Source organism: Afipia sp. GW823-FHT06G09 (assembly GCF_058794875.1).
In genome coordinates this window covers 1-111,154 of sequence record NZ_JBXAHF010000006.1, presented here as the reverse complement: position 1 = coordinate 111,154, position 111,154 = coordinate 1, and the positions used below count along the sequence as shown (strand labels likewise).

At 60.5% G+C, this 111,154-nt stretch carries 120 protein-coding genes and 4 pseudogenes; 56 read left to right on the top strand and 68 right to left on the bottom strand.

Annotated elements, in window-relative coordinates:
• Positions 1-34: 34 nt before the first annotated feature.
• From AC1Q67_RS23495 to AC1Q67_RS23455, 9 genes are all read left to right on the top strand, one after another.
• Positions 35-508, top strand: coding sequence for a UCP036055 family protein (locus AC1Q67_RS23495; RefSeq protein WP_492237608.1), 474 nt, complete (start codon positions 35-37; stop codon positions 506-508).
• Positions 505-1,377 (top strand): DUF7007 domain-containing protein, encoded by an 873-nt coding sequence (locus AC1Q67_RS23490; RefSeq protein ID WP_492237606.1) that lies wholly within the window; start codon positions 505-507, stop codon positions 1,375-1,377. The genes AC1Q67_RS23495 and AC1Q67_RS23490 overlap by 4 nt, the downstream gene beginning before the upstream one ends.
• A gap of 3 nt (positions 1,378-1,380) precedes the next feature.
• The gene (locus AC1Q67_RS23485) at positions 1,381-1,584 is read left to right on the top strand and encodes a hypothetical protein (protein WP_492237604.1); all 204 of its coding nucleotides are present in this window, start codon (positions 1,381-1,383) and stop codon (positions 1,582-1,584) included.
• Positions 1,581-1,832, top strand: coding sequence for a hypothetical protein (locus AC1Q67_RS23480; RefSeq protein ID WP_492237603.1), 252 nt, complete (start codon positions 1,581-1,583; stop codon positions 1,830-1,832). The genes AC1Q67_RS23485 and AC1Q67_RS23480 overlap by 4 nt, the downstream gene beginning before the upstream one ends.
• On the top strand, positions 1,829-2,155 hold the full coding sequence (locus tag AC1Q67_RS23475; protein ID WP_015822464.1) for a hypothetical protein: 327 nt from the start codon (positions 1,829-1,831) through the stop codon (positions 2,153-2,155). Before AC1Q67_RS23480 ends, AC1Q67_RS23475 begins: the two co-directional genes overlap by 4 nt.
• Positions 2,156-2,547: 392 nt before the next feature.
• A complete protein-coding gene (locus tag AC1Q67_RS23470) occupies positions 2,548-3,135 on the top strand; it encodes a hypothetical protein (RefSeq protein WP_492237601.1) in 588 nt (195 codons plus the stop codon).
• A gap of 287 nt (positions 3,136-3,422) precedes the next feature.
• Positions 3,423-4,349, top strand: coding sequence for an ArdC family protein (locus AC1Q67_RS23465; RefSeq protein WP_492237599.1), 927 nt, complete (start codon positions 3,423-3,425; stop codon positions 4,347-4,349).
• A 627-nt stretch (positions 4,350-4,976) separates the two neighbouring features.
• A complete protein-coding gene (locus AC1Q67_RS23460; RefSeq protein ID WP_492237597.1) occupies positions 4,977-5,330 on the top strand; it encodes a DUF736 domain-containing protein in 354 nt (117 codons plus the stop codon).
• A gap of 65 nt (positions 5,331-5,395) precedes the next feature.
• Positions 5,396-5,665, top strand: a complete 270-nt coding sequence (locus AC1Q67_RS23455; protein WP_492237595.1) for a DUF4326 domain-containing protein — start codon at positions 5,396-5,398, stop codon at positions 5,663-5,665.
• Here the strand turns inward: AC1Q67_RS23455 and AC1Q67_RS23450 are convergent, their stop codons facing one another.
• The 11 genes from AC1Q67_RS23450 to AC1Q67_RS23400 all read right to left on the bottom strand — a co-directional run bounded on the left by AC1Q67_RS23450 (position 5,666) and on the right by AC1Q67_RS23400 (position 15,043).
• Complete coding sequence (locus AC1Q67_RS23450; protein ID WP_492237593.1) at positions 5,666-5,881, bottom strand: hypothetical protein; 216 nt, start codon at positions 5,879-5,881, stop codon at positions 5,666-5,668. It lies immediately after the preceding gene.
• 60 nt (positions 5,882-5,941) lie between these two features.
• Positions 5,942-7,006 (bottom strand): linear amide C-N hydrolase, encoded by a 1,065-nt coding sequence (locus AC1Q67_RS23445; RefSeq protein WP_492237591.1) that lies wholly within the window; start codon positions 7,004-7,006, stop codon positions 5,942-5,944.
• Positions 7,007-7,068: 62 nt separating this feature from the next.
• Positions 7,069-7,572: a type II toxin-antitoxin system YhaV family toxin gene (locus tag AC1Q67_RS23440; protein WP_492237589.1), complete on the bottom strand. Its 504-nt coding sequence runs from the start codon at positions 7,570-7,572 to the stop codon at positions 7,069-7,071.
• Complete coding sequence (locus AC1Q67_RS23435; RefSeq protein WP_492237587.1) at positions 7,569-7,910, bottom strand: type II toxin-antitoxin system PrlF family antitoxin; 342 nt, start codon at positions 7,908-7,910, stop codon at positions 7,569-7,571. Before AC1Q67_RS23435 ends, AC1Q67_RS23440 begins: the two co-directional genes overlap by 4 nt.
• Before the next feature lie 144 nt (positions 7,911-8,054).
• Positions 8,055-8,456 carry a hypothetical protein gene (locus AC1Q67_RS23430; protein WP_492237586.1) on the bottom strand — a complete coding sequence of 134 codons (402 nt, stop codon included), beginning with the start codon at positions 8,454-8,456 and terminating at the stop codon, positions 8,055-8,057.
• A gap of 252 nt (positions 8,457-8,708) precedes the next feature.
• Positions 8,709-9,224, bottom strand: coding sequence for a GNAT family N-acetyltransferase (locus tag AC1Q67_RS23425; protein ID WP_492237585.1), 516 nt, complete (start codon positions 9,222-9,224; stop codon positions 8,709-8,711).
• Positions 9,212-9,502 (bottom strand): type II toxin-antitoxin system TacA family antitoxin, encoded by a 291-nt coding sequence (locus tag AC1Q67_RS23420; protein WP_492237584.1) that lies wholly within the window; start codon positions 9,500-9,502, stop codon positions 9,212-9,214. Before AC1Q67_RS23420 ends, AC1Q67_RS23425 begins: the two co-directional genes overlap by 13 nt.
• 144 nt (positions 9,503-9,646) lie before the next feature.
• The gene (locus AC1Q67_RS23415) at positions 9,647-11,941 is read right to left on the bottom strand and encodes a S8 family peptidase (RefSeq protein WP_492237583.1); all 2,295 of its coding nucleotides are present in this window, start codon (positions 11,939-11,941) and stop codon (positions 9,647-9,649) included.
• 124 nt (positions 11,942-12,065) lie between these two features.
• The gene (locus AC1Q67_RS23410; protein ID WP_492237582.1) at positions 12,066-13,136 is read right to left on the bottom strand and encodes an AAA family ATPase; all 1,071 of its coding nucleotides are present in this window, start codon (positions 13,134-13,136) and stop codon (positions 12,066-12,068) included.
• Between the two features lie 159 nt (positions 13,137-13,295).
• Positions 13,296-14,504: an RHE_PE00001 family protein gene (locus AC1Q67_RS23405; protein WP_492237581.1), complete on the bottom strand. Its 1,209-nt coding sequence runs from the start codon at positions 14,502-14,504 to the stop codon at positions 13,296-13,298.
• A gap of 239 nt (positions 14,505-14,743) precedes the next feature.
• On the bottom strand, positions 14,744-15,043 hold the full coding sequence (locus tag AC1Q67_RS23400) for a prevent-host-death protein (protein ID WP_492237580.1): 300 nt from the start codon (positions 15,041-15,043) through the stop codon (positions 14,744-14,746).
• A gap of 122 nt (positions 15,044-15,165) precedes the next feature.
• Between AC1Q67_RS23400 and AC1Q67_RS23395 the strand changes: the two genes are divergently transcribed.
• The 8 genes from AC1Q67_RS23395 to AC1Q67_RS23360 all read left to right on the top strand — a co-directional run bounded on the left by AC1Q67_RS23395 (position 15,166) and on the right by AC1Q67_RS23360 (position 22,934).
• Complete coding sequence (locus AC1Q67_RS23395) at positions 15,166-15,444, top strand: type II toxin-antitoxin system Phd/YefM family antitoxin (RefSeq protein ID WP_492237579.1); 279 nt, start codon at positions 15,166-15,168, stop codon at positions 15,442-15,444.
• Positions 15,441-15,878: a type II toxin-antitoxin system VapC family toxin gene (locus tag AC1Q67_RS23390; RefSeq protein ID WP_492237578.1), complete on the top strand. Its 438-nt coding sequence runs from the start codon at positions 15,441-15,443 to the stop codon at positions 15,876-15,878. The genes AC1Q67_RS23395 and AC1Q67_RS23390 overlap by 4 nt, the downstream gene beginning before the upstream one ends.
• On the top strand, positions 15,875-16,963 hold the full coding sequence (locus AC1Q67_RS23385; RefSeq protein ID WP_492237577.1) for a hypothetical protein: 1,089 nt from the start codon (positions 15,875-15,877) through the stop codon (positions 16,961-16,963). The genes AC1Q67_RS23390 and AC1Q67_RS23385 overlap by 4 nt, the downstream gene beginning before the upstream one ends.
• 12 nt (positions 16,964-16,975) lie before the next feature.
• Positions 16,976-18,148: a site-specific integrase gene (locus tag AC1Q67_RS23380; protein WP_492237576.1), complete on the top strand. Its 1,173-nt coding sequence runs from the start codon at positions 16,976-16,978 to the stop codon at positions 18,146-18,148.
• A 205-nt stretch (positions 18,149-18,353) separates the two neighbouring features.
• Positions 18,354-19,577, top strand: a complete 1,224-nt coding sequence (gene repA / locus AC1Q67_RS23375) for a plasmid partitioning protein RepA (RefSeq protein WP_024584969.1) — start codon at positions 18,354-18,356, stop codon at positions 19,575-19,577.
• Positions 19,574-20,557 (top strand): plasmid partitioning protein RepB, encoded by a 984-nt coding sequence (repB, locus tag AC1Q67_RS23370; RefSeq protein WP_492237575.1) that lies wholly within the window; start codon positions 19,574-19,576, stop codon positions 20,555-20,557. Before repA ends, repB begins: the two co-directional genes overlap by 4 nt.
• Positions 20,558-20,750: 193 nt before the next feature.
• Positions 20,751-21,983, top strand: coding sequence for a plasmid replication protein RepC (repC, locus tag AC1Q67_RS23365; RefSeq protein WP_044403887.1), 1,233 nt, complete (start codon positions 20,751-20,753; stop codon positions 21,981-21,983).
• A gap of 618 nt (positions 21,984-22,601) precedes the next feature.
• Positions 22,602-22,934, top strand: a complete 333-nt coding sequence (locus AC1Q67_RS23360) for a single-stranded DNA-binding protein (protein WP_002719020.1) — start codon at positions 22,602-22,604, stop codon at positions 22,932-22,934.
• A 59-nt stretch (positions 22,935-22,993) separates the two neighbouring features.
• Here AC1Q67_RS23360 and AC1Q67_RS23355 read toward each other — a convergent pair whose 3' ends face one another.
• Together AC1Q67_RS23355 and AC1Q67_RS23350 are read right to left on the bottom strand one after the other, a co-directional pair.
• Positions 22,994-23,479: a helix-turn-helix domain-containing protein gene (locus AC1Q67_RS23355; RefSeq protein WP_002719021.1), complete on the bottom strand. Its 486-nt coding sequence runs from the start codon at positions 23,477-23,479 to the stop codon at positions 22,994-22,996.
• A complete protein-coding gene (locus AC1Q67_RS23350; protein ID WP_002719022.1) occupies positions 23,476-23,787 on the bottom strand; it encodes a helix-turn-helix domain-containing protein in 312 nt (103 codons plus the stop codon). Before AC1Q67_RS23350 ends, AC1Q67_RS23355 begins: the two co-directional genes overlap by 4 nt.
• 316 nt (positions 23,788-24,103) lie before the next feature.
• Here AC1Q67_RS23350 and repC (AC1Q67_RS23345) point away from each other — a divergent pair, with 316 nt between their 5' ends.
• The gene (gene repC / locus AC1Q67_RS23345; RefSeq protein WP_040308457.1) at positions 24,104-25,336 is read left to right on the top strand and encodes a plasmid replication protein RepC; all 1,233 of its coding nucleotides are present in this window, start codon (positions 24,104-24,106) and stop codon (positions 25,334-25,336) included.
• Between the two features lie 80 nt (positions 25,337-25,416).
• On the opposite strand, the gene AC1Q67_RS23340 is transcribed toward repC (AC1Q67_RS23345), so the two are convergent.
• From AC1Q67_RS23340 to AC1Q67_RS23330, 3 genes are all read right to left on the bottom strand, one after another.
• Complete coding sequence (locus AC1Q67_RS23340) at positions 25,417-25,830, bottom strand: hypothetical protein (protein WP_002719024.1); 414 nt, start codon at positions 25,828-25,830, stop codon at positions 25,417-25,419.
• Positions 25,827-26,525 (bottom strand): ParA family protein, encoded by a 699-nt coding sequence (locus tag AC1Q67_RS23335; protein WP_002719025.1) that lies wholly within the window; start codon positions 26,523-26,525, stop codon positions 25,827-25,829. Before AC1Q67_RS23335 ends, AC1Q67_RS23340 begins: the two co-directional genes overlap by 4 nt.
• A 128-nt stretch (positions 26,526-26,653) precedes the next feature.
• Complete coding sequence (locus AC1Q67_RS23330) at positions 26,654-26,923, bottom strand: hypothetical protein (RefSeq protein ID WP_492237574.1); 270 nt, start codon at positions 26,921-26,923, stop codon at positions 26,654-26,656.
• Between the two features lie 198 nt (positions 26,924-27,121).
• On the opposite strand from AC1Q67_RS23330, the gene AC1Q67_RS23325 reads away from it, so the two are divergent.
• Positions 27,122-27,547, top strand: coding sequence for a hypothetical protein (locus AC1Q67_RS23325; protein WP_492237573.1), 426 nt, complete (start codon positions 27,122-27,124; stop codon positions 27,545-27,547).
• Between the two features lie 269 nt (positions 27,548-27,816).
• On the opposite strand, the gene AC1Q67_RS23320 is transcribed toward AC1Q67_RS23325, so the two are convergent.
• Positions 27,817-28,638: a hypothetical protein gene (locus AC1Q67_RS23320; protein ID WP_492237572.1), complete on the bottom strand. Its 822-nt coding sequence runs from the start codon at positions 28,636-28,638 to the stop codon at positions 27,817-27,819.
• Between AC1Q67_RS23320 and AC1Q67_RS23315 the strand changes: the two genes are divergently transcribed.
• Positions 28,639-29,892, top strand: coding sequence for a relaxase/mobilization nuclease domain-containing protein (locus tag AC1Q67_RS23315; RefSeq protein ID WP_492237571.1), 1,254 nt, complete (start codon positions 28,639-28,641; stop codon positions 29,890-29,892). It begins immediately after the preceding gene.
• Positions 29,893-29,902: 10 nt separating this feature from the next.
• Here the strand turns inward: AC1Q67_RS23315 and AC1Q67_RS23310 are convergent, their stop codons facing one another.
• The 8 genes from AC1Q67_RS23310 to AC1Q67_RS23275 all read right to left on the bottom strand — a co-directional run bounded on the left by AC1Q67_RS23310 (position 29,903) and on the right by AC1Q67_RS23275 (position 38,556).
• On the bottom strand, positions 29,903-30,631 hold the full coding sequence (locus AC1Q67_RS23310) for a helix-turn-helix transcriptional regulator (protein ID WP_492237570.1): 729 nt from the start codon (positions 30,629-30,631) through the stop codon (positions 29,903-29,905).
• Between the two features lie 391 nt (positions 30,632-31,022).
• Positions 31,023-32,042, bottom strand: coding sequence for a copper resistance protein B (locus AC1Q67_RS23305; protein WP_492237569.1), 1,020 nt, complete (start codon positions 32,040-32,042; stop codon positions 31,023-31,025).
• Positions 32,039-33,889, bottom strand: coding sequence for a copper resistance system multicopper oxidase (locus AC1Q67_RS23300; RefSeq protein ID WP_492237568.1), 1,851 nt, complete (start codon positions 33,887-33,889; stop codon positions 32,039-32,041). Before AC1Q67_RS23300 ends, AC1Q67_RS23305 begins: the two co-directional genes overlap by 4 nt.
• A 194-nt stretch (positions 33,890-34,083) precedes the next feature.
• On the bottom strand, positions 34,084-34,578 hold the full coding sequence (locus AC1Q67_RS23295) for a DUF305 domain-containing protein (protein WP_492237567.1): 495 nt from the start codon (positions 34,576-34,578) through the stop codon (positions 34,084-34,086).
• A gap of 42 nt (positions 34,579-34,620) precedes the next feature.
• Positions 34,621-35,310, bottom strand: a complete 690-nt coding sequence (locus AC1Q67_RS23290; protein ID WP_492237566.1) for a c-type cytochrome — start codon at positions 35,308-35,310, stop codon at positions 34,621-34,623.
• Between the two features lie 153 nt (positions 35,311-35,463).
• A complete protein-coding gene (locus tag AC1Q67_RS23285; protein ID WP_492237565.1) occupies positions 35,464-35,586 on the bottom strand; it encodes a copper-binding protein in 123 nt (40 codons plus the stop codon).
• A gap of 796 nt (positions 35,587-36,382) precedes the next feature.
• Positions 36,383-36,874: a Cu(I)-responsive transcriptional regulator gene (gene cueR, locus AC1Q67_RS23280; RefSeq protein ID WP_492237564.1), complete on the bottom strand. Its 492-nt coding sequence runs from the start codon at positions 36,872-36,874 to the stop codon at positions 36,383-36,385.
• 11 nt (positions 36,875-36,885) lie between these two features.
• Entirely contained in the window at positions 36,886-38,556 is a 1,671-nt protein-coding gene (locus tag AC1Q67_RS23275; RefSeq protein ID WP_492238171.1) for a copper-translocating P-type ATPase, read from the bottom strand.
• 1 nt (position 38,557) lies between these two features.
• Here AC1Q67_RS23275 and AC1Q67_RS23270 point away from each other — a divergent pair.
• The 7 genes and pseudogenes from AC1Q67_RS23270 to AC1Q67_RS23240 all read left to right on the top strand — a co-directional run.
• A pseudogene (locus AC1Q67_RS23270) lies at positions 38,558-40,480 on the top strand (efflux RND transporter permease subunit); the annotation flags it as partial.
• A gap of 232 nt (positions 40,481-40,712) precedes the next feature.
• Positions 40,713-41,075, top strand: coding sequence for a hypothetical protein (locus AC1Q67_RS23265; RefSeq protein WP_492237562.1), 363 nt, complete (start codon positions 40,713-40,715; stop codon positions 41,073-41,075).
• 208 nt (positions 41,076-41,283) lie between these two features.
• The gene (locus AC1Q67_RS23260; RefSeq protein WP_492237685.1) at positions 41,284-42,654 is read left to right on the top strand and encodes a multicopper oxidase family protein; all 1,371 of its coding nucleotides are present in this window, start codon (positions 41,284-41,286) and stop codon (positions 42,652-42,654) included.
• A gap of 158 nt (positions 42,655-42,812) precedes the next feature.
• The gene (locus tag AC1Q67_RS23255) at positions 42,813-43,388 is read left to right on the top strand and encodes a c-type cytochrome (RefSeq protein ID WP_492237561.1); all 576 of its coding nucleotides are present in this window, start codon (positions 42,813-42,815) and stop codon (positions 43,386-43,388) included.
• A 55-nt stretch (positions 43,389-43,443) separates the two neighbouring features.
• Positions 43,444-43,884 (top strand): hypothetical protein, encoded by a 441-nt coding sequence (locus tag AC1Q67_RS23250; protein ID WP_492237560.1) that lies wholly within the window; start codon positions 43,444-43,446, stop codon positions 43,882-43,884.
• A gap of 10 nt (positions 43,885-43,894) precedes the next feature.
• Positions 43,895-44,359, top strand: coding sequence for a DUF411 domain-containing protein (locus tag AC1Q67_RS23245; RefSeq protein ID WP_492237559.1), 465 nt, complete (start codon positions 43,895-43,897; stop codon positions 44,357-44,359).
• Positions 44,360-44,511: 152 nt separating this feature from the next.
• On the top strand, positions 44,512-45,015 hold the full coding sequence (locus AC1Q67_RS23240; protein ID WP_492237558.1) for a redoxin domain-containing protein: 504 nt from the start codon (positions 44,512-44,514) through the stop codon (positions 45,013-45,015).
• 201 nt (positions 45,016-45,216) lie between these two features.
• Here the strand turns inward: AC1Q67_RS23240 and AC1Q67_RS23235 are convergent, their stop codons facing one another.
• The 13 genes and pseudogenes from AC1Q67_RS23235 to AC1Q67_RS23175 all read right to left on the bottom strand — a co-directional run bounded on the left by AC1Q67_RS23235 (position 45,217) and on the right by AC1Q67_RS23175 (position 56,130).
• On the bottom strand, positions 45,217-45,489 hold the full coding sequence (locus AC1Q67_RS23235) for a hypothetical protein (RefSeq protein ID WP_492237557.1): 273 nt from the start codon (positions 45,487-45,489) through the stop codon (positions 45,217-45,219).
• A gap of 305 nt (positions 45,490-45,794) precedes the next feature.
• On the bottom strand, positions 45,795-46,085 hold the full coding sequence (locus tag AC1Q67_RS23230) for a PLP-dependent transferase (RefSeq protein WP_492237556.1): 291 nt from the start codon (positions 46,083-46,085) through the stop codon (positions 45,795-45,797).
• Between the two features lie 185 nt (positions 46,086-46,270).
• A pseudogene (locus tag AC1Q67_RS23225) lies at positions 46,271-46,369 on the bottom strand (helix-turn-helix domain-containing protein); the annotation flags it as partial.
• 268 nt (positions 46,370-46,637) lie between these two features.
• Positions 46,638-48,446, bottom strand: coding sequence for a DUF3141 domain-containing protein (locus AC1Q67_RS23220; protein ID WP_492237555.1), 1,809 nt, complete (start codon positions 48,444-48,446; stop codon positions 46,638-46,640).
• Positions 48,439-49,110: a methyltransferase family protein gene (locus tag AC1Q67_RS23215; protein WP_492237554.1), complete on the bottom strand. Its 672-nt coding sequence runs from the start codon at positions 49,108-49,110 to the stop codon at positions 48,439-48,441. The genes AC1Q67_RS23220 and AC1Q67_RS23215 overlap by 8 nt, the downstream gene beginning before the upstream one ends.
• Complete coding sequence (locus tag AC1Q67_RS23210) at positions 49,107-49,418, bottom strand: DUF2933 domain-containing protein (protein ID WP_492237553.1); 312 nt, start codon at positions 49,416-49,418, stop codon at positions 49,107-49,109. Before AC1Q67_RS23210 ends, AC1Q67_RS23215 begins: the two co-directional genes overlap by 4 nt.
• Complete coding sequence (locus AC1Q67_RS23205; RefSeq protein ID WP_492237552.1) at positions 49,418-50,119, bottom strand: Spy/CpxP family protein refolding chaperone; 702 nt, start codon at positions 50,117-50,119, stop codon at positions 49,418-49,420. Before AC1Q67_RS23205 ends, AC1Q67_RS23210 begins: the two co-directional genes overlap by 1 nt.
• A 286-nt stretch (positions 50,120-50,405) precedes the next feature.
• A complete protein-coding gene (locus AC1Q67_RS23200; RefSeq protein WP_492237551.1) occupies positions 50,406-50,645 on the bottom strand; it encodes a hypothetical protein in 240 nt (79 codons plus the stop codon).
• A 117-nt stretch (positions 50,646-50,762) separates the two neighbouring features.
• The gene (locus AC1Q67_RS23195; protein WP_492237550.1) at positions 50,763-51,404 is read right to left on the bottom strand and encodes an NrsF family protein; all 642 of its coding nucleotides are present in this window, start codon (positions 51,402-51,404) and stop codon (positions 50,763-50,765) included.
• The gene (locus tag AC1Q67_RS23190) at positions 51,401-51,958 is read right to left on the bottom strand and encodes a sigma-70 family RNA polymerase sigma factor (RefSeq protein ID WP_492237549.1); all 558 of its coding nucleotides are present in this window, start codon (positions 51,956-51,958) and stop codon (positions 51,401-51,403) included. Before AC1Q67_RS23190 ends, AC1Q67_RS23195 begins: the two co-directional genes overlap by 4 nt.
• A 127-nt stretch (positions 51,959-52,085) precedes the next feature.
• Complete coding sequence (gene ppk2, locus AC1Q67_RS23185) at positions 52,086-52,877, bottom strand: polyphosphate kinase 2 (RefSeq protein ID WP_492237548.1); 792 nt, start codon at positions 52,875-52,877, stop codon at positions 52,086-52,088.
• 38 nt (positions 52,878-52,915) lie between these two features.
• Positions 52,916-53,602, bottom strand: a complete 687-nt coding sequence (locus tag AC1Q67_RS23180) for a DUF6629 family protein (protein ID WP_492237547.1) — start codon at positions 53,600-53,602, stop codon at positions 52,916-52,918.
• A gap of 92 nt (positions 53,603-53,694) precedes the next feature.
• The gene (locus AC1Q67_RS23175) at positions 53,695-56,130 is read right to left on the bottom strand and encodes a heavy metal translocating P-type ATPase (RefSeq protein ID WP_492237546.1); all 2,436 of its coding nucleotides are present in this window, start codon (positions 56,128-56,130) and stop codon (positions 53,695-53,697) included.
• 51 nt (positions 56,131-56,181) lie between these two features.
• On the opposite strand from AC1Q67_RS23175, the gene AC1Q67_RS23170 reads away from it, so the two are divergent.
• The 6 genes from AC1Q67_RS23170 (at position 56,182) to AC1Q67_RS23145 (ending at position 63,061) form a co-directional block, all read left to right on the top strand.
• Positions 56,182-56,457: a metal-sensitive transcriptional regulator gene (locus tag AC1Q67_RS23170; RefSeq protein WP_492237545.1), complete on the top strand. Its 276-nt coding sequence runs from the start codon at positions 56,182-56,184 to the stop codon at positions 56,455-56,457.
• 143 nt (positions 56,458-56,600) lie between these two features.
• Complete coding sequence (locus AC1Q67_RS23165) at positions 56,601-56,987, top strand: hypothetical protein (protein ID WP_492237544.1); 387 nt, start codon at positions 56,601-56,603, stop codon at positions 56,985-56,987.
• A 95-nt stretch (positions 56,988-57,082) separates the two neighbouring features.
• The gene (locus AC1Q67_RS23160) at positions 57,083-57,490 is read left to right on the top strand and encodes a FixH family protein (protein WP_492237543.1); all 408 of its coding nucleotides are present in this window, start codon (positions 57,083-57,085) and stop codon (positions 57,488-57,490) included.
• Positions 57,487-58,902, top strand: coding sequence for an efflux RND transporter periplasmic adaptor subunit (locus tag AC1Q67_RS23155; protein ID WP_492237542.1), 1,416 nt, complete (start codon positions 57,487-57,489; stop codon positions 58,900-58,902). The genes AC1Q67_RS23160 and AC1Q67_RS23155 overlap by 4 nt, the downstream gene beginning before the upstream one ends.
• Positions 58,899-62,090: an efflux RND transporter permease subunit gene (locus AC1Q67_RS23150; protein ID WP_492237541.1), complete on the top strand. Its 3,192-nt coding sequence runs from the start codon at positions 58,899-58,901 to the stop codon at positions 62,088-62,090. The genes AC1Q67_RS23155 and AC1Q67_RS23150 overlap by 4 nt, the downstream gene beginning before the upstream one ends.
• A 431-nt stretch (positions 62,091-62,521) precedes the next feature.
• Entirely contained in the window at positions 62,522-63,061 is a 540-nt protein-coding gene (locus AC1Q67_RS23145) for a cytochrome b (protein ID WP_492237540.1), read from the top strand.
• A 13-nt stretch (positions 63,062-63,074) separates the two neighbouring features.
• On the opposite strand, the pseudogene AC1Q67_RS23140 reads toward AC1Q67_RS23145, so the two are convergent.
• Positions 63,075-63,769, bottom strand: a pseudogene (locus AC1Q67_RS23140) (VIT1/CCC1 transporter family protein).
• A gap of 218 nt (positions 63,770-63,987) precedes the next feature.
• Here AC1Q67_RS23140 and AC1Q67_RS23135 point away from each other — a divergent pair.
• From AC1Q67_RS23135 to AC1Q67_RS23115, 5 genes are all read left to right on the top strand, one after another.
• Positions 63,988-65,190 carry an MFS transporter gene (locus tag AC1Q67_RS23135; protein ID WP_492237539.1) on the top strand — a complete coding sequence of 401 codons (1,203 nt, stop codon included), beginning with the start codon at positions 63,988-63,990 and terminating at the stop codon, positions 65,188-65,190.
• A gap of 456 nt (positions 65,191-65,646) precedes the next feature.
• Positions 65,647-65,868 carry a hypothetical protein gene (locus tag AC1Q67_RS23130; protein WP_492237538.1) on the top strand — a complete coding sequence of 74 codons (222 nt, stop codon included), beginning with the start codon at positions 65,647-65,649 and terminating at the stop codon, positions 65,866-65,868.
• Between the two features lie 92 nt (positions 65,869-65,960).
• The gene (locus AC1Q67_RS23125) at positions 65,961-66,299 is read left to right on the top strand and encodes a transposase (protein WP_492237537.1); all 339 of its coding nucleotides are present in this window, start codon (positions 65,961-65,963) and stop codon (positions 66,297-66,299) included.
• A gap of 988 nt (positions 66,300-67,287) precedes the next feature.
• Positions 67,288-68,211 (top strand): phosphatase PAP2 family protein, encoded by a 924-nt coding sequence (locus AC1Q67_RS23120; protein WP_492237536.1) that lies wholly within the window; start codon positions 67,288-67,290, stop codon positions 68,209-68,211.
• An 18-nt stretch (positions 68,212-68,229) separates the two neighbouring features.
• The gene (locus tag AC1Q67_RS23115; protein ID WP_492237535.1) at positions 68,230-69,126 is read left to right on the top strand and encodes a diacylglycerol/lipid kinase family protein; all 897 of its coding nucleotides are present in this window, start codon (positions 68,230-68,232) and stop codon (positions 69,124-69,126) included.
• A 27-nt stretch (positions 69,127-69,153) separates the two neighbouring features.
• Here the strand turns inward: AC1Q67_RS23115 and AC1Q67_RS23110 are convergent, their stop codons facing one another.
• From AC1Q67_RS23110 to AC1Q67_RS23100, 3 genes are all read right to left on the bottom strand, one after another.
• Positions 69,154-69,396, bottom strand: a complete 243-nt coding sequence (locus tag AC1Q67_RS23110; protein WP_492237534.1) for a DUF1488 family protein — start codon at positions 69,394-69,396, stop codon at positions 69,154-69,156.
• 179 nt (positions 69,397-69,575) lie between these two features.
• A complete protein-coding gene (locus AC1Q67_RS23105; RefSeq protein WP_492237533.1) occupies positions 69,576-70,865 on the bottom strand; it encodes a sensor histidine kinase in 1,290 nt (429 codons plus the stop codon).
• The gene (locus AC1Q67_RS23100) at positions 70,862-71,524 is read right to left on the bottom strand and encodes a response regulator transcription factor (RefSeq protein ID WP_492237683.1); all 663 of its coding nucleotides are present in this window, start codon (positions 71,522-71,524) and stop codon (positions 70,862-70,864) included. Before AC1Q67_RS23100 ends, AC1Q67_RS23105 begins: the two co-directional genes overlap by 4 nt.
• A 224-nt stretch (positions 71,525-71,748) precedes the next feature.
• Here AC1Q67_RS23100 and AC1Q67_RS23095 point away from each other — a divergent pair, with 224 nt between their 5' ends.
• The 5 genes from AC1Q67_RS23095 to AC1Q67_RS23075 all read left to right on the top strand — a co-directional run bounded on the left by AC1Q67_RS23095 (position 71,749) and on the right by AC1Q67_RS23075 (position 75,544).
• A complete protein-coding gene (locus AC1Q67_RS23095) occupies positions 71,749-72,495 on the top strand; it encodes a COG4705 family protein (RefSeq protein WP_492237532.1) in 747 nt (248 codons plus the stop codon).
• Between the two features lie 169 nt (positions 72,496-72,664).
• A complete protein-coding gene (locus tag AC1Q67_RS23090) occupies positions 72,665-73,432 on the top strand; it encodes a COG4705 family protein (protein WP_492237681.1) in 768 nt (255 codons plus the stop codon).
• A gap of 45 nt (positions 73,433-73,477) precedes the next feature.
• Entirely contained in the window at positions 73,478-73,873 is a 396-nt protein-coding gene (locus AC1Q67_RS23085) for a hypothetical protein (protein WP_492237531.1), read from the top strand.
• A gap of 109 nt (positions 73,874-73,982) precedes the next feature.
• Complete coding sequence (locus tag AC1Q67_RS23080) at positions 73,983-74,747, top strand: COG4705 family protein (protein ID WP_492237679.1); 765 nt, start codon at positions 73,983-73,985, stop codon at positions 74,745-74,747.
• A gap of 41 nt (positions 74,748-74,788) precedes the next feature.
• Positions 74,789-75,544 carry a hypothetical protein gene (locus AC1Q67_RS23075; RefSeq protein WP_492237530.1) on the top strand — a complete coding sequence of 252 codons (756 nt, stop codon included), beginning with the start codon at positions 74,789-74,791 and terminating at the stop codon, positions 75,542-75,544.
• 200 nt (positions 75,545-75,744) lie between these two features.
• Here AC1Q67_RS23075 and AC1Q67_RS23070 read toward each other — a convergent pair whose 3' ends face one another.
• Complete coding sequence (locus AC1Q67_RS23070; protein ID WP_492237529.1) at positions 75,745-76,521, bottom strand: hypothetical protein; 777 nt, start codon at positions 76,519-76,521, stop codon at positions 75,745-75,747.
• 367 nt (positions 76,522-76,888) lie between these two features.
• On the opposite strand from AC1Q67_RS23070, the gene AC1Q67_RS23065 reads away from it, so the two are divergent.
• On the top strand, positions 76,889-77,191 hold the full coding sequence (locus AC1Q67_RS23065) for a PadR family transcriptional regulator (RefSeq protein ID WP_492237528.1): 303 nt from the start codon (positions 76,889-76,891) through the stop codon (positions 77,189-77,191).
• Between the two features lie 22 nt (positions 77,192-77,213).
• Positions 77,214-78,417, top strand: a pseudogene (chrA, locus tag AC1Q67_RS23060) (chromate efflux transporter).
• 862 nt (positions 78,418-79,279) lie between these two features.
• Here chrA and AC1Q67_RS23055 read toward each other — a convergent pair.
• From AC1Q67_RS23055 to AC1Q67_RS23030, 6 genes are all read right to left on the bottom strand, one after another.
• Positions 79,280-80,008 carry a helix-turn-helix transcriptional regulator gene (locus AC1Q67_RS23055; RefSeq protein WP_492237527.1) on the bottom strand — a complete coding sequence of 243 codons (729 nt, stop codon included), beginning with the start codon at positions 80,006-80,008 and terminating at the stop codon, positions 79,280-79,282.
• A gap of 140 nt (positions 80,009-80,148) precedes the next feature.
• Positions 80,149-81,498 carry a tetratricopeptide repeat protein gene (locus AC1Q67_RS23050; protein WP_492237526.1) on the bottom strand — a complete coding sequence of 450 codons (1,350 nt, stop codon included), beginning with the start codon at positions 81,496-81,498 and terminating at the stop codon, positions 80,149-80,151.
• A 251-nt stretch (positions 81,499-81,749) separates the two neighbouring features.
• On the bottom strand, positions 81,750-82,445 hold the full coding sequence (locus AC1Q67_RS23045) for a VIT1/CCC1 transporter family protein (RefSeq protein ID WP_492237525.1): 696 nt from the start codon (positions 82,443-82,445) through the stop codon (positions 81,750-81,752).
• A 51-nt stretch (positions 82,446-82,496) separates the two neighbouring features.
• On the bottom strand, positions 82,497-83,045 hold the full coding sequence (locus AC1Q67_RS23040) for a cytochrome b (protein WP_492237524.1): 549 nt from the start codon (positions 83,043-83,045) through the stop codon (positions 82,497-82,499).
• A 10-nt stretch (positions 83,046-83,055) separates the two neighbouring features.
• Positions 83,056-86,340: an efflux RND transporter permease subunit gene (locus tag AC1Q67_RS23035; protein ID WP_492237523.1), complete on the bottom strand. Its 3,285-nt coding sequence runs from the start codon at positions 86,338-86,340 to the stop codon at positions 83,056-83,058.
• On the bottom strand, positions 86,337-87,554 hold the full coding sequence (locus tag AC1Q67_RS23030) for a TolC family protein (RefSeq protein WP_492237522.1): 1,218 nt from the start codon (positions 87,552-87,554) through the stop codon (positions 86,337-86,339). The genes AC1Q67_RS23035 and AC1Q67_RS23030 overlap by 4 nt, the downstream gene beginning before the upstream one ends.
• 179 nt (positions 87,555-87,733) lie before the next feature.
• Here AC1Q67_RS23030 and AC1Q67_RS23025 point away from each other — a divergent pair, with 179 nt between their 5' ends.
• Genes AC1Q67_RS23025 through nrtS form a run of 3 tightly spaced genes read left to right on the top strand, consistent with a single transcriptional unit; the run spans position 87,734 to position 90,046 of the window.
• On the top strand, positions 87,734-88,387 hold the full coding sequence (locus tag AC1Q67_RS23025; RefSeq protein WP_492237677.1) for a response regulator: 654 nt from the start codon (positions 87,734-87,736) through the stop codon (positions 88,385-88,387).
• Positions 88,387-89,727: a sensor histidine kinase gene (locus AC1Q67_RS23020; RefSeq protein WP_492237521.1), complete on the top strand. Its 1,341-nt coding sequence runs from the start codon at positions 88,387-88,389 to the stop codon at positions 89,725-89,727. The genes AC1Q67_RS23025 and AC1Q67_RS23020 overlap by 1 nt, the downstream gene beginning before the upstream one ends.
• A gap of 52 nt (positions 89,728-89,779) precedes the next feature.
• Entirely contained in the window at positions 89,780-90,046 is a 267-nt protein-coding gene (nrtS, locus tag AC1Q67_RS23015) for a nitrate/nitrite transporter NrtS (RefSeq protein ID WP_492237520.1), read from the top strand.
• A gap of 535 nt (positions 90,047-90,581) precedes the next feature.
• Here nrtS and AC1Q67_RS23010 read toward each other — a convergent pair.
• Genes AC1Q67_RS23010 through AC1Q67_RS22945 form a run of 14 tightly spaced genes read right to left on the bottom strand, consistent with a single transcriptional unit; the run spans position 90,582 to position 103,526 of the window.
• Entirely contained in the window at positions 90,582-92,732 is a 2,151-nt protein-coding gene (locus tag AC1Q67_RS23010; RefSeq protein WP_492237519.1) for a type IV secretory system conjugative DNA transfer family protein, read from the bottom strand.
• Complete coding sequence (gene virB11 / locus AC1Q67_RS23005) at positions 92,710-93,768, bottom strand: P-type DNA transfer ATPase VirB11 (RefSeq protein WP_492237518.1); 1,059 nt, start codon at positions 93,766-93,768, stop codon at positions 92,710-92,712. The genes AC1Q67_RS23010 and virB11 overlap by 23 nt, the downstream gene beginning before the upstream one ends.
• A complete protein-coding gene (gene virB10 / locus AC1Q67_RS23000) occupies positions 93,731-95,080 on the bottom strand; it encodes a type IV secretion system protein VirB10 (protein WP_492237517.1) in 1,350 nt (449 codons plus the stop codon). Before virB10 ends, virB11 begins: the two co-directional genes overlap by 38 nt.
• Positions 95,081-95,086: 6 nt before the next feature.
• On the bottom strand, positions 95,087-95,890 hold the full coding sequence (gene virB9, locus AC1Q67_RS22995) for a P-type conjugative transfer protein VirB9 (protein ID WP_492237516.1): 804 nt from the start codon (positions 95,888-95,890) through the stop codon (positions 95,087-95,089).
• Positions 95,887-96,603, bottom strand: coding sequence for a VirB8 family type IV secretion system protein (locus tag AC1Q67_RS22990; RefSeq protein WP_492237515.1), 717 nt, complete (start codon positions 96,601-96,603; stop codon positions 95,887-95,889). Before AC1Q67_RS22990 ends, virB9 begins: the two co-directional genes overlap by 4 nt.
• Complete coding sequence (locus AC1Q67_RS22985; protein ID WP_492237514.1) at positions 96,600-97,730, bottom strand: TrbL/VirB6 family protein; 1,131 nt, start codon at positions 97,728-97,730, stop codon at positions 96,600-96,602. Before AC1Q67_RS22985 ends, AC1Q67_RS22990 begins: the two co-directional genes overlap by 4 nt.
• An 8-nt stretch (positions 97,731-97,738) precedes the next feature.
• Entirely contained in the window at positions 97,739-97,933 is a 195-nt protein-coding gene (locus tag AC1Q67_RS22980) for a hypothetical protein (protein ID WP_492237513.1), read from the bottom strand.
• The gene (locus AC1Q67_RS22975; RefSeq protein WP_492237512.1) at positions 97,930-98,118 is read right to left on the bottom strand and encodes a hypothetical protein; all 189 of its coding nucleotides are present in this window, start codon (positions 98,116-98,118) and stop codon (positions 97,930-97,932) included. Before AC1Q67_RS22975 ends, AC1Q67_RS22980 begins: the two co-directional genes overlap by 4 nt.
• Positions 98,119-98,137: 19 nt before the next feature.
• Complete coding sequence (locus AC1Q67_RS22970; RefSeq protein WP_492237511.1) at positions 98,138-98,854, bottom strand: type IV secretion system protein; 717 nt, start codon at positions 98,852-98,854, stop codon at positions 98,138-98,140.
• Positions 98,855-98,864: 10 nt separating this feature from the next.
• Positions 98,865-99,761 carry a hypothetical protein gene (locus tag AC1Q67_RS22965; RefSeq protein ID WP_492237510.1) on the bottom strand — a complete coding sequence of 299 codons (897 nt, stop codon included), beginning with the start codon at positions 99,759-99,761 and terminating at the stop codon, positions 98,865-98,867.
• Positions 99,758-102,169, bottom strand: a complete 2,412-nt coding sequence (locus tag AC1Q67_RS22960; RefSeq protein WP_492237509.1) for a VirB4 family type IV secretion/conjugal transfer ATPase — start codon at positions 102,167-102,169, stop codon at positions 99,758-99,760. Before AC1Q67_RS22960 ends, AC1Q67_RS22965 begins: the two co-directional genes overlap by 4 nt.
• 9 nt (positions 102,170-102,178) lie before the next feature.
• Entirely contained in the window at positions 102,179-102,475 is a 297-nt protein-coding gene (locus tag AC1Q67_RS22955; protein WP_492237508.1) for a VirB3 family type IV secretion system protein, read from the bottom strand.
• A complete protein-coding gene (locus tag AC1Q67_RS22950) occupies positions 102,472-102,777 on the bottom strand; it encodes a TrbC/VirB2 family type IV secretion system protein (protein WP_492237507.1) in 306 nt (101 codons plus the stop codon). Before AC1Q67_RS22950 ends, AC1Q67_RS22955 begins: the two co-directional genes overlap by 4 nt.
• Positions 102,778-102,791: 14 nt before the next feature.
• Positions 102,792-103,526 carry a lytic transglycosylase domain-containing protein gene (locus AC1Q67_RS22945; protein WP_492237506.1) on the bottom strand — a complete coding sequence of 245 codons (735 nt, stop codon included), beginning with the start codon at positions 103,524-103,526 and terminating at the stop codon, positions 102,792-102,794.
• Positions 103,527-103,626: 100 nt separating this feature from the next.
• On the opposite strand from AC1Q67_RS22945, the gene AC1Q67_RS22940 reads away from it, so the two are divergent.
• From AC1Q67_RS22940 to AC1Q67_RS22905, 8 genes are all read left to right on the top strand, one after another.
• Complete coding sequence (locus AC1Q67_RS22940; protein WP_492237505.1) at positions 103,627-104,127, top strand: hypothetical protein; 501 nt, start codon at positions 103,627-103,629, stop codon at positions 104,125-104,127.
• 1 nt (position 104,128) lies between these two features.
• The gene (locus AC1Q67_RS22935) at positions 104,129-104,740 is read left to right on the top strand and encodes a thermonuclease family protein (protein WP_492237504.1); all 612 of its coding nucleotides are present in this window, start codon (positions 104,129-104,131) and stop codon (positions 104,738-104,740) included.
• Positions 104,741-104,770: 30 nt separating this feature from the next.
• Positions 104,771-105,106, top strand: a complete 336-nt coding sequence (locus AC1Q67_RS22930) for a single-stranded DNA-binding protein (RefSeq protein ID WP_492237503.1) — start codon at positions 104,771-104,773, stop codon at positions 105,104-105,106.
• Positions 105,093-105,683 (top strand): thermonuclease family protein, encoded by a 591-nt coding sequence (locus AC1Q67_RS22925; RefSeq protein ID WP_492237502.1) that lies wholly within the window; start codon positions 105,093-105,095, stop codon positions 105,681-105,683. Before AC1Q67_RS22930 ends, AC1Q67_RS22925 begins: the two co-directional genes overlap by 14 nt.
• On the top strand, positions 105,680-106,228 hold the full coding sequence (locus AC1Q67_RS22920) for a hypothetical protein (protein ID WP_492237501.1): 549 nt from the start codon (positions 105,680-105,682) through the stop codon (positions 106,226-106,228). Before AC1Q67_RS22925 ends, AC1Q67_RS22920 begins: the two co-directional genes overlap by 4 nt.
• 55 nt (positions 106,229-106,283) lie before the next feature.
• The gene (locus AC1Q67_RS22915) at positions 106,284-106,907 is read left to right on the top strand and encodes a hypothetical protein (protein WP_492237500.1); all 624 of its coding nucleotides are present in this window, start codon (positions 106,284-106,286) and stop codon (positions 106,905-106,907) included.
• Between the two features lie 100 nt (positions 106,908-107,007).
• Positions 107,008-107,493 carry a hypothetical protein gene (locus tag AC1Q67_RS22910; protein ID WP_492237499.1) on the top strand — a complete coding sequence of 162 codons (486 nt, stop codon included), beginning with the start codon at positions 107,008-107,010 and terminating at the stop codon, positions 107,491-107,493.
• On the top strand, positions 107,490-108,182 hold the full coding sequence (locus AC1Q67_RS22905) for an acyltransferase (RefSeq protein ID WP_492237498.1): 693 nt from the start codon (positions 107,490-107,492) through the stop codon (positions 108,180-108,182). Before AC1Q67_RS22910 ends, AC1Q67_RS22905 begins: the two co-directional genes overlap by 4 nt.
• Positions 108,183-108,196: 14 nt before the next feature.
• Here AC1Q67_RS22905 and AC1Q67_RS22900 read toward each other — a convergent pair whose 3' ends face one another.
• The 5 genes from AC1Q67_RS22900 to AC1Q67_RS22880 form a co-directional block, all read right to left on the bottom strand.
• A complete protein-coding gene (locus tag AC1Q67_RS22900; protein ID WP_492237497.1) occupies positions 108,197-108,442 on the bottom strand; it encodes a hypothetical protein in 246 nt (81 codons plus the stop codon).
• 45 nt (positions 108,443-108,487) lie between these two features.
• Entirely contained in the window at positions 108,488-109,108 is a 621-nt protein-coding gene (locus tag AC1Q67_RS22895) for an acyl-homoserine-lactone synthase (RefSeq protein WP_492237496.1), read from the bottom strand.
• A gap of 165 nt (positions 109,109-109,273) precedes the next feature.
• Positions 109,274-109,876 carry an RES family NAD+ phosphorylase gene (locus tag AC1Q67_RS22890; RefSeq protein WP_492237495.1) on the bottom strand — a complete coding sequence of 201 codons (603 nt, stop codon included), beginning with the start codon at positions 109,874-109,876 and terminating at the stop codon, positions 109,274-109,276.
• Positions 109,877-109,896: 20 nt separating this feature from the next.
• The gene (locus tag AC1Q67_RS22885; protein WP_492237494.1) at positions 109,897-110,568 is read right to left on the bottom strand and encodes a hypothetical protein; all 672 of its coding nucleotides are present in this window, start codon (positions 110,566-110,568) and stop codon (positions 109,897-109,899) included.
• 105 nt (positions 110,569-110,673) lie between these two features.
• The gene (locus AC1Q67_RS22880) at positions 110,674-110,982 is read right to left on the bottom strand and encodes a transcriptional repressor TraM (protein WP_492237493.1); all 309 of its coding nucleotides are present in this window, start codon (positions 110,980-110,982) and stop codon (positions 110,674-110,676) included.
• Between the last annotated feature and the right edge of the window lie 172 nt (positions 110,983-111,154).

Genomic DNA, 111,154 nt, shown 5'->3' with positions numbered 1-111,154 from the left:
GGTTCTGCTTCTCCATCACTGACAGGAGGACATCATGTCCGCGCAATCGATCTATGACCAAGCGCCGATCGGCGCGCTCATCCGCTATTCGGACGGCACGCCGCGGCCGCCGCAGCGATTCAAGAACAAACTTGCGGCCTGGGAGAACAACAACAATGTCGGACGTCTCGTCCGCAAAGGCGAGTCCCACACAATCGGCAACCACACGGCACCGGCGAGTTTCACGCTGCATCAGGGCGACTTCGGCAGCGCCGGCGTCGTGGTGCTCAAGATCTTCAAGACCTTTTCCGTGGGTTCGCCATTGGCATTCACCATCGTAGAGCGGCCGACGCCCGGGATGGTGCGGGTTCTCGATCGCACTGGTGGGCGCGCCGAGCTTCTCCACCTCGCAGCCGATCGCCCCGCAGCGCAAGCCTGGCTCGCCTCGCATCGCTATTCCGATGCCGTGCTCGACGAGGTCATCGATGACGATACGGCGGCAGACTCTGACGAAGGGAGGGCAGCATGACCGCACCTCAACCCTCCGACCAGGCCAACAATCCCACCCCCGCCGCGGCGGGGGTTTTGTTCACCCGAACCCATGACGGTCTTCTCGTCGCCAAGGTCCGCGACAACGCCTTCGCGATGATGCCGGCCAGAAACGACCGGTATTATCTCGCCTCGGCCTGGCGGCTGTCGCGGCCGATGGAAGAATGGTCACGCGGCGATTTCTACGGTCATGGCGGCGAGCTCGCGGACGAAGCCGCCTTCCGCGCCCGCGTCCATGAGAATGCCGAACACCAGCGCCAGCGCGCCGCCCTCGGGCGCCGCGAAACCCGGTCCGGCGCGCATACACCCTGGGGCGCCTCGCAATGCGCGACCGTCTATGCAGACGGCGTCATCTCCCACTCGACCGCCGGGCACGGCGGCTTTCATCTCGATGCCGGGCATAATGCAAAGGTCCACCCGGCCCTTCGCGCACGTGGCGGCTGGTACGAAGAGGACTGCGCGTGGGCGGCCGTCGCGCAAGCGCTTCCAGAATTGTTCACGGAGTACGAACGGCGTTGCGCCGATCAAACCATCCGCGACTGGTATCCCAACGCGTGGGAGGCGATTCATGGCCGCCCGCTCTTGCCAGGCGAATCTCACGAGAAGGATCGCCAGGCGTTCGAGCGAGATCACGTCTCCGACTGGATCGTGATCTCGGCAATCCGCTCCGATCACCATCGCGGCATGACGGAATGCGTCGCCACGCTCGGCGGCGATCGCCGCGCGGCCGAACAGCGGCGCTATCTCGTGCCGTCCGACGAATATCACGTCGGCCGATTTGGCTTCGTGATCAATGAGGCGCGCCACCGACTCTACGGCGGTCGTTCCAACTTTGTCGGATGGAGGTGACCCATGCCCTGGCGCCTCATCGCAAAAGCCTTCGGCTGGCGCACGGCCGCTGACGAGGACGGCCCGACACCTATCCTCGTCGTCTGGCATCCCCGCCTTAGACGGCATTTTACTGGGTCCGAAGCCTGGAAGCGCGCCGTGCATCTCTCCATCCATGCGCCGCAACCCTATCCGGCAGACGCCGATAGAAAGGAGATTCAGTCATGAAGGCCTACCTTGTCGCCGTGAATCTCCTCGTGCAGGCCCATCATCGCCCCGAGAGCGCCATCGCCGATGCGCTCAATGGCATCCTGACGCCGGATATGCGCAAGCATGCCGGCGGCAACTCGGCGCTTGTCGACTGGGCGATCGCCGGCGACGACATCGCATCGTCCATCGCGGCAGTCACTCTTCCGGATGACTACATGCCGGACGAGTCGGCCTTCCCGCTATGGCCCACGGGGACGGTGCGATGACCGAACCGTCCGAACAGCGCATGCTGCCGCCGCGCATGGAAGTCGCGCAAGCCGAGACGCAGCGCCATCTCGGCATCATCGAGCGTCAGATCGCAGCACGCGCCGAACGTCTGACGATCACCGATCGGGCGAAACGCCGGCGCCACGGCCGTGGCGCATCGACCTGGACAAACGCCGATGAGCGGCTGTTTCAGGAGCATGTCGCGAAGCTCACTTTGGCCCGTCGCGGCGAGATCGACGCTCTCACGCGCAAGCTCGATCGGCAGGAGAAAGCGATCGCCGAGTTTCGTTCATGCCAGCTCGTTTCCGCAGCGTGGCGATGAGGAGATAGAGGGCCGCACCAGTCGGAGTGCGAACCGCGTGCGAGGAATCCATGTGCCGGCCGAGAGGACGTCGGTCTGGCACGACCTCTCACGGTCTCGGCAGCAGGTTTGTCCCTTGGCCGTCACCCCCTCGGTTTGTGCTGCGGTCTGAACCGGCCGCGGTCCGCTTCAAGGGCAAGTCGCAAGCGATCGGCGGCCGCCGTCTCGTCATGGGGAGCTGCGTCCTTCGCAGGCCTGAAGGCCCGCTCGTCCGCAACCCGCCCATGCTCGCCTTGGCGGCCACCGCCCCCTGAAGCGGCCCGCTGAAGCCGGTTCTGGTCGACCGCACCCGAGGGAGCGACGGCCAAAGGGCCCGATCGCTTCCCAAGGCGAAACCGAGAAAGGATCTCATCATGACCAAGACCGCCCGTTCCCCTCGCGCCCCTGCCCGCGTCATCCCACTTCGCCGCGGCACGACCCTCGAAATGGTCCGCCTGGCCTGCCCCGACTCCGCCCAGGCGCTCCGCATCTCCGAGAGCTTCGGCCTCGCGATCCTCGACAGCGACGGCATCCGCGACCTGCACGAACGGCTCATCGTCGAAACCGCCGATGCCCTGAAGGACGGCTTGAGTGAGCGCGCCATGCAGATTCATCTGCAACGCATCGTCGGCTCCTACGTGGGATCCGCCCATGGCGCCGGCCAATTCTACTCCCGGGCCGTCACCGAAGCGCGCGATGCGACTGCCAAGCTCGCCAACGAAAGCCGTGACGAAGATCTCGACGGCCCCGTTGGTTTCGAGAGTGCCGCGCAACGCAAGCGCGAGTTCGCGGCCGACATGGCTCTCCAGGCTCACGCCTTGAGCATGGCCGCCGAAGGCGTTGTCGCCGCCTACAAGCACGTCGTCGGCGAGACCTGGAAGCCCTTCGAACGCCAGGTCGAACACGCCGGCGAAACCGTCTCCAAGAAGGCCGCCGCAGCCCAGATGACGGCTTTCGACTAGCCGTCAGGGCGGGCTTCGGCCCCGCCTTCTCACATTGAAACGTCCAGGGCCGGTCTTGCGACCGGCCCTTTTTCGTGTCGCTGGCGAAATCAGGAAGAGAGTTACGCATCGCGCCTGTCGCGGCCCCTCACGGTCCGAGGTCCTGCGGCGGATACGGCGCACGCGCAACGGCTTCGCCGTCCTCCGCTGCGCTGCGGCCCTATCGGGTGCGCGTGCGCCTGGCGCCGCCGCGACGGCCCCCGTGAGGGGCCGCGACAGGCGCGGCCTCCAAAACGGAGGTCCTGGAAATGAGCCGGAACGAACAAAACCCGCGCACCGACGTCTACACGCGCATCACCGATCGAATTGTCGCCGATCTCGAACGCGGCGTGCGGCCCTGGATCAAGCCGTGGAGCGCGGCCAACACGGCCGGTCGCATCACGCGGCCGCTGCGCCATAACGGCATGCCCTATCAGGGCATCAACGTCGTGCTGCTGTGGTCGGAAGCCGTCGCGCGCGGTTTCTCGTCGCCGATCTGGATGACGTTCAAGCAATCGCTCGAACTCGGCGGTCACGTTCGCAAAGGCGAGAGCGGAACGCTGGTGGTCTATGCCAACAAGATCACCAAGACCGAGACGGACGAGCATGGCGACGAAGTCGAACGCGCCATTCCATTCTTGCGCGCCTACACGGTGTTCTGTGTCGATCAGATCGACAATCTGCCGGATCACTATTATGGGCAACCCGCTCCGAGCATCGCGCCGGCGCAACGCATCGCGCATGTGGACGCGTTCTTCGCCAATACCGGTGCGACCATCCGGCATGGCGGCGACAAGGCGTTCTTCGCGCCGTCGCTCGACCTCATTCAGATGCCGCTGTTTGAAAGCTTCCGTGATGCGGAGAGCTTTGCCGCCACGCTCGCCCATGAATGCGTCCACTGGACGGCGCCGGCGCATCGCGCCAATCGCGATCTCAGCCGCTACGCGAAAGACCGCAGCGAGCGCGCACGCGAGGAACTGGTCGCGGAGCTTGGCGCATGTTTCCTTAGCGCCGATCTCGGCATCGTGCCCGAACTCGAGCCGCGCGCCGATCACGCGAGCTACCTTGCATCGTGGTTGGATGTCCTGTCCAACGACAAGCGCTTCATCTTCAGCGCGGCCGCGCTCGCGCAGCGCGCTGTCGTCTACCTGCACGATCTTCAACCGAAGCCGGCCGAGATCGGCGAAGCAGCATGAAGCGCTAGCGCTCCGCGCGTTCGACGCATGTGCTTGATCGTTCACTTTTGTCGAGATCAAGAAGGCCCCGCCACGCGGCGGGGCCTTCTTGCGTGCATTGTCATGCGTGTTCCGCCGACCGGAGATGGGGTCCTTCCCGCCACCTGACCGAACCGTGCCGGCGAGATCATCCGGTACGTGTCGCCAGGCTGTCCGAGTTGTCGGGCTGTCCCTGGGCCGGCGGTCTTCCCGCCGTGGCCGATTCTGGGCGCTTCCCGCCCTGCCGTCCGGGCTCTCTTGTGATTGCTGGGCCGGAGAAGCCTTCAGCGGTGCATGTGCGGTTCTCTTTCATCGTGCCCGGGACCGTCGCCATGCGGTGCGGCGTGCCTGTCGCTCAGTCGTATCCCCATCGTTCGGCCTGACGCGCCCAATGCGTCCTCGATTTGGCATGTCTAACCGAAGGCCGTCTTCGCTGCGCTCCGTCTCGCTCTCAAGACCGCAACGGCCGTTCTCAGCTTTCTTCCCCTGGCCGCTTCGCGCCCATTCCTCGCGAGACAAGAAAGCCTCGCCCTGGCCGCCCTCCACTGCGTTGCGGCCCTTCGGGTGCAGCCCGATCGCCTCCGGTCAACGACAGCCATCGAGGTCGCGATGGTCGCGGCCCGAGAAACGAAAGAGGATACGAACATGGCTACCATTGGCAACTTCACCGTGAACGGCAACGGCTTCGTGGGCACCGTCAAGACCCTCGCTCTCGGCACCGTCAAGGCGAAGATCGTCCCGGCCGAGCGGACCTCGGACAAGTCCCCGGACTTCCGAATTCTCGCTGGCGCCAACATTGAGTTCGGCGCCGTGTGGAAGAAGAAGTCCCAGGATACGGGCCGTGAGTACCACTCGGTCAAGCTGGACGACCCGAGCTTCCCGGCTCCGATCTACGCGACGCTGGTCGAGGTCGAAGGCGAGGAAGGTCTCGCGCTCATCTGGTCTCGTCCGAACCGCGACTGAGACTTCGCACAAGAAGGCCCCGCCGCGCGGCGGGGCCTTCTTCGTGAGCGGAAAGGAGAACGATCATGTGCAAGGTCTTGAACGCACGAAAAGTCAGCAAGCGCTCGAGCGCGACACAGCTCTACATCGGCCGCCCGAGCAAATGGGGCAACCCGTTCGTCATCGGACGCGACGGCTCGCGCGCTGAGGTCATCGCGAAATATCGCGCGTGGATCGTCGCTCAACCCGCGCTCATGAATGCGCTCGATGAGCTGCGTGGCCGCGATCTCATTTGCTGGTGCGCACCGCTCGCGTGCCACGGCGACGTCTTGACCGAACTCGCCAACAGGCGCTGATCACGCGCCTGTTCGGTCGAGTGTCGCCAAACGCTCCGGCATGTCGAGCAGCTTGATCGCCGCAGCGGTGATTGCTTCCGCGATCGTCGGATAGGCTTCCTCCGAACTGATCGAGACCCCGTCGGGGAATGTCACGGTCGCCTGGTAGCCGTTGCCCTTCGGCGTCGCGGAAAGCTGAATCGTCAGCGTATCACAGCGTCTCCTTTGCCAGATCACATGATCGATCGGAGACGGACGCTCACGCGTCGGTTCATATCGATCGCCAGCGCCCGGGACTCAGAGGCCAAGGAACTTGAAGGGTTGAGTGTCCTTGAACTGGTCGTTGGCCATGCCGGAATAGATGTGCGTCTGATCGGGACCGAGATCGAGCTTCAGCACCTTCCCGGTCTTTTCCGACAGGTCCAGCTTCGTCAGATCGACCCAGAAGATGTTCGGCGTCAGCGCCGATTCGAAAAAGTAGAGCTTGCGCTTCTGGTCGGAGACCGTGCGCCAGCGTGTCGAGGAGATGTTAGGCTCGTCGGGCGTGGTGATACCGTAGGGAACGGAGACATTCCGGATCACGCTGAAGGTGCTGGCGATGGCCTCCACCGGACTCTCGGTCTTCGGGATCGCGTTCACATAGAAAGCGGCGCGAGCAAAGCGGTCGGAAGCACGGTTCGTGCCGGGCAGCATGACGGTGCCGCCGATCTGCTTCCAATATTCGTTCAGCGCGAGCTGCTTTTCGAAGGTCGGTGAATTGGTCATCACTTGATAGTCGCGGCTGTGATGGATGACCTGCTTGCCGTCGATATATTCGACGATCGCGCTGTCGCCCGAAGCATCCGAGAGCGAGAGATGCAGGGTGGCGAGCCTGTCCTGGCCCGGCACATTGGCGGTGACGATCGTAAAGGGTTCTTTTGCCAACGCGTCGACCGCCTCTTGCACGGTGGCGAAATTGTCGAGCACGTATTGCGCCCAGGCTGCGAGCGACAGGCCCGGCGTCTTGCCGTCATATTTCGGGTAGGAGGATTCGACCAGCCACAGCACGTTGGCGACTAGACCCGCCTCGTTCATGCCATCCGTGGTCGAGATGTCATAGCCCGAGGCGATGACGCTGCCGTATTTCGACGTCCATTGGATCGAGTTTGGCCCCGCCTCGCCGGACCGCTTCATGCCGCGCGGGAACACCCAGAGATTGGTGCCGACATCGACTCTCCAGTCCATCGAGCGTGCCGTGATCACTTCATCATCGGCGCCGTGATAGACAAAGCGCGTGCAGGCGTCAGCCGCCGAGGAGACCAGCATATTTGCGGATACGATGATGGCCGCGCAATTTGAGGTGAACGAGCGCTTTTTTGACATCACTGCTGCTCCTTTCATCAAAAGCGCCTGGGATACTATCCCGCATGCCGGGGTACTCAACCTCATTTCCCGCGCGTTGAGCGCAACAAACGTCGTTTGGCTTCATCACTCGACGCCGACCCCAAGAGTTCTTTCCAGGTATTTGGCGGATTTCCGCGGTCCAGCATCTTCCGAAACACGGCATAGGCGTCGCTGGCGCTCTCATAGGCGCGCAGCGTCGCGTCATCGTTGACCCAGGTGAGCACGATGACTTTCACGCTCGCGGACTGCAGGTAGCGAAAGAACAACCGGAACTGCTGGAGAAATTTCGCGCGGAACCAGTGTTTGTAATCGTCGCCGAGCGTGCCGCCCTGGCGATAGATGTCGCGGGTCGGGTCACTTGGGATATCCTCGAACGCCACCTTCAAGACGGCCGCGAGGAGCTTTGCAGCGCGCTTCTTTTTGTACCCCTTGGGATCTTTCTTGCGCGCCCTTTCGACCGCCGCGATCATCGCCTCGAGCTGGTCGAGAAACAGCGGATGCGCGTAGATCATCCAACCGTTGACCTCGAACGTATCGTCACTCACGCATCATCGTCCGGCAAAGCTGCGTTGAGATCGACCTTGACGCCCTTGACGAGATCCTTGCCGCGCGCCACCAGCGACTTCGGCACCGGCCGAATCCGGGCCGGCTCGTTCGCCATGTCGCGGGCCAGGAACGCGAGGAACGTGCCGATCACCGGATCGCCGTCGTCGGCGCGCGATTGCTTCTTCGCGATCTCGACGGTGCCGTCCGCGAGCCCGCGAAACACCACCTGGTCGCGCTTGCCGAGGGCCAGCATCTTGCGGATGGCGGCGGGCACGGTCGTCTGGCCGCGCTCCGTGATGGTCGCGGGGATTTCGAGGATTTCAGCGGTCTTGGCCATGGTCAGCCTCCATACTCTGAGCAAGGCATGATGTAATGCATTTGCATTGTGCGTCAAGACTTATCGGCCCCGCACGCGCACGACGTTTCCCCTTGCGGTGGCGCGGTGATCGCGCGGGCCTGGCCGCGAGCAGCTTTGTGGCGGCTACGATTGAGGGAAATTCGTGCGCAGATAGTCGGTTGCCGCCTCAGCGGTCGGGAAGGTCGCCAGCTGCTGCAGCGCTTCGTCCGGCCGTTGTGGCTGCCGGATCACCATGACCTGATCGGCGTCGAAAGAAACGCAGGGGCGCTCACGAAACCTCAGCCATTGCGTCTGCTTCGCCTCGGCCAACGCGCAGGCTGCATCGTAGTCGTCCGCTACGCCGAGGTGCGTCGAACGGTCCCACGCCCCGCCATTCAGGCACCGGACCTCAATGCGGCCATCCGGCAAGGTGATGCCGTAGGGACGGTCCCACCAGGCATCGAGCTGCGCCTTGCTTCGCGCGTCGTTCGGGGTCGCGTCGAAGCCCTTCGGCAGCTTGGGGTCTAGTGGAATCGGGTTCGGCATTGTGTCCTCTGATCAGGCCGAAAATGCCACAGGGCCGGCCAAATTGGGATAGCTGAATTTTGGTCACGCAAGCTGGCCGATGTATCGGCCTTCGCCGATGACCGCGGATGGCTGGCAATCGCCATGCAGTTCCAGGGCAACTCAAGGAACGGACGCCCGCCCCCGCGACATAACGGACAACAACGATGTGCGGGCGACGCGGCCGCTGGGGTATTGGAGGAGCGTTCTGCAGTGAGCCGGCGAAGCCCAGCACTATTCGAGCGCATCGCTCAGGTCCTTGACCCTGGTCATCAGCGTCATGGGATCAAGGGGTGATTCCTTGAAGCCGCAATCGAGATAGAATTGCTTTGCGCGATCCGAGAGCGCATGCACCACGAGCAACGCAACGCCGACGCGCTCAGCCGCTTGCAGCACCCTCAATGAGGCATCGCGAAGCAGCGCGTGGCAAAGACGCTGCCCCTGCTCGGCGCGTGCGATGGCGAGACGGCCCAACACCACGACGGGAAGGGGGTCCGGCATATTGCGTCGCAAGCGGCCCGGCGCGGCATCAAGATCAATCCCGCCGCTGGCGAGCGCGTAATAGCCGGCGACCTTTCGTTCGCGGCAGACCACGTAGGTGCGTGAGGCGCCGCTGATCTGGTTCGCCTTGGCGCGACGCGCGAGCCAGATGTCGAGTGTCGGCTCGCCGCTGTCAAAGCCGTCGGTGTCGTGATCGTCGCGCAGGGCCTCGGGGGCGGCGAGCGGCGCAGTCGCCGTCAACCCTGCCACGGCGGCGTGGTCCGCATCAGCGTGCGAAGCCCGGCGTCGGCGGACGGTGGCTCGTCGAGATAAGCGATCAATCCATCATAGGTCTTGGCATCGACACGAAACAGCACCTTGTCGAGCAGCGCCTCCTCGGCCGCGAATCGAGCGGCGTTGAGCATGAATTCCGACCTGTTCTTGCCGGTCGCGGTTGCGGCGCGGTCAATCAATCTGCGGTCCTCCGGGGAGACCCGCAGATTGATCAGCGAACGGGATTTGGTGTCCTTTTTGCGTGTCTGAGCCATGCTGCCTCCATGAGCCAAATATGAGGTAGTGTAAAGACAATGTAAAGCCGGAGGCATTTTGCGCGATCGTGGCGCCGCTCACAATACCTCCGCGCCTTCCCGCCACCCTGACATCCCAGCTCAAGATCGGCGGCCGCCTTGTTATCAGGCGCGAACTCGTGTCCGCGGCTGCACCAGAATGCTTGGCAGGATCTGATCGTAGACTTGAACCGCGCCGGGCATTTCGACCGTCACCGCTAAGCCAAAGGGTATTGGATCATCGATCGGCGTGCCCTGATCCCGCTCCCGCTGGACCTGGACCGGAATTGTCCCGCCGCCACTGCCGATACGACTGTCGCGCCAGCGCCGATGGAGGATGGTGCCACTTTCCGACTGGCTGTTAGTCGGCTGCGCCGTCAGCGTCCCAACGCCGGCCGTCTCCAACGCATCCGCTTGCAGTGACGGAATCCGCAGCTTGACCGCTCGGTAGGCAAGATATCCCGGCCGCGTCGGCGCAAGCCAGGCGAGCGTCGCTCTCACCTCGCGCAGATCCGCGTTAGCTGCAAAAACGGCGGGGATCGGCACGTCGAAAGTCGTTGATCCTTCCGGCCCGATCGTGCCGGTCGCCCACATCGTCGCACGGTCGGCCGCGCAAGCGATCGCGTCGTCGGGATCGACGAAACCGTAGCCGAGATGCCGACAAACCTCTCGACGCCAGTGCTCGTGATGCATTTCTTCGTCAGGGTCGATAACCGACCTGATGAATGTTTCTGAGCCGCGCCAAGATGCTGCATGCACAAGGAGAGCTTTCAGTAAGCACGCCCGCTCAGCCAGAGGCATTTGTGCGATCACGCCCGGATAGGCCTCCTCCAGCGCATCGAAGATGCGATGCGCCGAATGCGTGGCAAGCGCGGTTGCGGCGCTCGTGCCGATCGTGAAGTGCAAGCCCATCCCGCCATTGTCCGGCGGCGCCGCGACCTTCAAGCCCCAAAAACGGCTTGGAAGTGGGTGGCTCAAGAGAATCGGCGGCGCGGCGACCGGATCAAGACGCGCTCGTTGTCGGCCGCCGGCGAACAGCGCTTCCGGCTTCGCGCTGCGGCGCAGGCCAGGTCCGAGGCGCGAGGACAGGTTCGGCATTTCCTCGCCGTCATAGGGGCTGAACGGACTCGTGCCGCGAAAGACTTCGGTCGACGAATCGCGGTGCCAGGATCCAACCGTGAGCGCGTTGAGGCTATCCGCAGGAGCCAGCAGCCGTCGGTCAGCCTTCATCGCGTCGATGCCTCGGAACGCTGCCTGTGATCGGTCCTCTATGGAGGCGGCTTCGAACGCAGCCGCATTGGGAAACTCCTGCATCGAAACGCCATCGTTGACGTTGCCGGCGCTCACGAGGAACAGGATTCCGTAAGTGAAGGACAGATAATCCAAGGCCCGCGCCCAGGTTGAAACCTTGCCCGCAAATGGCTTCGTCCGGTCGCCCAGCGAGAGATTGACGACGATGACGTTGGGACCGCCATTGGCCCGCATCCGCATCACCGATTCGACGATGACGTCGACGACCAGTTTCTCGTTGTCGAAGATTTCATCGCCCAAGGCGGGGGCGTACATCACCGGACGGAAATAGACGCGGCGGCTGATCGGAGTTGGCGGATCATTTAGATCGCCATGAAGCGCAATCGACGCCATCGCGGTCCCATGGATACGAGGCCCGACCGCTCTCGCCTCGAGGTTAGCCGGATCGTCGATGGCCAGTCGACCCGCCAGCAGGGGATGCGCCTGAACCGGAACGGCATCGAAGATCGCCGCAATCGGATCGTCTATCCGGGCATCGGGCCGCGTCTCATTGAGGAGTGTTCGATCAGCAGCCTCGATTGGTGTCCCCACACTCTGCGGTACGATCGAAGCCACCGGATCGGCGCCGGCCAGCGAGGCGGGGTCGAGGTTGGCGATGCGGCGGATTTCACCGGCAGGAACATCCGCCAGCATGGCATGATAAGCGAATTCCGGACGACGGGACCGATCGATGACAGCGCCGCCATTCTGCCTGATATGATCGGCGACCACGGATTCGGAGGCTTGCGCCGCGTCGGCGCTCGCCCGGAAAACTAGCTCGATTTCGATCCGAGTCAATTCATTGTCGGGCGCGCCATCGACGCTATGGCGGAAATATTCACGGTTGGGCGGCGAAACGCGGTCCGCGGGCCCCCAAGGTCGAACGCTCTTCAACTGGCCGAACAGGTCCCGCCATGGCGTGAAATTTCGCGGCACCGTGCCGGTCCGCTGCCACCCATCCCATAGCGAAACGATCTGTCTGAGCGCGTCCAACTGTGGGACGAGGAGATAGAATTCCGGATTGTCGTCAAGCTCGTCAGGGGCCAATTCCTCCTCGCCGGCGAATTCCAGTCCAGGAATTCTCGAGACGGCGTTGAAGAAATTTTGAACCGAGCCCGTGACCTCAAACACGAGAAGGCGCTCGGGGGCCAAAGAGTTTGCATCGGCACGCAGCTGCAGCGCGGCATCCGGCCGATTCAGAATCGTTTGCAGGCGCTGAAAAACCGGACCGTGCGCGCGTCCCTGCGCGGCTCGATCAAACGTGCGGGACTGGCTTCCTCCGCCGCCTGACCGGCGCCGTCCCGTGTCTCTTGGCTCGTTCAGGCGGAGGAGAGGTTTCTCCGGATCGTGGGGCATCGATTGCTTCCGGCGCGACTCTGGCGGTCCAGAAATTAAGTTGTTCGTTCAAAATGTCTCTCAGCGTGCGGTTGCCGAGGGAGAGAATGTGCTGGCGCCGGACGCTCTGACAGAATTCAAGGGCTTCCGCAAAACTGATGTGCCCCAGATTGGCGGCAAGTTTGCCGGCTTCGATCCCGGCTGGTTCGGGCCACGAGTCGAACTGGCGGTCGAGAAACACCGAAAGCGCATCGTGTGAGGGCTGCGGCAGCGCAAGACGGAGCTGGAACCGGCGCCACACGGCGCGATCCAAGAGCTCGGCGTGGTTCGTCGCGGCGACGGTGACCACATAGCTCGGCAGCTGATCGATCTGCATCAACAGGAAGGATACAACGCGCTTGATCTCGCCGGTCTCGTGCACGTCGCCGCGCTCTTTGCCGATCGAGTCGAACTCATCGAAGAAAAGGACGCACGGAACTGTGCGGGCGTAGTCAAACAAGCGCGCGAGGCGGGTATTGGTCTCGCCGAGATAGGAGCCGACGAGCGCATCGTAGCGCACCGTGAAGAATTGCACCGCGAGAGCCTCGGCGATCGCCTCCGCCACCGAGGTCTTACCATTGCCCGGCGGCCCCGAAAGCAACACGCGGTGTCTCGGCTGCATGCCATTGGCGCGCAAGAGATCGGCCCGATGCTGCTCTTCGACAAGTTGCTTGACCTGCTCGTTGACGGGCAGCGGCAGAATCAGCTCCTCGACGCGGCGGCGGGGCGTGCTCTCGAGGATGGTATCTTTGCCGGACTGAGCGGCCGACGGCTGGGTGGCCGGCGGGCTGATAGTCACCGTGTTCAACGCGCGCTGCAGGCGGTCCGCCAAGATATGATGATTTTTGCCACGTTCCTCTGCGACAATGGCTTCCACAGACGAGCGCAATGCGTTGCGATCGCCGGTCGCGCCAGCGCGGACAATGGAGAGAAGGAGATCGCTTCGGGCCACCGCGCTACATCCGGAAATCGCAAAACAATACGGCAAGGTTGGTTAACATTTTGGGCAGCCGCTTGACACCCGAAATGATGACGCGGCCGATCCACATCACAGAAAACCTGAGATCAAGGCGGAGTTCCCGCCAGCAAGCATCGTCCGAAGACTCGCGCTTCAAAGAACACCCCACGCCCGATATCTCCCCCGGCCGGTCGCCTCCCTGAGCGCGAGTTCAGCGACTAGGTCCTGCGCGGCCCGCGGTGTAATCCGCAGCTCCTCCGCAATCATGCCGGCCGAGACGATCGGCCTCGTCAGCACGTAGTCGAGCAGGGCCGGCAGCCGGGAGGTGGAGCGGCGGCCGGCGAGCTTGCGGGCCAGCAGGGTGCGGGCGGTCAGCCAGCGATCATGGTCCTTGAGCCCGGCCTCGGCCGCGGCGGTGGTCGCCTGAAGCTCGACGGCGAGGCGTCCGGCGCTATCGCGCGGCCGCCGCCGCTCGCGCGGGATCGCTTTGAGCCCGTCATGGAGACAAGACAGATGCCAACGCGTTTTGCCGCGCTGGCGCAACACGCTGGCTGCGAGCAGCCGGCCGAGCCATGGGGTGTGCTGCAGCGGTTCGAGTGTGCTCCACGCGTCGGCGGCGATTGCCGCCGCCAGCGCCGGCGGCAGGTTGCGGGTCCGATCGACAACGTCGCACCAGGCATCGAGGCGTTCGTCTTCGTCCCAATCGAGGTCGTAGACCAGCGGGTCGCGCTCGGGCGGGCGGCTGCTGGCGATCTCGCCCGCGAGCGTGCGGTCGGTCTGAGCGATCGCCGCGTCGACCGCTGCGAACACGTCGGCCAACCGGTCGTCGGCTGGGGGCACACGAAACGCCTCGGCGGCGTCGGCCTCGCCCCCGTCGTCCATATCGGAAGACTCGCCCTCTTCCTCATTCCGGTCGCAAGTCTCTTTTTCCTGGTGGCCGCGCCCTCCCCTGCCCCGCAGCCCGGCGAGCCCGGCCGCTGACAGCGCCCAGTCCGGCTTGGCTTCGGCGATCCGCCGTCGGGTGCGCAGCACGGCGTGCGCCCGGGTCAACTCATGGGTCGGGGCGCGGACATCCATGCCGGCGTCGTGGAGAACGAGATCGTCGAGGTGGACGAGCTCGCCTTCCAGCCACAGACTTGCGCAGGCGTCGGTGAAGTGAGTCCGCGCGGCCCAGCCGTCGCGGATCGGGCTTTTGGCGAGGCGCTCGTCGAGCCGCGCCAAAGAATCCTCGGCGGCCGCGAGCGGCCCGGCGAGAGCCGCCCAAGGCAACGGATCGGGGATCTGGTAGTCGGAAGGCAAGGCTTTGATAACCTTAACAGGAATCGGGCAAACGGAAGCTATCACGGACATAGCTTCCGTCATAGCGATGCCTTTCTCCGCGATGATCTCACTATCGATAACCCCCCCTTATCGATAGTGTTGGACGTCCGAACGCAAATCAGCGATTCTGAGCGCCCTCAGCCCGGAAAATCATCCCCCGCCGGGCCTGCCGACGAGAGAAGGCATCCCGTGCCAGCGCCCTCCCTTCTTCCGGAAGAGACTGTCCCCTACCCTCCCGGTCGCTTTCGGCGCTGGCTATTTGCCTGTGGGCGCGATCGCGATCAGGAATCGTCGAACAGGCTGTCGCGAAAGGCTTTGTCGGCCGGCCGACCCTCAGTCTTCCGGCCGCGCTGTCCGAGTTCTCGGCCGAAGCGCACGCCCTGCTCGACCAGGGAGGCCGGCTCCGGCTCAAGCTCGGCATCGAGGTGCTCAAGGCCGGGCGTCATCTCCGAGGCCTCGATCGCGGCAATGTCCTCCTCGGTCAGATCGACGGTCCGAACGGCCCGACGATCGCGCCCGGTAGCACTGGCTTCGTCGGCCGGCGCCGGCCGCGGCTGGTTTTGTTTCGCGTGACCGCCCATGACGCTCCCTCCGTTCGCCCCCGAATACTAGCGCAAAGCCGCCCTGACCGCACGACGCCCGTTGAAAATCGCCGCGAATCCCGTTATAGTCACAGTAGTCATTATGGTCACAGGAGCAAGTCGTGACAACCCCCGGAAAAACCCCTGCTCACGAATCGGATCACTGGACGGTCGCTGGCGCCAAGGCGCGTCTCTCCGAAGTGATCGAGCGCGCCCAGAGCGACCCGCAGATCATCACCCGCCATGGCAAGCCGAGCGTCGTCATCGTCTCGGCCGAGGAATGGGCGCGCAAAACCGTCCGCAAGGGCACACTGGCCGAGTTCCTGATGGCTTCGCCCCTGCGCGACGCCGATCTCGACCTCGATCGGGTCCGCGACCAGCCGCGCGACCTCGATCTATGAATGTCCTGCTCGACACCAACGTGCTCTCGGAGGTTCGCCGGCCGGCGCCGGACCCCAAGGTGCTCGCCTGGCTCGATACGATCGACGAGGACCGGGCCTTCATCAGCGTGGCGTCGATCGCCGAGCTTCGGCGCGGCATCGCCCTGATGGACGATGGCCGCCGGCGGGAGGCGCTCTCCGCCTGGCTCGCGGAGGATCTGCCGGCGCGCTTCGCCGGGCGGATCCTGCCGATCGACCCCGCGATCGCCGAACGCTGGGGCGATCTGATGGCGCAGGCCCGCCAAAGTGGTTTTGCGCTTTCGGTCATGGACGGATTTTTCGCGGCCACCGCGCTCGACCGCGAGCTGGTGCTCGCCACCCGTAACACCAAGGATTTTGCGGCGCTCGGCGTGCCGCTGCTGAACCCCTGGACCGATGAAGGAGCGCCGGGATGACCGCCCCTGCCCGCCTCCCGGACGCCGCCTCGCTCGAAAGCGTCCTGGCCGGGCTCGATCCGGCCTCGGTCGACGCCGACCTCGTCCCGGCGCTGGCCGCCGCCTTTCCGGGCTTTGCATTCGGGATCGCGCCGATCGACGACGATTACTGGCGCGACACAAGGTCGGTCCTCCGGCCGGACGGCACGCGGCTCGGCGAATTGCGGCCATGGATGGCGGCCGAGCTTGCGAAAGACAACGGTGACATCACGGCGGTCTGGCGACGCCTGAAAGAAACCGATCTCCAAATCACCGAATGGCGCGGCACCAGCGCCTTCGTGTCGGCGCCAACCGGGCCGGGCGCGGCCGACTATCTCCAGATTGCGCTCGGCCGCGAGATCGAATGGCGCGCCGGCCCGATCGTCAACCCGGATTATCGACCCTGGGGCAAAGAAGAATTGCTCGATCCGAGCTGGCCTCGGACTGATCAGCTCCCCGACTCAGATCGCCTTGCCGGCCCCGTCTATCGCCTGCTCGGCCGCGCCGGCGGCGCGGTAATCCATGTCCGCAGCTTCCTCGACCGCTGCGGCCGCATCGAGCGCGAAAAGCGGGAGGCCAAGCGGCCGGAGCTGGAGCGGCGTGTCATTCGCGAGAGCGGGCCAAGCGGAATGCGCGAGATGCCGTTCCTCGACGCGGTCCCGGACTATTTTGATTTTGTCCCGCGCGAGCTGCGGTTCTTTCAGGACTGGGAGGAATCCAGCGCCAGGCCACAGCGCGTCTTCGCCCATTGGGCGCTCGACGCCCGCGACTACACCCACAAGGGCGACCGCGAGGTCGGCTTTATCCCGCGGCCGCTGAAGCCGCCAAAGGAGCGGCTGCTGATGACGCCGGAGGCGTCGGTCCATCTGCTGATGGACCGGATCGAGGCCGTGGACCGCGAGGTCGGCCTGCCCTTCGGCTGGTTCTTCCTGATGACCCACGGCCACTGGGTCGACCCTGATATCGGCCTCGCGATCGCGCAAGGCCTGAAGGACCAGCGCGTCCGCCTGCCCGACGCCGATGCGGCCGTCCTGCAGCGCTGGGCGGATCGAACCTACGGCTTCTGAGGGATTACGCCGATGGACGACATCACCTCCCGTGCGCTGGTCTCCGATCCCGAAACCCGGCGCGCGCTCCAGCTAGACGCGCTCTCGGCGATCCTGCCGATGGAGCGGCGCGATCGGCTCGCCGAACTTCTCACCGACGATGACGTCGCGACCCTGAAGCATCTCGCGCGCGAGGGCATGGGCGAGAACACCCTGCGGGCGCTGGCCTCCGACCTGGCGTACCTCGAGGGCTGGGCGATGGCCGCGACGGGCGCGCCGCTGCCGTGGCCGGCGCCGGAAAGCCTGGCCCTGAAATACGTGGCGCATCACCTCTGGGATCCGGCCGCGCGCGAAGCCGATCCGCAACACGGCATGCCGGCCGAGGTCGCAACGGAGCTGCGGGGGGCCTTGCTGCTTCGCAGCGACGGGCCGCACGCGCCATCGACGGTCAAGCGGCGGCTCGCGAATTGGGGAACGCTGCATCGCTGGAAAGGGCAGGAGGGTCCGTTCCAGGCCCCCAGTCTTCGGGCGGCCTTGCGGCTCGCGGTCCGGGCCAGCGTGCGGCCCCGGCAGCGCAAGAGCAAGCGGGCAGTGACCCGGGATATCCTTGATCGACTGCTCGCGACCTGCCGCACAGACCGGCTTGTCGACACCCGCGATCTCGCGATCCTGCTTCTGGCCTTCGCCTCCGGCGGAAGGCGCCGCAGCGAGGTGGCGCGGCTTCGCGTCGAGCAGGTCACCGACGAGCCCGCGGTGCCGCTCGACCCCAAGGATCCGCATTCCCCATCTTTGCCGTGTGTGGCGATCCAGCTCGGCCGGACCAAAACGGGCGTCGCGGACGAGGCGGGGAGGGTGCTTTTGGTCGGGCCTCCGGTCGAAGCGCTGCGCGAATGGCTCGAGCGCGCCGACGTCGCCAAGGGACCGATCTTCCGCGCCATCGATCGCTGGGAAGCACTAGACGAGCGGGCGCTGACGCCGCAATCAATCAACCTGATCGTCAAGCGGCGCTGCGCGATGGCTGGCCTGGAGCCGAGGGAGTTTTCGGCGCATGGGCTGAGGTCGGGGTATCTGACGGAGGCGGCGCGCCAGGGCGTCGCGTTGCCCGAGGCGATGCAGCAGTCGCAGCATCGGTCGGTGCAACAAGCCGCCAGCTATTACAATGAGGCAGAACGATCGTTGGGACGGGCAGCGCGCTTGATTCTCTGATGCACCATGGGCCCCGACCAGCGGCAGGCCTTGCCCGCACATGGCAGTTCTCAGCTGAGAACTGCCAGCGGCGAGTTGAAGTTCTCAGCTGAGAACACTTCGGCTGGGCCAAGTGGTTAATTTCCGTTAACCCTTATTTGCTTGACCGACTCGGAGAAGTCGCCGAATTTACGCTCAACGTGGAAAATTTGGATACCGAGCGTATATGACGGCTCTAGCAGCAAATGATGCCAGCCACCGAACCGGCAAGAAAGTCCGCTCTCTAACGCGGCTTGTGGAGTCGGATGCCGATCTTCTTAGCGCCCAGCTCAAGGAGTTGCGGCTCCGCGCGTTTCCACCGTCGTCTCTGAAAGAGCTCCGCAAATTCACCTCCGGCGAAGCAGCAAAGCTGATCGGCGTTACCGACGCCTATATTCGCCATCTCTCACTCGCCGGCGACGCCCCTGAGGCAGAAAAGACGGCTCGTGGGCGCCGCCTATTTTCATTGGAGCAAGTGCACGAAATCCGACGCACGCTTGCGAAGACCAAACAGAGCTACGCCCCGAACCGTCGCGAGGGTGAGCATCTCCAGGTCATCGCTGTCACGAATTTCAAGGGCGGCTCTGGCAAAACCACGACCGCCGCCCACGTGGCGCAACACTTCGCGATGAGGGGCTATCGCACTCTGGCGATTGATCTTGATCCTCAAGCATCGCTCTCTGCCTTATTCGGCCTCCAGCCAGAATTTGATCTCCAAGAAAACGAAACGCTGTATGGCGCAATCCGCTACGATGACGCTCGCCGACCGTTGTCCGAGATTATCCGGAAAACCTATTTCTCGGGCCTCGATATCGTTCCGGGCAATCTCGAGCTCCAGGAGTTCGAGCACGATACGCCAAAAGTCCTGGCCGAACGCAACCGCGGCTCCGAGCGCATGTTTTTCTCGCGCATCGCAAGTGCACTCGCGTCAGTTGAAGACAACTATGACGTCGTCATTCTCGACTGCCCGCCATCTCTAGGTTTTCTCACGCTCTCCGCGCTATGTGCCGCTCGCAGTGTTTTGGTGACGATCCATCCTCAGATGCTCGACGTCGCGTCGATGTCGCAGTTCTTGCACATGACTGCGAGTCTTCTCGATGTGGTCGAGCAAGCCGGCGGCGACGCCGATTACGATTTCTTTCGTTACGTGATTACGCGTTTTGAGCCCACCGATGGTCCCCAGGGCCAAATCGTTGGGCTCATGCGCAGCCTGTTCGGCGAGCGTGTCCTTACGACCGCAATTTTGAAGTCAACGGCTATCTCAGACGCGGGGTTGACCAAACAAACGCTGTACGAAGTCGGCCGCGAGAATTTCGTTCGAAGCACCTACGACCGCGCTCTTGAATCCCTCGATGGCGCGCATGCCGAGATCGAGAATCTTGTCAAAGAGGCATGGGGGAGGGCGGTGTGAACAAGCGACGTGACGCGCTCAAAGCCATGATGGCCCCAATCACCGCGCAGCCATCATCCGATGACCGGCAAACTCGCACCCCGGTCAAATCGGGATCGCTTAAGGCTATGGGACTCTCTCTGCAGAGCCTATCGCAGGATGCCGACGAAGCGAGAGCCCTACGTGAGCAACTCGCTGGTGGAGATCACGTGGTGGAGCTCGATCCCGCGCTGATCGATCCATCCTTTATTCGCGACCGGTTGGACGATGCGAAGGCTGCGGAGTTTGAGGCCTTTCAGGCCAGCATTGCTGAACATGGGCAACAAGTCCCGATTCTGGTGAGACCGAGCCCTCAAACGGAGGGTCGATATCAAGTTGCGTATGGGCATCGGCGACTAGAAGCGCTGCAGCGCCTTGGCCGACCAGTTAAGGCCATTGTCAAACACCTGAGCGACGAGCAACTCGTGGTGGCCCAGGGCCGAGAGAACCTCGAAAGGCGCGATCTCTCTTTCATCGAGCGCGCGCTCTTCGCAGCGCGGCTTGAGGATCACGGGTTCGCTCGGTCAGCGTTGACGGCGGCCTTGGCGGTCCACAAGGGCAATCTGTCGACCATGATCACGGTCGCGCGCAGCGTCCCAGAAGAGCTCATCGTCGCCATCGGTCCGGCCCCAAAGGTTGGCCGGCCTCGGTGGGAACAGTTGGCAGAACTTCTCCCAAAGACCGGCGACAGATGGCGCCAAGCGATCGTGTCACCTGGCTTCGATGCTCTTGAAAGCGACTCGCGCTTCGCCCGGGCCCTCAAGGCACTGTCACCTCGTCAGGCCAAAAAGACCAAACAGGTCATCAAGTCAGATACTGGCGCCCCCTTCGTGCAGATCGTGCAGGGAAAAGATCGCCTTCAATTCACGATCGAAGAGAAATCAGCGCCCGCTTTCGGATCTTACCTGATTGAACAGCTACCCGAAATCTACGCGGCGTTTCGACGCCGCGCCGATGTGTAAGCCGCGTTCCCGCAATACGAAGAAGGATTCATAGCGGCAAAAGAAAAGGCCCCCAAACGTTTCCGTCCGGAAGCCCTCTCTCGTCTGTTTGGCGACTGACAGAGAATCACTTCCGCGAATCGCAGTCAAGTGTCTCGTGAGAGACGGCGTCGTTTTGGCGAGCCGATTTCCTTTGCCCTGAAGAGGCAAAGACATGCAGTCACACGCTCCAACGACGCCCTTTGGGCGGCGATCACTGACGCTTGCCCACGTGGCAAGCCAAATGGTGGCCACCACGCGGCCACCCGAGAAGGTCGTACACAAATGGAAGATCTTTCACGCCATCTGCACGGCGCGGCCGCGGCTGGGTGTGTCCGAGCGTTCGCTCTCGGTTTTGAACGCGCTTCTCACCTTCCATCCTGAGACCGCGCTCACGGGAGAGGACGATCTGATCGTCTTCCCGTCGAATTATCAGTTGTCGCTGCGGGCGCATGGGATGCCGGCATCGACATTGCGGCGTCACCTTGCTGTACTCGTCGATGCTGGCTTGGTCGTTCGGCGCGATAGTCCAAACGGCAAGCGCTATGCTCGCAAGGGCAGCGCCGGCGAGATCGAGCTGGCCTTCGGCTTCGATATCTCGCCACTGGTTGTCCGATCGGAGGAATTCGAGAGCCTGGCGGCGGACATTGAGGCAGAAGCGCGGGCGCTAAAGCTCGTCCGTGAGCGGATCACGCTGTGCCGGCGCGATATAGGCAAGATGATCGCAACCGGTATCGAGGAAGGCGTCCCGACCCGTAGGGGAGGGCAGGGGCCGGCCGATTGGCAGGAGGTCCACGCCGCCTTCCGCTCGATCATCGACCAGATTCCGCGCACGGCAACGCGGCAAGAACTCGAGCCGATCGCCGAAGAGCTGTCACAGCTTGCCGATGATGTGCTCAATCTTCTGGAAACACATATCAAAACCAAGAATCCTAGCGCCAATGAGTCCCATTCTGAGCGCCACATACAGAATTCAAATACAGACCCCCTTATTGATCTTGAACCTAGCCTTCGAGAAGGCAGGGCGGCGAGGGCTGAGCCAACACCCCAAGCACCGAGGGTGGCGGAAGGGACCTATCCGTTGGGAATGGTGCTGAGCGCCTGCCCCGATATTGTCGATTACGCCAAGGGCGGGATTTCGAACTGGCGGGATTTCCTCGCCACCGCCGCCGTGGTTCGATCGATGCTCGGAATTAGTCCGAGTGCCTGGGAGGAGGCGCAAACGATCCTCGGTGAGACGCCGGCTGCGATTGTTGTCGCGTGCATTCTGCAGCGTGGCACGGCGATCAGGTCCGCCGGCGGTTACCTGCGCGGTTTGACTCGAAAAGCGGAGGCCGGAGAGTTCTCGCTCGGCCCGATTTTGATGTCGCAGATCAATTCGCACCTCAACGAAAAGCGGCGGGCGTGACGTAATGGTCGACCTCATCTTCACCTCCTCGCTTTGCCTGGCATTCTTGAGCTTTAGCCATGGACGCACTTGGCTGCGAGCAGGTGATCGAGCGCCCCGGGGGTCGCGGAAAACTGAAACTGCGCGGCCGTTCCGCAGTGCTCGGTCTCTCCGCGCGGGCCGCACGCATCCTGGGAATCGCCAAGACGATCGTACTCGTCAGGACAGGTCGGCGCTTCCGAAATGTCGTCCGTCGGCAAATGTGCGAAACGCCGCAACGATCACATGGCCGTCCCTTTTGATCCGTCCGCCGAAGATCCGGGCGCTGGCGACGATCGCAGATCTTTCCCCTGTTCGGGCTGTCGCTCCCGGTTGCATGGCTGGATTCCTATGGCCGTCGACGGCACGTCGGCCCCTGGAGCCAAGAATTTTCCCCTGCCGGTTTCCCCCGCAAGCGGGGACCCCGACCAGCATTCCTCGCGCATGCGCCTGCAGCGCCAAAATTCGTGGCTCCGGCCGGGGCGCAGCGCTGCGCTTGCCCTCCGCTCGCCTCTGGCGGCTCCGGCTCTGTTTCGTCTTCCCGGCCATGAACGGATCGCCATCGCAACGGGGCACAGCCCCACAAGATGGAGAAAGATAATGCGCAATATCGCCGAATTCACTCTCATCGGTCGGGTCGGAACCATCAAGCAGGTCGGCAAGACTGTTCGCGTCAGCATCTGCGCCAACTACCCGTTCAAGGACGACAAAGGTCAGTGGAAGGACGACGCGCACTGGAACGAGGTCACAATCTTCACAAAGGCGATCCAGTCTTACGTGAACGAGCACATCAGCAAGGGAGACTTGGTCCACGTCCGCGGGCGACTTCGGCAGAACAGCTTTGAGCGCGACGGCCAGCGGGTTTACACCGTCGATCTCATCGGTCTGGAGTTGGGCCGGCTGGCGCAAGCCAGCGAGCGCGTCGCCGCATAGCGGATCGGCGGGGAGGTTTTGGCCTCCCCGCCGCTTTCCGCCTTCCGGTTGTGCTAATTTCAGTATGGCAATTTGCGTGATCGCGTCTGACGCGCAAGGCTACGCTCGGCTTGATTTTTCTTTTCGATTGCGGAAACCAACTCATCGTAATCGATACCGCTTTTATTCAGCGCACGACGGGCATCGGTATCGTTGAAGCCAAGCAATTCGAATACACTCATATTGAGGCTCGATGCGATGCGTTCGATGGTTCGGAGCGTCGGATTTCCTCTACCACGCACCATCGTGTAGTAGGTGCCGCGCGCAAGGCCTAGCTTTCGCTGGAAGCGTTCCGTCCCACCGTTCTCGATTTCGAGTTGCTGGAGCCGGGCTGCAAGCATTTCACTCAGAACAGAATGATCGGTCGCCTGGGGTTTGCGGACTGGTGACATGGTAGGTTGGCTTTCGGGTCCACCGGGAGAAACGCCGGGGAACATACACCAAGCCCGAGGTCCAGTATATTGGACGTTGGAGAATTTTACAGGCAAATCTTTGAAACGACTCATCTTGCCGCCCGAGTATCCCTGATGTCCGCGCGGCGTCCGGCCGTGGGGCTAACCTGCCGGTGAAGCAATCTCAGCGGGTCGATACCCGCCCGCTCGGCTATGAGCTCGATGTAATCGAGGCTGGGATTGGCTGCCGATGTCATCAAGTGGAAATAACTCGATCGCGGAATGCCAAGCCGCTCCGCGAATTCCCGCCGGCTCAGCCCCGATTCCAGCCTGAGCGCTTCCAATCCTGCGTGGAACGCACTCCGCAAGGTGCTGCCTTGCGCTGCGTGAGCTGCCTTTCGGCGGCAACACTTCTCACCCATCGCTGATTCCTCGCAGTTCCAAACGCAAACGGTTCCGCCGCTCCGCCGGTCAAGCCTCCATGTTGGACGGCCGGTCAACATTCAATATAATAGACGGATTCGATTCAACCAAGAGAGGTGCGTTCGGACAAAGAAAAACCCGGCAGAGCCGGGTCTCTCATGAGGATGAACGGGCTGGCGACGCCAATCGCCAACAATGCCCCTATCGCATAGAGGCATTTTAGCCCGCGCCATCCGACAGTTCAAGGGGACTCGCGTTTTTACGCCACGGTCTTTGTTTGCCCGCGCTCTCGCTAACGAGAGGACGCGAATGGAGATGCTTGACCAAAATCCGATTACGCCGTTTGGGCGGCGACCGCTGTCGCTCAGTACCGTCGAGGCGCAACGCGGCGTGAGAGAATTCCCCGAGGGCAAGCCCGCGCACAAATGGCAGGTGTTCCGAAACATCTGTGAGGCGCGGGCATCGCTCGCCATCTCCGATCGCGCGCTTATGGTTTTGAACGCACTGCTCTCGTTTCATCCCGACACAGTATTGACTGCCGGCGCGACCGATCTGGTCGTGTTTCCCTCAAATCGGCTTCTTGCCTTGCGCGCGCATGGGATGGCAGCCTCGACCTTGCGCCGCCATCTTGCGGCGCTTGTCGATCACGGACTCGTTCTCCGAAGGGATAGTCCGAATGGCAAACGCTACGCACGCAAGACGCCTTCCGGCGATATCGAACAGGCGTTTGGCTTCGATCTCGGACCGATCGTGGCCCGATCCGACGAATTCGCTGCCGCGGCCGAAGCCGCCATCGCCAAGCGCCAGGCGCTCGGCATTCTTCGCGAACGGATGACCTTGGCGCGGCGTGACATCGCCAAGATGATTGCGACTGGTGTGGAGCAGGGTGTCGCCGCCGATTGGGCCTCCTATCATCGGACGTTCCGAGAGATCCTGACCCGGCTTCCTCGCGTCCCGAAATGTGAGATTCTTGAGCCCATCGTTGTCGAACTAGTGAGCTTGGCAAAAGCGATCGTCAAAGCTCTCGAACAACACCTTGATCCGATCGAGCCCGTCCCGCCAATTTCATCGGCCGATCGGACTCAGAACTCAGGCCCGGAGGAGCCTAGTTCATCCGAACCTGACCCGGCACCGGGCGCCCATGAGATGGCTGACCCCAGCAACGCTCGAACGGCCAGCGCAATCCCTATTCGCATGGTGGTCGAACTCTGTCCCGACATCGTCGACTATGCGCGCAGTGGCATCCGCACGCCGCAGGATCTCATTACGACCGCATCCACCGTTCGTTCCATGCTCGGCATTAGTCCAAGCGCCTGGGAGGAAGCCCGCATCGCAATGGGCGATGGACAAGCCAGTGTAGTGCTCTCGGCCATTCTGCAACGGGGCAACGCCATCAAGAATCCAGGAGGCTATCTCCGAATCCTGGCCCGGCGCGCCGCAGCGGGCAAATTCTCAGTCTGGCCGATGCTGATGGCGCTTCGGCGGCAAGGGCAAGCTGCCCGTGACAGAGACCCACCCTCATCTTCCTTCCCGGACGACTTTTCGTAAAGGTGATCCTGCTTGTGTCGCTTCCCTCATTTGGTGCGTCGCGTGGCCGCGAACATGCGGCCTCAGCGCGGACATCTCTGTCAGGTTTCGTGCGACGGCGGCAGCCGGCCGATCCGTTTGAGGTGGTCGTAAACTATGCGGTCGATGATTCGAAGCGGCTGTGTTCGCTCCTCGGCGGCCATTTGACGGACCACAAGGTCGATCGCATCGGGGAAGCGCAACGCGTAAGGCCGAGATGAGGATCGTTCGCCGTAGACATCGAATGGATTTCGATCGCGGGCTTTCTGAGGGCGTGATGGCTTGCGGGTCGACGCGCTTTCCGTCGAGGTCGGATGTGCTGCTGGCGCAGCGACCTGATCTTCATAGGCGGGTGTTACCACGACCGGCTTTGCCGCGGGGGTATCGATCGGCGCCGTGTTCACGCGATGAGCGCGGAAGGCGTCGCGGGGCAGGGCGGGGCGATCCGGTTTCTGTGCAGAGTCGGGATCCGTCATGCGGCGTCGCCCTGGTCGGCACCTTGGCTTGCAGCGAGCAATTCGCGGACGACCTGATCGGCGTTGTAACGGGCCTTGCGGACCGATTCGTCCTTGTCGCTCATCTGGTACAACGTGCCGTGTCCGCTTGTCATGGTGCGATAGGTGACGCGCCGGTACAGCGCGTTGGCGCAAACGGGAACTTTTTCTGCATCGAGATAGGCGACGACCTCCTTCAGGGGCCGGGTGTTGCGGTCGAGGCTGTCGTATTCGTTGAACAGAACACGATGCTGGCTCATCGGCAGCTTTGAGCTGGCAGCATGCTGTTCGAGATTGCGGATGGTGCGCACGACCTGGGAAGCGTCGAAGGTGTGAACCTTGCAAGGAAGGACAACGAGGTCGGCGCGGAGCGCCGACTGGATCAAGACATCGCCATAATAGCCGGGGGTGTCGACGACGACGACGTCATAGCCGTCCAGCCGATCGATCGCCTGGGCGAGAGCCTTTTCATCAGGCGCGCGCACGAGGTCGACGCCCTGCGGGCTCAAGCCCCGCGCGACCGATGACGCATGCCATTGGTAAGAGGACCCCTGCGGATCGGCATCGACAATGGCGACCGAGTAACCGTGCTTGGCGAACTCGCCGGCGAGGATGATCGCGACGGTCGTCTTGCCGCTTCCGCCTTTCGGGTTTGCCACGGCGAAGATGCTCGGCACTTGGTCCTCCTTAGGCGGTGAGCTCCGTCGGCGGAATGACAACATACAACATAATGAACTTGCGGCAATCACGCAATATCTCTTTTCGATAGATCGTGATTGCGGTTTTGTCGCAATGCACTGGTTCGTTAATCGGTGATTTCGCGAATGCGGTGATGCCGCGTTGCCGGGATGTCGGATGAGGTTGTTACGGTGTTGAGGCATTCCCGTTGTCCGGGGTTACCGTCTTGCCGAATTGCGGTATTCCGGCATGTCGTTGCTCTGGCCATCACGACATGGCGAAACGCGGCATTGACGGATTGCGGTATTGCCGCAATCAGGAGCTTGTGGATGGCACTGCGCGCCAGAAGGTTGGAGAGTTCATTCGGACAGCTTTTTTTGGACGCAAGCGCCTTCATGCGCTGAGTGTCTAACATTCAGTGTATTAGATATTGGTTGACAAGATACCGGTTTGTGGGCCAAACCGGGGAACGGCTGCTGGACGCAGCCGAAGGGCGCTAGCGCGCGACGCCGGCGTCCTGAGGGAACGCTCGGCGTATTCGGCTTCGGTCTGACGACCGACGAGCCGCTCAACCGGGAAGAGAGTGGGGACGCGGATGGCTGGCTCCGCAGCACTGAGACGCAAGCCGAGACTTCGGACCGAGCTCTCCGAGACAGACGAGCAGCGTCTGCAGGAGGCCGTCGTGTTGTTTGGCTTGCCGAAAGCCGAGGTGGTGCGTCGGCTGATCCGCGCCTCCGTCCAAGCAGGCCCCGCATTGTCGGCCGAAAGCACGCGCGCTGTTGTGGATTTGGCGAGCCAGGTGCGCATGGTCGGCCGCAATCTCGCGCAAGTCGTCAAGGCGATTCACCGCGGCCAAGCCGTTCGCATCGAAGACACCGAGCCGGTGTGGCGAGGGCTGCACGAGGTCGTCGCGGCGATCAACGACGAACTGACCGAGATGACGGTCGCCTACGGGTCGAAATTACGTCGCGAGGCCAAGCTCGCGCTGCCGGCGGAGATCTCAGGCGAGGAATTGACATGAGCCGTGCCGCACAGATCGTCTGGTGGCTTGAACAGGTCGAGGCGGCGCGTCGGGCAGTCGCGGAGGCGCGCGCGGAACGTCGTCGGCCGCGCCGGCCGGGCGGGTTGGACGACAACGTCCGCGCACGGCGAGTACACGTCGCGCCGCTTCCCAAGACGCCGCCGGCACAAGACATCATTCGCGGCGCGACAATCACGGGCGAGCGGGATGAGGAGCGGGTTCGCGCGATCCCGGCCGCGAGCGGAGGTGCTGGCGCAGGCCCACGGGCCTCACCTTCGCGTGGGGCGCGGGACCCGATCTCCGGGGGATTCAGCGCCGGCTCTGGCGGAGCCGGAATGAACTCGGCCGGGGGAGGGCAGGGCGGTCCTCTTGGTCGAGCCCGGCAGCTCGCTGCTGGCTACCAGCCTGCCGTCATCAAGGTGGTTTCTTATGCGCGCGGTGCCGCGCGCGCCACGGCGACCGGTCAGTATGTGCAGCGCGAGGATGTTACGCTTGAGACCCATGACGGGCGACTGTTGACGGACCGGGAGGCCGTGGCCGACGAGATGAAGGCCTGGTCGACCGAGTTTTCGAATCGCGCGGAAAGCCAAGACGTCGGCGCATTCCGTCTCAAGGTTGCAGGTGTTGCAGATAACACCGAAGGCCGAGCGATTTACGAGAAGGCGATCGCGTCCGCGTTCTCCGGACATCGTCACGGGACCCGCATCGATGTCGACGATAAGGGACAGCTCGAGGCGCACGTTGTCGCGGCCATGGCCGGGAGCGGCAAGGAGCGATTCCGCATTCGAGAGGCTCAGGCCGCCGATCAGGAATACGACGCCAGACCACGCCGTCTCGATTCTGTTTCGGATGCCGCGGTTCGTGCCAGGATCGCAGCGGCCACAGGCATTGATGCGGATACTGTGGTCATTCGGCCCGCGGCGACGAGCCATGGCCGCGATGGCGTCACCTACAGGCTCAACAAGCTGATTGAGCAGGGTCCGGCGACCGACGATCGCGGGAAGAGCCTGTCCAACGTGGCGGATGCGCGGATTTCCGCCCGCGAATGGGGGCCGTCGCTTCGATCGCAATCCGCGCGCGATACCATGCACATGATCATTTCGGCGAAGGCCGGAACTGATGTGGCGGCCTTGAGCGACGCAGCTCGCGCCTTCCTGCACGACCGCTTTGCCGATCACAAGTTCATGTTTGGCGTTCACACGGATAAGGAATCTTCCGGGCACATCCACGCTCACGCCGTCATCACCGTGAAGAACGAATCCGGCCAGAAGATCCATCCCAATCGGGACACTTTTGCGGAGTGGCGCGAGGTCTACGCAAAGCATGCGCAGGCGCAGGGCCTGAAGATTGTCGCCACCTCGGCGAAAGAGCGAGCTTCGTCGCAAAGTTATGGCCCGAAGGACAAGGCAATCGTCGAAGCGGCCGATCGGCCGCGTCCGGCGCGCGAAGCCCGCGATCGCGCCTATGCCGCGGATCCCGCCAACCAACGTCTTATCGACAACGCCCGGCAGCGGATCCGGACGGCGAAAACGAACCCTATCCGCGTACCGATGACGGCGCCCGACCGCAAGGTCGTGAACGAGAGCGTCGTTGCCTGGAAGGCGGTCACGGTAGAGCAGCCATCAAACAGCGTGGCAAAGGATATGCTCGAACGGCTGTTGATGGCGCAGACAGTTGGGGCCATTCTTCATACAATCGGCAAGCGTGTGGAGTTTTTGACCAGGGAGGGCGAGATGCCAATCACATCGCAGCAAATGGTAAAGGATCTCCGGCTTATGAACGACGCGGTTTCCCGCACCAGCGACCTCCTGGATGGCGAGACCAAGCAGCCATTCCGGGAGACATCGGGACATTATCTCGAAACGCTCGCCAATCGGATTGATCTACAACGAATGCAGGAAACAGGCGTACAGCAGCTCAGTCGGGCCGACGTCGAGGCCGTCGTTGGCGTCAATGCCGATCGCCTTATCGAACATGCACAGGAGGTGCGGATCAAGGAAGAGCGTGAGGCGACCTCCGCTGAACATCTCGCGAGTCGCGCAATCGACGCCGAGCGGCGGCAGGAGGCTGGCGGGGGCATTGATCCTGCTTCGCAGAGGGAGCTGCAGTCGGAAAGGGCCATCGTCAGCGGCTCACAACAATCGGCGGCTCGCGAAGCTCGCGAAGCGGCCGCGGCGGTCGAGGCAGCGCGGGCGATCGCGGAACAACCGGCGCAGCCGTTGCCGAAAGCATTGATCCAGACCGACGCCTTGGCGAAGCTTCGTGCGGAACAGGAACAAATCGTGCGGGAGCTTGAGACGGAACGCGCTATGGCGGAAACCATTAAGGCTCAGCGGATGAAATAGTCGACTGAGATCAGCTCATGAGCTTGGTGCGAATAGCTTTTGCAATCGCGTGTGCTTTGTTGACGGCGCCAAGCTTCTCACGGGCGGCAAGGATATGCTTCAATACCGTAGAGCGCGAGATTCCAAGAATTACGGAAATCTCCCAATCGGTCTTTCCTTCGCCAGCCCAGAGTAAGCAATCGTACTCTCGTGCAGTGAGCTGGTGGCGCTGGCGCCGCCGCGATTCCGCATGATGGAGACAGCTACCAACGGCGTAGCTTGCCGCAAAATTCAGCACGGACAGATCCGCCGCGCTGCAATGGATGCTGGAACCTCCGAACGAAACTGCCGTGAGAGCTCCGTCGATCATTGAAATAGGAATCACGTAACCGTGCCGCAAGCCAAACTCCGAAGCCTCTCCTTGGATCAGTGCAACGTCGCCAGCGCGGGAGCATGATCTATAGGCATCGCTCCAGCTGAAAGGCATCTTATCGTAGTGGAGGCGATGAACGATTGGATCGCGAAATACATAACCCTTGCGGTTATACCTATTGGCCCATTCGTTGGGGAAATGCTGAAATAAAATTCGTGAACAAACTTCGGCCTGCGGCATCCGTTTGATCGGAACGATACCGCCGAATATTGCCGTAAAGCCAAAGTTTTCTGCTAATTCCAAAAGACAACCTTCGATGGCGTCCGGCGTCGGCACGCGTTCCACGGCTTCAATAAACCGCCAAGTATGGTCAAACCGTTCTTTCAATCGTCACCCGTCGACACGGCTCGTTGCCGCAATATCGCATGTGGTAGTATGCCACGCCGACTCTCGAGCGAGATCGTATGCATGTATTCCTCAACTCGTGTTGATCCTAAGGACTCGAAAGCTCCGTCGGCTCTTATCCAGAGATACCGGGCTGGGTATATAGAGCGCATGCGAACAGGCGGCGAAGGTTGGTGCGCTCGTTAAAGCAAGCAGTCCTACACCAGCTACGAATGTCCATTCATGTCTCATGGCAGTCTCCCTACCATCTGTCGTTTTTCTTGCTTTCTCGGTTGGAGCGTTCCTAAAGCTCTTAATCTTCCACAAAGCCCGCGCAAACGACTTATGAAGTCGCTGCGCCGAAGCGAGCCGGCGCAGCGACTATCCGCACAGATCAAAACCATACTCGCAGTCCCGTCACAAAACGGACTTGCCCGGGATCCTTACCTTCAGCCCTGGCGAAGTCGGCGGTTGCTCCTGCCTTTTGGCTGTAAGAGACGCCGATGTAAGGTGCAAACTCTCGCCGAATCTCATAACGCAACCGCAGGCCGACCTCTGCCGTCGACAGTCCCGACCCGACCTTAATTTCCGGCGAATTCTGAGCCGCGAAATTCAACTCGACTCGCGGTTGCAGCACGAAACGTTGCGTCAGATAAAGGTCGTGCGTCCCTTCGAGACGCGCCATCAGCTCTCCTTTATTCGAAAGAAAGAGTGCCCCTGTTACCTGGAACCAGTAGGGCGCCAAGCTCTCGAAGCCGACCGTCGCATATGTACGGGAAGGTGTCGGAGCAAAGTCGTACCGGACTCCAAATTGCAAATCTGTATAAACGCCGACTGCTCTTGAATAGAGTGCTTGAACTTCAGCATTTTCCAGACCGTCACGCCGCGAGCCTTCGCCTTCGCTCTTTAAAACGAACCGGTTAATATCGCCACCAATCCAGGCCTCTCCATCCCATCGGTAACCTCCGGCCGAGCCCGGTTGATACTCCAAAAGATTTGCAAACGCGCGCCAGGCAATGCCGCCGCCGTTTTCACGTCGGGCCTCTTCTCGCGCTGCGGCCATCGCTGCTGGATCGAAATACAGGTCAGCAGCAGAATAGCGTGGCGGTGGTGGAGGAGGTGTTGTCGGAATATCCGGTTCAGCATGGCGCGCAGTAGCCGCTGGCGGCATTTTCATTCCATGCATATTCATTTTGTGATCTGCGGGTGGGCGCTTCGGAAACCTCCGTGTCGCTGACTTGGCAGAATCCGTTTCTCGCTTCTTCGGTGCAGCTTTGTCCGCTTTGACGGGCTTGCGACTAGGCATGGTCATTCCGGGCATACTCATGCCGGGCATTGAAGAATGATCCATCTGCGCCAGCGCGGGCGCCGCCGAGATAAGCGAAAAGAGAGCAAAGGGGACAATCTGTTTCATGCGCGCTCTCCGTCAATCGGCCGTACGCTGAAGACTTGGAACATCCCGCCGTGCATGTGATAAAGCATGTGGCAATGAAACGCCCAGTCTCCCTGTTCGGCGGTGAGATCGAAACTGACCTTGCCGCCGGGCTGCACATTCACGGTGTGTTTCCGTGGTCCGAAGTTGGGAGGAGCGCCGTTGATGACTTCAAAAAAATGTCCGTGTAGGTGAATTGGGTGCAGCATCATCGTGTCGTTGACGAGTGTGACGCGAACGCGTTCGCCTCGTCTAAATGTGTAAGGTTTGGTAGCTTCGCTAAATTTCTGACCGTCGAAGCCCCACATAAATCTTTCCATATTGCCGGTAAGACGGATTTCGAGTGCACGAGTTGGCCGTCGCTTGTCCGAATTGCTCTTCAGTGCGATTAAGTCTTTGTAAACCAATACGCGGTGTCCGACGCTCTCCAGTCCCTTGCCTGGTTCGCCGGTCCGATCTTGCGGCATCGGCGCAATGGACTGAACACCGGGGCCTAGTTTGACCTGTGGCGCGTTTTTGGGATCTCGCATGTTCATCTCGGGCATATCGCCCATGGCATCTGAGCCACGTGGTTTCGGAGGAGCCATACCGGGCGGAGCGGCCGCTTGGCCGTGCATTCCTTTCATGCTGGAGTGGCCTCCCATATCAGACATGCCTGCCATCGCAGCTCCACTACCCGACATACCGTCCGCCTGCATGCCGCCCATCTTCATCGCAGCCATGTCCATGCCCATGTCTTTCATGGTGCTCAATGGCCGCTCGCGAAGAGGCGGAACGGGGGCAGTCATGCCTGGTCGTGGAGCGAGTGTTGCCCGTCCCATACCTGAACGGTCGATCGCTTCCGAAACAATGGTGTAGGCGCGATCGTGCCTCGGATGCACAATCACGTCATAGGTTTCGGCATTGCCGATCTGAAACTCGTCTACGACGACGGGACGTACCAATTGTCCGTCGGCGGAAATGACCGTCAGCGGCAAACCTGGAACGCGGACGTTGAAGACCATCTGGGCGCCGGCGTTGATGAATCTCAATCGCACGCGCTCTCCAGGGCGGAAAAGCCCAGTCCAGTTATCCTCCGGACCATGTCCGTTGATGAGAAATTTGTAGATCGCACCCGTGACGTCACTAACGTCGGTAGGATCCATTCGCATCTTCGCCCACTCTAGGCGCTCTTGCAGAGTTTTGTCTTTTCCCGCGAGAAGACCGGCAAGCGTTTGATGCTGGTAGTTAAAGACGCCCCCCTCTTGTTTCAGTTTTACAAAGACTAATTTCGGAGACATAAACGTGAAATCCGAGAGCATCACAACGTAGTCGCGATCAAATGCAAACGGCTCTCTCTCCTTCGGCTCGATGACGATGGGGCCGTAGAGTCCTTCCTGCTCCTGAAATCCAGTGTGGCTGTGATACCAATAAGTGCCGCTTTGCTTTACCAAAAATTCATACACGAAGGTGCTACGCGGCGGGATGCCCGGAAATGTGACGCCAGGAACGCCGTCCATCTGAAATGGTACGAGCATTCCATGCCAATGGACCGAGGTACTCTCATCCATCCGATTGTGCACACGAAGGGTAACTCGCTGCCCTTCTTTCAGTCGAATAATGGGTCCCGGGAGTGTGCCGTTCAAGGTAATGGACGAGCCTGGCTGACCATCGATCGACCATGTTGCGCGTTCAATCGTTAGGTCAATCTCTCGACCTGAAACTGACGGCAAGTCGCCTCTGTAGAGCGAGGTCCTGCTCTGCGCCCACGCTGGCATTAGGGAAGAAACTAATCCTCCTCCGGTCAATGCGACCGCCTGTTGCAAAAGTTGACGTCGGTCGACCTTCATTTAGAAGCCCTCCTTGATGCCGGTCCATCTAGCGTTTTGAGTGTCTAAGTGCGTGCTTGTCGTCATCAGCCGCTCAGCTCGTTCAGAGGATGAAAATGGCATAACGGTTGTGGCCCGATTCAGCGGGCCACGAAGGTGCAAGCATCGGTTCGCCGCCTCAGCCGAAACCACAATCGTAGCGAACATATTTTGCATCACTGAGCCCTCCTGGGCGGCAAATCCGGGGCATTTGCCGGTGCCGGGGTCTTCTGAAGGTCCGCAATAAGCTGGTTCATTTCACCAATCTCCCGAACCTGAGCTTCGATGATTCCATCGGCCAATTTGCGAACCCGAGGGTCGCGAATGTGCGCCCGACTGCTCGTCATAATGGCGATGGAGTGATGAGGGATCATTGCTCTCATGTAATCGATATCTGAAACAGTCTCCTGGCTTCTGACCAGCCAAAGCGAAAGTGCAAAGACGACGCCGCTGGCGGCAAGGATCGCGAGGTTCACGCGCTTGTTGGAATACATCTGAAACATATAAGCCAACATGATTGTGGCCATGACTGCGCCCATCAGAAGCGCCATCCAAACTCTTGTTTGACTGTATCGCACATGCGCCAGAGCAAAATTGTTAAGGTACATCAGGCCGTACATGACGACCGTGGCCGTCGCGATCATCGCGGCAAATTTGACGTACATCCGCATTGGGCATCTCCTTACTAAAAAAGTACGCGCTGTTGTGCCCGATCACTTTGCTTGGCGAGGGCTCTGTCGATCGTTCTGAACCGGACCTGGCGGATGGCTTTCGGTGGAAGCGCCGTGGTCCGAATGACCTGATCCACCATGCTCGTGCCCCGCATCGTCCGATCCAGGAGATTTATGCACATGATTGTCCCCATCCTTCATCGGCATGTCGTCGTCCGGTGGCGCCTTTGCGACGAGTTCCTTGTATTGATCAGGCGTCAGCTCTGGCAGCTTCTGTAAGAATGCGACCATGCTCCAGATCGTCTCGTCATCGTGGCTGCCACCCCAAGCCGGCATGGCGCTCATCTTGATGCCGTGCTTGATGACCCAGAATGCGGCCCTCGGGTCAATCCTGGCTTGCGAGAGATCTGGCGGCTTCGGGTAGAGCCCGGGACGAATTTCCGAATCCTTGTTTCCGGGCGTGAGATGGCATCCCGTACACATTGCCGCGTACTGGCCGGCGCCTTTCAGGATCGTTTGCGAGTCATCGAGGTTAGGCACCGCGAGGGACGCTGCGCGCATGTCGATCGATCTGTTGCGCAGCGTTTGGATCAACGAAAACACGGGCTTGGTATGGGGGTCATCGGCACCGATGTTGTAGAGTCCAGAATAGACAAAAAGTCCCGTTGCCACAGCCAGAACGATAATTGTAGTGATAACTGTGATACTGTGGTGTTTGACCTGTTGCTTCATTGCTTATCTCTCTTGAGCAAGACATCGACCATATCCGGCCGAAGCTCGTCGTTGACTGCCGGGACGACGTGATGAACGCACTGAGTGTTGCCCGTGCCGTATTCGAATCCAAACTAACAATCGCTCGAGGGTTTGGGGCTGCACACTCTTTGTCTATTTTTGCATCTTGGTCACGACGCAATTTCCTGCATCCTGATCGAGCTCGAATTTTACTTTGTCGCCGACCGTGTCCGATTTGAGCATCGACGGATCGTTGACGCGGTAGACCCTCGTCATTGCTTAATCGGGGCCGGAAGACCGTCGCGGTTCTTCGTGACCGTGAAGATGCCGCCCTTGGCCATGCCGAAGGTGCGCATCGGCGCGGATGTGCGGTTCGATCAGTGGCTGACACGACGTTCACCGCCGCCACCTGTTGGTGGTGGCTCCCGCCAGCAATAGCGAAGGCATAAATAGAGCCCTCTCTGAATCGGTTGATCTCAGGTCACGCAGCCGAGGCCACGAGCTACTTCAAGCGATTTAGAGGGTGATCGGAGGGCGGCTAACGCGGTCCGGACCGCGGCCAGCGAGATGCTCGCAAAGGGCTGGAAGAACTAGCGATCCGGAAACGCGCTCGCTGCCGAAGTTAATTTGAACATTGGGAGCAGCGGCATGACAAAATAAACCGCAGCACGTACCCGAGTGGTGGTCGTGCTTTTTCTCATTGTGACTTGGAGCAACCGCGTCGGCGTGCTCGTCAGCTACAGTATTGACGTGAACGTCTGATCGGTCATGGACATCAAATGCATGTTCGGTCGAAACGCCGTGATCCTCTGTCAAACAATGGGCCGCAACTGTGCCGTCGGAAAAAGCAAGCGCAAGCGGGGGCGCGACTACGCAGAGCGTGTACACTAAGGCGAATGTCAACGCCGCGCGAAGCCGTATCCCTTTGGTTATCTTGCTCAGCATTCGCTCGGTTCGCGTTGGAATGGCCCGACATTAACACATAATTCTAACTTCGCAATTTGGGCCGAACAAGGGCGTCTGCGGCTTAGTAAGACGGAACCCAAACCATGTTGTGCGATGGCAACAATTCTCACTTGTCTCCAAAAGGCCGCCGGACCCCGGAGTGACCCGAGTCTCTTCCGCCTTTTGATGTTCCTCTGAGGCCAGGCGTGACCGCGACAGAAGTTCGGGGCGCCAACCGGTCGAGAATGGGGCATTCAGGTCTGTGATCGCCGCGGCATTTTTCAGCCAACTGACGGAGGGTATCCCGCATGGAGGCAAGCTCGGCAATCTTGTGTTCGATATCCTGAATACGCCGCAGTGCGATAGTTTTGACCTCCCGGCTGGGGCGCGAGCGGTCGCGGTAGAGAGCAATAAGTTCCTGCACCTCCGGAAGTGAGAACCCGAGGCCTCGGGCGCGGCCAATGAAGCGCAGGAAGTCGATGCTCTTCTTGTCATAAGCACGATAATTGTTGGCGCCTCGCGCAGACGGCTTTAGAAGACCGATCTCCTCGTAGTAACGGATGGTCTTGGGGGGCAGGCCAGAGAGAGTTGCGGCCTCTCCGATCGTCACCAGCTCCATGACAAAACTCCCTATTCCGCAGGCGCATCGGCGAGACGCGAAGAACTGCGCGGCAAAAAACTCGGGCCCGCGGTTGCCGGGCGCCAGCTTCGAAGCAGCAGCGCATTGCTCACAACGCTCACCGACGACAGCGCCATAACGGCACCCGCGATCATCGGGCTCAGAAGACCGAAGGCGGCCAGTGGCATACCGACCACATTATAAACGAAAGCCCAAAACAGACCTTGCCGGATCTTGCGATAGGTGGCGCGGCTCACTGCGATCGCGTCGGCTACAAGCCGAGGGTCGCCGCGCATCAACGTGATTCCGGCCGTCTGCATGGCCACGTCGGTGCCTGTGCCCATGGCAATTCCGACATCGGCGGCGGCAAGAGCCGGCGCGTCGTTGATACCGTCGCCGACCATGCCGACATGCCGGCCGGCGGCCTGGAGCCGCTCCACTTCGGCGGCTTTTTCTGCCGGGAGAACACCCGCCTTTACCTCGGTGATGCCGATCGCATGCGCAACGGCGGCTGCGGTACGCTCGTTGTCTCCAGTGAGCAGCACCGTCGCTATTCCGAGTTTCTGCAGGCGAGCGACCGCTTCGCGTGCCGTCTGTTTGATCGGGTCGGCGACGGCGATGAGCCCGATAAGCGTTGGCTCAGCGTCAACGCCTGCAACCCACATGACCGTGCGGCCAAGCGCTTCGAGTCGCTCCGCCACATCCGATTGCCCGCCGATTGAAACTCCATGTTTTGCCATCAGCCGCCGACTACCGATAGCAATCGGACGACCTCCGACCCGCGCGACGAGGCCCATGCCGGTGTGATTTCGGAAATCTTCCAGACGAGGGAGCTTCAGCCCTTCGGCCTCGGCCAATATGGCGCGGGCAAGAGGGTGTTCGCTTCCGGTCTGAGCCGCCGCCGCCGCTATCAGGAGGTCCTGTCTGGAGATGCCGTTGGCAACGATGTCGGTGACGGCAGGCCGCCCCTCCATCACGGTACCTGTCTTGTCGAAGATTACAGTGTCGAGCCGGCGCGCCTGTTCCAGCGCCTCGGCGTCTCGGATGAGGATGCCGGCGCGCGCCGCCGCGCCAGTCCCGACCATCAGTGCCGTGGGGGTCGCAAGTCCGAGCGAACAGGGGCAGGCAATCACCATGACGGAGACGGCGGCAAGGATCGCCGGCCCAAGATCGCCGGTCATAAACCACCAACCGAGAAAGGCAACGAGCGCAACGGCGAGCACCATCGGCACGAAGATCGCTGCGACCCGGTCGACGAGTCGCTGTATCGGCGCTTTTTTCAGCTGCGCGCCTTCGACGAGCGCGATAATGCGGGACAACGTGGAATCAGCGCCGACGGTGGTCGTTTCTATGCGGAGGAATCCGCTTCCGTTGATCGAGCCGCCCGTCACAGCATCTCCTGTCGTTTTCGCAACTGGAAGGCTTTCTCCAGTGATAAGACTTTCGTCGATCTCGCTCGTGCCGGTGAGGATCTTGCCATCGACGGGCAGGCGTTCTCCGGGGCGTACCACGATGAAATCCCCACGTGCGACCGCAGTGACCGGCAACTCAACCTCACTGCCGTCGCGCTCCACGCGGGCACGCTCCGGCCTAAGCGACATGAGGGCGCGGAGCGCGGTCGTGGTCGAGCGCTTTGCACGCGCTTCCAGCCATCTGCCCATCATGACGAGAGCGATTACCACGGCGGCCGCCTCGAAATCACGCGTGCAAATCCTCATCGATGCGGCCAGCGAGGTCGGCCCGGCGCTGTTCTTCAGTCTCCTCGTGATCACTGTTTCGTTTCTGCCGATCTTCACATTGGAATCGCAGGAAGGCCGAATGTTCGGTCCGCTCGCCTTCACCAAGACCTTTTCGATGGCCGCGGCTGCGTTGCTCTCCGTGACGCTGGTGCCGGCGCTCATGGTGATTTTTGTCCGTGGCCGGATCATTCCGGAGCACAAGAATCCGATCAACAGGTTCCTGATCTGGGTCTACCGGCCGGTCATCCGCGGCGTACTCAAGGCGAAGACCCTTACGATCGTTCTGGCATTGGCTGCCCTCGTGGTCAGCATTTGGCCGGCGCGTCAGCTCGGCTCCGAGTTCATGCCAAGCCTTAATGAAGGCACGCTGATGTACATGCCGACGACGCTGCCGGGCATCTCGGTGACGAAGGCAGCCGAACTTCTGCAAATGCAAGACCGCATCATAAAGTCGTTCCCGGAAGTGGAGTCCGTCTATGGCAAGGCCGGGCGCGCAGCGACGGCGACCGATCCGGCCCCTACGGAAATGTTCGAGACGATTATCAACCTCAAGTCGAAGGAGCAATGGCGATCCGGTGTCACCATCGATAGCCTCAAGGGTGAGATGGACAAAGCGTTGCAGTTCCCTGGTGTGTCGAATGCCTGGACCATGCCGATTCGTGCTCGTATCGACATGCTCGCGACCGGTATCCGCACGCCAGTCGGCGTCAAAGTCTTCGGCACCGACCTCGGCGAGATGGAGAAGATCGCGCGCCAGGTCGAAGCCGTTCTAAGAACCGTGCCCGGTACATCGAGCGCCTATGCTGAGCGCGTCATCGGCGGCTATTATCTTGATATCGTTCCGGACCGTGAGGCGCTCGGCCGCTATGGCCTCGCCATTGGCGATGTCCAGGATGTCATTGCAACGGCGCTTGGCGGGCAGACCGTCACCACGACAGTCGAAGGACGCGAACGGTACGGCGTGACGATCCGCTACCCACGCGACTTGCGATCGAACCCGCAGGCGATCGCAACGGACGTCGAGGTGCCGCTCCCTGGCGGCGGCGCCGTACCATTAGGCGAGATCGCCAAGGTGCAGCTTACCCGCGGCGCGACATCGATCCGCACGGAGAATGGTCAGCTCACAACCTATATCTATGTCGACATCAACGGACGCGACCTCGGCGGTTATGTCGCCGACGCTCAAAAGGCTGTTGCCGCGACGATCAAGCTGCCATCCGGTTACTCCATCGGCTGGAGCGGGCAGTTCGAGTATCTGCAACGAGCAGAGGCGCGAATGAAGATCGTCGTGCCGGTGACGCTACTCATCATTTTCCTCCTGCTTTTCCTGAACTTCCGCAAGCTCACGGAGACGCTCATCGTGATGCCTTCCTTGCCCTTCGCCCTTGTCGGCGGCGTGTGGCTGATGTGGTGGCTTGGCTTCAACATGTCGGTTGCGGTTGCGGTCGGCTTTATTGCGCTCGCCGGCGTCGCCGCGGAGACCGGCGTCGTCATGCTAATCTATCTCGAGCAGGCGATGGCGGAAGTGAAGGATAACCGTGTACGAGAAGGCCGGCCGTTTACCCGGGCCGACCTGCACCAGGCCATCATGCTCGGAGCTGTGGAGCGTGTGCGGCCGAAGATGATGACGGTTGTTGCCATCATGGCGGGCCTCGTGCCGATCCTCTGGAGCACCGGCACCGGCTCGGAGGTCATGCAGCGTATCGCCGTTCCGATGATTGGCGGAATGATGTCGTCGACCGTGCTCACCTTGGTGGTGATTCCGGCCATTTACGGACTGATCAAGGGGTGGCGACTGCTGGCCAAGCTGGTCTTAGGCTTGGATGAGGAAATCGACCCTGAGCCTCTTCGGGAGGCTGCCGAGTGAGTGGAGAATATGATGATGCAGGACATGATGGGCGGCGGGATGATGTGGGGCACGGGTCTTTTCGGTGTTGTCGCCCTCGTCGTGTTGGTGCTCATCGCCGCAGCCCTCGTAAAATACTTGTTCTTCAGATGAAAGACCTCACCGGCTCATTGTGCTGACCTTGCCGTTTCGGTGTTCCAGGCTATCAGCTGGACTTGTTTTCGGCGCAGTTTGGTGCGATTTTAAAGGCGTCATGAAACGTTGGTCGGCACGACAGCTTGTAGCACTCTTTCTCACGGTGTTCGTCACTGTGGGCATGAGCCTGTCTGTCGTCCAGGCTAGCGATATGGCGTTAAGCATGTCCATTGGGGCCGGCACCGGCGCCGTCGGGCATGACAGTTGCCATGGATGTCCTCAGGGTGGCAGCGATGATGGCATGAAAGCCATGGGCTGTGCGGCTATCTGCGTTTCGCCAATTTTCGCGAACCTTGATTACAGCGGCTTGGCGATCCTCATTCGCAAGCCTGCGCCACTCCTTACCGTGCGATATGCGGCGCTCGATGGCAGGCCATCAGCTCCCGATCCCTATCCTCCAAGACCCACCAACATCGGCTGACGTCACGGCTATCGCTCTAAGCGACTAAGCCGTGCGGACGAAACGCGTACACGTGCCGTGAAAGGCGCGTGCGGTCAGTAGGTTCCTCGCAACCGAACGCTGGCGTTTCATCAATCACGATGAGCGGTAAGGGTCGAACGTGAACGTTGCATTATATTCTGCTGTATCGCGCCGAAGCTTGCTTGTGGCGGGCGCTGGCTTCGCCCTGATGCCATCCCTCCTGTCTGGTTCGGCCAGGGCTACGGCCACTGCTGGCATCAAGCTTCGGGCTGCGCCGGGGCGAATAACTCTCGGTGGCGACCAAACACCAACGACTGATGTCTGGGCTTATAACACGACCGTGCCAGGCCCCGCACTGCGGCTTCGCCAGGGCGAGCCGGCCCGCATCATCGTCGAGAACAGACTCAATGAAGACACGACGCTCCATTGCCATGGAATTCGGTTGCCGAACGCCATGGATGGCGTGCCTGGAATAACACAGCCGCCGATCAAGCCCGGCGAAAGCTTCACCTACGAATTCACGCCTCCTGACGCCGGCACGTTTTGGTACCACCCGCACGCCGATAGCTTGCGGCAGCTTGGGCGCGGACTTGCGGGCGCCCTCATCATCGAGGAGCGCGAGCCTGTCGCGGTCGATCGCGACGTGCTCTGGGTGCTAACGGATTGGCGACTCACTTCTGACGCCCAGATCACGTCCGGCTTCGGTAACGCCATGGACGCGGGAATGGCCGGCCGCATTGGCAACACGGTTACCTTGAACGGCGCCATTTCCACCGACGAGCGGGTCCGCGCAGGCGAGCGTGCGCGCTTGCGTCTGGTCAATGCGTCGCTCGCGCGCATCATGGCGCTGCGGTTCGAGGGACATCGCCCGCTGGTGGTCGCAATCGACGGCCAACCCTGCGACCCACACGACCCTGAAGGCGGCCGAGTTTTGCTTGGTCCGGCCATGCGGGTCGATGTCGTTCTCGATATGCAAGGTGAGCCGGGCCATCAGTATCGGGTCATCGACGATTTCTACGAGCGCCGCTCCTATTGGCTCACCCAACTCGCGTACGAGCAAAAGCCGCCCATCCGTACAAGTCCTCTCGATGCGCCGCGGCCACTGCCCGCCAATCCGCTGCCGCGTCCAGACCTCGCGAGCGCCGAGCGTCACGAACTCAGACTGCAGGGCGGCATGATGAGCGGCGCCATGATGGGTGGTGGTATGATGGGTGGCATGGGCATGTCCGGCATGAGCCACCGTGCGGTCTGGGCCATCAATGGCCAATCAATGACCGGCGACGGTCACGCCGGCATGCCGCCGCTTCTGACGCTTAGGCGAGGGCAAAGCATTGTGCTCGCGATCGTCAACGAAACTGCTTGGTGGCATCCGATGCATCTGCATGGACACAGCTTCCGCATACTCAAGCGCAACGGATCGTCCGTTCCCCACAACCTGTGGGGCGACACGGTGCTGGTGCCGCCGAAGCAGACAGTCGAGATCGCATTCGTCGCCGACAATCCGGGCGACTGGATGCTCCACTGCCACATCACCGACCATCAAGTCTCAGGACTGATGGCCGTCATTCGCATCGCTTGAGCGGGGATCAGATGAAGATAGCCTCACATTCAATTGGATTTGCCGGCGCTGTGGTTTTCGTCTCGGCCGCGCTTAACGCAGCGCATGCGGATGGCGACTCTCGGCGCGGCGCCAAAATTTATGGTACTTGCGCCGCCTGCCATTCGCTTGAACCCAATTTGAATCTGACCGGGCCGAGCCTTTCCGGTCTATGGGGCAAGAAGGCAGCTTCGGTACCAGACTTCCCAAGGTATTCCAGCGCGCTCAAGGCAAAGGATTTTGTCTGGGACCAGAACACGCTCTACGCCTGGCTCGCCGATCCGAACGCATTCGTTCCCGGCACCTACATGACGTTTCGTGGCATCCGCGATGACAAGGCGCGCGGCGATCTCATCGCGTTTTTAAAGATCGCCTTGGCGCCGGATGGGGCCAAGGCGGTCATCGCACAGGGGTTGATCCCCGCCGAAGAAGCTCGGGGTCAGGCGCCGGAGCCGCTCAAAACGGCCGGACCCGATGAGCGGGTTACGGCAATACGGCACTGCAAGAACACGTTCTTCGTGACGACCGCGGACGGCAAAGAACGTCCGTTCTGGGAGTTGAACCTGCGGCTCAAAGTGGATTCCAGCGCGACCGGCCCGTCGGCCAGCAAGCCGGTCCTCCTGCCGGCCGGCATGCAGGGCGATCGCGCCTCGCTCGTGTTCACCAATGTCGCCGAAATCGGGACCACGATTAAGGAAGAATGTCCGAAACAATAGATCAGAGCGACTTCAGCGCCACCTGAAACGTGCTGCAAAAACAGGAAAGGACGAAATGAAAATGTTCTCTGCGCGACGATCCTTGATTCATCGCCGTTCGCTCATCATGACCGCCGTAACCTTGATAGGTTCATTTTCGCTCGGCGGCCGCAGTCAAGGTGCCGAACAAAACGAACGGCGGGCTGCTAGAGCGTCTTCCGAAGAAAAAGTTATTCGGACCTTGAATCTCAAGACGATTGGCCCGGCGCGCCAAGTGCAATCAATCCGGCAGCTTGGCCATAGTTACCTACTGACGATGGTTTCCGGCGCGACAGTCTCCTATCCGGAATTCAATCTGCACTTCAAAACGGATTCCGGTGATCTCGGACCGAGTGCGGGTCGACCCGTATTGCTATCTGCGGGCATGCGAAATGACCGCGCATACATCGTGTTTCCAAATTCGCGTGAAATCGAAGCGTTTATTGCCGAGAACGCTCAACATCCAACGGCTATTTAAGGAGCAAAAAATGCAGACCGGAAACATCAAATCAAGTGCGACCGTCTCGGTCGTTTTGGCTTCGATTCTAGGGTTCATGGCGATCATCGCGCCGGCAAATGCCGAAGAAAAGCTATCGGCCGTTCTATACCGAAATCCGAACTGTGATTGTTGCCTGGAGTACGCCAAGTATCTGCGCAGCAATGGCTTCGACGTGAAAGTGGACGCGAAGCAGGATCTTGCATCGATTAGAAAGCAAATGGGCGTTCCCGAAAAGTTGGAGGGTTGCCACGTCATGGTCATCAACGGATATGCCGTCGAAGGCCACGTGCCTGTTGATGTGGTGAAGAGGCTCCTCGCCGAGCATCCTCATATTCGCGGCATATCTCTTCCAGGCATGCCGACCGGAACACCAGGGATGATGGGCCCAAAAACAGGACCTTTCACAATCTATGAGATTGGAAGCACCCCGACCAAAGTCTTTGCCGTCGAGTAGGGCGGGAAGAGCGTGGTCCTCAACATTAGAGAAATCGATCTGGCGCACGAACTGGCGGTGCATGCTCCAACAGCTCTGCGCCTGTTCGTCATTATTATCCTGGCGGCCGGGTTCGCTTTCATCCTTCGGCGTCTCCTGAGGAGAGTCCATCAATGAGAGCTCTTATTAGCGAACCGAGTGGGTCGGCAAGCAGCTTCGCGCCGGAGGATGGCCCTTCACAAGCGCGCCGGCTCGTCGTCCTGTTTCCTCTATTGGTCTTCGTGGGACTTGCGATCGCACTGGCATGGGGAATGACTCGCGATCCCAGCAGGGTGCCTTCGGCGCTGATTGGGAAACCTGTGCCGCAGTTCAGTCTGCCGCCGGTTAAAGGTCGCACGCTTGGGCTGTCGAGCGCCGACCTCCACGGCGAGGTCTCGCTCGTCAATGTTTTTGCTTCGTGGTGCCTCGCGTGCCGCGATGAGCATCCGGTGCTGATGCAGATGATGGCCAACAACAGCGTGCCTATCCACGGCCTTAACTACAAAGACCAGCCTGATAACGCGGCGCGCTGGCTCAACACGATGGCGAAGCTTCGCGCGGAACAGGAAAAAATCGTGCGTGAACTCGAAGCCGAGAATGTGCAAGTGCAATCAATCAAACCGCAGCGGCTTACGTAGTCTGAGCGGATGCGCGATGTTTCGGGCAAGCTACGAAAAAGGCATTCAGCGACGTTGACGCGCAGAGTGCTGCGGCAAGGTTGAACTGTTTTGGAGCTGAAATTCGAGGTCGAACGGTATGCAGTTCAGGCCGAAGGCATGCGAGCCCGAACACAGAAGGGGCAATGATCGTAGACGCACGGTTTCACAGGATGACAGCCTTCAGGGGATCAGCTTTCGTGCGCGCATGTTTTCGAGATGCGCGATCAGCACCTCGTCCGAGCGGCGAGTCATGCCGGAGAATCCAGCTTGGCGGGCTTTGGTGACGTCGAAGATCGCGTCGATCTCGACGTGAAAGATGAAGTCGCCGAAGCTGCCCTTTGCAACTCGATCGGCGTCGGCTTCAGTCAGTCCCTCGCGTCGGGCGAGTCTCTCCCAGACCAGCCGCATTGCGTGCAGCCGCTGATCGAGCGAGATCGGCTGAGGCTCGCCCACGTCGAGTCCGAACCAAGCCGCGAGCTTCGGCCAGACATGCTACCAGCGAACTACCCCAACGCGTGCAAGCGTTCATCGATTACCTCGCCGCATCCTTTGAGGAACGGAAAAGTCCTTAATCGCTAATGTGCGCGCAGCCTAATTCTGTGGATCGTATTGCAGTTCTCTCAAGAGAACGCTGCTTGGTGCCACCACGCAGAGGCGAGGAATATGCTCTGCTGTAAAGTGATCGTTATCTCTATTTGAATGAATTGTATCCAGGGGTCGACGCTCGGTTCGGCATTGCTGCTCAACGGTCGGCGGAGTTAGCCCAGTGCGTGGTCGAGATCGGCAATGAGATCGTCTGCATCCTCCAAGCCGACGGAGAAGCGGAAGACGCCTTCACCCGCCCATGCGCGGTAGGCCGCGGCATCCCGGCCTTCAAGATGGAAGGAGGAACGCAGAATGTCGTCGGTCGGAATGTAGAAGATGAGGCTTTTCGTCTTACCCAGCGAGACGGCATAGGCAATCACCTTGAGACGCTCAGCCAGTCGCCGGGCTTGGTCCCGACCATTGTCCTTGATCGTGAATGACAGCAGGCCGGAGAAATTCCTCATGAGATCGTCCGACTTGCTTTGTCATACGGGGCTTTCCTCGCTTATGGGCTGCGCCTGCTGCATCTCGGTCACGGGGAGTGCAGGTGGGCCGCCAGGTAATCGATAAAAGCGGTGACCCGCCGGGCGGGGCGGCTTCCGGCCGGACGCACCGCGTAAAGATTGATCTCGCTCAGCGCGAACGCTGCCAACGCAGTCGCAATTTGTCGGCAAGATCCACCCCCTGCATGCAAGCGGTAGATATCAACACGCTCCTCAAGGCTGAGCTGGCCATAACATTGTCCCATCGCAACAACACCCTAGCAGTGTTGCACTTGTGACGTGAACCCAAGTGCCCCTTCACGATTTCGGCAGGCATGACGCCAATATAGACCGTCAATCCATCGGCCGTCTTGAACGCTGAAATCTCGGCCGCAACGGCGAAGGGATTCCACGGAAGGGCAACCAGGACCAGCGTTGCAAAGGCTACGGCGAAAGTTTCCCTCGATAGGCTGAGATACGCATCGCGCTCCACTCCCACTTGGATGTCCCGCCGGGTTCTGGGAGTCAGCTACGCTACGCGCCGTTGCTGCCATAAACACGATCGAACAATTGCTCCAACGCATTGTCCCGCGTCACGCGGGCATTGGTTAGGGTTTGGCGTACCGCATCGAAGACAGACGCCTCGGCTTTTTTGAGAGAAGCGTCGTCGGGCACGACATGCCGGTCATTCCTGATCGTCGATGCGAGGGAGGCAACGACAGGCATCGCCGGGTTGAAAGACGAACCGAACATCTGGCGGGTCACCCGCATCGGGTGCATCCACTCCATGAACGTGGCCGCGTACGGATTTGTTGCGGACTGGATCCACTTCGAAAGCGTGGCGGTGTAAACGCCGTCCAGTTGTTCCGAGAGCTTGCGGACGCGCTCGAAGGCCGGTCGGTCAACCGGGGATCGGATGTCTTCCACTTTTCTTTCTTCGAACCGGACCTTGTATGCGCCCTTCCGGCACTCGGGATCGTCGGTGGGGTTGTCGATCTTCATCTCGTAAAGACCCGGCGGCAGCGCGGTGACGTCGGGCAGGCTGTCGAGGATGGCCCGATGTTCCAATTTCGCAACCGAAGCAGAGACAAAAATTCCGAGATGCCCGACGTGTGGATTAAGCAGATAAACGATCCGCTGACCCGCCCGTTTCAGATCTTCAGTGCCCTTGTAGACAACGGGAATCCAGCCCATCGCTTGATGGGGCGGCGTGATGTTGTCCCCGTAAGAAGCAAAGATGACAATCGGATTGTGAATACGGTGGAGATCGGCAAAGCACCCGTGGCAGATGCGAAGAGTGCCCTGTTCCAGCCGGTTGCCGACGAACAGATTTCCAATAATGGCAAGGATCTCCTCGCGGCTCAGGAAATAGAAACTGCCCCACCAGCGCTCGAACGCAAGAAAGCGCTCGCGCTCGCTATCGACATGCGAGAACAGGTTAGCGTATTTCTCCCACACCGCCTCCGGCCTTAGCCCTTCGAAATTCTGTATGAGCCAGGCGCCGTCGAACCGACCATTTCCGAGATCGGCTATGAGGTGCGCAGGCCAAGCTCCACCGAACAGGCCGCCGGAGATGCGCATCGGATTCACGCCGGACTCGCCCGCCCAATAGGACAATGGCGATCCATTCAACACAATCGGGCCGGCAAGACCTTCGCAATCGGCGGCGAGCAAGGTGACGACCCATCCCCCTTGGCAATTTCCGTAAAGGATCGGCGGTGATCCGGAATGGCGGCCTGCGACTTCCTCGACAAACCGGCGCAGTGCATGGAGCACGTCGGCGATTGTCTGGCCTGGGCAAGGTTCCGGAAAGAAGGAGACGAAATAGACTGGATATCCCTCGTGCAAGGCAATGCCGATTTCCGACTCGCGCTTAAAGCCGCCGATCCCCGGGCCTTGGCCGGCTCGCGGATCGACAATGATGACCGGAGGCATGGAAGGGTCGAGACAATTCTCGATGCAGTCGTTGCCAAGGCGGGTGATACGAAGTAGCGCATAGTTTGCTGGCTTTTCGAACCTGCGAGCATCGAGAATGAGCTCGTAGTCGAAGTCAAGGAGCGGCGGCTTGCCGGCACGATCGTGGGCCAACAAATCGTCGGCACGTTGGCGCAGTGTGTCCATGAAAAGGATCCAGCGCTCCCAGACGTCTCGCTGATAGTCCAAGACACCCGACAGGGGCCAAATCGCCGAAGCGGCGGCTGCCCGACTGGTGGTTGGCGCCGTGACGTTATTTTCAGGCTTCGTGCTTAGATCCGATCGCGGTGTGTATGCCGGCAGCAGGGGGGACGCCGCTGATTCGCGGCGGTTCTTATCCGCCCTGGCAAGTTCCATTACGTCAGGCATTGCCATATCCCTTCTGTCCGGGACCGCCGAATAGGCGCGAGAGGTGCGGAATGAAGCCCGGTACATCCGCCATGTATCGGCGATAATCGTCACCGAAGGATGCGAGCGCTTCGCGCTCCTCGTTCCACGCCAGCTTGGCGTACATCACGACGAGCACCGGAAACATCGCGAGTGTCAGAAGCGTGGGCCACTGCAAAAGAAAGCCGAACATCACGAGAATGAAGCCAACATATTGCGGATGGCGCACGTAGCTGTAAGGCCCTGAGGTCGCCAGTTTGCGATCCTGCTGCGCATCGTAAAGAATCTTCCAGGCTGCGGAGATCAGGAGGAACCCGGCGGTGATGAAAGCGAAGCTCAGAATATGGAAGGGGCCGAAATGGGGATTGGTTTTCCAACCGAACATCATTTCCAGGAGATGGCCGGCATCATGGGAGAACCAGTCGACGTTCGGATAGTGGCTTTGTAGCCAACCGGACAGGAAGTAGATGGTAAGCGGAAACCCGTACATCTCCGCAAACAGCGCGACGAGAAAAGCACTGAATGCGCTGAACGATCGCCAGTCTCGTGTGGTTTGAGGCTTGAAGAAGCTGTAGGCGAATAGAATAAAGACGAGCGAATTAATGAGGACCAGGCTCCACAAGCCATAGGCTGGTGAGTCGTTCATGGCGTTTTCCTTTCATTGCTTTGCTGACCATGCCCTCCGTGACCGCCATGCCCGTGATGCATAAAGAAATGCATGAGGGGACAGGCGAGGAGCGGCAGCCAGATGAGTAGGCCAAGGACATGCGCCCGATGTTCGGTAAACAAAAGCGCACCGGCGATCACAGCGAAACCAATGAATACAAGCCCTGCGCGGGAGGTCAGAAAACTACCTTGTGGTGAATCGCCTTCCATATGCGAATGATCATGCATCGACATCGATATCTCCCATTCGGCGAAGCGGACGTCTGCGGAACCTGCCGCAGCGCTCATTAATTTCCTTTACGCGGGCCTTGCATCTGTCCCGGCTGCATCTGCGCAGGCATCATCGTCATCCTTCCCATCCCCATGTGCGGGGCGAGGAGATCGTTGGCGGTCGTCTTTTGATCATCGGACAGTGTTTCATCCAGTTTGGTGAAGGTAAACTTTATTGTCCGCGTGCCTTCCAGTCGGGCGAGAAGCCATTTCTCCTGGCGGTCCAAACGGCCTGCTATTGTCGAAGCCTGCTGCTCCGCATCGCCCGACTTGGACATCATCGATGCACGAACCTCACCGAGCTTCTTCGCATTTTCGCGCAGCGCGTCCGCAAAAGCACTCCAGGCATCCGCTTGAGCGTCGGTAATCTTCAGTTCAGTGCGCAGAAAAGCGATGCGCCCCTCAACACGATCGATGGTCGCCATGCCGTCTTGGCCGGATCCCATCGTTTGCATCATTCCCATGGTGTTCATCATGGACATGTTGCTCGTCATATTTTTCATGTCCTTCATCATGCCCATCATCGGCATACTGCCCATGCCGCCTTGTGCCCCGTTCATGTCCGGCTGGCTGGCCGCCGTCGCTGGCGTTGCTGGGACGGAGGCCGGTGCTGCACTCTCCGTTGGGTGATGTGCATCATGGTCGGCAGGGGTCTGCGCCCGGACTGGAACCGTAAGTGCCGCAACTGCAAATGCGGTCGCCATCGTCATACGTTTCATAGCCTATCTCCTGTCATAGCCTATCTCCTGTTTCGAACGATGAGTCCGAGTTTTCTCGACCGCGAGATATCCAAGGTCACTGAAGATGACAAATCCGAGTTGACCCAGATCAAGCCAGCATACTCGACCGTCGATACCAAGCCGGGCTGGCGACGTTCGCATGGCAATTCAATGTCGGCGCCTCATCTCGTGCGCTGGGAATCCCATCCACCGTGCGGACGCGCATAGCGCGTTCCCACAGAAGAATTCATGTCCCCGTCTGTCCACGGGGGGAGCGAACACGGGCTCAGTTAGAGTTGGAATGCGGCACGACGGTCTGCGGGCCGCCGCGGTAACGATGCGACATCATCGGTACCAACGCGAAGGCATCGCTCGCGCTTGTCATCGGCCTGGATGCGTGGGGAATCCCTGTTTTGGGTCCGCCCTGGTAAACATGTTGATCGATGCGAGGTGGATCCTGCGCAAGGGCAGGCGCTGTCAGGAGCGGGGCAGCGAGTGCTACCGCGAAGATTAGTTTCATGGTCATGATCTTTCTCCGGCGTTTGATCGAAAGCACTTGATCTGCGCTCTCATTCATAGGTTCGGAGCCGGGCGACGGCCGGTTACAGCTCATGGAAACTTTTTCGCGGCAGTCGCGGTCTGGTTACCAGCGCAACAGCTTCGGACCGAGTTTCCAGCCAGCATAGGTGCACAGGGCGATCGTGCCGCCATACCACAGTGCGAAGAAGGGCACCGAATCGTCCGCACAATGAAGGGCGTAACCGGTCGCGCTCAGGCAGCCCGCGACAAGGCCGACAAATGCGCCCGTGCGCGTGAGGTTGGTCGGCGCCATCTGGCGAACCGTCCAGACGATCACGGCAAACGGCACGATGGCGATGACCGGGATTGATATCAGGCACTCGAGCCATTCATCGCCAAACAGCTTTCCGTTCCAATGCGAACTCGGTGCGAATTGAAGGCTAACCGCGATAAGCAGCACGACGGCGATAAACGGCAGGGCGACCAGGGCGACCGACGATTTTCGTTCCGCGCCCGGACGGGCAAGTCTTGTCAGGTAGATTGAGGCCGGGGCGAGGATCGTGAGGGTAAAAGCTATTTTCAACAGTGGTGGAACAAAGGTTGCTGCCGTTGTCAGATCCGTACGAGGACCGAACACAAGGTACACCGTGCCCACTGCCGCCACGGCACCCGCCGTGACTGCCAGGTAGACGTTTCGAACGATCCGCCGATGGTCGACAGGCTCGACATTCATGCTAAGCACGGAGATCAAGTCTTCGGTCTTCATATGCGTTTCTCCCGTGAGATCGAGGCGACCAAGGCCTTCAGTCCGCGATGCACGTTGACCTTCACGGCCGATTCCGACATGCCGCACTTACTCGCCGCCTCGGCCACGCTCAAACCATCAAGTTTCACGGCCTGGATCGCCTGCCGCATCTTGTCAGGCAGCCCGCTCAACAGCCTCGTAAGATCGTTGGCACTTTCGATGCCGACATAGTCGTCGTGCGCCATAATTTCTTCGGCATCTTCAATGGGTATGTCCATCATCGATGAGCGGGTCCGGCGCAGATGATCAATGAGCTTATAGCGTGCAATGGCGTATACCCACGGCGTCAGCGCCTCAGCCGGATCGTAGGTGTGGCGCCGCGTGTGGATCGCCATCAGTGCCTCCTGCACCAGATCTTCCGCCTCCGTGGCGCTGCGCCCGATGCGCGCCAGCCTGCTCTTATAGTAAGCACGCAGGTGGGCGCTCAGCCGACTGAGTAGCGTACGATGCGCATGGGAATCGCCAGCGAGGCTCGCCCTCATCAACGCCCTAAGCTCATCCTCATTCGCTGCCATTGATATCTGTCTTATTCGTAAGTGATTGGGCTTTGGTTACAGTCATCACGAAAGGCGGCGAATGCCCATGCTGCTGCATAATGGTTCGGGGAAGCAGCTATCCCTCGCTGCGCATGGGTCTTTCGTGTCATTTCGCGAGCCGCCCGGCTTGAGCGTGGGCCTCATCATATGGAAAAATGACGCTTAGATCCGGCACCGCTAAGTGCTTGTCGGTCTGCGGGCAGGCAACACGAACGAGAAGGTCGCGGATGACGTTCAACTGCGCGAGATGCTTGTCGTCTGCCCGAACTACTATCCAAGGCGACAGTGGACTGGAGGTCCTAGCCAGCATCTGATCTCGAGCCTCGGTGTAATCGTCCCAGTGCTTAACCGCAACTTTATCGATGGGACTGGTTTTCCACTGCTTCAGCGGGTCGTGCCGCCGGTCCCTCAGGCGTCGCTTCTGCTCTTTTTTGCCGATGTCGAGGTAGTATTTTATTATTTGAATTCCTGACCCGATCAGCATGTGCTCGAACGGAAGAACGTCTTCCATGAAGCGATCATACTCTCGATTGGTGCAGAACCCCATCACTCGCTCCACGCCGGCGCGATTGTACCAGCTCCGATTGAAGAGGACTAATTCCTGCGCCGCGGGCAAGTGCGGCACGTAGCGCTGAAAGTACCAGGAGGCACCGTCCCGGTCGGACGGCTTGCCAAGCGCCACAACGCGAGTTTCTCGCGGGCTGAGGTGCTCGACGAAGCGTTTGATCGTTCCGTCCTTTCCAGCCGCATCACGCCCCTCGAATATGACCAGCACCTTGTGGCCATGCTTGATGACGTGCTTTTGAACCTTGACGAGCTCGACTTGGAGATTGCGCAGTACCTTTTCGTATCGCACGGGACTGCCAAGCTTGCGGGGTGCCTTTATGGTTTTGGTCATTGGGTTTCCAATCTCTTCCGCTTAAAGGAAACCGTCGCCTACCTGAATATTTCCGGGCATTCGCGACAACATTTGTTCCATACGATGATGTAAATCAGATGGATCGTTGCGAGACCTGCGAGAAAGCAAAAGAACGATATGTAGGCATAGGTGAGGAACAGGTAGACGACGACTGTGACTGCAATCAGCGTCAAGCCAAACAAACGCATGTGCAGATAGGTGGAGATCATAGCCGGCGTAACGAGCAGAAAAATATAGATCACATAGGTCAGCCAGCGTGGGATTAGATAATCGAGAAACATGGTATCTTCATAAGACAATGAGCGGTGGCTTATTCTGACATTCACCCAATCTGGATGGAGAAGATGTGGGACGAAGAGGATGAGGCCGAAAACAAGTCCCGCCAAGGCAAAGCCCAGCAACGGAAGTTTGCGCCAACTTGCTGGAGGTTCGAGAAAATAGATACTGAACGGTACCCAGACCGGCCAAATCAGCCAGGAGAAAAAGATAAAGCCCATGGCGGCCCACCAGATCATGGATGGATCGGAGTTATTCACTCCCATCCAGACGTGACCCTCCATGAATTGCTGAAGCCCGGCCAGAGTCGGCATTTGAGAAACCGGAAAGTACCGCTTGTTTATCTTGAATGCTTTCCAGCCTGCAAAGGCACCACCGACGATCAGAACGCCGCCGGCGGCGAAACTCACAGGTTCGCAGAAACACATACTTCACTCTCTATCTTCGGTACCGGAGTGAAATTCGCCATAGCGTCAATCGATCACAGCGGATTCACGAGTTCTCGTAGTCCCTCCCTAAATCACAGCCGCGTCACCCGCAATCGCAAGGCATTGCCAACAACACTTACCGACGACAGCGCCATGGCGGCGGCGGCAATAATCGGAGAGAGCAGGATACCGAAGTTCGGATAGAGGATGCCCGCGGCGATCGGGATGCCGGCGGCGTTGTAGATGAACGCAAAGAACAGATTCTGCCGGATGTTGCTCATGGTTGCCTGCGAGAGGCGACGAGCTCGAACGATGCCGCCCAGGTCGCCTCCGAGGAGGGTAATGCCTGCGCTTTCCATCGCGACGTCCGTGCCGGTGCCCATGGCGATTCCGACTTCCGCGGCGGCTAGGGCAGGCGCGTCGTTGACGCCGTCGCCGGCCATGGCGACGATCCGCCCCTGCTTGTGTAGTTTGGTCACGACGGCGCTCTTCTGATCCGGTAGCACTTCAGCTTCGACATCGGAAATGCCGAGGCGTTTTGCGACCGCCCTGGCGGTGGTCTGGTTGTCTCCAGTCAGCATGATGACCTTGACGCCTTCCTCCGCCAGAGCCTTCAAGGCCGCCGGCGTCGACGCCTTGACCGGATCGGCGATGGCAAACAACCCAGCCAGCTTGCCCTCGAGCGCGATGTTGATGACGGTGGCGCCCTCGCCGCGCAGACGTTCAGCTTGCTCATTTAGCGACTGGGTTTCGATACCGAGCGATGTCAAGAAGTTCGAATTGCCCAGAAGAACCGTCTTGCCATCGACCTTGCCGGTCGCGCCTTTGCCGGTCGGCGAGTCGAACTCTTCGACCTTACCCAGATCGAGTTTGCGCTCCTTGGCCGCGCGAACGATCGCGTCCGCAAGAGGGTGCTCGCTCGCGCGCTCCACGCTGGCTGCCAGCCGCAGGATGTCGTTTTCGTCGAATCCCACTGCCGGAACAATCGAGACGACCTTGGGCTTGCCTTCGGTCAGCGTCCCTGTCTTGTCCACCACGAGGGTATTGACCTTTTCCATGCGTTCGAGGGCTTCGGCATTCTTGATCAACACGCCGGCCTGCGCACCGCGTCCGACCCCGACCATGATCGACATCGGGGTGGCGAGACCAAGCGCGCAGGGACACGCGATGATCAGCACGCTCACGGCTGCGACTAGACCGAACGCCATCCGGGGTTCCGGTCCAAACCAAGCCCAGGCAGCAAAAGCGAGCAGCGCCACGACGATCACGACTGGCACGAACCAGCCGGCAACCTGATCGGCCAGCCGCTGGATCGGTGCGCGCGAGCGCTGCGCCTCCGCCACCATCTTGACGATCTGGGAAAGCAGGGTGTCGCGCCCGACCTTGTCGGCGCGCATCACGAAACTGCCGGATTGGTTAAGCGTACCCGCGATCACCTTGCCGCCTGGCTCTTTGGTAACGGGCATGGATTCGCCGGTCACCAGCGATTCATCGAGCGAGGAGCGACCCTCAAGAATGACGCCATCCACCGGCACTTTTTCGCCGGGCCGGACGCGCAATTTGTCACCGACGGCCAGGCTGTCGATCTGAACCTCATGGTCGGCGCCGTCCTCGCCAATACGCCGTGCGGTTTTGGGCGCCAGTTGGAGAAGGGCCTTGATGGCGCCGGACGTCGCCTCGCGAGCCCTAAGCTCAAGCACCTGGCCGAGGAGGACGAGAACCGTAATGACGGCGGCGGCTTCAAAATAAACCGCGACCGCTCCACCATGTCCACGGAAGGTAGCCGGGAAGCTCTCCGGCGCTACGGTTCCGACTACGCTGTAGACGTAGGCTACGCCGACACCCATCGCGATCAGGGTGAACATGTTGAGATTGCGCGTCAGCAGCGATTGCCAGCCGCGCACGAAGAACGGCCAGCCCGCCCAAATGACGACTGGTGTGGCGAACGCGAGTTGGATCCAGTTCGACAGGGTCGGTTCAACCCAAGCGTGATTCCCGACGAGGTGGCCGCCCATTTCCAGAACAACCGGCGGCAGGGAGAGCATGAGGCCGATCCAGAACCGCCGCGTCATATCTGCGAGTTCGGGATTGGGCGGCGCATCCAAACTGGCCACCTCGGGCTCCAGCGTCATACCGCAGATCGGGCAGTTTCCAGGACCGACCTGACGGATCTGCGGATGCATCGGGCATGTGTAGATCGTCCCCTCTGGCACGTCTGTTTTCATTTTGCTCTTCTCCAGATATTGCTCCGGATCGGCGACGAATTTGGTTCGGCAGCCGGCCGAGCAGAAATGGTAGGTTTTGCCGCGATAGTCGAACTTATGCTTGCTGGTTGCAGGGTCGACGGTCATCCCGCAGACGGGATCGCGCGCGGTCGCTTTACCTTCAGCGTGATGATCATGATTGGAATGATCGTGACCTCCACCGCAGCATCCGGCGTTCGCCGTTTCCGTGTGAAGTGCGGCATTGGAGGAGCAGCCGCAGCCCTTTGAACCACCTGCCGCAACTACGTTTTCCACTTTGGTCATCGAATTCTCCACCCTCTTGTAACCCATACCTAGTAGGGGTATATAGACCTCATGAGAAAAGACATCAAGGCATCCTGCCAAAAACGCCTCAACCGCATCGAGGGTCAGGTCCGCGGCCTGTCCAAAATGGTCGATGAGGACCGCTATTGCATCGATATCGTCACGCAGATCTCTGCGGTCAGGGCCGCACTCCGACGGGTCGAAGAAGAAGTGTTGAAAGACCATGTGTCGCATTGCGTCGAACACGCGATTGCAAGCGGGGACAAGGTCGATCAGCGGCAAAAAATAGCGGAACTGATGGCCGTGATTGGTCGAGCTGACAGATAAGATGAACCAAATGTTGGTAGGCAGTTTGATGCCGATCAATGCCGAGCTAAGTTGGAACACTTTTAATTATTGGTTGTAGACGACTTTCAATTGCTTATTGCAGATGACTTTCCTTCGCCGCAAGTTTGTGAGAATCTAGGTCCGTGAAACGCAACTTCGCCATACGCCGTCTGCTCGCGATCTTGATGATCGCTGGCCTTGCGTTGGCCCCGGTTTCCCGACCTGTCATGTCGGAGACGTACTCCGATGCCCCGATGCAGGCTATGACGGATGACATGTCGGCGTCGGTCATGACGGACGAGTTGGCAAGCGACATGCCGTGTTGTCCATCCAAGGCACCAGCGCCAGTCGGTTGCGACAAGTGCGTGTTCATGACGGCCTGCATGTCCAAATGCTTTTCCGGCATGGCGGCGACAGTTTTCCAGCCGTTCGTCACCGCTTCGGAAAGTGTTGCTCTGCGGCAAAACGATTCCCGACCTGATGGCCTGGGCCACCCACCTCCCGAACATCCGCCTCGAATTTTGGTCTGAACGGCGTCACGACGCCGTTTGCTGTCGCGCGACTTGATCGCGTGGATCGACGCATGCCGTTTTCCGGTAGGACCATCACATTCGAGGATTCTAACATGAAGAAGCTCAATATCTCGCGCGCCCTGCGGGCTGCGCTCGTTGCCGTTGCCGTGACCAGTTCGGCCGGGGTAGCCCGCGCCGAAATCAAGGATTACGAATTCAAGCTGCTCGAGCCGACCGTCGCCGTCGGCAAGGATAAGATCGTCACAGTCCAGCTCATCAACAAGACGACCGGCAAGCCGGTGCCTGACGCTGTCATCTTCGCTACCCGTCTCGACATGGCACCAGAGGGCATGCCGGAGATGGCCACCAAGATCGCGCGTGAGCCGGGCGGCGAGCTAGGCAGCTATCGCTTCAAGGCGGCCTTCGGAATGGAAGGAAAGTGGCTGCTATCGCTCGGTGCGAAGGTGCAGGGCGAGACCGGTACAGTCGAAAGCAAACTCGTCATCTCGGCGCAGAAATGAACCGCGCCATTCTCGTGGGCGTCACCGCCGCCGCTGTGACAGCGGCGGCGGGCGGCGGATACATCGGTGTCCGCAGGCACCTTCATTCGACGGCCGTATCGAACGTGGCGCTGGTATCGCCGGCGGCCGCGCAGGCCAGCGATGAACCCATCTATTATCAGGATCCGGATGGGCGTCCGCTCTACTCGCTGAAGCCTCAAAAGACGCCGCACGGCCGCGACTACCGGGCCGTGCCGGCCGGCGCGGACCTCAGCTTCGATGGCGAACCTGCTACCGTGCCCGCAACGGCCGTAGCAACGGACCGCAAGATCAAGTTCTACCGCAATCCGATGGGGCTGGCGGACACCTCGCCAATTCCAAAGAAGGATTCGATGGGGATGAACTACATCCCAGTGTACGAAGGCGAAGATATCGATGACGGATCGGTGAAGCTGTCGCCCGGAAAGATCCAGCGAACCGGCGTGAAATCCGAGCCGGCAATGCCCCGCGTGGTCCAGACGATGATCCGGGCACCCGGCACGATCCAGCTCGACGAGCGGCGCATTTCGGTCATCTCGATGCGATCGGAAAGCTGGGTGCAGAAGGTCTCGAACGTTACCACCGGTACGAGGGTCAGCAAAGGTCAGCCGCTGATGGAAATTTACAGTCCGTCTGTGGCATCGGCGGCCGCGGAATACATCGCCACCATCACGTCGAAAGGGACGAGCGGCGTGGCCTTGTATGGACGAGGTTCGCGGCAGCGGCTGATGAATCTCGATGTTCCTGACGCAGCGATTGCCGCGATGGAAAAGAGTGGTGCGGTTCCGATTGCTGTCGACTGGTCGGCGCCGCGCGACGGCATCGTGCTCGAACGCAATGCCGTTGAGGGCATGCGCGCGCAGCCCGGCGACGTGCTGTTCCGCGTTGCGGATACCTCCGTGGTGTGGGCGATGATCGATGTCGCGGAGCGCGATCTTGGTGCGCTTGCGGTAGGCCAGCTAGTGACGGTGCGGGCACGCAGCTTTCCGGGACGGGAGTTTGCCGGATCGATCAGCGTCATCTATCCGCAGGTCAATCGCGAGACGCGAACCGCCCGGGTGCGGATCGAACTCGCGAATCCCGATCTCGCGCTGCTTCCCGACATGTATGTCGATGCGCAAATCGATATCGGCAGCCGGGAGCCTGTGCTCGCCGTTCCTGAGAGTGCCGTTCTCGATACCGGCAGCCGGCAGGCGGTCTTCGTCGAAAAAGGAGAAGGACGCTTCGAGCCACGCGACGTGAAGCTTGGCCATCGGGGTGGCGGCTACGTTGAAGTGCGCGATGGCCTCGCCGAAGGAGAGCCGGTCGTCGTCTCAGCCAACTTCCTGATCGACGCCGAAAGCAACCTGAAAGCAGCTCTCAAAGGCTTCTCGGGCGCGGGAGCACAACAATGATCGCCCGCCTCATCGCCTGGTCGGCGCGCAACCTGTTGCTGGTCTTCTTCGGCGCCGGGTTTGCGGCCGCTGCCGGGATCTATGCGCTCGCTCATCTTCCGCTCGACGCCATCCCAGACCTCTCCGACACCCAGGTCATCGTCTATACGGAATATCCGGGTCAGGCGCCGCAAGTCATCGAGGATCAAGTCACCTATCCCCTGACGACCGCAATGCTCACGGTGCCGCGCTCCAAGGTCGTGCGCGGCTTCTCGTTCTTCGGTGTGTCATTCGTCTACGTTATCTTCGAGGACGGCACCGACATCTATTGGGCGCGCTCCCGCGTCCTCGAATTCCTCAACAGCGCGACATCGCGGTTGCCGGCCGGCGTGACGCCGACGATCGGGCCGGACGCCACCGGCGTCGGGTGGGTCTACCAATACGCGGTGATGTCGAAGGAATTGAACCTCTCGGACACACGCACTATCCAGGACTGGAATTTGAAATTTGCGCTGGCCAAGGCCGAAGGCGTAGCCGAGATTGCGAGCGTCGGCGGCTTCGTCAAGCAGTACAACGTCATCCTGGATCCGCAGCGGATGCGCGATCTTGGCATCACCATGCAGAAGATGCGCGATGCCATCCGCGCCAGCAACGCCGACGTCGGCGGCCGCACCGTCGAACTCTCGGAATTCGAATATGTCATCCGCGGCAAGGGCTACCTGAAGGGCATCAATGATCTCGGCAACATCGTGCTCAAGACCAATAATGGCACGCCGGTTCTGCTGCGCGACGTTGCCCGGGTCGAGATAGGCCCCGACGAGCGGCGCGGCATCACAGAACTGAACGGGGAGGGCGAAGTCGCCAGCGGCATCGTCCTGCAGCGTTTCGGCGTCAACGCGCTCGACGTCATCGAGAACGTCAAAAAGCGCTTCAAGGAGATCGCCAGCAGCCTGCCGAAATCCGTCGAGATCGTCCCGGTATACGACCGCTCGAACCTCATCAACGCGGCCATCGGCACGCTCAAGCATACCCTTCTTGAAGAAAGCATCATCGTCGGGCTGGTCTGTATCGTCTTTCTGCTGCATTTTCGCAGCGCGCTGGTGGCGATCATCATGCTGCCGGTCGGCATCTTGATGGCGTTCGGAACCATGAAGTTGTTGGGATTGGGCGCCAACATCATGAGCCTCGGCGGCATTGCGATTGCCATCGGCGCCATGATCGACGCCGCCATTGTCATGATCGAGAACGCGCACAAGCATCTGGAGCGAGCCGAACCGGGACGTTCGCGGATCGAAATCCTGATCGAAGCGGCTGCCGAAGTCGGTCCGGCGCTGTTTTTCAGCCTGCTCGTTATCACCGTCTCCTTCATGCCGATCTTCACGCTGGAATCGCAGGAAGGGCGGCTGTTCAGTCCGCTCGCGTTTACGAAGACCTTTTCGATGGCGGCGGCAGCGCTATTGTCGATCACTCTGGTGCCGGCGCTGATGATCGTCTTCGTTCGCGGCCGGATCATTCCAGAGCACAGGAACCCGATCAACCGCTTCCTGATCTGGATTTACCGCCCCGTGATCAAGGCGGTGATGCGCGCGAAATTGCCGGTGATCGCGGTGTCGCTCACCGTGCTCGCGGTGACGATCTGGCCCGCGCGGCAACTCGGCACCGAGTTCATGCCGAACCTCAACGAGGGCACGCTGCTTTATATGCCGACGACACTGCCAGGCATTTCCGTCACCAAAGCGGGCGAACTGCTTCAAATGCAGGACAGAATCATCCGCTCGTTTCCGGAAGTGGCGTCTGTCTACGGCAAAGCCGGCCGCGCGGAGACGGCGACCGATCCGGCGCCGTCGGAAATGTTCGAGACCATTGTGAATCTGAAACCGAAGGAGGAGTGGCGATCCGGCGTCACGGTCGACAGCCTGATCGCGGAGATGGACAAGGCGCTGCAATTCCCTGGCGTCTCGAACGCCTGGACCATGCCGATCAAGGCGCGCATCGACATGCTCTCGACCGGCATCCGCACACCCATCGGAGTGAAGGTGATCGGGACCGATCTGGTCGAGATCGACAAGCTCGCCAAGCAGATCGAACAGGTGCTGAAGGCCGTGCCGGGAACGTCGTCGGCCTACGCTGAGCGCGGCATTGGCGGCTACTATCTCGACGTAACGCCCGATCGCGCGACGCTGGCGCGCTATGGCATCATGGTCCAGGACCTGCAGGACGTCATTGCGGCCGCGCTCGGTGGTCAGACCGTGACGACGACGGTGGAGGGCCGGCAGCGCTTTAGCGTCAACATGCGCTATCCGCGCGATCTGCGCGACAATCCGCAGGCCATCGCCAACGATGTGCTGGTGCCGATGCCGGGAGGCGGCGCGGTGCCGCTCGGCGAGGTCGCCACCGTCGAACCGGCGCGGGGGCCGACGTCGATCCGCACCGAGAACGGGCAGTTGGCGACCTACATCTATGTCGATATCCGCGACCGCGATCTTGGCGGTTACGTCGCCGACGCGCAGCAGGCGGTGCAGGCGAGTATTCAGTTTCCGCCGGGTTACTATGTGGTCTGGAGCGGACAGTATGAATATCTCGAGCGCGCGACGGCGCGTCTCAAGATCGTCGTGCCCGTGACGTTGGCGATCATCTTTCTGCTTCTCTATCTCAATTTCCGCTCTATCACCGAAACCATGATTGTCATGCTGTCGCTGCCGTTCGCGCTCGTCGGCGGGCTCTGGCTGATGTGGGCGCTCGGCTTCAATCTGTCGGTCGCGGTTGCGGTTGGCTTTATCGCACTTGCCGGTGTTGCCGCTGAAACCGGCGTGGTGATGCTGATCTACCTCAATCAGGCGTTGGCGGAGATCAAGACAGAACGCGAGAGCGAGGGGCGGGTGCTGACACGCGGCGATCTTTACGACGCTGTCATGGAGGGCGCGGTCGAACGTGTGCGCCCCAAAATGATGACCGTCGTCGCCATCATGGCCGGCCTGCTGCCGATCATGTGGAGCACCGGTAGTGGCTCGGAGATCATGCAACGTATCGCGGTGCCGATGATTGGCGGAATGATCTCATCCACGCTGCTGACGCTGATCGTGATCCCGGCGATCTTTGCGCTGGTCAAGGGGATCGGGTTGCCGTTGAGCGATCCCGGTGCCCGTCAACCATCGATCTGCAATGTTGGAGCAGCGAAACCGGCGCGTGTTCCGGAGCTAGTCGAATGAGGAGAACCTGCTTCAGGACACAGCACCCTAGCGGTCGTTCTCGAACCAAAGCAACGATTGGTGATGTTGTTGCCTGGAGTCGGATATCATGCCGCGCAACCGTGGTTGATCCTGATCAACACTCTATACGCACAAACATCTATTTGAAAATATGAGTTACCGCATGAATTGTGAGGGACAGAAAATGATGTATGGGTGGTCGGATACGATGGAGTTTTCGGGACCAATCCACTGGCTCTTTTTTCTAGCGCTGGCAGCGTTGGTGCTTTATCCAATTGGTCGCATCCTCACCAGGATCGGCTTTTCCCCACTCTGGTCGATATTGGCGTTCGTGCCTATCCTCAATCTGTTAGCGCTTTGGATTTTGGCATGTAGCGATTGGCCAGAGCAACAAAATCGCACCTAAGCACCTAAACAGGGGAATCATCGCGATGCTCAAAGAGGCACGAAGCTATGGCGCTACAGCCAAAATCCTGCATTGGCTCACGGTAGCGCTGTTGATCGTGCAATATTTGATTGGCTGGCTGATGCCGGATGTCCACGGCGGACCGCCCGGAACGGCAATGGTGCTCCACATCTCGTTCGGCATTTTGATATTGGCGCTGATCGCATTCCGCCTTGTGTGGCGCCTGACGCATCCGGTCGCGCAAGACGCTTCCTTGCCGGCATGGCAGCGCAATTTCTCCGAACTGGTTCACTGGCTGCTCTATGCGCTCGTTCTTGCAACGACGCTGAGCGGATGGCTCTTCGCTTCAGCGCGCGGATGGACGGTATCGCTGTTCTTCGCCATCCCCTTGCCGATGCTGACCTCACAAAGCCCGGCACTCATCCAAAGGATCGATGGACTACATCAGATCATGGAATGGACGCTGCTCGTCGTGATCGGTGTTCATGTGGGGGCGGCACTCATGCACCTGCTGGTTTACAGGGACCGCGTGTTGCAGCGGATGCTGCCCGGCGGAACGTCATAGCGGCGCGAAGATGTCAGACGGCGGTGCCGAACATGGCACCGATGCCGGCGGTCACGGCCATCGCCAGAGCCCCCCAGAATGTCACCCGGATCGTCGGCGTGAGGATGCCGGCGCCGCCGGCCTTTGCGCCTATCATGCCGAGCAGGGTGAGGAATAACAGCGAACCTATTGAAACCACCGGAAGCAGCCAGTGTGCTGGAGAGACGAGCACAAGTGCCAGCGGCGCGGTCGCCCCGACGGAAAAGCTCGCCGCCGATGCCAATGCCGCCTGCACCGGGCGAGCGGTGGTAATCTCCGAGATGCCAAGCTCATCCCGGGCGTGCGCTCCCAAGGCGTCCTTGGCCATGAGTTGCCCGGCGATCTGGCGGGCAAGGCCGGGCTCGACGCCCCGGGACACATAGATCTGGGCGAGTTCCCTTCTTTCAAACTCTGAGTCATTCGCGAGTTCTTGTTTTTCGCGGCTGAGATCAGCATGCTCGGTATCGGACTGCGAACTGACCGATACATATTCTCCCGCTGCCATGGACATCGCGCCGGCAACCAAGCCAGCTACCCCTGTCAGCAATAGATTGTTTGCGGGGCTGCTGCAGAGGCTACTCCCAAAATCAGGCTCGCCGTCGAGATGATCCCGTCGTTTGCGCCGAGTACGGCGGCCCGAAGCCACCCAATTCGGCCGACAAGATGCTTCTCATGATGCATGCGACTCATGGATCAACTCCGGTATGGAGGATGGCTATGCAGGATGGCAGTAAGTTCAACCAGTCAATGCTTTGACGACAATGACATCGCCGAACTTTGGACTTAATCTATCACATCGTGATGAAACAGAGTGTATGAAATCGTTATGATATGCCTTTGGCGAATAAATCCCAAAGCGTGGGATCGATGAAGGCTCGCGCAGTGAGATGTAATTGGAGCACCTGGTTATGGTAGATGCGCCTCCCGTTGCCTCGAAATCGCGCGTCGCGTTGCCGCGCAGCATATGGGCGCTCGGCTTCGTCAGCATGTTCATGGATATCTCGTCGGAGATGATCCACGCATTGCTGCCGATCTACCTTGTCACTGTGCTCGGTGCATCGACACTGATCGTCGGATTCATCGAAGGCATAGCGGAGGCGACCGCGAACATCACCAAGATATTTTCCGGCGTGCTGTCTGACTGGCTTGGCAAGCGCAAGTTTTTGACCGCCCTTGGCTATGGTCTGGCGGCATTCACCAAGCCGGTCTTCCCGCTGGCCGCGTCAATCGGTTGGGTTGTCGCGGCGCGCTTCATCGATCGCATTGGCAAGGGCATCCGCGACGCGCCCCGGGATGCGCTCATTGCCGATATCGCACCGGCGGATCAGCGCGGTGCGAGTTTCGGTCTGCGGCAAGCGCTCGATACCGTCGGGGCCTTTGTCGGTCCGCTCGCTGCGATCGTTCTGATGTCGCTCAGTTCCGACAATTTCCGCCTCGTGTTCTGGGTCGCGGTCGTTCCGGCTTTTGTTGCGCTGGCGGTGATGATCTTCGGGGTCAGGGAACCAGCCCGGCATGAAGCCGAGGTCAGGCCGCGGCTACGTCTTTCGGATGCGAAACGCCTGTCCGGTGCGTTCTGGACCGTGGTCGGCATCGCCACGATCCTGACTCTTGCCCGGTTCTCCGAGGCGTTTCTGATCCTGCGTTCGCAGAACGTCGGGCTGCCCGCCGCGCTCGCACCGGCGATCATGGTGGTGATGAACATCGTCTACGCGATAACGGCCTATCCAGCCGGTGTGTTGTCCGACCGGATCGGCCGAACCGGACTGCTCGCGCTCGGCATCGTCTGCCTGATCGTTGCGGATATCGTCCTTGCGCTCGGCACGACCGTTACGTTGGTCATGGTCGGCGTGGTGTTCTGGGGTCTTCACATGGCGCTCACGCAGGGATTGTTCGCCAGCCTCGTCGCCGATACCGCGCCGGATGACCTGCGAGGGACGGCGTTTGGCGTGTTCAATTTCGCCGGAGGCATTGCCATGCTGGTCGCGAGCGTTCTCGCCGGCGGGCTATGGGAGGCTTACGGTCCAGCGGCCACTTTTCTGGCGGGCGCCGGGTTTAGCACGATCGCATTGATTGGTTTTGTGTTTGCGCTGAGGTTTCGACTCGGTCGTTGAGGTGCGCCACGCCCGGCTATCATCAAGAAACATCATAGCGTTCGATCTTGCCAGCGCCAGATAGGACATCAAGGAACACCAAAGGCCAGGCAACCGTGGGGCAATGGTCAGTTTGAGCGGAGCCTGAGCCCATTAAAGATGCTCGCATCAAGCGCTTCTATTGCGAGTGCACCAACAAGTCCGCGGTCATTTTGTCGACTTCGATCTATGCATGGCGTGAAACACGCACGGGCCACTTTTGAATTTGGTGCATCTGGTTCAGCCGCCGTTGCAGATTGCGGTGCTAGGCAGACAATATCCGCCGCAAGTCGTAATTTACCAATCGCTTCCGTTACCTACCGTCGAGTACCCGACAAACCGCGTTATGGTATTTGTGCGATGCGAACATGAGGTCCGAACGTCAGCTTCGTCCAAACCATGCCATCGCATGGGCAATCGAACGGATCCGGTTGCGAAATGGCGGCGAAGAGTGAGGAGCAGCAAGCAAGGGCGGTGGTGTTTCGCGAGCTCGATCTGAAGGTTCGGCAGCGGACCCAGGTGATCAACGCTCTGCGCATTCACCTGGCCGAATATGGGTTGGTGGTGGCAAAGGGACCATCCCATGTCGCGATGCTTGTCGAGCTCGTACAAGCCCCTGAAACCCGTCTGCCACTGCGCGGCTGGCGCTTGATCGGCTGATAGCGATCCTAAGGATGGTGAGTGAGCAGATCAAACAGCTCGATTGAGAGATTGCCCGGCGCGCACGGGAGGAAAACGATACCCGCCGACTGATGACAATAGCTGGCGTAGGGCCGATCACGGCGACCGCCCTGATCGCGCTTGCTCCTGACGCTTCGGGCCTCAGGCGCGGCCAGGACTTCGCCGCGTGGCTGGGGTTGACGCCGCTGCAACGCTCCACGGGCGGAGAGCAGAAGCTGGGAGCGACGTCTAAGATGGGTAAACGAACGTTGCAATGTTTGCTCATCATCGGAGCCAGCGTGGTAGTGAAGGAAGCCCGCCGTCATGGCGCGTCGCAGGGCTCGTGGCTTGTGCGCATGCTTGCCCGCAAGCCGCGTATGCTTGTGACGGTCGCTCTTGCGAACAAGATGGCTCGCATCGTATGGACCTGATGGCCAAAGGTGGGATCTACACACCGTTTCCGCGTCGCACCCGGACAACATGCTGGCGATACGCTGCGCACGCTCCGCGCGAGTCCGCCGAAATGATAGATCTGATGATTGGGGTATGGCTACGCTAGCTTAGCGTGGCGCGAGAGAATGCGAAGTACAATCCTTGCCATTTGCGTGATTGCGAGTCCTTTGACCGATTCGGAACAGCGGATTGCGGGCGCTGCCTTTGCATCTCACGTTGCACGAGCCGACAGCCGATGTGCCAGATATGGGAGACTAATCCGGCGAGCAAACCGATGAGGTCGATCGAACCACCTGCCCGTATTACGTACGCAAACATCCAAGGCTTCGCGCGCACGCCGCTCGGCCGAGCCGTAACGCCGACGGTGCTCGCTAAGTCTGCGCTAAGTCGGCGTCGGCAATGTGGTTGATCGAAAGATACTAGCTGCTCAAAACATGAGGAGGGCGGTCTGAAAATCATCCATTGCTGGATGGGTCCATGATTGATGACGAGAAAAGGAGCGGGTGGCGAACAAAGCAAAGCTGAAAACCTAACTGGCTTTGTGCTGAGCATTTCGGCCCGGCCCGTTCTGGTGTTTCGTGCGAGTTCTCAAGAGGAGGCGCACCGACTCTGTCAGACCTCTTGGTTCAACGAAAAACTGGCCAGATATAAATCAAACGGGTCACCCATTTGGGCTGGGCGCGAATCTCGGTCGATCTTCCCGGTAAATGGCCACGAAAACGCACGATTGGCGCGAGACTATGCAGAGGAAATGGCAAGAGGCGGGGACGTATCGTTTGTGTTTGGCTTTCTAGTGCCGATTGACCCTGAATCGAGTTAGTGCTCTCCGACAGCCGTGACAAACTACCAACGGCTGCACGATTACAAAGTGGGGTGAAAAAGATTGGCGTTATATTTGAACCTTAGAAAATGACGAAGTGGCACGATGCCGTACATTATTATTTGCATCTCTCTTAGAGTCCGTTGATGCCAGTACCCGCCGTGTTTATTTTGGTTGCCGTGGCGATTGTTTTTATCGTTGTTATTCGCATATTGGCTCTACGAGTCACTACTTTCATCATCGGGGTGGCTCCAGCACTGCCCAAGATATTTATGGACTCTTCGGCATGGGAGCGGTCTCAGAACCTCCGATCCCGAGTAGCTCAAGGCTATCCTTCGCTTGTTGCTTTTGTTGCCAGGCGTATCGAGCTTCGTCAGCCGACCGGTTTGCTGCTGACATTGACGGTTCTCGCGGCGATTTATCTCGTCGGCCTCTTCAGCGGGTTGACGGAGGATATTCTTGAGGCGTCAGGAACAATACGGATCGACAATGTCATCAATGCTAAGCTCATCCCATGGCGGATCGAACCGCTCATCTCGGCTTTCCTCTGGATTACGGCCCTGGGAAGCAGTCCATCAGTCATCGCGGCCGTCATTATCGCAACGGGCTTTCTCTGGTCACAACGCCGTTTCCATATCATTCTTCCTTTGTGGGTGACGTGTCTCGGTGCATTGACGACGACAACGATTGGTAAGCTTGTTGTTGGACGACACCGGCCGGAGTTCACGATTGATGTGAGCGCAGCAGGTTGGTCGTTCCCGAGCGGACATGCGACGGTGGCGATGGCGGTCTACGGATTCATTGCCTATGCCATCGCGCGCGCGTTGCCAGGTATCCGCGAAAGGTTCGAGGTTGCATATTGGACGGCGGTGCTGATTATCCTTATCGGCGTTAGTCGAATTTTTCTGGGTGTCCATTATGTCACCGATGTTATCGGCGGCTTCCTGGTCGGCGGGTTTTGGCTGCTGGCCGGGTTTGCCATTGCTGAATGGAACGTGCTGCCGGCAATGGCTCAAAAGCCGATCGGTTCAACTCACAAATCGCTCCCCGAAGACAGCGGCAACTCGTAATAGTTCGGATAGCCTTTCTTGCGCACACGATTTTTCATCGTCCATAACCCGAGAGCTGGTCCGGCGGCGCGGCATTTCTATGATGCGACTCTTTCCAGCCTCAAACGCTCAGGCAGCGCCATTGAGATCGTCGAAACAGCCCGTCACGGCGAGGGCATGACCGCGGCCGCGAATGCCGCGCGCAGCGGGTGCTTCGATGCGATTGTTGCGGCAGGAGGCGACGGAACTCTGCATGACGTGGCCGAAGGAATAATTGGCCATTCGCTGCCGCTCGGCATTATTCCCACTGGGACGGGGAATGTCTTCGCGCAAGAGATCAATCTGCCGCAGTCGGCAGATGAACTTGCCAAAACCCTTCGCGAAGGAGAAGCGCATGCCATACCGGTTGGACAGGTCAATGGCCGGCCTTTTCTTTTTATGGTCGGCGTTGGCTTCGATGCCGAGGCCGTTCGCCTGTTCGAAAGCGGCACCACCCGGGAGCTTGGCCGTTTTGGATTCGTCTGGCCGGTTTTGCGTGCGCTCCGATTCTACAAGGATCGACCGCTACATGTGAAAACGCGTCAAACGGAGACCGTAGCGCAATGGGTTATTGTGACGCGAGCAAAGCGTTATGCCGGAGGTTTCATGCTGGCACCCGATGCTGATCTGCATGATTCCCAATTCCAAGTGTTACGCATGGGGGGAATCGGCCCCTTAAGCCGCTTCCGGCAGCTCGCGGCCCTCGCCATCGGTGGCCTTCGCTATGATCCACAAGTCAGTATTGAGCCTGCGAACTGGGTCAGAATCGAAGGTGACCCAAACACGCCCGTACAAATCGATGGCGAAGTCCTGGGAGAGTTGCCGTTGGAGATTGGTCTTCATGCAGAGCAACTCAGAATTATCATGCCGCACACAGCTGCTGTTCTACGCGATTGATGGCTCGGTGCGAGTATTGAAAGGTGATCAGTGGAAGTCTCCAGTTGTTACCCAGACCCCGCCGAGCCATTTGTCTCCGCTTACATATTTGTTGTATGCGATTTGCTGGATTTCAACACGGCGCTTCTCAAAGAGCGTTAGGAAATTCTCTGCATCGAGAGACATGATATTTTCCTTTTGTAGTAAGGCTGATTTCGATAGTCGGCATTCTATGATTTTCCCTTTAATCTCCATTGTAAACTGAATGCAATTTCCGACGATAGCGGTCATAATTCACAGACTTGATTTTAGCGGTGACCATAACGGCTAGTTAGGTCGCTCTGGTTGATTGGCTCACGTAAAGCGTTGCTCATTTCAGTCTTGTCCCAAAAAGTTAGCGCAGACTTAGGGCATTCATCGATCTTCAGATGGCCACCGAGGTGCCAACCGGTTTTGTCTGAATGGATTAGTCATAGGCTGGGAAGATCGATGGTGGCACGAAGCCCCGAGCGGCCATTTTCCACGATGTTCTGGATGGCTATGGAGCCGTCCAACCGCTCGGCAATCCGCTTGACGATCGACAGACCAAGTCCGGTGCCGCCATCGACAGGGTGACTGCCGCGAACGAACGGTTCGAATATCCGGTCAAGATCTGTCTTGGGAACGCCGGGTCCAGTGTCTTCAACCATAAGAATCGCGCGCCCACCGGATTTTTGGACCTTGATATCGATTCGTCCTCCCTGCGGCGTATAGCGCAAGGCATTGTCGACGAGATTTCGGATCATGATTGAGATCATCATGGTGTCGCCGTGAATCGCGACTGATTCGATTGAATCGAATCCGAGATCAATATTTTTTTCAAACGCGCGAGGCATCGCTTGCGCCACGACATCCTTTGCGCAGCGATCCAGAAAGCAAACAGATTCCTCGGGGCGAAGTCCGGTGTCGTATCGGGCAAGCGCAAGAAGCTGCTCCAGCAGATGGGCCGTGCGACGTGTTCCGCTCTTGAGCGCCGAAAGCCTGTTTCGATTGTCCGGAGCAAGTTCGATCTGATCAAGATTTTCGGCCTGAAGACTGATCGCAGTAATTGGCGTTCTAAGTTCATGCGCAGCGTCGGCAATGAAGCGCCGTTGGCGGTCGATCAAAGTCTGGACTCGCGCGAGGAGACGATTAATGGAATGGATGAACGGATGCAGTTCGCTGGGTGTGTCTTTTAAAGACAGCGTTTCGAGGCGGTCGACTTGCCCCGCGTCAAGCTGCTCCGCCAATCGTGATATCGGCCGGAGCGTCTGGCGAACGACGATCGCCACCACCAGCATGAGGCAGGGAATAAGCGCGAGCAGCGGAATCACCGAATGAAGAGCGCTGTTTGTCGCGATCTTGTCGCGGATATAAATTGGCTGACCGATGAGCACGCGGCTGCCGTCTGAACGTGTCCGCAGCAAAAGGCGCCACTGCTGATCGGCGCGCGGAAGGGTATGTAACCCATCCTGCAACGACTGAAGCGATGTGCCGTCAACGGCATCGGTCAAGTCTTCGACAACGACCTGCGCTTCTGGTTCGAGATTGCCCGTGGCGTGCGCCGGTCCTGCCAAGGGTGCGTTCCCAGCAACCGTTCCAACCTGAAGAAGAATCGAATCCTGAAATTCGATGGCCTCCTGGAAAGCCCATCGAAACGCGATCAGACCTGCTGTCACGCTGGAGACGGCAATCACGACGGTCAAGCTGAAGAGGAGGCGGCCGCGGAGCGATTGAATCATGAGGGCCGGTCGACCATCCAGCCGACCCCGCGGACGTTGCGAATGGCGAGGGACCCAAGCTTCTTGCGGATGTTATGGATCAGGAATTCGATGGCATTACTTTCTACTTCTTCGTTCCATCCGTAGATGTGACCTTCCAGGTCGCCGCGTGACATGATTGCCCCCGGGCGTAACAGAAGAGCCCTAAGAAGCGCGAACTCTCGGGCGGTCAGGGTGGACCTTTCGTTGAAATAGATGGCCTCCCGTGTTGCGGGATCGAGGCTGATCTTTCCATTGCTGAGGATGGCCGAGGCACCGCTGCCCTGGCGGCGCAGGACCGCGCGCATCCGGGCAAGGAGTTCGCGCATCTCAAAGGGCTTTACCAGATAGTCGTCCGCGCCAAGGTCAAGGCCGTCAATACGATCATCGACACCGTCGCGCGCTGTTACGATAATAACCGGAAGCGGTCGGCTGGCCTGACGCAGTTGATGCAAGACGCTTCGCCCATCGGCCACAGGAAGTCCGAGATCGAGCAGGGCGACGTCATAGGGTTCGGCCTTCGCAGCTTCAATGGCCGTTTGACCATCCGTCACCCAATCGACCGCATAGGCTGCGTCTTTCAGCGCCTGTTCGACAGCTGCTCCGATCATGCGGTCATCCTCGACAAGCAAAACACGCATCAGGCGTTCATCACTCTTCGTCAGGTCCAATTATCCAAAGCGACCATATCATTGATTGCGCCGCTGCCTTTCAAATCAAAATTGGCAAGCATCAATTTCGATTCCTGTTTTCGCGCTTGTGAGTCCGCCCGCTAAGTTGCCGCTAAGTCGCCAGGGATATGCCGCCCGTCGCCGTCATACGGCTCGAAAATACGACGCACAAAAGAGCGATCAGGGAAACCTCAATGAAGCAAATACATCTGCCGATATTAGGGCCGCGATATTGGGTTGCTCTTTGTATTGCGAGTATTTTTGGCGCCAATATGGGTGATTTTTTCGCACACAATTTGGGGCTTGGCCATGTTGCGGGTTTGCCATTTCTGGCCGCCGCACTCGTCATCATCATGGTGGTTGAACGTTTCGATCGGATCACGCACCAAGTCTACTATTGGGCCGCTATCATCATCATAAGGACGGCAGCCACGAACTTCGCGGATTTTACCAGCGGCGATCTGAAGTTGCCAAGGAGTTGGGTTATCGCTTGTCTAACACTCATTCTCGTCATCGCATTATGGTCGAGTTGGCAACTGGCATGGCGGCGGATGAATAAAGCCGACAAGACGAAATCCTTGCTCAGTGTCGATTCGGGTTACTGGATTTGCATGTTCATCGCCGGAATCCTTGGCACCGTGATCGGAGATTACTGTTCGCACGACCTGCATCTGAATGATGGGGGTGCAGCCATTCTGCTTAGTCCTTTTGTGGCGGTTCTATTTCTGGTCGGACGCAATAATCTGCTGCGCTGGTTGCCGTTCTATTGGCTGACGGTGGTCGCCATCAGGGCCGCCGGCACGGCCGTTGGAGATTTTATCGCTGGCCGGAATATGCTGGGCTTGCCGTTGAGCACGTTCGCCACGGGTATTTTCTTTATCGGGCTTCTCGTTGCCTGGCAGGAGTCGGAGAGGCCGGAACGATTGGTTTCAGCCGATTGAGACGTGGTGCCGCGCCCCAGACGACGGTGAGGCGACGTTGCGCGACGGCGAGCGTATCGGAGGATGCCTGCAAAGAGGGGGCTCCTTCCTAAGCCGCACCTAAGTCATGGACGGCATTCTCATGCAATCAAACCTGATGAGATTTTTGAGGATATCCATGGTTCATCCCATGAGCCCGCTCGCTCAAGACATGCTGAATAAGGTTCCGGACGTTACGTTGATCTTCTGGATCATCAAGATCATGTCAACAACCGTCGGCGAAACCGGCGCTGACTATCTTGCTGTCCATGTTGGACTCGGGACGGCGACGACAAGTGTCATTATGGTTTGCTGTCTGATCGCGGCGCTTATCATTCAACTGCGAGAACGCCGCTATACTCCCTGGATTTACTGGTTGACGGTGGTACTGGTCAGCGTCGTCGGAACACAGATCACGGACGTATTGACCGACAAGCTGGAGATCAGTCTCTACGCAAGCACAGCCGGCTTTGCCATCGCCTTGGCCTTGACTTTCGCGATCTGGTATGGCTTCGAACGCACTCTCTCGATACACACAATTGTTAGCACACGGCGCGAGCTATTCTACTGGGCCGCGATTCTTTTCACCTTTGCACTAGGAACGGCGGCCGGCGATTTGGCGACGGAGGCGCTGGGCCTCGGCTTCAACCTCGGTGTCATCGCGTTCGGAGTGCTGATCGCCGTTATCACACTGGCGTATTATTTAGGGGCGAACCCCGTCCTGACCTTCTGGTTGGCTTACATCCTCACGCGGCCTCTCGGCGCATCGCTCGGTGATCTGCTGTCTCAGTCCCGGACGTATGGCGGTCTCGGGCTGGGCACGATCTATACCAGCCTCGTATTTCTGAGCGTCATTATCGTGCTCGTCGCATGGGTGACCTTTGAAGCCAAGAATGGGCACGAGAGAGAGGCGGCGTGAAATCGCGCAATGACACGTGAAATCGGATCAACGAGGAGTCTTCGAATGAACAGGAAGTTTCTTGCAGTATCTCTTGGTCTTCTGACCGTGACCCTGAGCCAATCGTTTGTCGAACCAAACGGCCGGGTCTCGATCGTTGCGTCAGCCAAAGCCCAGACATCATCCAAGCTCGGAGACTTGACGCCGTTCAGAACGATCGTGGTGGACACATCGGCACTCGTCGACAAAGGCGATCTTCCCGGTGCAAAGACCCGCATCAAGGATCTCGAAACACAATGGGATGAGGCTGAGGCCGGGCTCAAGCCGCGTGCCGCCGCCGATTGGCATAAGGTCGACAAGGCGATTGACCGGGCGCTGGAGGCGCTTCGCGCAAGTGTCCCGGACCCCGCGAAGTGCAAGCAATCCTTGAGTGATCTTTTAACCGTGATGGATGCTGCTTAAGGAAGGGCATTCTTGCGCGGGCTTCGGACTTTTACAGACGAAAAGGATGTGCGTCGTGGGTGCACGGCGCATACTCCCATCGTAGTGGAATGGAAATGGTATGAATCAAATGCAAGGCGCGACTGTTAGCGAGGAATTTGTCAGTAAGGTCCCGGAAGTCACTTTGGGATTCTGGATCATCAAGATCCTGGCAACGACGCTCGGCGAAACGGGCGGAGATGCCGTCACGATGTCGATGGACCTGGGCTACCTTGTCGGAACCCTGATTTTCGCAGCAATCTTTGCAGTCGCAGTGGTTGTGCAAATGGCCGCGAAGCGATTTCACCCGCTTCTGTATTGGACCGTTATCGTTGCAACGACGACGGTCGGAACAACGCTCGCCGATTTCGTCGATCGCTCACTGGGGATCGGCTATCTGGGCGGGTCGACGTTGCTTGCCGCGTTGCTCATATTGTCGCTTATCCTTTGGTATCGCTCGACGGGGACTGTTTCCATTGAAGCAATCAAGTCCAGAAAAGCGGAGACCTTTTACTGGGCAACGATCATGTTTTCCCAGACGCTTGGCACGGCACTCGGCGACTGGATGGCGGATTCAACGGGCCTCGGCTATCGCGGAGGGGCACTGGTTTTTGCAGCCGGCCTCGCGATCACGGCCGCCGCCTACTACTGGACGAAAGTTTCACGTACGGTTCTGTTCTGGATCGCCTTCGTGCTGACGCGTCCGCTCGGGGCGACCGTCGGAGACTTCCTGGACAAACCGCTCGATCACGGTGGCCTTGCGCTGAGCCGATACGTCGCATCGGCGGTGCTCGCGGCGGCGATCGTTGCCTTGATCGCTCTGCTGCCGCAGCGGGCTGGGGAACACCCGGCTTGACCTCCGGGTCGTCAACGATCCTGCCAGAGGAGCCCGGGTTCATGACTCACAGGACATTCCAGGTCGTTCGGTGGAGCTCCGCGTGGCTGGTTGCACTGATCTCATTTGTCGCTTCCATTCAGGTCGTGCTTGCAGGGCCGCCCTATCAATCGGATGATCCGCAGCCTACCGACTACAAACATTTCGAGATCTATACTTTCAACAAAGGCTCGCTTGTCGGCGGTGGCAACAGCAGCGTGAGCGGGATCGATTTCAACTACGGAGCCGCGCCGAACCTCCAGCTCACGGCGGTCCTTCCAGTCGAACTCGACAATTTGTCCGATGCCGCAGTGGCATCGGGCATCAGCAACATCGAACTCGCCGCAAAATACCATTTCCTGCGACAGGATTCATTCGGCCTCGATGTCAGCATATTTCCCCGGATTTTCTTGCCCAGCGCGTCAGGTGGCTGTGATCCGCGAGCCTCATTATTGCTGCCGATCTGGGTGCAAAAGGATTGGAGCGACATTTCCGCATTCGGCGGCGGCGGCTGCCAGGTTTCGCTTGATGGACGATCCAATAGCTTTTGTCTTTACGGAGCGATCTCGCCAACTCCGCAAGGTACAGCCAGCTTCGTCAATGAAGTCAGGCTTGCCAAACAAAATGGTTTGAAGGTGCTTTTGATTGTTTCCCCATCCTATGCGGATTACGATGGAGGCCCTGCGTGCCAGGTCATGAGTCTTTCCGTTGATTCACATGCCGGGGAGCATGCCCATCTCCGTCGGCCGCTGATCTCCGCAAATTCCGCTATCCAGTAGGAATTCGCGCTGACGAATCGCTCTATTGGAGTCGGCGGGAGGGGGGTCGACAAGACGAGCGGTGAATTCTTTGGGGCCGCCGCTGTCGCGCTCGGTTCAAAGCGCATGATCGGCACAAATTCGGAGGTGCCGTCCTCCGACAAGGTGCCGAATATACCCATGACTTTATCAGGCCCCATCTCAACGCTTTTTGCGAAATATTACCGGGTGATCTGCCAAGCGACGTACCACGAATATTCGTTGGTTGCAGCGACGTTCAGGAAACCCCGGCCAGCCGAAAACAAAATGTGATTGTGCTCATCCACGTCATAAATACCGCCGAGATTAAAGCCGGCGCTATCCTTGCTGAAGATCGAAGTTGCGGTCTGGTAGAAAACCTCTCCGCCCAATGTCAAATTGACCGTCACTTTGCGCTGGAGCAGCCAACCGCCGTACCAATAGTTTTTGTCGCCCACCATGTTATCCTGATTTATCCAATAGCCGCCGCCTCCATAGGTTTGCCAGTCACCGAAGCTTTTCTGTACCCACAGCGGAAGGAACAAGCGCATGTGTCCGGCCCCCAGGCCGCGATTTAGATCTCCCGTTGGCAATTCGAGCAGCGGAAAAGTGCCTACCATCGGCCGCCAGCCGTCTTTGTCTTCCTGGATGAGGCGGTACTTGAAACCGAGTTCAGTGTCGCCGTAGCCGAAACTGGTTGGTCCGTCGGCCGAGCTATTGAACGCGGCGGGGGCTATAATGTGGAATTGGCCGTCAGGAATGACACCGTAGTTGAACTCGAAGGCTGGACCGACGCCACTCATGCCGCCCTGCACATGGGTGCCGGACGTAAAGGTGTAGAACTCGTAGTGTCCGGTTTCTACCGGCTCCGGATCGTCGGTCCGGAACGGAGGCCCCGCGTTTGCCGCGCCAGACATTAGAATCGAAGCGATTCCAACAAGACCGGCGATCCGCAAGGCGGTCATTGCCCATTTTGACATGCAATCTCTCAGCCCCAGCCTGGCCTCCGGTGTCGTTGATGTGGATCGCAATAAGCATCAAAGTCTTGTCGTGGCTAAAAGACCGAAGGCGTTCTTAGGTTTTAGCAGCGGCATCCGCCGGAATTCGCGATCGACATTCAGATATGGCATCGCCGCCAAAAGCCCTTTGGGTCTTCTCGGCCATGAGCTTAACCAGGATCGCCTTGCGGCAATCCTGTCTTCCGGCTGTAATGCTGCAGGTTTCGCTAGGTCGCAGAACAGATTATCATCCTCATGCTGTCCTCGAATCAATGAAAACGCTTGGCTACAATATCGGACCTCGATAACGTAATCCGATAATGAGGGCCAGATCAAATGAATTTGGACGATGAAGTTCGACGACCTGCTTACCGGCTTTATACGACTGCATGTTCTGCACCACGCGGCGGAGCACGAAATCTATGGCCAATGGATGATCGACGAATTGGCCAATCACGGGTACCGGTTGAGCCCCGGCACACTGTATCCGATGCTTCATGCCATGGAAAACAAGGGATATTTGACCTCGCGCGTGCAGCGCGAGGGGCGTACGGCCAGAAAACTCTACAAAGCAACCAGGCTCGGCAAACAGGGCCTTGCCTTGGCGAAGATCCGGATTCGGGAATTTACCGGCGAGGCGATGAAGCGTTGACGTTCGATAAAGTCATGTCCCGATGAACGGTGAGGGGGGCAAGGGCCGCACCGGGGAGGTGTTTGCGGCATTTCTGAAGCTCGGCCTCACCTCGTTCGGAGGTCCGGTGGCCCATCTCGGCTATTTCCGCAATGAGCTGGTCGTGCGGCGCAAGTGGATCGACGAGGTGGCCTATGCTGACCTGGTCGCGCTGTGCCAATTCCTCCCAGGACCGGCCTCCAGCCAGCTCGGTTTTTCGCTCGGTGTTCTCCGCGGCAACGGCCTTTTGGGCGGCCTTGCTGCATGGTTCGCCTTCACCATGCCGTCGGCCCTGATCCTGTTCGCCTTTGCCATGAGCGCAGCCGCATTCACGGGACCTGTCGCCGAAGGTTTTCTGCACGGGCTCAAGCTCGTCGCGGTCGCGGTTGTCGCGCAAGCCATCTGGGGCATGGCCCGAACCCTCACGCCCGATCGCGCCCGCGCCGGCATCGCGCTTGCCGCGGTTGCTATCGCTGTCTTTTTCGCCGGATCCTTCGGGCAGATCGTAGCGATTGCACTCGGCGCGGGCGCAGGCCTTCGGCTCTGCCAAGGAGAAGCCGCGCCAGTTCCCGGGCATCTGAATTTTCCAGTCACCCGGTCGGGCGGTATTGTGGCGCTCATTCTCTTCGCGGCGCTTCTCTTGGATCCCTCCGGTCATCGCCCCTGAGATCGATTCCCAGGGGCTTGCCCTGTTCGACGCGTTCTACCGGTCCGGAGCGTTGGTGTTCGGCGGCGGCCACGTCGTGTTGCCTTTGCTTCAGGCTCAAGTGGTTGCACCGGGATGGGTGAGTAACGAGACTTTCCTGGCAGGTTACGGGCTTGCGCAGGCCGTACCGAGTCCGCTCTTCACCTTTGCCGCCTATCTGGGAGCGGTTATCGGACCGGAGCCGAACGGCCTTGCGGGCGCCGTGATTGCCCTTGTCGCGCTGCTCCTTCCTGGCATGCTGCTCGTCTACGGCATGTTGCCTTTCTGGGACGCGATGCGGACACGTCCTGCGGCTCAGGCCGCGATGCGTGGCACCAACGCAGCCGTTGTCGGTATTCTCGGGGCCGCCCTCTACAACCCGGTCTGGACCAGCGCGGTGCTGACGCCACGCGATTTTGCCCTCGCGCTTACCGGCTTTCTGTTGCTCACCGTCTGGGAATTGCCGCCCTGGATCGTGGTGGCGCTCCTGGCCTGCGCCGGCGCCTTGTCGCAACTCGTCTGAACAACATCATTTCTGCGCGGAGGGCTCCGTTACCCCCGGATCACGGAAGCCACCTTTGCGGTTGAAAAGAAGGTGACCGAGAAGGCGAGCCTTTTTGTGGAGTATGTTGGCGACTACTCCGAGCCAGCTTCTGAATTCGGGCGGATTGTATCACCTGAGTCCAACGCAACAGGTTGATTTCCACGTCGCGTTTGGGCTCAATCATAATGTCCCGAGCTACATTGTTGGCGTCGGGTATTCATTCCGGATCGATGGTCTGTTCGCGGGCAAGGCAAGATGAAGTGACATGAGCCGGGTCGACGAAATATGAAAAGCTTTCGAGTCCAGTCTCTCCAAGCGACCGCGCTCGTGGTAGCAAGCCTTTTTCAAAGCACGCTGACGTTGGCCCAAACGCCGCAGGATTGGACGAACTGCCTAGCCGGAGACCTCAACACTCCTGACCTAGCCATCGAAGGATGGCTCACTCCCGCGATCTGCGACCACATCTTCACCCATTCACAGGCCGGTCGATTCAAGAGGTATGCCGACAGGCACGAGAACTCGCCAAGATGCGCCGGGTCGACACCCGGATGATCCGTTAGCATCGGATATTCTTCAATAAGCGATTGATAATACAAATAAAAATTGATTCGCATAACCTTCATTATGGAACGTTAACCGAACGCAGCCGTTCTTTCTCGAATGCACCCGACTGCTTCTCGCCGTTGGAAGTGAATTTCTCATCGTGGCTTACGGAAGTTTGTTCGTCACGTCGCTCGACCCCTTGACGCCTGAGCATTTACGACTGGAACAATCTTGTTTGTCCACTTGCTTCGTCATTTGTTCGTTCTCGAAGAAGGAAGGCTGTTACGGCGGTCAAGTATTATCGAATAAGGTGCTGGCGTATGGCCTTGACCACAGCATGGGTACGGTTCGCAGCGTCCAGTTTGTCCCGCGCCGAGCGAATATGCTTGAGCACTGTGAACCGCGAGATGCCGAGGATTGTAGCGATATCCCAGTCGCTTTTCCCTTCGGCTGCCCACAGAAGACAATCGATCTCACGCGGCGTCACGCGGACTGCAGCGTCGACACTCTGGCGAGGTACGTGAAGGAATCGACCGATGGCGTAGCTGGCCGCAAACGTCAAGGCGTCTTTAGCCTCTGCGCTGGTTTCTGGGTCGCTTCCGCCAAATGAAATTGCGGCGATGCTGCCATCGAGGGTCGGAATTGGCACCACGTGACCATAACGAAGGCCGAACTCGGTTGCCTCCCCTCGGATCAACCTTACGTCTGCAGATCGCCCACATACCTCGTAAGCGTCATCCCAAGTGAACGGCGCCCGCGCATTTTGCAGGTGCGACACGATGGGATCTCGAAAGAGATAGCCGCGCTCATTATAACGCTTGGTCCATTCGGACGGCATCCGCTGTAGCAAAACACGTGAGGCAATCTCGGAGCGCGGAGTTTCGGGAGTCGGAACGACGCCACCAAAAACGGACGTAAATCCGAAGAGGCCGGCGAGGTCGAGCAGGCAGCGTTCAACGCCGACCGCATCGGGGGCACGCTCCATGCGCTCGATAAAGTCCCACGTTTTGATGAGATGTTCCGCCACCTTCGGCCTAGGCTCTAACACGGCGTGGCCCTCAGGCGTCTCTCTTCGTATCGTTGTCCCTAGTCATGATCCTCATTTGTCTGCCGCTGCCAAAGAACAACTCGAAACCAGTCGATGTGCGGTTGTCGCGCCGAGGGTCTCTAATTCGGATCCGGCTTTCCGCTCAACTCCGCCTGCGCCGCCGCAAAAACGACGTCGATGGGACGGCACCGATCCATAACCGCCTGAAGAATCCGGCGACCTTCCACATCCTTCCCGCTATGGTTCAGGAGCTCGCCGACATAGAAGTCGGCTTCGCACAGACGTCTCGCGATATCGTCCGCCGGACCACGTCCCGCGTCTTCTCGCAAGCGATCGACATCCAGCTTCCCGAGGTAGAAATCGAGAACCGGCGCAGGCCATTGGCCACGATCCACCCTCGCGGCATTGCGCTCCAGTTCCTCCCGGTCCGGATTACGCTGATGAATGCGGGCTATGTGCAACCAAATGGCGGGATTGGCATTCGTCGGTCTTAATCTTACGGCCACCTGCAAGTCCTCGATTGCCCCCAGGATCTCAGCTGAATAGAGCCGCGCCCGAGCTCGTCCGAGATAGGTTCCGGCCCTGCCAGGATCGATCGATAGAGCACGATCGAAATCGGCCAACGCATCCTTGTAGCGCCCCAATGTCTCATAGGCATTTGCCCTGTTCGACCAGAAGATCGGATCGGTGCCGTTCAGACGAATGGCCTCGTCGAAATCCTTGATCGCGTTGTCCGTCTCTCCCAGCGACAGATACAAGCCGCCGCGGTTGCTATAGGCTTCAGCGAAGTCGTTCCCCAGCTCGATGGCGTGAGCGTAGTCGGCGATCGCCGCCCGATAGTCTTGCTTCGCGACATAAGCATGAGCCCGGTTGTAGAAGCTTTGAGCGTTCTGGGGATCGAGGCGGATCGCTGTCCCGTAGTTCTCAATGGCGAGGTCAACGTCCCCTTTGCGTTCATAGACCGAGGCAAGGTTGTTGTAGATGAGCGCGCTGTTCGGGTTCAGTCGAAGCGCTTGCAGCAGGTCGTCGTATGCCTTATCGAACTCCCGTAGGCCGTTCCAGACCAGCGCGCGATACACGTACGAATTCGAAAGGTTTGGCAGGAGCGCGATCGCTGCGTCGAGATCGCCTAACGCCAGATCCCGTAGCCCTAACGCTTCATAGGAAACACCGCGCCCATAGAAGATGAAGCCGAGTTGTTCGGAGGTGGATTGTCCTTGCTTGAGGGCTTCGTCGAAAAAGTGAATCGCCAGGGGATATTGTTGTCTATCCTTTGCTGCAAACCCCTTGCGAGCGAACTCCTGCGTGGTCTCGGCGAGCGCCGACGTGGCCAACGTGCACAACACAACCAGACTGGCCGACGCCAGTACAGATGCACGGCAAGCTTTGAAGAGAATGCGGAAGGATAGCCACACGCGTTCGGCTTGTCGTACTTTGGGTGAGATTGCAGTTGCCGCCAGTGCGGTCATGGTCCACCTTAATTTATTAAATGAATGCGTGAGAAGCGTCCGTCGGTATGCAGGCCGCACTCTTCGTAAGGAAGCAGCTATCCGTCGGATCGCGCCCGTCAGTCTCCTCCATGCGGACAACTTGGGCAGGCCATGGGTCTCCTTTTTCATACCGAACGGATTTTACGATCTGCCACCAACTTGAGACGATGAATGTACGCTTTCCTTTCATTCCTACTCTCTTCCAGGTCAGAGACACGCTGTGCCGCGCCTTACCCGAACAGGTGCGCCAGCCAATAAGCGGCGCCCGCGGCGAGGCCGCCGACCAACAGCGTCTGTAGCGCTGATCTGAGCTTGTTGACGCCGGTGAATTGCCCCTTGATCGCGCCGAAACAAAGCAAGGCGAGACCGGTCGCGATGATCGAAATTTGCAGCGCTGTCGCGATATCGCGAACCAGCATGTAAGGAATCAGCGGAATTAAACCGCCCACAATGTAGGAGCCGCCGATCGTTGCGGCACTTACAGGAGCGCGTTTTGGATCGGGCCGCTCTAGTCCGAGTTCGAAGCGCATCATAAAGTCGATCCATCGCTTTCGGTCGGAAGCGATGGCGTTGACGACGTTCTGCAAAGCGTTCCCTTCGAGGCCGTATCCACGAAAGAGCGTTTCGACTTCCTTGATTTCTCTCGCACGGATGTTCTCGATTTCATAGTTCTCCCGGCTCTCCTCGGCGGCATAGTGTTCGGCGTCCGTCCGGGCCGCTAGGTAGCCACCGAGCCCCATGGCAATAGCGCCGGCCACGACTTCGGCAAGTCCGGCCGTGACGATGACGTCCGTGCTTTGAACCGCGGCTGAAAGGCCGGCGGCCAGCGCAAATGGCACGGTCAGGCCGTCGGCCATGCCAATGACGACATCGCGAACCGATTCCGACGCCGTGAAATGCTTCTCTATGTGTGATGTGGTAGGCACTGACGACTCCAATGAGAATCCCACAAGCTGTGCGATTTGCGGGTATCAGGATCAATGAACAGGCAACATCCGCTGAAGCGTCCGATCACGGAAGACGTAATGGTGGAGGAGCGCCGCTGCGGCGTGAAGACCGACCAGGATCAGCAGGGTGTTGGCGAGCAGTTCGTGAATCTCTGCGGCGTTGTGCGCAATGGCGCGATCGGCAGACCATGGAGAAGGTATTTCAAACAGACCAAAGACCGGCAGCGCGTGACCTCCGGAGAACTGCACCACGATCCCTGCGATGGGTATGGCAATCAGGCCCACGTAGAGCAGATAGTGAACCGCTGTCGCTGCTCGCTCGCTCCATGCACCGAGAGGTGATTTATCAGGAGGTGGAGGCGGATCGACCAAACGCCAGAGCAGGCGGACGATCGCGAAGGCAACGATGGCCAGACCGATAAAGATGTGAAGGAATAATCTGGTCTCCCGCGGGACTCCGTGAAGGAATTGTCCGCCAAACTGCCCGATCAGCCATGCGGCCAGAACCAGAACGACGACGGCCCAGTGCAGCGTCATTGCAATGGTGCCGTAGTTTTGCGACGAGTTGCGAATTTGCATATTGCGGCCTCTACGTAGAACAAGGACTTTTCGAGCAGGCTCGTTCGGGCATGCCGACTTCCGGCGCCAATGGCGGTGGAAACTGGGTGTCGGAAGGATTATCTTTCCTGGGGTGATCCGCCGAGCGACCCTCTGCCCAGCGGTAGATTGTCGGCAACAGCAACAGCGTCAGGACGGTCGACGTGATGATGCCTCCGATGACGACGGTCGCGAGCGGCCGTTGCACCTCCGCCCCCGCGCCGGTTGCGATCGCCATCGGCATGAAACCGATGCCTGCGACCATGGCGGTCGACAGCACCGGGCGCAATCGCTCGATCGCCGCTTGTCGCACGGCGTCGGCGAGCGGCAACGTCCTTCGCAAAGCATTGATGTGATCGACCAGCACGAGGCCATTCAGCATCGCAATGCCGGACAGCGCGATGAAGCCGATCGCGGCGGTGATGGAAAACGGCATGCCGTGCAGCCACAACGCCAATACGCCGCCAGTGATCGCAAATGGAATGCCGGTATAGACGATTGCAGCTTGGCGCACACTGCCCACCGCCGAATAGACCAGCGCAAAGATCATCAGCAGGGTCGCCGGAACGACGATCATCAGGCGGGCCCGCGCCGCTTCCAACTGCCGGAACTGACCACCGAATTCGATGCGATAGGACTCCGGCAGCTTGAGCTTGCTGCCCAGACGGGCCCGAGCCGCTGCGACATAGCCTTCGATGTCGCTGGTATTGAGGTTGACCATCAATGCTGCGCGGCGCTTGGCGTTGTCATGCAAGATCGGCTCGACCGTGCGCACCTCGCGCAGCCGGGCGACCCGTTCGAGCGGCACCAGACCTGTCGCGCCCACACGCAGCGGTAGCGCCATGATCGAGCGGCTGTCGGCGCGCGCCGATTCAGGCAGTCGGACGACGATGGAATGGCGATGTTCCCCATCCGTGATGATGCCAACCTCGTTACCGCCGATGGCTGATGCGATGGCGCGGTTCACTTCGGCTGTGCCGAGACCCAATCGAACAAGGGCATCGCGGTCCATCTCGACCACCCTGCTGCGCGTGCGGTCGGCGGTCTCGAATTCGACATTGGCGGTGCCGGGCAGGCCTTGCAGCTCCTCGCGCGCTTGCGCGGCGAGCTGCTCGAGCACGTCATAGTCGTCACCAAAGATCTTCACCGAAAGGTCGGCGCGGGTGCCCTCCAGCATTTCGTTGAAACGCATTTCGATCGGCTGGGCGAACAGAAAGGACTGTTCGGACTCCAGCGTGGTTGCAGCCTTTTCGATCGCCGCAACCAGTTCGGCTTTGTCGCGCGGCATGCCGGGGCCCTGCGGCCATTGGTCAAGTGGCTTGTAAAAGATGTAGAGGTCGTTTTGGTTCGGCGGCATGGGGTCGGTCGCGACCGTGCTGGTGCCGATACGCGAGAATGTATGCGTCACCTGCGGAAAACGGCGTAAAATGTCCTGTTCGGTTTCCTGTTCTATCGCCAGACTACGGTCGAGCGACATGCCGACGGGCCTGTAAACCATCGCCGTAATCGAGCCCTCGTCGAGGCGCGGCGTAAACTGGGCGCCGAGCGTCAGAAAGAGCGCCAACGTCATGCCGAGCAAGCCGACGGCCGAACACAGCAAGACCGCCGGATGACGCAGCGCGACGTCAAGCACGGGGATATAGCCGCGTGCGACGAAACCGGCAAAACCATGACCGTGCCCCTTCTCGTGGCCGGCGCGGGATGTCGTGGCGTTGTCGTCGTCAGGATGATCGCGCTGTTTTGTCCTTTCACTGCGTAACAGCCACGCGCAAAGTACTGGCACGAGCGTGAAGGTGATGATCAGTGCGGCGCCCAGCGCCAGCATCACGGCCTCGGCCATGGGCTGAAAGAGTTTTCCCTCGACCCCGCCCAGGCTAAGCACCGGCACATAGACGAGCGCGACGATGGCAATGCCAAAGAAGACCGGTCGCGCGACGCCGCTTGTTGCTTCGATGGTGATGGTCCGGCGGTCGTCCGCCGTCAGTTGGCCTCCCTTCGCGGCGCTGGCTTCGCTCATCAGGCGCAGGGCGTTTTCAGCGACCACGATCGCACCGTCGACGAGGAGGCCGAAGTCGAGCGCTCCCAGGCTCATCAGATTGCCCGATATGCCGAAGATGTGCATACCCGTGATCATCATCAGGAACGCCAGCGGGATGACGCTCGTGACAATCAGTGCGGCACGCCAATTGCCCATCACGATCAGCAGCACCACGGCAACCAGCAATGCTCCCTCACCGAGGTTACGTTCGACTGTTGCAACGGTGCGGTCCACAAGTTCCGAACGGTCATATTGGACTTGCAGGATCATACCCTTGGGTAAGGCCGCGCGCAGATTGGGCAACTGTGCGTCGACCCGTCTCGCGACTTCCCTGCTGTTCTGGCCGACCAGCATCATTACCGTGCCGAGCACAGTCTCCTTGCCGCTGGCGGTTGCGGCGCCCTCGCGCGGAGCATGGCCAATTGTCACCGTGGCCAGATCGGCCACCGTCAATGGCCGCACGCTGCCTGCGAACTTGACAGGCAGAGCGCGGATCATGTCCTCGTTGGCGACGCGCGCCTCCGTCCGGAGCGTGAAGCGCTGGCCATTTACAGTGATCGTTCCGCCACCGGCATTCTCGACATTGGCGCCGATGGCCTGGCCTAGCTCACTCGGTGTGACGCCTGCCGCGGCCAACCGCCGCAGATCCGGCTCGATGACGAACTGCCGCTCAAGCCCGCCGTTGGAGTTCACGTCCGCCACGCCCTGGATCGCGCGCAACATCGGCTTGATGATGTATTCCTGCGCCTCGTACAGCTCCATCAACTGCCGCTGTTCGTCCAGACCAGCCGGAGGCTGCGCGTATTCGAGCGTATAATACCAAATCTCGCCGAGCCCGGTCGTGATCGGCGCGAGCTGCGGCGCAGATCCGGCCGGCAGCATGTCGCGTACCGTGGTCAGCCTTTCGGTGACAAACTGGCGTGCGCGAAACTGGTCGGTCCCGTCATCATAGAGAAGGGTGACTTGCGACAATCCGGTCTTGGTCAGCGATCGCATTTCGCTCAGTCCAGGCTGGCCTGCCATCGCGCGCTCGATAGGCAAGGTGACGAGGCGCTCGATTTCCTCTGGCGCAAATGCGGGTACCGTCGTGTTGATCTGTACCTGGACCCCTGTGATATCGGGGATGGCATCGACTTGCAGGCGCAGGAACGACCAGATTCCAAAGCCGGCAACCATCAACGAGAGCGCCGCAACGGCAAGCGGATTGCGCGTTGTCCATTGAAGCAGGCTGCGCATCATCGGGCCACACCGCCGAAGCCATGACCGCCATTGAGTGCGCGGAGCTGCAGCGAGGCCTCCAGAGCTTGGCGCGTCGTATCCAGCACGGCCGTCAGCGCATCCAGATACTGGCGCTGCATTTCGACGTAAGTTGCAATTGGGATCGCTCCCTGCCGAAATTGGTTATCAGCAGCGGTGGCTGCGGCCGCGAATTTGTCGGAGACGGATGAGGGCCAGCTCGCGAGCGCCCGGCGCTTGGTTTCAAAGAACGCGGCCTGCTCGTAAACTTGGCGCACGATCCGCCGCCTTGCTGCGACCAACGCAACGTCAGCCTGGGTCTGCCGACCCTCTTCCTGCGCCACGCCGGCCGCCTGGCTGTTCCAGAGCGGCAATGTCGTCGTCAGCCGGACGCCGACATTGGTCTCGCGAATGTCGGACTTTGCATGGTCGTAATAGGGCCCGACCGCCACCATCGGCACACGCGATTTCCGTGCAAGATCGACACGAAGTCCCTGCTGTTGCGATTGAGCGCGCAGCGACTGGAGTTCGAAATTGTTGATGTCCACGTCCTGCGCCATGCGATCCACGAGCGGAAGGGCGGGCAGCGGGACTTTGAACCGAGCGATACGGATACGTGCACTCAAGGGGGCGCTGCGCAGCTGGTTCAACTCATAGACGAGCGCAATAGCCTCGACATCGGCGACGGTGGCATTGCGCTCAGCGGTGATCGCGGCGGCCTCCAAAATCGCCGTGTCCAGCGCTGGCCCGGGGCCAGCAGGTTCGCGCTCCGCCATCATCTTGGCGAGGGACCGCATCCGTGCCGCGACGTCGCGCGCCGCAGCGGCCTTTTGGTCGGCTGCGAACAAGGCATAGCCCAGCGAGCGCGCCCGACTGGCTAAAATGGCGTCAAATTGCGCCAGGCCAATCCGTGCGAGCGCGATTTGATGTTCGGCGATGGCCTGTCGGAGAGCCCCGCGGCCGGCGAAGTCAATCGGTTGCATGATCGAGACGGCATAGGTCGGGCCGCTCCCGGTCGGCACGCCGGTCACGACATCGGACGCGCGGCGCTCGCCGAACTGGACCGACAGTTCGGGATCGGGGAGCCGGTCCGAGGCATCGCGCTCAACGCCCGCGAAGCGAATCTGTTCTACATAGAAGCGTCTCTCCGGATTATTCGCGACGACATTTCTGGCGAGCGCGTCGATCGACAGAGGGGTCGCCTGCTGCGCTCGCACCGGCTTGACCAGGACGACCGCGACGGTGCAAACGATTATCAAAAGCACTTTTGGCATCGGTAACTCGGGGTTCAAAACTGTCTTCCGAGTACCCTTCTGCCACGCTAAGCTGAATAGAAGCTGTCAGCTCAAATTCAGCTTGCGCTGGTACTTATTGTTGCCACCCGGAGGAATGGATCATTCGTATTCTGCTTGTCGAGGACGATCGCGACATCGGCGCCCGCCTGAAAGAAGGATTGGGTGGCCTTGGCCTTGTCGTCGAGCAGGTCGAGGACGGCGAGCATGGTCTTTCCTACGCACTGCAAGAACAATTCGATGCGATCGTGCTTGATCTCGGCCTGCCCGGCCTGCCCGGTATTGAGGTTTTGCGAGGCTGGCGTCTCGCGGGCTGCGCTACGCCGGTTTTGATTCTGACGGCGCGTAACACCTGGAGCGAAAAGGTCGAGGGTCTGAACGCTGGCGCCGACGATTATGTGACAAAGCCGTTCCAGGTGGATGAAATTGCCGCCCGGCTCCGCGCGCTGATGCGAAGGGTGGCTGGTCAGGCGACATCTGAATTGCGTCATGGCGATATCACGCTCGACCCCGTCTCAAGAACCGCCGGTGTCGCCGGCCGACCGATTGATCTGACAGCTCAGGAATTCCGGCTGCTCAACTTTTTTATGCATCGTGTTGGCCGCGTTGTCACCCAGGCCGAGCTGCTGGATCATCTCTATGGTCTGGATGAAGAACGCAGCTCGAATACGATCGAAGTTTATGTCGGCCGGCTTCGGCGCAAGATCGGACGCGAGGCGATTCGTACATTGCGCGGCTTAGGTTACCGGTTCGGCTGATGGTCCGCAGTCTGCGCGCCCGCTTGGTAGTCGGAGCTGTCCTGTGGATCGTGGCAGGTGTCGCACTTGCGGGGTTCTTTATTTCGGCGCTGTTTCGAACGCACGTGACAGAACTGGTCAATGCTGAACTGATCGGTCATCTCGATGAGCTTGAACGCCTGCTGGTCCGCACGCCCGATGGACACATCGCTTTGGCACAGCGCCTGAGCGATCCGCGCTTTGCGCAGCCTCGAGCGGGTTTTTACTGGCAGGTGACTGGCCGCGATGGCTTGGTTCTCCAATCATCATCGATCGAGCCAGGCCAGCATTTGCCACCACCCGCACTGGGCACCGGCCGTCAGCTTGTTCGCTCACTTGAAATTGGCCCCTTCGGCGAAAAGATGATTACTTACGGCCGCCCATGGGAAAATCCTGAAAGCGGCTATGTCATCCAAGTCGGGGCAGATCAGAGAATCGTGGATGATGTCCTCGCTCATTTCAATCACGCATTGGTTCTATCGCTCGGCGCATTAGCTATCGCGCTGATTGGTGCAGGCGTGTTGCAGACCTGGTTCGGGCTGAAACCCATGCGGCGCCTGCGCCTAGCTTTGGGCAACATTCGCTCTGGCCAGGCAGACGCGCTTCCCAGCGACTTTCCATCCGAAGTGCGACCGCTGGTTGATGATCTCAATGCCCTCATAGACGCCAACACCCAAATGATTCGCCGGGCCCGGGCGCAGGCTGCCAATTTGGCGCATGGGTTGAAAACACCGCTTGCGGTCCTGGCAGACGAAGCGCGCCGACTCCTGGCACGAGGTGACGCCGAAGGGGCTTCAGTCCTCGCACAACAAAGTGAGCGCATGCAACGCCAGATCGACTTCCAGCTTGCCCGCGCGCGAGCTGCGGCCAGCGCCGGTCTGCCCGGTGTCATTACCCCGGTCGGTCCCACACTGGCTGCCATTGTTACAGCCATGCAGCGCCTCTATGCCGAACGTTCGCTCACGATCACCGATACTACTGAAAAGAAACTTGTCGCCGCTGTCGATCCCAACGATCTGAATGAAATGGTCGCTAATCTTGTCGACAATGCCTGCAAATGGGCGCGTAGCCGCGTCTCGATCACAGCACGCCGCTCAACAGAACAGGTTCGCATCATCATCGTTGATGATGGTTCCGGTATCCCGCCTGACGCACTAAGCCGCGCGTTTTCGCCTGGCGAGCGGCTCGACGAAGCCACACCAGGCAGCGGTCTGGGCCTGGCGATTGTCCGCGATCTCGCCATGCTGTACGGCGGCTCTGTCGAACTTACGAATAACAAGGATGGCGGCTTAGAGGCCGAATTGCGGATTCCCGCAGCGTGAGCGATTACAATCGGTTTTGGCTCGCCCTCTGATCCTCGATCAGTCAAGCCAGATGAAGGGCGTGTTGTCTTCGATGTGGAAATTCATTCGCTATGCGACGGAATCTGGTGTGCCTCGGCGGTCCTTCGTGGTTGCCGTCATCGTCGGAACGGTTCTCAACCTTATCAACCAGGGCGATGCAGCTCTAAGGGGCAGTTCTCTCAACTGGACCAAGATTGCGTTGACTTTCCTGGTTCCCTATTGCGGGGCTACTTATGGTGCTGTCTCCTATCGGCTGCGGCAGGATCGCGAGGCGCGGTCCTCGCTTTCCGCGCCATAGGATGGAACTGATCCCCCGCTTTCCATAAATGACCGGACCGAGCACAGGCGGATGCAGGGCAAGAACTGGACGAAGTGCCAAGTTTCCCCGCAATTTTGGTGCCACCGCAAACAACTTCTCATCAGTCACATAGCCAGATGGGGTGTTCCGATGCACAATTGTAATAGTCAGCATAGGACTTCAGGATCCGCCGCAGATGGGCCTCGCCCAGGACAATCATATGATCGACACACTCGCGCCGGATCGATCCGATCAGCCGTCACGCCGCTTGACCATGTACTTCGCGAGACTTGACTGCGCGGCTTGAAACCCGAACTTGAGCAGCTCGCCATGGATACGTGGCGCGCACCCCGAAGCTGTTTCTGCGGCGCGACACCAAGCGACGAATATGTCGTCAAGGTCCCGACGCTGCGGAACATTGCGTTAACCGCTCTATATTTCCACACGGGTCAGGTATGGGACCTGCGGCAGGCGGTGGTGATCATGGGTGCAAGCCAGCTTGGCATTCAATTGACCGATGACGAGGTCGGCAAGATCACGGCTTCTCGTCATTACCGAACGACTGATGCAACGAGGCGAGCGTTTCGGCGGCTTGTTGCACCCCAGAGGTCTCGGGTGCCGTGCCGAGGACGCTCATCATGGTTGCGAAATCGTCGTCCTGGCCGCTCGCAACGGAGGCCAGAATGTCGCGTACGTCGCAACTCTCTCCGGCAGGCGCAGGCGGCGCCGCGCCGAGCGACAGCGATTTGCACCCCGGCTTCGCAGCGGCCGGTCGTGGAATCAGCGTCAAAGGCACATCTTGCGGCGGAGCTGGCGCAGCCGACTTGATCGGCTCGGCCTTCTTCCTGCCCGATCGCCGCTGCGCTTGCTTTTGCACTGGCGGAGCTTTCGGAGTGGAGACGGCTTCCGCATGCTCAACCCCTTCCTTCGGCGAATCAGGCGCCGGATTGATGGCGCCACCCAGCGCCTCATCTTGCCACGCATGTAACGTCGGCAGAACGGGCGGCGTGTCTTTCGCCCGTTGGTAGTACGACCGGTACGGCTTATCCAGATAGTGCCGAATCTTCGTGAGTTCGAAGGAGCGTGAGTTTTTCACCATCAGGATCGAGAGCCGCGCGGACATCTCGCGAAGTTCAAGGGAACTACGCAGCGGGCGCGGCGTATAGTGAGGCGCCCAAACGCGAGGCGCGAAAATCCCCTGCCCCGGCCGCTGGATTGGCGTCTTGTAAATCTGTGTCGTCTCTCCGAGCATTTCCGAGACGAACTCGGACGTCTCGAGATCGTTGATCTGGATGAATAGTTTGATCTGCGAACCGGAAACCGTCGTGATGCGTGTGTTTTTGCCGTAGAGTTCGTCGAGCTGTGCGATATCCTGCATGACGATGGCCATGCGGAAGCCGTAGCCAGCGCTGATCGTGATCTTCGAGATCAGCGAATCCATCCGGCCGACGTGGTAGAATTCGTCGAGCATCAGCAGAACCTGATGCGGTTCGTCCTCGCCCGGAATCTTCACCATCATGAGGTCATGAATCTGCTGAAACAGAATGCGGATCAGCGGCCGAAAAATCGACAACTCCGCGATGGTGCAACCGATGAAGATCGTCATCGGCCGCCGGCGTAGCTCGCGGATGTCGAAGTCAGACGTCTCCGTTGCTGCGGAGATCAGCCCGTTATTCCAGAGCGACATCGCCATGTTGACGTTGAAGACGGCGCTGTTCCGCGTCTCCGGTTCCAAGGCGATATACTGGTTGAAGCTGTCGACGACCCAGGTCGGCAGATGCTGCCGCTCGGTCTTCACGATCGCGCGCAGGACCGAAGAGATATCCTTGCCCGTCGTGGTCATCCGCGCGACGGTGCGCATGTGCTGCGCGCCGGCAATCAAAGGCGACGACAACACATAGCCGATCAAAGCCGACAGCAGGAGACGGCCGGCGCCTGCCCAGGTGTCGTCGGCCTTTTCGGGGATGACAAATGAGGCGACCACCAGGCAGTCGGTCGCCATGCGCTCGTCGCGACGCACGAAGTCGAGTGGATTGTAGCGATGCGTATCATTGGAGCCCGGTGAGAACATGAAGACCTTATTGCCCATCGCTGCGCGGTGATTGGCCAATGCGTCGAAGTTCTCGCGCTTGGGGTCGAAGAAGACCGCCGAACCTTGCCAGAGATAGCCGTTCGGGAGGACAAAACCGGTGCCCTTCCCCGAGCGTGATGGACCGACGACGAGGATATGGGCGGGCTCGTCGGAGCGGATTGTCGCCCCGCCGAGCGTTCCGAGCACGATGCCCTGTTTGGGTGTGAGGCCTTGCTTCGCCGCCTCGATCAACGTGCCAAAGCGCGCGGCGCCGTAGGGCATTTGCCGGCGGTTGATAAAGGCGAATAGCAGTCCGGCCAGTCCCAGCGCGCCGACGGCGGCTGCGGCATAGCCGGCGCGAATGAGCGCTTCGACCCGTGTCGGCGCGAAGATCACGCGGTCATAGAAATGACGCCAGGCCACGAGGAAAAAGTCGGCCGAGCGGTCGGCGTTCTGCATGCGGAAAAGAACCCAGCGGCTCGCGCCTTCGCTGGGAAAACGCGTTGGCGCCCAGCGGAGCGCCACGACGACTTCGTAGGCCATGCTCCATAACAGCCAGAAGGCGAGGAGAAGAAGGACCGCGATGCCGATCCTATAGGCGACGACGCGCGCCATGGCGGCCTTTCCCCCCTCGCCGTTCCTGACGCCATTCTTCGACGCGGGAAAAATAGACGGCCGAGGTGCCGCGCCAACCGCCGACTTTGGTCTGCTGGACCACGATGGGCAGCACCGATTTGATGTACCCGACGATTTCGTCGCGCCGCAGCCCGAGACCTGCTTGCATCACCATCAGCGCGAGCTGCTCGAACGCCCCCGCCGGGCTGTCGGCATGCACGGTGGTGATGCTGCCCGGATGGCCCGTGTTGATCGCGCGCAAGAACGAATAAGCCTCGGCGCCGCGAATTTCGCCGAGAAAGATGCGGTCCGGTCGCAAACGCATCGAGGCTTGCAGGAGCGTTTCAACGGTGACGCGGGCCTCCCCTTGATCGCCCTTGGAGGCGACAAGCGGCAGGTAGTTCTTCTGGATCGGATTGACCTCCCGCGTGTCCTCGATGGTGATGATGCGCTCGTCGACCGGTACTTCCTTGAGGATCGCGTTCAGAAATGTCGTCTTCCCCGAGCTCGTTCCGCCCGACAGCAGGATCGAATAGCGATTGACGACGGCAAGCCGGATGAACTCCTCGATGCAGCCGGCGTCGAGATGCTCGCACAGCCGTCGGTCGGTTTGCGACAGCGATCCTTCGCTGGCTGTCGTCACCTTGTCGAACGATCCGAGCTTGCGATAGTCGTCGAGCCGCATCTCCTTGATAACTTGCTTGCGGATCGCGAAGGCGCCTCCCGCCGTCGTCGCAGGCGGCATCACGCCCTGAAACCGCTCCCCTGTCGGCAGCGCGGCCGAGAGCAGCGGATGCTCCTCATTGACGCTCTGGCCGGAATGACCGGCGACCCGTTCAGCCAGATGACGAATGGCATGCTCGGTCAGAGCCGGCACCTCATGCCGCTCCATCGCCGAGTGACCAAACCGCTCGACCCAGACCTCGCCCGGACCGTTGGCGCAGATCTCGACGACCTGGTCGTCGTCGAGCCAGGGTCGGATCGGGTCGAGCGCCCGGTCAATGAAGACCGTCAGACTTCGTGCCAGCGCGTTCACGCTTCAGCTCCCTCAGGGCTTCCTTGACTGGGTCCGGATAGAGCGCGGAGAAGTCGAGGTCGCGCCGCACGAAGACGATGATCCGTGTGCCCTGGTCGAGATAGATCGTTGGCGGAATGTTGATCGAGTTGCGCAGCGCTTCCTGGGCGATGTTGGTGAGCGTCTGCGACACGTTCTGCGCTGCGATCTCGCGTGCCTGCAGACTCAGCTGGTTCTGATTCACGCCCGTCTGCGTCTGCGTCACGGCGCCTGTGACGGGATCGGTCGTGGTGATGATTGTGCCGTTGCCGGTGTTGTTGGTGTTCTGACCGTAGGCGCTGAGGAATTGCGCGGCGCCGCCCACGACGGACAGCAGGATAGCGGAGCCGAACCGCTCCAGATAATGATTGTCGACGAAGCCCGCGTTGCCGGCCCGCCCAAGGTCGTCCGTACCGTTCGAGCCGAGCTGGACCGAGACGCCGTCCGATCGCAGCATCCGCGTCCAGACGACAAAGACGCGCGTCTGCCCTTGCGCGATCCCTGATTTGTATTCGCCGATAAGCCGGCTTCCGGCCGGGATCAGCACCCGGCGCCCGTCGAACGACCAGACATTCTCGCTCACGACCGCCCGCACCATGCCTGGCAGGTCGCTTTGAACGGCCGTCTCAAGCACGCCGCGAATCATCGTGCCTTGGGCCACCAGCGCGTCGATCCGGTTGCTCTTGCTGGCGCGTGAGACCTCTACGCCGGCGGCCGAAACGGACGCCAAAAAACGACGATTGGGGTCGTCCTCCGGAGCTGTGGCGGCCTTGGCTCCATCGTCCGGGTTTGCGGCATTCGTTGCCGCCGATGCGTTGTCGGCGATCACCTGGGGCGCGCGCAGGCGCTCCCATTTCCGCCGCTCTTCCTCCTGGCGCTGCCGTTCGAGCTCGGCGAGACGGCGCGCCTCATCGTCATTCGGCGGTGCACCAGCCAGCGGCGGCTCGGGCGGCGGCGGCGCTGGCAGCGCCAAGGGCGGGGCTACCGGAGGAGGTGGCGGTGCCTGTTCGACCGGCGCCTGCGGAATGACGATCGTGCCCTGGTTGGTCTGAGGGCGCGGCGTGGACAGCGATGGCGCCGGAAACTGCGTGGTGGTGAATTCCTCTTTATCCGGGGTCGTCAGCGTGGGCGAACGCCGCACCACCGACCCGTAGATCATCCAGGCGGCCACCAGGAGAGCACCGATCGGCACCCCGAATTTCAAAAAACTGCCAAGCGCGGTGCGCCCGCGCGCAACGGACGTCGCGGCCGCCGCCTCGAGTTCGAATGAGCGATAGTCGTCAGGCGTGGGCATTGTGCGTCAACCTCCCAAAGCCGTGGCCGATCCCACACGCTGCGGCGCATAGGGCTCGAGGCCGTTCGGCTCATGCACGTTGGTCAGACGCCGGTTGAAAATGCAGGTCGATTCCTGGCCGTTGCGCAGCGTCCACTGCGGCGATACCTTGTCGACGATGACGTAAGGCCCCTCGGTCCGGAAATTGACGAGGCTTTCGTTGCGCTCGGCGTCGACGATATAGATCGCCGGCGTCTCGCCCTCGAAGCGGAACCAGGTCTTGGTCCCGTCATCGAATGCGGCGACTGGCTTGTTTACCGACGAGCCTTTGTAGCCGTAATCGCTGTTGGCGTTGGCGATATTCAGATCCTTGAGGTTTGGGTTGGCGGCGCGCTGCTTGGCTTCGGCGAGAAGCTTGGCGCTCGCTTCATCATCCGGAAACCGGAACCGCACCGCGTAGATCTGCCCGCCGGGCAGCCGCGTGTTCGACCGCAGCAAGAACGAATAGATGCGCTTGTCGGTGACGACGTTGAGGTTCGATATCGCGTTCTTGTCGACCGGCTTCACGAAGATGATGTCGCCTTTGCGGTTCGGTTCGACCTTCCAGGCAATCGAGTCGCCGAGCGCCAGCGTTTCGATTTTCTCGTCCGGCTGCAGCTCGATCATCGTCGAGGTGCCGTAGCTGGCGTCGATCGCGGTGACATTGTCCTTGTTGTAGATGACGTCGCGCACCCGCGAGTCGACGCGGCCCGGCCGTGGCAGCGCCTCCGCGAAGGCGGAGCCCGCCGAGACGCACAGAATGAGACTCAAGACGACGCAACGCTTGATCATTGCTGCGCACCCACCGTTCCTGGCGAAGGCGCTGTCTCCTGGTCGCGACGATATTCGAGGACCTGGAAGCCGAGCGGATTGTCGAATCGCCATTCATTGCGCATCGGCGCGGTCGTATAGCGAAAGCGCACCAGCGAGACCCAGTTGCGGGTGATGATGTTGGTCGACGACTTCTCCTCGGTAGAGAAGCGAGCTAACGCGGTGCGGTTGTTCGGAAACGTGACCGACTTGATGGTGACGGCGACGACGGTATTGGAGCCGTAGACTTTCACGGGATTGACGGGATTGGCCGGGGAATAGATTTCCGTGAGTTCGCGCGCCGCGTCCCCTGTCGCGAGCAGCTGCGCCAGATCGAAATTGTCCTTCAGCGCCTTCGGATCATAGGTCTCCCGCGCCTTGATGTAGCGTACGACATTGAATGTCGTGACCGCCTCGTCCTGGGTCAGCGGACCCTCGGCCATCGGCCGCTTCACCTCGACGAAGCCGGTGGTCTTGTCGACCACCACCATGTAAGGCTCATAGGTCTTGAGCGGGACCAGCAAAGCCAGGGTGCCGAGCGCGCCAACGGCTACGATCGTCATCACCGCGGCGACGATCCAGGCGAGTGCGCGCGAGTTGCGGTTACGGCGTGCGATATCCCGCTCCCACGTGGCGCCATCCGTGTAATAGCGCGGATCAACCTGTACAGGCTCTGGGGCAGTCATCTCTGTCATGGCCGGCCTCCGCCACTCGGCGCCGGCGGGACGCCGGCATTGCGGAGCTGATCAGCCAAGCGGCGAAATTCCGCGGATTGTGCCCAAGAGCCGGCGCGCAGACCAACACGCGCCCGTTGGCGCGAGGCCAGTTCCTCACGCCGCGACATCGAGGCAGGATTGAGCGGGTTACGGAACGCAAGGCGAGCTCGGTTCGCGGCCGCACCGAGCCGATAGCCGGTTGCGGTCGCGAGGACCGCACCGATGCGCGGCGCGAAGATCGGGACGCCGCCGGCGATCGCCGCGGCCATATTGTTGATTTGGCTGAGCAGCAGGATGCCGATGATCGCGAGCAGCACGACCGGACCGATGGTGGCCCAAGTGGCGGATTTGGAATTGGCGACGCCATTCAGCGTATCGATCGTCTGCTGGATCAGCGAAACGTAAAAAGCGAGGAACGCGTAGACCAGGACCTGCACCAGGAAATACTGGACCAGCGAACTCATCCAGCCGCTGAAAAATCGCGTCGTGACGCCGAACAGCAGTAGGATGATGAATAGCGGCGCCAGTGCCAGCAGCAACCACATGAACATCTTCGACAGCACGATCAGGAAGAGTGCGAAGCCGATCAGGATCGCCATCACCACGTAGAAGACCGCGGCGAAGATGTAGGGTCCCCAATTGGTGATGCCCGCGTTTTGAAGAAATGCTTCGGTCGCGCTGTTGGTCGTATTCCACATGTTCTGTAAAGCAGACTGGACGCCATTGACGGAGTTCAGATTTGCAGACGTTCCGGTGTTGTTGGCGGACGTGACGGCGCTCAGCAATGCGTTGCCGATGGCGGACGGACCGTCGTTCAGCAGATTATAGGCCAGCGTCTGGAAGTCGCCCCACTTCGTGGCCATGGCATAGATCAGCACCGCGCGGAACAACCGGAATGCGTGGTCGGCGGGGCCGCCGGTCGCGGTGCCCTGCCAGATGCCGACGCCCCAAAAAATAACGTAGAGCGTGAGCAGCAGGCCCGCGACGCCGGTGGCGCCGCCCGAGGTCGCTGCGCTCGCCAGTGCCTGATAGGCGGTCGAGACATAGTTCTGGCCGAGCTGGTCGACCGATTGCAGCAGCGATGTGATGTTGAAGGTGTTGCTCATCGCCCCTCTCAGATCGGCCGCATGGGACCGCAGCGATCGAGGCGCTGGAAGGCCTCCGCAACGGGCGGTGTCATAAGCTCCGAATAGGCGAGCGGCGCCCCGCCTTCGTCGGGCGAGCATGGCGCCTTCAGCGGCTTATAGGCGCAACCGGCGAGCGCGGCGGCCATCACCGTGATGATAGCGAATGTGGCAATGATCTTCACTGGGCCGGCGCCTTCGGCTGGCTGAATGTCATGGCGCGCGAGGCCGCTTTCGCCGCGTCATTCTCAGCACCGCTCGCCCCAGCGCGAAGGCCGGAGGCGGGAGTTGGCGGAAGCGCGTAGCGGCCGATCGCGATGCCGCCAACGAGCGCGAGGATTGCGATAAGGATCAGAGTACGTCTGGACACGAGTCCCCCAATGCTGCGGTCACTGCTGTGTGAATTTCATCGCCCGGGCGGCCGATGACTCAGCGGCGATCCGATCGAGGTTTGCTTGATTGGCGGCCGCCGCGGCATTGTTGACGACGCCGTTGAGCTCGTTGATCGTTTGCCCGGTCTGGATTTGCACCTGGGTGTTCTGGTCGACGCTGCCTTTGAGGTCCTGCGCCTTGCCGATCTGCTGGCCGCCTTGCGTGAAGGCGGATGATCGCTGTTGAACAGCACCTTGCGTCGAGTTGATCAGTCCGGACAGCGTTGCAGCAACGTTGACGGAGTTTTTGTATGCCGTATCGGCGGGATGGGCCTGGCCGCTGACGAGACCGGTAATGGTCTGCACCAGCTGCAGCCCGTTGATGAGCGTCGAGACGATGTTCTGAGACGCCGATCCCATGCCCGCGAACGACAACGCCCCGCCCGAAATTACCGAACCGAGGGAAGGCGCTTGCGCCATCGAGAAGCCGCCGCCGAGCGCCATCTGGGCGAGCGTGCCTTGCGCCTGCGAGGAGCGATCGCCGGTGACTGCCTGCAGGGTCTTTTGCGTGAACTGGAGGATCTGTTGATCTGCCGTGAGGATCTGCTGCGTGCTGGTCGCGATCTGCTGCGCCTTGGCGAGATTCGCGCTATCGAGGACGGGAACTTGCGCCATCGCCGGCGGCGCTCCCGTCAAAGCCAGCGTCAACACGGCGAGCATGAATATCCAGCGCATCGGAGTCTCCCTATCGGCTGTTGGCGGAAATCGCGGCAAGCGCCGCGGTCACATCGGCGATCGTTAACGCCGCGTTCGTGCCGCCACCGCCGGTGTTGGTGGCGTTCTGGACTTGGGCGAGGTAAAAAATGACGTTGCCGTCGGTGTCGACATAGCGCGCGCTCACGCAGGAGGGGTCGGGCGACGAGCCGGGGGGCGTTATCGAGCAGACCGATGACGTTCGACAGGGATCGGCCGCCGTCCCGGATCCGATCATGCCGATGGGACAGACCGGGCCTGATGTCGCCTGCGCCGCAGTGGTCGTTGCGCGCATGCCAAGCGCCGACCGGCTCATGTCGCTCGTCATCGCCAGATTCAGGGCATTGAGCGCCGTCACCCAGAGATTGGCCGAGCTGATCGCGCTGTTCCAAGCAAGGTTGTTTTGCAGTCGAGCCGCACTGTTCATGTCGATCGCGGCCATCACCGTCGGCGCGGTTCCAACCTGCTGGCCGGCTGTCTTGAACGCCGATTGAGCCGCCGTCATTGTCGAGCCGCTGGCGTCGAGCCCGGCCACCACGTCCCCGCTCGACTTGAACAGGGTCTGGCTGTTGAGCGCAGCGCCCTGGGCGGTTGGATCGGGCGTCGCCGGCAGGTCGGGGCCGTAAGATTGAATCGCCTGGCTGCCAGCGCCGCTTTGCGGCTGCACGGTCGGATTGGTGATGTTCGCTTTCTTACCCGTCGTCACCGCGCATTTGACGCCGCTGTTGGCGTCCTGTCGCTGCGTGGTCACAGGCACGAGCTTCACGGTCGTGCCGGCCGTCTGCGAGCGCTGCGTCAATTGCGCTGCGTCGTTGACCGGAATATCCGCTAGCGCGGGCGTGGCGCCGGACAACAGGGCAGCCGCGACGATCGCAATCCGGAGCTTCATCCCTGGCTTCTCCCCATGAAAATCGGCAGCCACACGGCCGGGTCGTCGCCGACGCGCGCGCGGAGCGCGTCGAGCTCGGCGACCGTCTCGGTGCGCCCGGACAGCACCTTGATCATGTCCGGCATGCTGGCGAGGTTGAGCCGCGCCACGACGCTGTCGCGGCCATGCTTGATCAGAAACGAACGACTTTCCGGGACCGTGCCGCGGATCCAGGCGACCTCGCGTCCGGAGAGGCGAAAAGCCTTCTGGTAGCTTTCGTCGTCGGCCTTTGGATTGGGAAAGAAGATGTTGGTGCTGGTCTGTTCGATCAGCGTGTTCGACGCCTTCGACCGCACGATGTCAGCGGCAGACTGCGTGCCGAAACCGACGATGCCGTTTTGTTTGCGGATGGTCTTGAGCTTGTCGCGAATGAAGAAAGCGAACACCTCATCGTCGAGGAGGCGCCAGCCCTCATCGAGGAAAATCATCACCGGATCGCCCGTCAGGAGCTCGTCCGTCCTGTGGAAAATATACATGAGGGCCGCAGTCCGGATCACCGGATCATCGAGCACCCGCGTCATGTCGAATCCGAACACGCTTGACAGCAAGAACTGATCTTCCTCATTGTTGAACAGCCAGCCCCGCTGGTCGGGGCGCATCCAGCTCTCGAGACGCGCCAGCAGATCGCCCTCGCCGGCGCGGATCCGGCCGCGGAGCAGGGTCGAAAAGGCCTTGAGTGTCCGACCGGCCGGCCCGCCGGTGAGGGCCGCGGCGATCGCGTTGCGGATCACCTGCTCCTCCGACGCACTCAGATCTGCTCCGTTCGCCGGGCGCAACATGAAGGCGAACAGCTGATAGAGGAACTCGCGATTGGGTGCGCTATCTGGCAGCGACAATGGATTAAATCCAGTCGCCTCACCGGGCACGAGGGTCTCGTATTGACCGCCGAGCGCCCGGATGAAGATCTCCGCGCCGCGATCCTTGTCGACGAACAGCAGCTTGGGTCGCGGCTGTACACGCTGGGTCTGCGCCGCGATAAAGGACAGAAAGACCGTCTTTCCCGATCCGGTCGGTCCCACGACGGTGAAGTTGCCGATGTCGCGAACGTGATGGTTGTAGTAGTAGGCGGTCTGCGACGTTGTCTCGAACACCGAGATGGCGGGGCCCCAGTGGTTGCCGTCAGGCCGTCCGCTCGGATAATTATGTAATGACGTAAATCCCGCAAAATTCTTCGACGAAATCACGCCCTTTCGCGCGATATAGGCAAAATTGCCCGGCAGCTGCGCCCAAAAGGCCGCCTCGCAATTGAGGTCCTCTCGGGTCCAGATCACCGAACGATCGGTGAGCGCCGCGCCGACCGCCGTAACTGCGGCCCCGACCTCGCCGAGGTTGCGGCCCAGGCACATCACCGTCATGTGGTGCTCGCCATAGATCGCCTCCGACGCAAGCAGTTCGTCGCGCGCGTCATCGAGATGCTCAGCGACGATTGAGCCGGCCTCGTCCGACATATCGACCTGGCGCGACACGCGGTCGATCTGCTTGGCGGCTTCGGGACGGTCGACGATGGCAAAGGTTTGTGTCGCGATGAACTCGTGCGGAACACGCAATAGATTGTCGAACGAGCCGGGACCGGTCTGCGCCGGGTATTCGCGGATCGAAACCATGGCGCCGAAACGGGTATCCTCGGGTCCGGCGCCGCGGATCTCGATTGCGTTGCGACCGAAAAAGAGTCGCTTCATCGAGAGCGCATCCGCGATGTTCATGCGCGGGAGGTGCATCGGGCGCGGTATGCCGCCGTTGAGCAACTGCACGAGGAACTCCAACGGCTCGGAAAACCATATTCCTTCGCGGCGAACCACGCCCAACTGGCGTGCCCCGTATCCGGCGAGGTTCTCGCGAACCGCAGTTGCGGCGTCACGAAGCTCGGTCAGCGCCGTTTGCCCGGCGACCGACTCGCCAGCCTCGTCCTTGCGGCCGAGCAGCTTCGTCAGCATGACGTCGAAGGTCCCGGCCTGGCCCTGCAGCGGGCGCCGGACGATGGTCAGGTAAATGTCGTTGACGAACATGCGCCGCTGGGACAGCGCCGCATCGTAACGCTCGTCGAGTTCGCGACACAACGGATTGTCGAAGGTCGAGTCGATCCGTGGCTGTACCTCGCGCCGGATGATGTGGGCGGCCAATGCGAACCGCGAATTCGCGAGGGTGCGGACGACGTCGTTGCGGCCCAGCAGGCGCGCGTTGACCTCGCTCATGTCCGAGGTCTCGAATGAATAGCCGTCGAGCTTGAGGATGGTCATCACGAGGCCATCTCGCGTCTTAATGATGTGGTCATCGACGTGCCGGGTATAGGGCAGGTGCGATGCGACCGGACGCTCACGCCGTGAGACGGCGCCGTAGGTCAATTCATCAAGCAGGGCACGCGCGACCATCGCGAATCCTCACGCGGAGTAGCTGTCCGCGGCCCAGAAGGCGCGCGAACGAGGTGGACATTTCGTGGATTTGACGAAGAGGATTTCGAAAATGCGGTCGTCACGGAGCGTCATGACGTAGCCGAACAGATGCAGCGGGATCGCGAGCAACAGCATGAAGAGATTGTGTGAGACCAAGAAGCACACGCTGGAGACCACGCCGTTGAACATGAAGTACATGTACGGCACGCCCATCAGGGTCGGCGCGCGCGTCAGTGCCTTGACGAGCGGTGTGATGAGGGGATCCTCGAGCTCGTTCTCTGTCATTGCCCCACCGCCGACTGGAAGAACTGCACGATCTGCGCCGAGCCGAACACGAGAACGATCCCGAAGATGACGCTGCCGGCGATGCCCCAGGTCAGTCGTCCGGACCATGCGAAGAACCCGCAGGCGATGACGGCAAGCGTTGCCAGCGCCGTGGCGATCGGCCCGGTGAGCGCCGACACCAATTGCGTCAGCGTGGACTGCACAGGCTGCAGCGTCCCGCCGCTCGATTGCGCCGCGGCGTCCGCGATGCTTCCCACCAAGAGCGCCCCCGCAAGCGGCCAGCGCGATACCCATTTCCTCATCCGATCCTCCGTTTTCAATCGACGTGCATGACGAATCCGTCGCTCCAACCCGCCTGAGGCGCTGCTTTCTCCACCGGAGGCGCGGCGGCGGCCGGCGTCCCGGGCTCGATCAGGTCCGGGCTGCCCATCGGGTTGCGCGCGTCGCGATGGGGCGCGCCGCCTGGCGTAGGCCAGAGGTAGAAGTCGTTGATGACCTGAGCGACGAACCGCACTGTCTCGGGAAACGGAGGAACGCCGCGGCTGTCTTCCACGGCGCCTTCGCCCGCATTGTAGGCGGCGAGGATGAAGAGCGGATTCCGATACTTCTCATGCAGAGCGCGAAGAAAGCGGACGCCGCCGCGCACGTTGTCCGCAGGATCGCAAAGATCAACCTTGAAGCGTCGCGCCGTCTCCGGTTTCAATTGCATCAAGCCGAATGCGCCCTTGTCGGACAGTGCGATCGAATTGAAGTGGCTTTCCGCCTTCGCGACCGATTGCACAAAATCTGGATAGAAATTCTCCTCTGTGGCGATGCGCACGACCAGCGCGCGCGCCGCCTCCGGCGCCATCGCCTTGGCGTCGGCGCAGGGAGCGGTTGCGGCAAAGGCGGTATCGATTCGTTCGATTGCAGGAGGCGGCGTATTAAGGGGCAGGATTCGGCCCGAGGCGTCGACGGCGGCCAGCCTGGGCGGCGCAGCGGCATCCTGCGCGCTTGCGGTCCCGAGAACCGCCAGGACGCTGCACCCGAGCGCTGCGATGCGAGTCGACATGCCACCCCGCCTCCATTTTCTAATAGACAATATATTGAATGTTGATAACTTGGCAACAGGATTAAACCATGCGTCCCCTGCTCTGACTCCCGGAGGATGGATGAAACGCGGTGCAGTTCTGTTGACGGCCGTCGGCCTTTTGTGCGCGTTCGGCATCGCCGTGAGCGCGCGCGCGCAAGATGCGTCATTCGGATGCAAGGTCCTGCTATGCACGGCCGCAAGCGCGCCGGGCTGGTCGGGCATCCCCTATTGCGTGCCAGTCATGCAGACCCTGTTCCGCCAGTTGGCGAAGGGCGGCGGTTGGCCGACCTGCTCCGAGGGGAATGCCAGCGGGCTTGGCTACGAGCCCTATCAGGCGTGTCCGGTTGGGCTGACCCCCGTTCAAGCATCGTCGGACGGCGGAGCAGGTCTCTCCTCCGCGCCCAACGGCAATCTTTGCGCTGATCTTTCAAAGCCGCAACAAGTCTGTACGGGCGGCGACGGCGGTTGCACCACGACCTACCCAACGACGGCGCGAGAGTCGCGGAGCGATCCTTACTACGTCGACATCAACACGGCGAACGGCGCCCAGCGCTTCTATTTCTCCTTGCAGGGCTACTAATATGGGAAGAGCTGGGATTCTCGCCGTCGCCATCGCGCCGGTTCTGGCGTGGAACGCCGCAATCGCAGGACCCGCCGCATCGCGATGGTTCCCAGTCCCCGTAAATGCTCTCTATCTGACCGGCGACAGCTGGTCCGACGGTGGCGTCACCTATCGCCTCTATGGCGTTCAATCCTGCCTTCGCGGAACGAACTTCACCAACGCGCACGGTCTCCAACGCGACTGCGGAGAGGCCTCGCTTGCCATGCTGGTGGCGCTCATCCGCGATCTGCGACCGCATTGTTATGACGCTGCCGAGCAGCCTGGGACCAAAACCATCTTCGTGTTCTGCGTCGCGAGCCGCACGACCGGCGCCGGCGCCGGATCACGGATCGATCTCGGCACGGCGCTGATCGCCACGGGTTTCGCCTTCGCCGCCCTGAAGCCAGATGGTCAGCCCGCGCACGCGCCGTACTTTGTCGCGCAGCTTGTCGCGCAACGCGCCAACGCGGGTTTGTGGGCCTTTCCCGACCTGCCCGAACCGAATGCCATCATCCTGCGTGCCCTGCATGAGCAAACGCCGACAGCCTCACCTGAGGCGCTAACGTCATCTCCGCAAACGCCAACACCTTGATAGCCATCCAGCAACTTCGGGAGAGAGACTATGAGAACGACGAATCTTTTCATCCTGCGGGGCCGCGTCGGTCAGACCCCGAAGGCCTTCAACAAGGCCGCCAAGATCAACGTGGCGACCGACCGCGCATGGACCGACGGCAAAGGCGAACGGCGCGAGGAGACGGATTGGGTGACGGTCACGATCCTCAACGAAAAGGCGGCGGAATGGGCGATCGCGAACATCGCCAAGGGCGACGCTGTCTACGCCGAATGCCGGGTGGCCGATGGATCCTACAAGAAAGATGGTGAAACCATTTATACGACCGACATCATCGCCAACGTCTTCCACAAGCTCGATCTCGGGTTGCGCGATGAGGTCGCATAAACTCCTTGCTGGCGTGCTGTCAGGTTTTGCCGTCTTCGCCGGTCACGCGGGCCTTGCGCAAACACTCAGCCCGACCCCTGGCCTCTACTTCCCGAGAGCCGCCGTTCAGTCGCCGCCGCTGCGCGTCGAGGTGATCGACGGAACACGCTTCCGCGATATCGAGACCCAAGCGGTCTATCGGCTCTATGGAATCGACACCTGCGCACCCGATCAAACCGCGCGCCTCGGCCGCCAGCTTTGGCCCTGTGGCACGATGGCGACAGCCTGGCTCGCCACGGCGACGCTCAACGCCTGGCTTGCCTGCAGAACCTTGCGCGACGAGGCCGGTGAGCATTTGGTCCGATGTGCCTCGGCCGGTCATCAAGATATCGCTGCGGATATGGTGCGTGAGGGCGTCGCCGTCGCCCGTCCGTCGTCGCCGGACGACCCCGGCGTCCGCGCTTATGAGTTGGCCGAGCAGGACGCTCGCAAGGCGTATCGCGGTCTGTGGTCAAGCACCTTTCAGATGCCTTGGGACTGGCGCGCGGCTCCGGACGCCAAGCGCCAAGCCGCGCGGCAGGGCGAGGCGACGCCGTGATTCGCCCGGCCCATAGCGTGATCGCGCCCCTGCTGATCGTATTGGCGGGCTGCGCCGCGCCGGCGGCGCCTGTCGTTGAACTTGGACCACCGGCGCCCGAACCGCTCTATAGTCCCGAACAGGTCAAGCCGGGCCGCCTCGAATATGCACCGGATCGCTCGACTTTCGCGCCCCTGCTGACGGAACGATTTTTTTACCCGACGCAGCCCGAGGCCAACGCAGCCTATCTTCGTCTGCTCGCGGCAGCGCCGGGCGATCGCAGCTACCCTGCCTCGATCTGGTTGTTTGGATGTAAGCCCGGCGCGCTCGATGAACAGACCGCGCGCGTCACACGATACCGGGGTCCGGTCGTCCATTGTGCGACGGATTTTCTGGATGGATCCGGACGGCGATTGCGGCGCGAAACCGCGAATTATTATTACTACGCCTCAGTGTGGAACATGCAGTCCGTCTATCCACCGCGTGTCGCCGCGCCGTGGCGCAATCGCGAGCGGTCGCCCAAGGACTTCTGGTGGTGGGTGCCTGGCCGGCCTCGCTACGAATAGGAGGACGGGTCGTGCGTGGCGGGCCGGCGTCGACAAAGCAGAGACAATATATTAGATGTTATCATCGCTCCAGAGCTGCTTTGAGCAATTGACGGGACGCGGGGCAAGCACCCTGATCGCGGGAATAATGATGATGATCGAGCTCACCACTGCTGCTCATCCCCAATCGCTCACTCCCGATCCCGCGGCGTGGCGACCGATGTCATACGCCAACCTTCAAAAACCTTCATCGCAGACGGCGACCTATGTCGACATCTGGAAAGACGCCATCGAGGCAAATAATCGCGCTTACAAAGCACGGGGCGATCTCCGGTTTTCCGGCGGCAACGCCCCGGTGACGGAGGCCCACTTCGTCATCTGGAGCGCCCGGCGTTCCGTCGTTCTCAGCGTTCTCGACACCGCAATCGAGTGCTCCGTCAAGCAGGTCGCGCCGGACGCCCATGCAACAGTAAAGCTCTGCCCGATGCGGATCGCGATCTATGAGGATTTGCAGGTCAAGACGATGGATGGCGGCCGTGGCTGCTTTCTCGAGCTCGCGCCGGGAGCCGCGCCGGACCCCGAGGCATCGGTGGCCTATGCGTCTTACGACGTTGCCACAAAGACAGTGAAAACCGGAATGATCGTCAACCACAAGGCCGTGGACGGATGCTCCCTCGAGCTTCCGCTGTATCGCCAATGAAGGTCCGACTCACAACGCCGCGTGCCGATGCGCACACCAACCAGCCGCCGCCCCCAGGGCGTGCCGGCGTCGCGTGCTTTTCGTTGCAGGAGAATCGCTCATGAATCCTCGACATCTCTTATCGATCAGCATTGGCGTCTTCGCCATGGTTTCGGTCGCAACGCCGTCCGTCGCGGCCGATGCCGCCTTTGCCTACAAGACGTCGTATCGGAACGTCACCAAGGATCCGGACAATATCTGGACCGGCGACGCGCTCGCGCCCAATCCGAAGGGCACCGTGACCATTCATGAGTACCAGCTTCGCACGAGCCAGGGCGACTGGTTGATCTCGCAAATCTGGAACGAGGATTGCTCGTCGGGCACGTGCCCCACGCGTCTTGTCCAGATTGGGCCCGATGGGCATCGCGCAATCCTTGTCGATGACATGATGCACCAGATCGTGCCACTCAACGACCCACGCTATGCGGGTGCGCCCGCGACGAAAGCCCAAACCGAGTTCGCAGAGCACCCTTTCCTGCTGAGCGATGACGGCAAGACCCTCCTGAATGGCGATTACAAATTCCAGCTCGCCGGAGGCAGACCGTGAGCGTCTCAACAGCCATCCGGCAGGTGCTCGTCGACGCAGGTCTCCTGTTGTGTTTTTCTGCCGCCGCAGCCCTTGCCGGTCAATCCGCCGCGAGCCTCACGGCCGCCGGGATCCCTTCCAATTGCGCCGATTTCGCCGCCAAGGTATCCAGCAGTGAAGGTAATTTCGGGACCACCAACCAATATGGTTGCCTCGGTGCCTTCCAGTTCTGCCCGGGCACCATCGAACGATACTACAGTGGCAGCGCCCAGAGTTTCCTCAACAGTCCATCCGCGCAGACCGCCGCCTGGACGCAATATGAGGAGAATTCCTGGGGCCAGGCACAGAAGAACGGGTTGACCTCGCTTGTCGGTCAGCAGGTGTGCTCGGGCGGAAAATGCGCGACCATCGATCAGTCGGCGATCCTCATGGCGTGCCAGTTCGGCTGCGGGGCGAACGGAAAGCTCGCCAACTATGCGGCAAGCGGAGATTGCAACGCCCGCAATGTCAAGGACGGCAACGGCGTGAGCGTCTGCACGTATTTGGTGCGCGGATCAGGCTACGACGTCTCGTGCTTCACCGGCCAGCAATCCGCGGTGTGCGCGCAGACGCCGACCGGACCTGGGGATTTTCCAACTTCGACTGGCATCGCCGCGAACCCGCCCGCGGCCGGTAGCGCCTCGATCGTCGTCGCCCCGACCGACGTCTAGGCGGCGCCTTGTCGTCAATTTCTCTCCGAGGGATCGCGGATGATGAAATCGGCGAAGGCGCGCAGTTGCTCTTCGGTCGCACCGCAAAGATCGCCGCCGCGATAGTGCGCATGGACAAGCGCCCAGAACACCACCTCATCGGAACGGCCTGCAAATAACGCCTTCTGCAGCGTTCGTCCAATGAGTGTCACAGCACGCGCATGGTCGTATCGTGTGCGCAGTTCTTGAGCGACGATCTTAGTATCGGCGGTTCGAATCACCTGACGTTCCTCCTATCCTTTCTTGATGTGACGTGACGCGCGGCGCTAAGCCGCCGAAGGCAGCAGGTCTGGCAGCACCGGGTCATCACATCCGCGTGCCTGGCGGATCGTGGCGAGCGTTTCGCGATTGAAGGACATGCGCAGCGCGACCACCTCATCGCGGCCGATGCGCTTGGGAAAGCCCAGCGGTCGTACGAAGAACCGCAACTGCATGGCGATCACCATCAGACGCCAATCGATCGCGACCGTGACAGTGTCGACCCGGTGTGCCATCCCCCATTCGACGACGCCTTGCGCGAGCTCGAGAAAGGGGCCATCCGCACGCGGCCGCATCTCGCGGCTGCCCGGGGCAACACAAAAGCGCGTCCACTCGAAGACGCGCGGACCGCGCGGCGGACGGCGATGACACAGATCGGTCAGGACGTCGCTGAGGAGATGTGGCCTGGTCGTCGGCAGAAGACGCTGATACCCGACGATCTCGTCGCCACGAAGGCAGATCTGGTGAATCGCATGAACATCGTCGAAGCGGTCGCGCTCCAGGCCGTCCGGCTGGCGCAGGTCCATCCAGCCCTTCTCGTCGACAAAGATCGAATGACGGAAACGGAAGACTCGATCCATCAGCGAGGCGTGCCGACTGATGTCCGAGCCAGGAATGACGATGAGCATTGAAGACTCCTCAGCTTGTGGGACAAGCCGAGTTGGTCATGAACCGAATCGGAGCGGTATGGTCACAAAGCACCATTGCGCGACGGTTCGCTCACCGGTTGCACAACCTTAGAAGGCTTCTGATCATGGGGTGGTTTCCAGTCGGTAAGTCACAGAGCCAGCAGTTCACACGATGGCCAGATCCAAATCCGTGAGGATCGTCGCAAGATCGCCGCGGCAATCGACGAGGCGTGGCGTCGCGACCGCCACCAGCTTTGGTAAAGCCCTGTCGAAGACAACGACGTTCGTCTCGCCGTTGAGCCGCGAGTCGTACATCAGGCCGTCAGGTTTCGTGTCGTGCGCCCAAAGCGCCCGCGACCAGACGCGGGCAAGACCCTGCGCGCTTGCGCGCGCGACGTCGGTCGGAATTCCCATGCGAACGAGACCATCGCCACGCAGGTCGACGACCCTTAACGCAGCCTCGACCCGGACCTCGGCGCAGCTCCACGCCTCGAGCTCCGCCCATTCGATCGGGAAAGTATGGGTTCGGGCGACACCTCGGTCCCGCAGAATCGTTTCGACGAAACACACCTTGATGCTGCTGCCGAAGTAAACGACGCCGAAACGCTCCGGCGGGACCAACGTCGTCTCGGGATCGCTGAACCGGCTCGGGCCGAAACCATAGCCAAGCGCGTCCGGGAAGCGGCTCTGGTAAAGCCGCCGCCATGCCGCGCCACGCGCGACGTCGACAAGCGACAGCGCGCGCGATGCAAACCCGGCCGGCGGCAACGGTCCTGGCGACGACCCGGTCAGGAGAAGGCGCCTCTGCCGATGGTCTCCGCGGTTGCCATCACGTCGGCGATGCGGCCGGCGCGAAGTGCCTCGAGCCCGCTGCGGCCGTCAAGTTCGCCATGCCCTTCGAGCAAAAAACGGTAGATCGTCCACGGATGATCTCCCAAGACCTCAAAGAGTTGCGGCAGGCTCGGGATCAGGCCGCCCGACTCGCTGACTTGCCACTTTGGAAAGCGGACGCCGCGCTTCGGGCCTTCGAGACCAAGCACCTCGTGGCGCCGCCGTTTTTTATGCACCGTTTCACGGGTCGCGCCGATCTCCTCGGCAAACGCATCCGCCGACAGCATGTCCGTGCCGTTCAAGATTTCAGCGACCCGCGCAGAGCCGCGCTGACGCGCGGCTGCCAAGGCCGTATCAAGCATATCGCCCTTCGGGGGTGAGACCTCCTCGACCGCGATCTGCGGAGCCGCAGCCTTGGGATCGACCACGACGGTCATCCGCACCGACCTGCCGGTCCGTTCCGCGTGCTTCATGGCGTTCGCATAACCGGACAAGAGCCCTCGCGCCGCCTTGCGGCTGGCGACGTCCTTTCCGATCGACCCGAACGAGGTTGCAAAGCCGAGCGTCAGCGGCTCGCGCCGCGCGGCGCGTTTCCGCGCATTTCCGCGCTTTTTCTGTGTGACAGTCATGAGCCACCTCCAATCAATGCTTCGCCCAATATGGTGGCTTTCGTCAGTTTCGTCAACTTCGTCAGGACGGCTGGGGCGGGCCGCCTTCCCTCACCTCGGCGGGCGTCAGTTGGGTGAGCGGCCGCGACAACAGGGGTGATCTTCAGGCGGCAAGGCAACCCCTTGACCGGTCGGCACAAATCCGAGCTCGTCGCAAAGATCGCGAAAGGCAGCTCGGCAGCGCTCTTTCTCGGCCTCTGCGGCATCGCACTGACGCTGCTGTTGTTCGGGGGACACATCTTCCGTCCGGCAGACAGGGCAGGTCGCCCGGTGGGCGATTCGCTCCCACGCCACCAAAGCGGTCACATATGCCCGGTGCGCGGCGACGGTTCGCGCCTCCAGTGATCCCTCTTGAGCTGATCTCAGCTTGGGCACCGCATGTTCCCCGGATAAGGATTTGTCTGCGGTACGCCCCCGCAAACGATCCCTCGCTGACTCTTGGTGATCGGGGAGTTGGAAACCGTACGAAACGGCCCTGTGGCCTTTAGTTCGGGTGAACCTGTTGCATACGCCACAGGCTCCCCGACCATAAGGTCAAGGAGTGCGG

Excerpts from the sequence above, each read along its gene's own strand:
- AC1Q67_RS23495 (WP_492237608.1), top strand. The coding sequence starts at position 35 with ATGTCCGCGCAATCGATCTATGACCAAGCGCCGATCGGCGCGCTCATC.
- AC1Q67_RS23490 (WP_492237606.1), top strand. The coding sequence starts at position 505 with ATGACCGCACCTCAACCCTCCGACCAGGCCAACAATCCCACCCCCGCC.
- AC1Q67_RS23485 (WP_492237604.1), top strand. The coding sequence starts at position 1,381 with ATGCCCTGGCGCCTCATCGCAAAAGCCTTCGGCTGGCGCACGGCCGCT.
- AC1Q67_RS23480 (WP_492237603.1), top strand. The coding sequence starts at position 1,581 with ATGAAGGCCTACCTTGTCGCCGTGAATCTCCTCGTGCAGGCCCATCAT.
- AC1Q67_RS23475 (WP_015822464.1), top strand. The coding sequence starts at position 1,829 with ATGACCGAACCGTCCGAACAGCGCATGCTGCCGCCGCGCATGGAAGTC.
- AC1Q67_RS23470 (WP_492237601.1), top strand. The coding sequence starts at position 2,548 with ATGACCAAGACCGCCCGTTCCCCTCGCGCCCCTGCCCGCGTCATCCCA.
- AC1Q67_RS23465 (WP_492237599.1), top strand. The coding sequence starts at position 3,423 with ATGAGCCGGAACGAACAAAACCCGCGCACCGACGTCTACACGCGCATC.
- AC1Q67_RS23460 (WP_492237597.1), top strand. The coding sequence starts at position 4,977 with ATGGTCGCGGCCCGAGAAACGAAAGAGGATACGAACATGGCTACCATT.
- AC1Q67_RS23455 (WP_492237595.1), top strand. The coding sequence starts at position 5,396 with ATGTGCAAGGTCTTGAACGCACGAAAAGTCAGCAAGCGCTCGAGCGCG.
- AC1Q67_RS23445 (WP_492237591.1), bottom strand. The coding sequence starts at position 7,006 with ATGTCAAAAAAGCGCTCGTTCACCTCAAATTGCGCGGCCATCATCGTA.
- AC1Q67_RS23435 (WP_492237587.1), bottom strand. The coding sequence starts at position 7,910 with ATGGCCAAGACCGCTGAAATCCTCGAAATCCCCGCGACCATCACGGAG.
- AC1Q67_RS23430 (WP_492237586.1), bottom strand. The coding sequence starts at position 8,456 with ATGCCGAACCCGATTCCACTAGACCCCAAGCTGCCGAAGGGCTTCGAC.
- AC1Q67_RS23420 (WP_492237584.1), bottom strand. The coding sequence starts at position 9,502 with ATGGCTCAGACACGCAAAAAGGACACCAAATCCCGTTCGCTGATCAAT.
- AC1Q67_RS23405 (WP_492237581.1), bottom strand. The coding sequence starts at position 14,504 with ATGACGGAAGCTATGTCCGTGATAGCTTCCGTTTGCCCGATTCCTGTT.
- AC1Q67_RS23400 (WP_492237580.1), bottom strand. The coding sequence starts at position 15,043 with ATGGGCGGTCACGCGAAACAAAACCAGCCGCGGCCGGCGCCGGCCGAC.
- AC1Q67_RS23390 (WP_492237578.1), top strand. The coding sequence starts at position 15,441 with ATGAATGTCCTGCTCGACACCAACGTGCTCTCGGAGGTTCGCCGGCCG.
- AC1Q67_RS23385 (WP_492237577.1), top strand. The coding sequence starts at position 15,875 with ATGACCGCCCCTGCCCGCCTCCCGGACGCCGCCTCGCTCGAAAGCGTC.
- AC1Q67_RS23380 (WP_492237576.1), top strand. The coding sequence starts at position 16,976 with ATGGACGACATCACCTCCCGTGCGCTGGTCTCCGATCCCGAAACCCGG.
- repA (WP_024584969.1), top strand. The coding sequence starts at position 18,354 with ATGACGGCTCTAGCAGCAAATGATGCCAGCCACCGAACCGGCAAGAAA.
- repC (WP_044403887.1), top strand. The coding sequence starts at position 20,751 with ATGCAGTCACACGCTCCAACGACGCCCTTTGGGCGGCGATCACTGACG.
- AC1Q67_RS23360 (WP_002719020.1), top strand. The coding sequence starts at position 22,602 with ATGCGCAATATCGCCGAATTCACTCTCATCGGTCGGGTCGGAACCATC.
- AC1Q67_RS23355 (WP_002719021.1), bottom strand. The coding sequence starts at position 23,479 with ATGAGTCGTTTCAAAGATTTGCCTGTAAAATTCTCCAACGTCCAATAT.
- AC1Q67_RS23350 (WP_002719022.1), bottom strand. The coding sequence starts at position 23,787 with ATGGGTGAGAAGTGTTGCCGCCGAAAGGCAGCTCACGCAGCGCAAGGC.
- repC (WP_040308457.1), top strand. The coding sequence starts at position 24,104 with ATGCTTGACCAAAATCCGATTACGCCGTTTGGGCGGCGACCGCTGTCG.
- AC1Q67_RS23340 (WP_002719024.1), bottom strand. The coding sequence starts at position 25,830 with ATGACGGATCCCGACTCTGCACAGAAACCGGATCGCCCCGCCCTGCCC.
- AC1Q67_RS23330 (WP_492237574.1), bottom strand. The coding sequence starts at position 26,923 with ATGAAGGCGCTTGCGTCCAAAAAAAGCTGTCCGAATGAACTCTCCAAC.
- AC1Q67_RS23325 (WP_492237573.1), top strand. The coding sequence starts at position 27,122 with ATGGCTGGCTCCGCAGCACTGAGACGCAAGCCGAGACTTCGGACCGAG.
- AC1Q67_RS23315 (WP_492237571.1), top strand. The coding sequence starts at position 28,639 with ATGATCATTTCGGCGAAGGCCGGAACTGATGTGGCGGCCTTGAGCGAC.
- AC1Q67_RS23305 (WP_492237569.1), bottom strand. The coding sequence starts at position 32,042 with ATGAAACAGATTGTCCCCTTTGCTCTCTTTTCGCTTATCTCGGCGGCG.
- AC1Q67_RS23300 (WP_492237568.1), bottom strand. The coding sequence starts at position 33,889 with ATGAAGGTCGACCGACGTCAACTTTTGCAACAGGCGGTCGCATTGACC.
- AC1Q67_RS23295 (WP_492237567.1), bottom strand. The coding sequence starts at position 34,578 with ATGCGGATGTACGTCAAATTTGCCGCGATGATCGCGACGGCCACGGTC.
- AC1Q67_RS23290 (WP_492237566.1), bottom strand. The coding sequence starts at position 35,310 with ATGAAGCAACAGGTCAAACACCACAGTATCACAGTTATCACTACAATT.
- AC1Q67_RS23285 (WP_492237565.1), bottom strand. The coding sequence starts at position 35,586 with ATGACGAGGGTCTACCGCGTCAACGATCCGTCGATGCTCAAATCGGAC.
- cueR (WP_492237564.1), bottom strand. The coding sequence starts at position 36,874 with ATGGAGCTGGTGACGATCGGAGAGGCCGCAACTCTCTCTGGCCTGCCC.
- AC1Q67_RS23265 (WP_492237562.1), top strand. The coding sequence starts at position 40,713 with ATGAAACGTTGGTCGGCACGACAGCTTGTAGCACTCTTTCTCACGGTG.
- AC1Q67_RS23260 (WP_492237685.1), top strand. The coding sequence starts at position 41,284 with ATGCCATCCCTCCTGTCTGGTTCGGCCAGGGCTACGGCCACTGCTGGC.
- AC1Q67_RS23250 (WP_492237560.1), top strand. The coding sequence starts at position 43,444 with ATGAAAATGTTCTCTGCGCGACGATCCTTGATTCATCGCCGTTCGCTC.
- AC1Q67_RS23245 (WP_492237559.1), top strand. The coding sequence starts at position 43,895 with ATGCAGACCGGAAACATCAAATCAAGTGCGACCGTCTCGGTCGTTTTG.
- AC1Q67_RS23240 (WP_492237558.1), top strand. The coding sequence starts at position 44,512 with ATGAGAGCTCTTATTAGCGAACCGAGTGGGTCGGCAAGCAGCTTCGCG.
- AC1Q67_RS23230 (WP_492237556.1), bottom strand. The coding sequence starts at position 46,085 with ATGAGGAATTTCTCCGGCCTGCTGTCATTCACGATCAAGGACAATGGT.
- AC1Q67_RS23220 (WP_492237555.1), bottom strand. The coding sequence starts at position 48,446 with ATGCCTGACGTAATGGAACTTGCCAGGGCGGATAAGAACCGCCGCGAA.
- AC1Q67_RS23215 (WP_492237554.1), bottom strand. The coding sequence starts at position 49,110 with ATGAACGACTCACCAGCCTATGGCTTGTGGAGCCTGGTCCTCATTAAT.
- AC1Q67_RS23210 (WP_492237553.1), bottom strand. The coding sequence starts at position 49,418 with ATGAGCGCTGCGGCAGGTTCCGCAGACGTCCGCTTCGCCGAATGGGAG.
- AC1Q67_RS23205 (WP_492237552.1), bottom strand. The coding sequence starts at position 50,119 with ATGAAACGTATGACGATGGCGACCGCATTTGCAGTTGCGGCACTTACG.
- AC1Q67_RS23200 (WP_492237551.1), bottom strand. The coding sequence starts at position 50,645 with ATGACCATGAAACTAATCTTCGCGGTAGCACTCGCTGCCCCGCTCCTG.
- AC1Q67_RS23195 (WP_492237550.1), bottom strand. The coding sequence starts at position 51,404 with ATGAAGACCGAAGACTTGATCTCCGTGCTTAGCATGAATGTCGAGCCT.
- AC1Q67_RS23190 (WP_492237549.1), bottom strand. The coding sequence starts at position 51,958 with ATGGCAGCGAATGAGGATGAGCTTAGGGCGTTGATGAGGGCGAGCCTC.
- ppk2 (WP_492237548.1), bottom strand. The coding sequence starts at position 52,877 with ATGACCAAAACCATAAAGGCACCCCGCAAGCTTGGCAGTCCCGTGCGA.
- AC1Q67_RS23180 (WP_492237547.1), bottom strand. The coding sequence starts at position 53,602 with ATGTGTTTCTGCGAACCTGTGAGTTTCGCCGCCGGCGGCGTTCTGATC.
- AC1Q67_RS23175 (WP_492237546.1), bottom strand. The coding sequence starts at position 56,130 with ATGACCAAAGTGGAAAACGTAGTTGCGGCAGGTGGTTCAAAGGGCTGC.
- AC1Q67_RS23170 (WP_492237545.1), top strand. The coding sequence starts at position 56,182 with ATGAGAAAAGACATCAAGGCATCCTGCCAAAAACGCCTCAACCGCATC.
- AC1Q67_RS23160 (WP_492237543.1), top strand. The coding sequence starts at position 57,083 with ATGAAGAAGCTCAATATCTCGCGCGCCCTGCGGGCTGCGCTCGTTGCC.
- AC1Q67_RS23155 (WP_492237542.1), top strand. The coding sequence starts at position 57,487 with ATGAACCGCGCCATTCTCGTGGGCGTCACCGCCGCCGCTGTGACAGCG.
- AC1Q67_RS23150 (WP_492237541.1), top strand. The coding sequence starts at position 58,899 with ATGATCGCCCGCCTCATCGCCTGGTCGGCGCGCAACCTGTTGCTGGTC.
- AC1Q67_RS23145 (WP_492237540.1), top strand. The coding sequence starts at position 62,522 with ATGCTCAAAGAGGCACGAAGCTATGGCGCTACAGCCAAAATCCTGCAT.
- AC1Q67_RS23135 (WP_492237539.1), top strand. The coding sequence starts at position 63,988 with ATGGTAGATGCGCCTCCCGTTGCCTCGAAATCGCGCGTCGCGTTGCCG.
- AC1Q67_RS23130 (WP_492237538.1), top strand. The coding sequence starts at position 65,647 with ATGGCGGCGAAGAGTGAGGAGCAGCAAGCAAGGGCGGTGGTGTTTCGC.
- AC1Q67_RS23125 (WP_492237537.1), top strand. The coding sequence starts at position 65,961 with ATGACAATAGCTGGCGTAGGGCCGATCACGGCGACCGCCCTGATCGCG.
- AC1Q67_RS23120 (WP_492237536.1), top strand. The coding sequence starts at position 67,288 with ATGCCAGTACCCGCCGTGTTTATTTTGGTTGCCGTGGCGATTGTTTTT.
- AC1Q67_RS23110 (WP_492237534.1), bottom strand. The coding sequence starts at position 69,396 with ATGACCGCTATCGTCGGAAATTGCATTCAGTTTACAATGGAGATTAAA.
- AC1Q67_RS23105 (WP_492237533.1), bottom strand. The coding sequence starts at position 70,865 with ATGATTCAATCGCTCCGCGGCCGCCTCCTCTTCAGCTTGACCGTCGTG.
- AC1Q67_RS23100 (WP_492237683.1), bottom strand. The coding sequence starts at position 71,524 with ATGCGTGTTTTGCTTGTCGAGGATGACCGCATGATCGGAGCAGCTGTC.
- AC1Q67_RS23095 (WP_492237532.1), top strand. The coding sequence starts at position 71,749 with ATGAAGCAAATACATCTGCCGATATTAGGGCCGCGATATTGGGTTGCT.
- AC1Q67_RS23090 (WP_492237681.1), top strand. The coding sequence starts at position 72,665 with ATGAGCCCGCTCGCTCAAGACATGCTGAATAAGGTTCCGGACGTTACG.
- AC1Q67_RS23085 (WP_492237531.1), top strand. The coding sequence starts at position 73,478 with ATGAACAGGAAGTTTCTTGCAGTATCTCTTGGTCTTCTGACCGTGACC.
- AC1Q67_RS23080 (WP_492237679.1), top strand. The coding sequence starts at position 73,983 with ATGCAAGGCGCGACTGTTAGCGAGGAATTTGTCAGTAAGGTCCCGGAA.
- AC1Q67_RS23075 (WP_492237530.1), top strand. The coding sequence starts at position 74,789 with ATGACTCACAGGACATTCCAGGTCGTTCGGTGGAGCTCCGCGTGGCTG.
- AC1Q67_RS23070 (WP_492237529.1), bottom strand. The coding sequence starts at position 76,521 with ATGTCAAAATGGGCAATGACCGCCTTGCGGATCGCCGGTCTTGTTGGA.
- AC1Q67_RS23065 (WP_492237528.1), top strand. The coding sequence starts at position 76,889 with ATGAAGTTCGACGACCTGCTTACCGGCTTTATACGACTGCATGTTCTG.
- AC1Q67_RS23050 (WP_492237526.1), bottom strand. The coding sequence starts at position 81,498 with ATGACCGCACTGGCGGCAACTGCAATCTCACCCAAAGTACGACAAGCC.
- AC1Q67_RS23040 (WP_492237524.1), bottom strand. The coding sequence starts at position 83,045 with ATGCAAATTCGCAACTCGTCGCAAAACTACGGCACCATTGCAATGACG.
- AC1Q67_RS23035 (WP_492237523.1), bottom strand. The coding sequence starts at position 86,340 with ATGATGCGCAGCCTGCTTCAATGGACAACGCGCAATCCGCTTGCCGTT.
- AC1Q67_RS23020 (WP_492237521.1), top strand. The coding sequence starts at position 88,387 with ATGGTCCGCAGTCTGCGCGCCCGCTTGGTAGTCGGAGCTGTCCTGTGG.
- nrtS (WP_492237520.1), top strand. The coding sequence starts at position 89,780 with ATGAAGGGCGTGTTGTCTTCGATGTGGAAATTCATTCGCTATGCGACG.
- AC1Q67_RS23010 (WP_492237519.1), bottom strand. The coding sequence starts at position 92,732 with ATGGCGCGCGTCGTCGCCTATAGGATCGGCATCGCGGTCCTTCTTCTC.
- virB10 (WP_492237517.1), bottom strand. The coding sequence starts at position 95,080 with ATGCCCACGCCTGACGACTATCGCTCATTCGAACTCGAGGCGGCGGCC.
- virB9 (WP_492237516.1), bottom strand. The coding sequence starts at position 95,890 with ATGATCAAGCGTTGCGTCGTCTTGAGTCTCATTCTGTGCGTCTCGGCG.
- AC1Q67_RS22990 (WP_492237515.1), bottom strand. The coding sequence starts at position 96,603 with ATGACAGAGATGACTGCCCCAGAGCCTGTACAGGTTGATCCGCGCTAT.
- AC1Q67_RS22985 (WP_492237514.1), bottom strand. The coding sequence starts at position 97,730 with ATGAGCAACACCTTCAACATCACATCGCTGCTGCAATCGGTCGACCAG.
- AC1Q67_RS22970 (WP_492237511.1), bottom strand. The coding sequence starts at position 98,854 with ATGCGCTGGATATTCATGCTCGCCGTGTTGACGCTGGCTTTGACGGGA.
- AC1Q67_RS22965 (WP_492237510.1), bottom strand. The coding sequence starts at position 99,761 with ATGAAGCTCCGGATTGCGATCGTCGCGGCTGCCCTGTTGTCCGGCGCC.
- AC1Q67_RS22960 (WP_492237509.1), bottom strand. The coding sequence starts at position 102,169 with ATGGTCGCGCGTGCCCTGCTTGATGAATTGACCTACGGCGCCGTCTCA.
- AC1Q67_RS22955 (WP_492237508.1), bottom strand. The coding sequence starts at position 102,475 with ATGACAGAGAACGAGCTCGAGGATCCCCTCATCACACCGCTCGTCAAG.
- AC1Q67_RS22950 (WP_492237507.1), bottom strand. The coding sequence starts at position 102,777 with ATGAGGAAATGGGTATCGCGCTGGCCGCTTGCGGGGGCGCTCTTGGTG.
- AC1Q67_RS22945 (WP_492237506.1), bottom strand. The coding sequence starts at position 103,526 with ATGTCGACTCGCATCGCAGCGCTCGGGTGCAGCGTCCTGGCGGTTCTC.
- AC1Q67_RS22940 (WP_492237505.1), top strand. The coding sequence starts at position 103,627 with ATGAAACGCGGTGCAGTTCTGTTGACGGCCGTCGGCCTTTTGTGCGCG.
- AC1Q67_RS22935 (WP_492237504.1), top strand. The coding sequence starts at position 104,129 with ATGGGAAGAGCTGGGATTCTCGCCGTCGCCATCGCGCCGGTTCTGGCG.
- AC1Q67_RS22930 (WP_492237503.1), top strand. The coding sequence starts at position 104,771 with ATGAGAACGACGAATCTTTTCATCCTGCGGGGCCGCGTCGGTCAGACC.
- AC1Q67_RS22925 (WP_492237502.1), top strand. The coding sequence starts at position 105,093 with ATGAGGTCGCATAAACTCCTTGCTGGCGTGCTGTCAGGTTTTGCCGTC.
- AC1Q67_RS22915 (WP_492237500.1), top strand. The coding sequence starts at position 106,284 with ATGTTATCATCGCTCCAGAGCTGCTTTGAGCAATTGACGGGACGCGGG.
- AC1Q67_RS22910 (WP_492237499.1), top strand. The coding sequence starts at position 107,008 with ATGAATCCTCGACATCTCTTATCGATCAGCATTGGCGTCTTCGCCATG.
- AC1Q67_RS22895 (WP_492237496.1), bottom strand. The coding sequence starts at position 109,108 with ATGCTCATCGTCATTCCTGGCTCGGACATCAGTCGGCACGCCTCGCTG.
- AC1Q67_RS22885 (WP_492237494.1), bottom strand. The coding sequence starts at position 110,568 with ATGACTGTCACACAGAAAAAGCGCGGAAATGCGCGGAAACGCGCCGCG.